Below are 87,235 nucleotides of genomic sequence, written 5' to 3' on the forward strand. Positions count from 1 at the left end.
TCGTCCGGAGTTATCGATAACGACGTCCCACTCCCGATTCTCGAGTGCAGTCAGGTTGTCTTCCCGGTCGCCAATCAGCATTTCTACCTGATCAAAGAGGTCGGCGTGAACGGAAGGTTTTGTTTTACCACGGGTAAACGTGCTTACCTTATGCCCCCGGCTAAGCGCGTAAGCCACCTGGTGCGGGCCGATGAAACTCGTCCCGCCCAAAATCAGTATGCGAAGACTGGTCGGAGTACCGCCAGCGGAATCCTCCCCTTGCGTTTCCTCGGCTTTTTCGGTACCGGCACAGCCATAAAGGCCTGTGGCTAACAATGGAAAACCTATACCAAGTTGGAGTAATCTTCGGTTTAATTCCCGGCGGGTAAGTTGCTGCATAGTAATCTGATGTAGAATTAAAAATCTGGATTCAAGTTACTACATCCCGGGGACTTCCTAAGTACCTTCCTTATCTCAGTGTAGGTAAGCTCTTTTTTTGAAGGCAGCCGTATTACTTGGCCGCCTCCGCCAGTTGTTTCGTGTCGACGTACTGCTGGAAGGCCGTCACCTTGCCGTTTTTCAGCGTCCAGAGATGGGCGGCCTGCGTGTCGATGAGTTTACCGTTGCTTTTCCGCTTGGCGTCGTACCGGAGGGTTTGGGTTTCAGAGCCGGGAAAAAGGTTGTCCCAGGAAATTGGTAGCGGGCGCATACTCCATGCCGAGCATCCGCTTGCTAGCACCGGCATCATAAACGGTACGGGGCCCGCCAGCCGGAGCTTTTCCGTTCAGCATCAGGGTGAGGTCGGAAATCGGATAAGACTCGGCGGACAGCAGGAAATGCCGGCCGTGAAGCCCGGGTGTAGTTGCGGCGGAGCAGATGCCGCGCGCTACGTCTTGCACGTCGACCACGGCGAAGGCGGCATCCATGTCGTACAGCAACTGAAAAAATTCATCCGGGGCAATCTTATTCCGAAGCAGGTGCTGCATTCCCATGGAGGTGGAATCTTCCCGGTCGGAAAGAGGCTTGCCCATCACCCCCACCGGACTCACGGAAACCACGCTGCAATCGCCGGCGTAAGTTTCTACGAATTTGCGTACCTCCTGGTCCGCCAAATACTTGGCCTGGGCGTAGGGGTGGTCCTGGTCCGAGAAATAGGGCTTATCGGCTTCAGAGATGACTTGACCTTCCCGGCCAGGTACGTCCAGCGGGAAGTGGGTATTGTGTGCGGCGACCGAAGCTACGACTACGAGTTGCTTGATGGCCGGGTTTTTCGCTACCGCAGCCAGCAGGTTTTTGGTGCCGGTGATGGTTGGGTCGAGTAGCTCTCCAGCGGCGTCCTGAAATGCGAGCTGAAACGGGGTGCCTGAGTGGACAACAATCTCCTGACCTTCCAGAAAGACGGGCAGCTGATCAGCTTTGAGGAGGTCCAGTTGGACAATCTCCAGGCGCTCCGAGGCTCCAGGTAGCTGGTGCAGGTGGGCGTAGCGGGCGGTGTCTTCCGGCCGGGTAGCGGAAACGCGTACCCGGTGGCCGGCGTCAAGGAATCTTTGAGTTACGTGGCTACCGATAAAACCGGCGCCGCCGATGATGGCGATTTTCATATAGGATGGGTTTTTGATTGGAATGAAAATGTTTAATTGTTGTTCTGCCCAAAGCTCGGGGTGTTTAGCCTTTGTTTTTGGGGCTGTTTCCCAAACCTGGGGTTTTGGTTTCCGGAATGGGGGAATGGGTTTCCGGGGGTGGGCCATTCAGCATTTTAGTAGCTGCGTCCAGCGTTTTACACCTCCGATGAACTTTTCTAACTGGGCTAACGCCCGTTTGAAAAGATGCATCGGAGGAGAAAACGCTGGATTGTGGGCAAACAGACTTACTCCGAGGTGTAACCCAAACCTGGCGAAGAGAAGGAGTTCTTCCTTGCTCCTCAAACCATTCATCGCACCTGCGGCCGCGCCAAAAAACAGAACCATTAACCACCGATCCGCCCCAGCTCATCATCCAGCGCCCCCTTAGCCCGTTTGGCGGCTTTCGCCTGCTGGTTGCCGAACTTCCAGGTAGCGCCAAGGCCAAAACGCCGGGAATCGAAGTAGCGCACGCCCTCGGTAGCGATACCGCCGTAGTCGCCTGTATAGAAGTAGTCGTTGGTGGTCTGAAATACGTCCGTTCCCGTGGCGCGCAGTTGCAGGCGGCCGTCCAGGAAATCCTTGCGCAGCCCGACGTTCAGCTCCTGGTTGCCCTTTACCCGGATGGAGCCCCGCCAGATCCAGTCGCTTTCGATGAAGTAGCTAAGGTCCAGCAGGATACCGCCGGGCAGCTTGACATTGTGCTGAAGCGTAAGGTCCCAGGTGGTGGCCGTCAGGTCGATTATCGTCCCCTCCAGGTCCCCGGCGTAGGTCTTGTAGCCAGCGTTGGCAAAAGTATTGAGCTCCCAGAATTTGGCGACCTTCAGCGGGTAACTCACGGATACACCCAGCGTCGTAGCCAGTTCCATATTGCGCGGGATAAGTTGGTTCCGATTGCCTTCCAACACCTCGAAAAGCGTAGCAAAGTAACCCCGGTTCTCACTGTAGGAACCCGTCACGACAAGCCGCTGATCATAGGCGTACGAAGCCTGGTAGTTGTTCGTATAAGCAGGCTGTAGAAAAGGGTTACCCTTCCAAACCGTCAACTGACTGACCGGAGATTCGAAGGGGTTCAGGTTCTGATAGTTAGGCCGCATAATGCGCCGGCCGGCACTCAGGACCCAGTTGTGCTTCGACGCTCCGTCGAAGGAGATCCCCACGTTGGGGAACAGGTCGGTGTAGCTGCGGCTTACATCCTGGTTTTCTACGTCCGCCATACTGACGAGTACGCCCCGCGAGCGGGTGTGCTCCACCCGCAGGCCGGTGCGCAGCGAAAAGGCGGGGTTCAGCTGCCAGGTGGCGCTACCGTAGGCGGCGGTCACCCGTTCGGTATAATCGAAGTCGTTGCTTTTGGCGGCGTTCGGCCGGCGCTCTTCCCCGGTCACGTCGAAGAAGTTGAAGCAGTTGGCGGTACTCACGCTGGAAAACTTAGCTCCGGTCGTCAGGGTAATGGTCTTCCACGCCCGTTCATAGTCCGTTTTGGCGGACCATAACCCGATGTTCACGTTGGAATCAAAGGCCACGTTTTCCACGGATCGAACGGTGGTGCCGTCGGGCCTGAAGAGAGTGTTGGGCTGGCTGATGGCCTCGGTGTCCGTATACCGGCCGACGCTCAGGGCGGTGGTCAGGCTGCTCTTGTCGTTGATCTGCCAGCGGTGGTTTCCGTTCAGGGTATGGTTTTGGGAGGGCTGGTTCATCAGGGAGGGGGAGATCAGGATGCCGGAGAGGTCGTTGGGCGTAGGCGCAAAGATGTCCGTCCTGCTCCCGAGGGCAAAGCGGTTGCGGCTGATGATGCTACGCCCGCTAACGTCCAGGGTGTGGTCGTCCGTCAGGCGAACGTTGACGCCGGCGGCTACATTGACGGCCCGGTCGTCCGTCTTCGTTTGGGAATCCAGGAGCAAGGTGGTGCCGTTTTGCCGTTTGCTATCGATGAAACCGTCAATAGCCTCGCGGTCTGACTGCGTGACGTCCAGGTTGGCACTGATCCGCTCGGCGGCGTGGCTCAGGGCCAATCCGTTGTTGTAGCGCAGGTACCGCCCCTGCTGAAAGCTGGAGGTCAGGCTGCCGTTAGTTCCCATCGCCGGGTTCTTCTTTGTACGGATGTTGATCACGCCCCCGGTTCCTTCCGCTTCGTACTTCGCCGAGGGGTTGGAGATGATCTCGATGGACTGGACGTTGTCCGATGCGAGGCTGCGCAGAAAGTTCGCCAAATCGGCCCCGGCCAGTCGGGAGGGCACGTCGTTAACGTAGACCCGCACTCCACTTTTCCCCAGTAGGGAGATATTATCGTCCATGTCCAGCCTTACACCGGGGGAGCGTTTGAGCAGGTCCAGGCCGTTGGTACCCGACGCGCTGGGGCTGTCGGCTACGTTGAAGACGATCTTGTCCGCCTTCACCTCGATGCGCGGCTTGCGGTCACCAACCACCACTACTTCGCTGAGGTCATTCGTGGAGGTTTGTAATTGAATAACCGGCAACGTTTTTCGGTCGCCCGACAACAGCACTTCAGGTGCCGTCACCCGGGATTCATACTCCAGGTGGTCGATCTTCAGGGAATAGTTGCCGGGAGCGAGGTCGTTGAAGGCAAAGGTGCCGTATTCAGACGTCAGCGTACCGCTGACGAAGACGGAGTCATCGCGCATCAGGGCCACGGTGGCGTAGGCTACGGGAGATTCCGCCTGGCCGATCAGCAAGCCCGTCAGGCTGGACGGTTCCGGGCCGGTGCTGGTCTGAGCGGTTAGGGGCAGGCAAAGGAGGAGTAGGAGCACGGCGCTCAGGGCGTGCTTTTTCAGGGATGACATGGGTTGGGAATTGTGTTGTGTTTCGGGAGGTAGAGGGGCTACTGTATAAGACATTCGCAGGGCCGCCCGGAGTCGCGATGGGCTGATCTTCGCCTATCGGCTTCGATCAACCCATCGCTAGAGGTAGCACCCTTTCAGGGCAGTAAACGGGCCTTGCGATTTCCCTGCTACCGTTTTGCATTCAGTTGTAAGGATCCGGAAGTAGACAATTCAGCGACATAGCGGCCAGTGATCGTACGTACTTCATTGACGTACAGGGACAGCTCGGCCCGCAAGCGCTTCACGGCTTCGGGGAGGTTGGCATGGTGGACGGCGCGGCGTTCGGCCAGGTCGTCGGGGTCTTTGGCGGGGAAGGCGATCTCAAAAGTTTCGACCGCATCCCCCAGATCATAGGTGTAAAAATCGAAGGAAAGGGGACTTTTCACTTCCCGCATCTGAGCTGCGTATTGGCTGCTCATTTCCAGCACTTTCTCCAGTTGGCCGGGCCTGGCGCGGTAAGTGACGATTTCATAGTAGGGGGCCGGTTCAGTTTTCGTTGGGACGGCGGGAGCGTAGCTCAGGTCCGCGCGGCGGCGTAGGCGGTACTCCTGGTAGGCTGCCAGGAGGCTGGCCAGCGTTTTCGGGTCACGCGTTTCCGTCCAGTCCGCGAAGGGCGTCCAGTCGAGTTCGGCCACCTGGTTGGTTTGCCCGCTTTCCGTATCCGTCAGCTCGCGGGTGGGCACGGCGACTTCCACGGTGTTGTTGCTGTATACGTAGGTGTGCCGTGGCTGGGCGGAACGGCTCCGGTTGTTGGCGTCGTGGTCGGCGTTAGCGTTGATAAAGGTTTGCTCCTGGCCCGGCACGAGGTGAAAACGCAGGAGGTGGTAAAGATCGTCCTGGGCCTGACCGTGCAGGGAACAGAATAGGAGGAGGGCGGGGCCGCAGGTGCAAAGGATGTTTTTGAGGAATGACATGATGCTGTGATTTTTGGGTTTCCGGCGGACTTGGCGCCCGACGTTTTTCCAAAGATGTGGGGGTTTCGGGTGGGGTTTGGGTGGTTTTTTCCGAATCCTGGGTTTTGGTTTCCGGGACGGGGTTTTGGTTTTCCGAGGTCTCGGTGATGTGGGGCAGGTTATTGACCGCCGCTTATTGTTAACGCCGTATTTTTGGGATGTAGCTTTATTACGAAACGCAGCGCTGAGTGTTATCAGACATCACAAAAGGAAAGCTACAGGTAAGTGCCTACGCCAACTTCTGGAATCAGTCAGCGATGGAATTAGGAGGTGAAGCCACATTCCAAACGAACCGGGGCTTGGGCGGTAGGCTAATTGGTGAGATTAATCTGTACTTCGAGGATTCATTCCCCTTGGGAATTTATGCTCAAGCCGGTTTTAAGTCAACCGGATTTATTGAAGGTGAAAGGCTCGGTAAGGGGCTGATTTTGCGGCTTGGAGCGTCAATACGTACTGGAGAAGTAAAATGATCATCAACGCTCAATCCGTACCTCACGTTAGCTTACTTCCTACTGTTAAGGCGCCAAAAAATGCACCTCCGTACGTACCCCATTACCGCTCACCTCCCGAACCTCCCCCTCCAACTGCTGCACCAGCATCCCCACCAGCCGCGTCCCAAAACCAGTACCCTCAACCGGGCTACCAGCCTTACCGCTACCATCATCACTAACCGCAAGCAGGTAGCGCTCCCCCACCCTGCTCATTTCAACCTCCACCGCACCAGCGGCCGCGCCCTCAAAAGCATACTTAATAGAGTTAGTAATCAGCTCATTAGCAATCAACCCCAGCGGCACGGCCGTGTCGATGTCGAGCCGGAGGTCTTTGGGAACGTTTATCGTAAAGGTGACGCGACCCTTGACGCCAAAAGTGTGCCCCAAATTCCGCGTCAAATCCGAAAAGTATTCCCGCATCCCGACGGTACCGAGGTGATCGCCCTGGTAAAGCTTCTGGTGCAGCAGGCCCATGGTGGTCACCCGGCTGCGACCGGCCAACATCGCGTCGCGCGCGTCCCCGTCCGTGAGGGTGACGGACTGTAACTCCAGCAGGCTGGACACCACCTCCAGGTTGTTCTTCACCCGGTGGTGGATCTCCTTGAGCAAGACCTCATTCTCCCGGCTGCGCTCCGCCAACAGCGCGTTTTTACGGTTGTCCTCGCGCAAAAGACCCGCCTCCACTTCCTGCTGCTCCTGCACCAGCCGGCTCTCCCGCAGGTCGAAATCAGCCCTTTCCTTCGCCTTCACCTGTTCCCGCTGCCAGTACGCCAGGCCCAGCGAGAAAATCAGTACTTCCGCCACTACGCCGACCTTCAGGAAAACGATGTTGAACGGCGGGAACACCACCCGGGTCAGCAAAGACAACAAAGCACCGATACTGATGGCCGTAATGCCCGCGAAGATGAAACGGGCATTAGCGTCTCCCGTCCGGTAAAGCGGATAAAGCGCCGCCACGCAGGAGCCGATCACCAACACGATGTACGGCACCGAAACCAGGTCCTCCACGACAAAGCTGAAGTTGGAAACCACACTGACGACCTGGTGGACGAAGAACAGGAATAAACCAAGGTAGGTAAGCCCCCGAAAGTACCGGTCCCAGCCCGGCAGCAGTTGCTTAAGGTCAATGAATTTGCGAATGAACGCCAGGTAACACGCCAGGCCGATAAAGATCGCCGCCTTAAAAACGCTGTAGTGGTGCGGATGGTCCACGAACATGTAGTCGCCGAACCAGTCGGCAAGGTCGTCGTTGGATTGCGCAGAATAGACGATGATCATTAGCAGGTAGCCGGAGTAATAAAGGAAACTGCGGTCGCGGCCAAAGAAGTAAACGATCAGGTTGTACAGCAACATCATTCCCAGAAAGCCGATGAATATGGCGTTGCGGACCCGGACCTTGTTCATCCGGGCATAAAAACGATCGGTCGTTTGCAGGTAAATGCTGAAGGCAGGCGGAACGGAAGCGGCTTCTCCCTTCCCCCTGAAGTAAATGGTGGTGGGCGCATCTGGCGGCAGGGATAGTTTGACGAGATTTCCCCAGGCGGTAGGGGCAAACTGTTTTTTTCGCAGCGGCACGTGCGTCCCGGCTTGCTGAACGGCCCATGCACCGGTTTCGTCTTTGGTGTAGACCTCCAGCGTAGTCCAGTTGGTCGGAAAATAGAGCACCCATTCCAGGTTACTTTCCGCCGTGGGGAGGCGGTTGATGGCCTCGACCTTCCCCCAGTACCAATGGTTGGTGGTCATCTCCTCCGGGTAGGCCCGATACGCCTGAAATGCTGATTGAACGGCTTGCGTGCTCACGTCTTCGATGGAGAGAAGACCGGCCGAATCGGACAGGATCTCCAGGTGGCTGATCAGGCGATAGTTTACGTCGTTATCCTCCAGGGCTAAGATTCCTACGCTTCCGTTTTCCCCTGGGCTTTGCGCACTTAGGGTTGTGGTTGCTGCTAGTAGTAGCCACAGGACAATTGCAAGATCGCTCGTCGGCCGAGGCGCGACGAAGGAGCTGACTCGTCCAACGAGAGATCGACCCGCAAAGTTGGTGGACAGTTTCATTTGGAAGGAGGGGTGAATGTGTTAAAGGCGCGGGTGAGGCCTTAAACATACGGAGGTTCGTCGTTTTTTTATTGACTGCTTTTTCCCGGGCCGGGGTTTTATTTTCCCGGTCCGCGTTTTACCCCTCCGACAATTTCTAACTCGTCCGCCGAGCTTTGCGCAGCTTAGCTCGTCGGCAGAGTAGGTTGTGACGACCCGAATCACTCGGCCGACGAGTCAGGCCCAAAGGCCGCCTCGGCGGACGAGCTAGTCCTCACCGCACCAAATTAACCCGCCGCAGCAACTCCGCCCGCTGCTCCTTCCCCACCGGAATAGCTTCCCTGCCGATCACAAGGTGATCATCGGCCACCACATCGATTTGCCGCAGGTTGACGACGTAGGAACGGTGGACGCGCAGGAAATCCGAAGAGTGCAACTGCTCGGCCAGCTTGCCCATCGGCATACTCAGCAGGTACTCGGTATCCGCGGCGTGGATGTGGCAGTAAGAGCGTTCGGCCGAGACGTACAGAATGTCCTTCAGAAACACCTTCACCATGTGGTCTTTGTGGCGAACGAAAATGCGGTCACTCAGCAGCTGAGAACCGTCGGGCGTCGGTGCGGGTGCGACTTTTTCTGGCGCGGCCGCAGGTGCATGGTGACGTTGAACGGCAAGGCTGATGGCCCGGTGCAGCTCCGTCTGGTCGTAAGGCTTGCCGAGGAAGGCGTGGGGACGGGTATTTTTTGCCCGTTCGAAGGTAGCCGGATCGGTATTGGCCGTCAGGTAGATGGTGGGCACGAAGATGCCTTCCTTTTCCAGGACCCGGGCCGTCTCGATCCCGTCCAGGTTGCCCTTCAGGTTGATGTCGAGCAGCAGAATATCCGGTGGATCCTTGCGGCAGTGCAGCACAGCCTGGTCGCCCCGCGGCAAGATACCGGCTACCACGTAGCCGAACTGCTCCAGGTGAAGGCCGATCTTGTTGGCGATGATGATTTCGTCCTCGACTATGAGGACGGAGATGGTTTGTGACAAGGGATGACTTTTGTCTCAAGGTAATACAATGGGTGATTAAATGGGAAATTCAAGCACTTTAACAGGTGCGAACATGTAGGTTAACGGGTACAAATACGGGGCGGGAACACACTTCCTACTTAGCCTTGCTCCTAAGGTTTTTTCCTTTGCACCTGCGGCCGCGCATAATACCCAGCATAATGCGTGACCTCTACGAGCGAAGTGACTCTCGGTGGCCGCGTCCACGAAAACAACAATGTTGAAAAGAGTTTGCTACTCCTTTCCCAACAATTTCAAAATCTCGCGCATATGCTCCTGCATCTCCTCCAAAGGATCAATTATCGGTTGGGGGATTTTGCGTAGTTCGCGGGTGTCTTTTCCAAATCCTTTGAGGGCAGGCCGGCTAACGTAGGTGACCCGGTGCAAGATCCGCCAGGTAGAATTAGCTTTTCCAGCCTGTGTCTGGCGCAGCGCACGGGCATCTTCGCTGTTGCTCTGGAGCCACTCCGGATCAACGACCTGGTTGAAGAAATCATGGAAGTGACTGGTGGCCCCCTCCAGGTAGTAACTCATGAAACGGTAGCGTCCCACTTTCTCCCCCGGCATCAGCGGATTGTCGTCATGATCGGTCACCCCCGTACCTTCTACGCCAGAAACATTGACATCCAGGGCAAAACCTTTGCTGTTCGTAACGGTCTTAGACATTTGTTGGTTTCGGCCAGCAGTGGCCATCATTTTTAGTTCGGCGAACAAGCCCAATTCAATGGATAGTTCGCTACCCAAAGCACCCTTTATGTCGATCGAGCCGCCAATGGTGTGTTGGATCACGTTGGCAAACTGCTGGCTTTCCGCACGTAAGCCACCATTGGCATCCCAAACGTAAGTATTGACGATGTTACGTTTACTTGATCTGATTTGAAGCTCTTCCATTTTTTCTTGCCAGCGCGCCAGTTGATAACTGGCGTTGGCCTGATGGTCTTCGTTTTCGATGGAGGATTCAATTTCCTTTTTGCGTTTTTCCGTAGCCTCACTAATGGCATCTGCTTTTTCCTGGGCTACATCCTGAAGTTTATCTCTGTCGTCAGCAGCAGCATCCATTTGGTCTTCTTGCGAAAGCGTATTTCCTTCCGCATCGGTAGTCGGGCGATTCACGTCACTGTTAACGCCTATTGCTCCGGGGTCGAACTCTTCGTTATTCACATTGCTGTCCAGGCTGGCCTTATTGGCTAGGCGGCTGTTGAAGTTGTCGAAGTATAGCGCACGGCGTTTATCCTCTTTGTCAATTTGTTTTTTGAGGTCATAAGCTTCATGTAACCGGAAGTAGCTGGCCGGATAAAGTGAACCATATTGCGCGCGCATTTCGGGTACCTGACGAAAGTAGCGCTGGCTGGTTGCCTGAGTGCCCGTGAGGCCATCCAGACTACCGTTCATGGTGTAAGCCGGATTGATGAGAAAGCTGATGGTGTTGACGTCTGGCGGAAGGTCTTTATTAGGCTGGACTTCGTAAGCCACCATTTTTTTAGAGCGGCTCAGGCGCAGTACGTATACATCCGCAATGGCGGAAGTTACCAGTGCATAACCGACGTTCTTAGGGATGTATCTACGGCCAAGGTGTGGGAATTTGGGCTTAGTTTCGGGGGTTCCACTCAGGGATAGTTTATCCGCCGTTAGGTTGGCCGAAGAAGAACTGACACTGGACTCATTCAAATAATTGTACGCGAAATCAAGTGCCCCCCTTAGGCCGCCTTTTATTTTTCCCAGCTTAATTCTACCAAGAAAAGGGGCATTTAGCGCGATATCACCTGCACCGCCCAGGAAGAGGTTGATGCCAAAACCTACGGAAGTGTTTTCACTCCGTTTCCAATTGTAGACAGTGTCTTCCCTGCTCACCAGGGATACCGAAGTGGCACCGCCGTAGCGTTCCAGCATCCAGCTTTTGGTCATGTTCTCGCTGGGCACGGGTGGTGCGCCTTCGATGTAGCCCAATAGGGTGGGTTTGAACTGGGCGTTGCCGATCCAGAGAAGTTCCAATTCTTCCACCCGTTTATTGGCGTAGAGTTGAAGACCGTTAGCATCAGGCAGCGCAAAAAAGCGGCGCATCATGGCCTTCTTTTCACCGGTATCGGGGTTGATGGCTACCGAAGTGTACTCATTACTAAGGGTGTTTTTAATCCTCAGGGGCAGGTCTATCGCCCGGTGTAAACGGACAGCATAGTCCTCAGAAACGGTCATCGGACGTAAGGGATCGACCAGGTTTTCCAGCTGGCCGTTTTCGTCAACTTCACGGTCGAAAGGGAAGTAGACAGCAAGGCCCGCCGCTCGGCCATTTACGGCAGACTCCGGCTGAATATGATCGCGGAAATGTTTCCCAATCCATTCCTTCGTGGTTGGCCGGTCATAAAGTGCGAATTGAGCCATCTCAGAACGTTGCCAACCAAACTCCAAACTTATATTTTCATTTCCTCTACCAATCTTTGGAATGACCAAACTACTACTGTAGCCTACTAAGGTGCCATCGAGATAAATATCCAGCCTATAGGAGACGGTCTGGTTAAGCGTAACGTGGACCCAGCTGCCGAAAGGGAAGGGGCGATCAAGAAGAACGTCATACTTCGGCGCTGCACTTTTGGCGGACAGATTACCCTCTGCGTCAGTATCGAGCGGATAATTGTCCGTGTAAAGTTTACCCTCCCGGTCCACGACGAGTGCAAATTTTATCTCCTTAGCGAAACGAATGGCGACCAACTGCGAATAGCCCTGCCTATGATCGAGCTTACACCAGAAGCTGATTCGGCCAATTGGGCAAGCTCGATAATCGTTTATTGATTGAAGCTGAACGACGGCTTTGGGTGTTTGCTGATTATGGTTCAAGCGGCTATTGGGGAAGTACGTTACCCGTCGGTTAAGTCCACCGATGGTGGGGTCGAAGGCCGCCCAATTGGCTTCGCCTTGCAGTTCAAGACTGTAGTCGGACCCTGTATGCGCAAAGTTGCGGATGTGGGTGCCGCGGCCCTCGTTCAATTTATAGTAAGCAAGCAGGCCAGGTTCCTGGCCGCTGAGTTCTATTTTACTGTTGGTAGCCATCTCTTCGGGGTCGAGGGCGACTTTCCAAAGGCGCAACTCAGCTAATTGAATTTCTCCATTTGCAGACCTTGCCTTGGCTATTTCGTTTATGTTTTGCCGCCCAACCCGGTCAAAAGCTCCATAATGCCCCATCCACTCTTCTCGAATGGCAAGCTTTAGTTTTTGCTTTTTTTCTTCCGCTTCCTCCTGATTTTCTATTTCTTCCTGAGCAAGTTTTATCTGTTGCTCAACAAACTCCAATAGGTTGAGGTATGGTTCGCCGTCCAGGTACAATTCGACGCTGGAGTGATCGCCAGTACCCCGCTTCACCAAACCAAAGTGGTGCCAGCCTTCAGACAGATCATCTACAAAATTCAATGGTAGTAGTCCGTCTTCAGACTTTACCGAGAAATGAATATTGTTCGTTTCAGCCTCTTTTTTACCATCGCTATCCAAAAGTTTGCGAGAGCTGAGAATGGGTAGTTGGATTCCTTGTTCCGTGCTGAGTAAGGACACGCCAAGAACATTTTCTGTCATGGCTTCCTTTGTCCGGCCCATCGGGCAATTCATCCACCATTCGATGCTGTACTCTGAGCCGAGCTGGAAAGGCTTTGCGGGGACCAGTTTAGTATCCTCTCCAATCTCTAATGCCAGCTTCGGCCCGTCTGGAATCCACTCTTCAAAGTAAGGGTTCCTACTGTCCGCAGTGACGTCGTAGGCAGTTTGTCGAAGTCGCCCGAAGCGGTCACCATAACTAAGTTGCACCTGGCCTTCGCAATTCTCAAGGAGGGAGAGTTGATCAGTGGCCCGGACGAAGCCGAGGTAAGCCCCTTTGGTCTTCAGATCGTTTGGATCATTGGCCACCAATTCGGGCAGGGCCACGGCCTCGTTTTGTAGCTGCTCAACAGCCTGCTTATAGTCAGCTTGTGACTCGCTGATCGTAGCGTAGGCCTGATTGATTTCATCAATCAATGCACTACGTTCAAGTTTCCAATCTTCCAAGTCTTTGCCATCAGCTTTTTGGGCGAGTAAGGCGTCGTAAGCTTCTTTTAGCTGGGGTATTGTTTCGTCCAACTTAGACAGTTCTTCAAGCCCTTTTTTCGTCTCTTGATGGTTAGAAGTTCCATGCTGAAGTTCCAGGTAAAAAATTTGATTGTCACTCGGGGTATTGTAAGTCCATTGAATGCACTTTGCACCGTTTCTTCTATTTCCCCCTTCTATATCGAAGGCCGTCCCCGTTCCCTTCACGTTAATCCCATACCCAATTTGACCCGCAGCTACTACCTGTTGATAATTTAATAATTCTTCTGTCCAGTTATCGGCCCCTGAAATCTCGAATTCACTGGTTGTTTTAAACCGCTTAGTGGTTTCCACATCCAAAAAAAAGCATCTTTCTTTTCAAATTTTTCGAAGCCCAAGTTCTTCGAGCGAAGGACAAATAGCGAAGTGCTTTTCCCCGTTACTAAACTATCTGTCCCGGAATGAACTTGCCCATCTTTTAACCTATTTCTAATTATCGTTTGAATACTGACTATTGCAGACAGGTAATAGGCAGTTTCGCCCTCCGCCAATAGTATATTGAAATGCTTTTCGTCAACCTGTACAAGCTTAAATTCTTGAAGGAAGCTAACCTTATCAAAATCTTGCTGGGTAACAGCACTGAATCCCTTGCCCTCTATCGGATTATAAGTACTTATTTCACGTGGCAGCGACAAGTATTTTCCACTGTGGCGAGCTTTAATCCGGAAACGGTAAGATAGAAGGACATTTTTTTGCTGATGCAAGGAATCGAGTTTAGCCTGGGCCTCCTGCTGTTTTTTCAGTTCGTTATCCCATGTTAGCTTTTTCTCATTGATTTGATCTTGCAGAGTTTGTTTATTTTCCTCAGCCTCCCAAATCCATTCTTCCAACTGTACCAGCCGCTCGCGATGGCTCACTATCTGATTTTTCCGTAGCCGTATCATCACCCGCGATGCCCGGGTATCCGTAGGTCCCTGCCCAATAGTTGGTAGTTCTTTATAGGAATCTTCGTAGGTCACCCGGCTAACTGCATGGCTGATGTGGGTGAGGCGGTGGCGCCTGATTTCCATCCAGTGCCAATCGCCCACTACTTTGTCCATGCCGAACACCCGAAAAAGGGCTACGCCATCCGGTATCACAAAGCGACAGACTGCTCGAAACCAGCCGAAGTTTTTGTTATTTTTACCCGCTTGCTCGTCAATCGCTTCACCGATTACCTGGCTAACAATTTGTGGATTAAACGCATCGCTCCCTACCCAATCGCGGGCCGAGCGACCAGTCTTGCCCCGGAGGGCGAAGCAGAAAGCCTTAGCCGCCGCTTGTTTGCTGCGGATCGGCTTACGGTCGTTATCAAGGAGTCTAAATTCCATCGATTCTTCGTAGACGGCCCGAGCACTTACGGCTACGAGATCGTCATGGCGATACATCGTAGCTAGGGGAGCGGTCGGTGTCGGCCCCAGGCGGCGGCGAAGGCTGTCGGGGCTTAGGTAGACATCTCCGAAGACGTGCCCGTCGTTACCGAAGTTGGAAAAGTCGGTAAAACGCCGGTCCTGTTCCCAGATGGCACCCATCCGCCAGTTGCCCGCCAGTCGGTATTCCTTACCAATGAGCGGGAGGAAGAGGGAAGATTTTTGGTACTCCGTGCTTAGTGCAGTATTCCAGATACGGACCTCGGCCAGGGTGCCGCGCAGGCCACCAATCGAGCCAAAAACCTGAGTAGGACGCTCCACCAGTGTCGGATCAGTATCGCCAGTCAGGTTGAGTTTTTGGGCGCTCAGGTCCCGCAACTTATCGTTGTCTAGCGGCCAGTAGGCCGCTAGTCCAGATTCCGCTCCACTGGGTAAGTGGTGAAGCTCGGAGGCGATCTGCTCGTTAGTGCGCAAGTACGACCAAAAACGCAGGTGCGCCAATTCGATATTCGATGCTTCGATGTCGTTACTGCCTTCTGAATTCACGGCGGCACCGTGCAAAAGGCCACCTATCTGTAATCCGGTGGCTCCCTCCAGGGTAAAGGTTTTAACCGAAGATATAGCATACTGTGCACCATTGATAAAGACGATCACCACGGCATCCTGGGATTGATCGGAAGGGTGTTCGTATCGGATAGAAAGCAGGTGCCATTCGCCGTCAAACAGCTGCTGAGCGGGTATTATCCTAACCTCCTTGGAAGAATAATCCCCCAGGGTTATTCCCTCATTTTGAAGCGCAATGTATTGGCCCTGACCATCTTTAACGTCACCCACCGACCAGAGCACCCCTCCGGTTTTTGTGCTTAGCCAAGTCGTAAAAGTGAAGTTTTTTCTACTTACCTGCATCGGCAAACTCCTGCCCTCAGCAGTAGAAAACCGTTCCGCCCCCCGTAGGCTCAAAGCCCGAGTTGGGGCAAGCCCACCAAAGTGAAAGTTGCCGCTCCAGTTCGGTTGTTGGTAGGTGGCGAACGCCTTGCTCGCCAGCTCGCCGGAGATTCCGTAGTCCTGTATTGGACTCCCGCAGGTTTCAACTTCTCCAAAATACTGTAGGTGCTCTCCGCTTAAATCGCCTGTCACTCTTTTCTTAGGCCAATTCAGGAAATCGAATAGGAGTCCTTTGGTTCCGGGAAGGGATGGTACTTGTGCAAGGTGGAGAATACGCTTCAATCCGAGTGCCCTGGACCAAATACGAAACTGTCCGATCTCCCCCTCGTAATACCGGGGGCGATCCAGAAAAAGCCCCACCTTAGGCTTGGAATGGGCCAAAGAATGGGAAGCATTGTCCCAAACAGGATGACCGTCGGCAATAGAAACCGGTACTTCTGCCTGACCATTAATGATAAACTGGATGGTATTGCCGCCTTCGGCAAAACGGCCAATAACTGCCAGATGGCTCCACTCCTCTTTTTGCAGGTCTGCCCTGGATACTGCCTCCACCTGAAGCGCGCTACCGTCTTTCTGCAGCAGGCCAATGTGCATACTCAAGCATCCACCATGGCGAATACTGAGCGCACCGAATGTCCTAATTTTGACCGGGCCGCTTCGATCATACATGATGCTTTGCCAAATCGGACGATTTTCAGCTACCGTCGCAGGTCGCAGCCAGGCTTCAATCGTGAAGTCAGCATTGGGAATTGGCTGCTTCTGGGTTAAATAAAACCTGGCTTCGCCGCCACCTTCTTTGAAACGCAATCCCTGGTCTGAAAACGTTGCGAAAGATTGACTAGGATCATCCTTCCTATGTTGCTCGGCGGGCACAAGAGTAGCATTTCGATACAGCCTGAGTTGTAGGGGGCCGTAGGCTTCCGATCGCTCCATCACTACCGCCAGGTTAGTCCAGCTGTCTCCTGGCACTGGGTTGGGGTCAGACAGCGTAAAGTGGCCTTCCGGTAACTTAATATTCACCACCGGATGCCCATTCTGTAACGTAAGGGTGAGCGCACCGCCAGCTTCAGCAAGCAATAATTGTTCTTCTCTCAGGCGCGAAGCATCAGGCTTTACCCAACAGGAGTACGTATGGCCGAAGGAAGTATCCTGGCGAACCGAATCTAGCAGCACATCTTCAACAAAAGCAGCATCATTTACGCCATCGAAAACCAAGCCTTTACGACGAGCAGCTTCAACGAAAAGATTGATTACTTGCACGGGGTCCCAGTCGGTCGCAATGAGAAAGGAATGTTTGTCTACCGGCTTGATCTCGAACTCACCGGCCAGTGCCTGGTGGTTTTTGATCAGTACTTCTAGCTCGTTTTCCAAACCATGATCAAGGGCGGTGGTAAAGCGTATTTCGTTGCCCTCCTGCTCGATGGAGGTGATGAGCCCTTCGAAGGCCAGTCCTTTTTCCGGGTCTTCGGGCAGCAGTTGCCATTCGCCGAGTTCGGCGTCTTCCCAGTTTTGTTCGAGACTGAATTGGTTGTCGCCTAACTTTCGTACCAGATAGTGACCGTTGAAACTTTTTTTGCCATTCAACTCCACGCGGTCGAAGCGGTTCAGGCCGTGTGCATCTTTAGTATGTACTATAGTCTGATCTCGCTCTCCTCTGCTGATGGCCTTCACTTTGCCATTGGGCAAGGGCATTGCGGGCCCCAGAGCCTGAACTTCCTCCAAGTGTCTTATGGGCAGAAAAATTTCTTGACGTTTTGCGGCCCTCAACTCATCGTGGCCGTCGGCTTGGGCATCAATCAATGATAGTAGTCCGTCAGGTGATACGCCGAAGCTGAGGGCAGCAGTCCGTTCGTCCTGGGTATTGTAGGCCAGCAACAGGCGGGTCGCTCCTTTGAGCAATTGTGGCCCGACCTCGGTGGCTTGTTCTGTTTGCAGGTTGTATACCGTTACGGCCAGGCCGTCGGCAAGCGGATTATCCAGCAGGAAACGTCGTTCGATGACGGCAGGTACCGAACGTACTAGCGGCCGGGCGTTCTCATCTTTGGCGGGTTCAACGACCAACTCATCGTCTAGCTGAAACTCGCCGTGTCGGTCAGAGCGAAAAGCCACCGCACGCACAAATTCCTGTTCGTTCTCATCTCTACCCGGCAGGAAGACGTGCCAGCGGTCAGCGTCTTTGTCAGCAGTGGGTAATGTTGTTACAGCAAATTGGCCGTTGCCCGGCCGTGGCAAAAAGCTCAATTCCTTGGTTGGTTCGCTGAATGCCCACTCGTTGGCATCGCGAAAGTCTAGGGAGTCGACCCCCTCAAGTCGGCCATTGACGATCTTCATTTTGGCGTTCGCCGTGTACTTGCGTCGGCTGCGCTTGTAGCGTACTTCCAGCTTTGGCATCAATTCGTTGGTGAGCCCGTTGAGGATGAAGCGATCAACCAATACGTTGCCCGTTTCCCGGTGGATACGAAAGACGTAAATGGTTTCACGCAGGGACACAACTTGCACCTGCGCGACGGCCCCGATGCTACCCGATCTCAAGTAGCGAGAGCGAATAAGATCGTTATTTTCACGCTCCTTTTCACGAACCGAAACGTCAGGCTTTTCATCAATAAAGGGCAGCAAGGACCAGTACTTCCAGCCCACCATAGCCGTACGGTCGGTATTGTCTTCAAAACCATCTTGACGGACGGTGTAATAGACCTTACCAAAGGTGAATGGTTTCCCGGTTTGGGGATGATCGCCAGTTGATTCAGTAGTTACAAAGACAATTACCTTCCCCTCATGCGTTAAACTGTTAACGCTGGAAAGCTTCTTTATGGGCAAGTGCATTTATGGGCAGGTTTAGTTCTTAATACTCTGTAACATACGATTTAAACGCCAAAACTACCCACTTACGACTAACAACATCCCCCCAGGCCGCAATTACTTAGCTCCTAATTAGGCACTGGAAACACACCTCGAACCTAAGTTGCCAATCTTCGTTCCCCGCATTTTCTCCCCCTGCTCAATTCGACCTCCCTTGCACCTGCGGCCCCGCCCTTATTAGTCAAGTAGTCAGGGAGTGCTGCCGCAAATAGGCGCTCGCTACGCTCGTCAAGGACAAATCGATATCCTGACAACTCGAAAACCCGACAACTTGACATCCTGACAACTAGAAAACCCGATAACTCGAAAACTTGACATCCTAACAACTAGAAAACCCCCTCCCAGCCAAAGCCAGAAGGGGGTGCATCCAAAAACGGAATAAATAACCAAGTTCATGACAGCTCAATGGCCTCGATCCGGTGGATCAACGCACGGGGATCAGCCTCCGCAAGTGCCATAGTCTCGAACATCTTCTCCGAGAAACCAGCAAGCGTGGCCACCTTACTTTCGGGAAACTGCAGTGTGCCGTAGCCGCGCAGGTCCACCATGTACAGGAATGGGTCAGCGCCGGTCCGCTTACGGTATTTCGCAAAAGCTTCCTTTGGCGACCAGTGGCCCACCCAGCCCTGCATATCGGAGAAGATCACAATGCGGTCGTAGCTGCGTTGCAGGCCCTGGAAAATGGACTTGAAGTCCGTACCGTGGCCCACCTCGTTCTGGTGTTCGAACTTGCGGGCGAAGTCCAGCGCCGACTGCCGCAGGTTGTAGGAGATCATCCGGGAGGAGGTACCGAATTCCATCAGATCAGCGTTGCTGCGCTTCGCCAGGGCGAAGGCGAACAGCGCACCCGTTTCGTTACACTTAACGTGCTGAGAACCGGCGACGGGGCTACTCATCGAGCCACTGTTGTCGACCACCACGAGGGTGTTTTCCAGGGCGGGCATGTTGGCACAAGCCAGGTCGGCAGCCGTTTCCAGGGCAGAACGGACCAGGCGCGCTGCGGGCGTACTGTCGGTAATCTGCTTGTAAGCAGTCAGTAGGCGGAAAGGCAATACTTTGCTCTTACGCAGGCGTACCCCGTCCGTCAATTGCGCGCAAATCAGGGGCATCAGCTCAGGGGCTTGCTCCAGCAGGTTACGGAGGTTACGCAACAGGGCGAAGTAGCCCAACTTACCTTCTTTCACCAGCTCCGTCCACGCGGCAGCCTTCCGGCTGGCCTTGTCTTCAGCACTGGTGGCCTCCGTACCGGCGGCACTTAGCTTCGCCTCCCAGGTCTGGGTGTTGGTCAGGGTACCATCCACCAGCATTTGCAGGGCTTCTGCGTTACGCTGGGTTGGTACGGGGTGAACCATATTCACCAGATCCACCAGCTTAACGGCCTTACCCTCTGCGCGGTACTTCGCCAGCTGGTAGCCGTCGAAACGGTCGAAGGCGGTAGCAAAACCCTTCTTCATACCGTTGGTCAGCTTAGCATCGTGAAGGGCACGCAGCGCAGCGGTAATCTCCAGCATGTCATCGGGCCGGAATACGATCCGGTCATAAAAAGCACGGGCTTCGGCGTGGCCGGAGAGGCGCTTGCTCAGCAAGGCAGCAGCGACGTGCGTGATGGTCCGCATACCAAATTCGTGCCGGGCATAAACCGCCGCGCGGGCGGCAAAACCAGGATCGACTTCTTTGATCAACTCCTTTAGTTCATTCAGAGACTCGGAGATCGTCCGGTAGTACTGGTCGGTAACGAAGTTGGTCATCAAGAGGCTGGCCAGGCGGTACTCCGCGCTGGTGCGGTAAGCCTCTCCACCGGCACGGTTGACGGTCATCTCGGTGTCGGTGGATTGGGGCTTGCGGGAAAAAATATTAAAACGAGACATGGTTTCAGGTGTTTAAGGGTCAGTACCCGCTAGGGTTCGCGGGACAAAAAAGAAATATATTATTGCACGAAGAAAACCGGGAGGAGTGGGTCGTGGTGCCGCCTCGCCTGGCATTTGTTTGGCGGGGCTGCGGGATGAAAGAAATCGAAGTATCTCCTATCCTTACTGTCGTGCAGGTCTTTATGGATGTTACCGTGGTACATCCGGGTTGTCAATTAAATACGTGGAGAAAACCGGAGAGGGAGACGCCTTTACGGACGAATTTCTACCGGAGGGCTGTTACGCCCACACCGGTCCAATCGAAGTAACCCACTGCCTTACTGCCACGTAATTAGACTAAAAAAATTCCGGAAGAAAAGGTGAGGGGCGATGGGGGGGTCGATCCTAACGAAGTAACGCCCTTCGTAACTGTCCGGAATAGCTTTTGGCCGGGATTATAATGGTAAGTAAAGTCCGATAAGTTTCAAACTTGCTCATTTATTTAGTAGGCCCGGTCGCTTCAAAATTGATGAGCTGCAAGAGGTCTTACTTCTGATGACCGAGCCTACTAAAATTGAGAAAGATTCCGGAGGGTGAAATGTGACATCCGTGAAGTGCCTTCCACCCACCGGTCTTTAAACGCTTGTTCCGTTGAACGACACAAAGAAGCATACACCACTGCGCAACCTTTTTGCGCAGTTTGAAAACGTGTGTTTTTTTCTGCATTCTCTAAAAATAAGGGCGCGGTCGCAGGTGCAGAGATAGGTCATTTGAGTGCATGTCGCGTAGCCACTATACATTGAATTACCTGGGACTGCACGTCGTACAGAAAAATCTGTCCGTCCGTTTCCCCGGACTTCGTCCAGGATAACCAATGTGTATTTTCACCTTCATAGTAAATAACTATCAACGAAAAATATAATCAATTTTCATAATGACAACCTTCACCCTACTTTTATGATTCTATATAGGGAACTCCCACAAACCTCCTCTAACTAAACCAAAAACTCAATACTCCATGGAAGGAATGAAAAACTCAAACGGCTCAACCGACGCCAGCATGTGCCCATATCTGGGCGGTACGAAAGAGCAAAAAAGCACAAGTGCGGGCACCTCCAATAAGGATTGGTGGCCAAATGCACTCAAGGTTGAAATTTTACGCCAGCACTCCAGTCTCACGGACCCAATGGGGGAAGATTTTGACTACGCAGAAGAATTTAAAAGCCTGGACCTCGCGGCAGCAAAAAAAGACCTTGCTGACCTGATGACGGACTCTCAGGATTGGTGGCCAGCCGACTACGGTCACTACGGCCCCTTCATGATTCGGATGGCCTGGCACAGTGCCGGTACTTACCGTATCTCTGATGGCCGTGGTGGTGCCGGTTCCGGCACGCAGCGCTTCGCGCCGCTGAACAGCTGGCCCGACAACGGTAACCTGGATAAGGCCCGCCTTCTCCTGTGGCCCATCAAGCAAAAGTATGGCCGCAAGCTATCCTGGGCCGACCTCATGATCCTGGCCGGCAACGTAGCCCTGGAAACCATGGGCTTCGAGACCTTCGGCTTCGCCGGTGGCCGTGCCGACGTATGGGAACCGGAAAAGGAGATCTACTGGGGCTCTGAGAAAGAGTGGCTCGATGATGCCCGCTATACCGAAGAACGGGTTCTGGAGAACCCGCTCGCTGCCGTACAAATGGGCCTTATTTACGTTAACCCGGAAGGCCCCAACGGCAACCCCGATCCACAGCTCTCCGCCAACGACATTCGGGAGACGTTCGGCCGTATGGCCATGAACGACGAGGAAACCGTGGCACTTATCGCCGGTGGTCATACCTTCGGTAAAACGCACGGTGCCGGAGACGTAAAGCACGTCCAGGCAGAACCTGCCGGCGCACCAATCGAGGCCCAGAGCCAGGGTTGGTTGAGCACCCTCGGTACTGGCAAAGGTGGAGACACCATCACCAGTGGCCTGGAAGGCGCCTGGACAACCAAACCCACGCAATGGTCAAATGACTATTTCAACCACCTGTTCGGCTACGAATGGGAACTGACCAAAAGCCCCGCAGGCGCCCACCAGTGGAAACCGAAAGACGGCGCTGGTGCAGGTACTGTACCAGATGCTCACGACCCCACCAAGAGCCACCAGCCAACCATGCTGACCTCTGACCTCGCATTACGCGTTGATCCGGCATACCGCAAGATTTCCGAGCGTTTCCACAAAGATCCGGAAGCCTTCGCCGAAGCCTTCTCCCGTGCCTGGTACAAACTGACGCACCGCGACATGGGTCCACGTGACCGCTACCTTGGTCCTGAAGTACCCGCTGAAGTGCTGATCTGGCAAGATCCCGTACCGGCAGTTGACCACGAGCTGATCAATGACGCCGATGTTGCCGAACTTAAGCGTCGGGTCCTGGCTTCCGGCCTGTCGGTTTCGGAACTGGCTTCTACCGCCTGGGCTTCCGCTTCCACCTACCGTGACTCAGACAAGCGCGGTGGCGCCAACGGCGCCCGCATTCGCCTGGCCCCACAGAAAGATTGGGCGGTCAACAACCCGACCCAACTTGCGAAGGTGCTGAAAACGCTGGAAGGCATCCAGCAGGAATTCAACGCCGGCCAGTCTGGCGGCAAGAAAGTATCCCTTGCTGACCTGATCGTGTTAGCTGGCGGAGCTGCCGTAGAACAGGCTGCTGAAGCTGGTGGCTACAACGTCACCGTACCCTTCACCCCAGGTCGTACTGACGCTACCGACGAACAGACCGACGTGGAGTCTTTCGCAGCCCTCGAGCCACGGACCGACGGCTTCCGTAACTACATCGGCAGTACCAAGCCGATGTACACGGAAGAACTACTGATTGACCGCGCCAACCTGTTGTCACTGACTGCACCCGAAATGACCGCCCTGATCGGCGGTATGCGGGCCATCAACCTCAACTACGATGGCTCCGACTACGGCGTCTTCACTGACCGCCCCGGTGCACTGACCAATGACTTTTTCGTTAACCTGCTTAACCTGAGTACTAAGTGGGCAGCTACGGACGAAAAGGAGTACATCTTCGAAGGCCGTGATCGCCAGACCGGTGAACTGAAGATGACCGGCACCCGTGCTGACCTCATCTTTGGCTCCAACAGCGAACTTCGCGCCATTGCCGAAGTATACGGCAGCGGTGACGGCGAAGAACGCCTCGTGAAGGACTTTGTGGCCGCCTGGGCTAAGGTGATGAACCTTGACCGGTTCGACCTCGCGTAGTGAATGCAGGAAGGGGAGAATGGGTGAAGGGGCTTCCGCAAGTACCGTTCGCCCGCTTCGCGGACTCACCTTTAAGAGTGAATTAAGGGACGAAGGGAGCTACCGAAAGGTATTGCTCCCTTCGTTCATTTTGGCACATAGGTTAGCAAATTACATGAGCGGTTCTTCTGGCTAAACCTACCTCCTTTCCTCCATCCTCCCTTCAGGTGAGCAAGCGAAGCGCCGCGAAAAGTACTTGCGGTAGCCCATTCTCCCCTTCACTCCAAAGGTGAGCAAGCGCAGCGCCGCGAACGGTACTTGCGGTAGCCCATTCAATTATTCTCTCCTTCACTTATTCTCTTATTACTCACTCCAGCATCCGGCGTAAAAACCCAAACCAGGCCTCTCGATACCCCTCCCCACCCTTTTCCCAAAGGTCGGCATGGTCTCCGTTGTTGACGATGTACAACTGCTTGTCCTTAGATGCATAAGCATCGAACAATGCATGTGCGTGGGAAACGTTGATGTTGGCATCTGCGTCGCCGTGGATGTGCATTATTGGTTGGGTCACCTTGGAGGCTACATCGACGGGACGGACGGAAAACGGGTCGAAGTCAGCTATTTGTCCGGCGCGGGTCAGTACATAATCTGATAACCAAAACGGCAGCGGAACTCCGCCCATCCGTTGGCCGTAGGCATTGGCTACGGTGCGTAGGTCGATGAATGTGCTTTCGATGAGGCCAAATTTCAACCGGTTATCGTGTGCCAGACTCTGGATGGCAACTGCACCTCCCATTGAATTACCGTAGATGCCGGTAGAGAGGTCAGGAGATTTGGCTTCCAACCAGTCGATGGCCAGGCTGACGTCGTATTTTTCAGCAGCGCCGTAGGTTAGGTATTTACCACCGGATTTGCCGTGCGCGCGTTGGTCCCAAAGCAAAACGTTGTAGCCTGTTTTCACCAGCTCGGCGACGGAGTTGAGGTAAACTTCCTTGCAGCTACCCACGCCGTGAAGCATGATGAGATTCGCCCTGGCCTTACCAACAGCGGGAACGTAAAAAGCGTCCAGTTGAATGCTACCCGCCGGCTGTAGCTTAAAATGCTCATAGGGCAGGCCGTAGTTTCCCGGCGTCTGGTCCCCGGTTTTGTGTCCGGGTTGCAGGATGGCGTAGGGCAATACGTGAGTAGCCAGTAGGTAACCACTAATCAGCAGGAATACAAAAAGAATACCAGCGATGATGAGAATGGCTTTCAGCATGTTTTTTGGGCGCGGACGCGGGTGCAAAGATAGGTTAAGCGATCAATGTTAAGGAGCTGCCCCCCGGTCTCCGCGATTTGTAATCGCGATTGGAGAGAGGGCTCTATGAGCCCGTAGGAAAAGACCTTGTATATTCTTTGGTGAAGCGACACCCTCGCATATCCCGGCTAAAACCTGGATACTGTTTCCTTACGGCTCATAGAGCCTTAGGTCCAAGTGCGATTGCAAATCGCTGGCACCGAGTAGCAAAGACTACCGTATCTCAAAAGCCAGAGGGTTCAACTCCCGATTAACTTCGTCCCCCGGGCATTTAGCCAGTACTCGAGTAAATTGATAGACATCCCCAGCTTCTGCCCTTTGAATGATGGCCTTCGTAGGACCGTCAAAACTCCCGCCTTTGTTTATTGACCGATCACGATCATTATCTTTCGAAACCCTAAGCAATTTGAAGCCGACTATTTGACAAGTGCCTTGTATATCCATGTATCTTATAAGCGCATGAATGCCTCTTTGGGCCCTAAATTCTTCCGCCTCAAATCCCCCCGAAGTAGCATTCCCCAGATATGCCTTTGGATCTGGCATCCACATCACCCGAACAACATATTCATCAAGCACTTCACCTTTATGGAGAACAATAATCTTCTCCGCGCCCTGTTTAAGCCCACGAAGGATACCATACCTTCGACCTCCACGATAGCTAAGGCCAGCAGACGTAGATATTGTAAAATCTTTGTCTTTAAGACCATTCGTATGGATGGTTACTGGATTATCGACACCTATGTAAACAATGTTCTGCTTGTCCAACGAAAAACTGACAAATGGTTTCTCTTGCAGAATGTCTGCTGAAGGGCTGTTTGGAGTAGGTGTAACTAATTGCTTTTCTGCCGGAGGCTCCTGGCAGGCGAATAGGCAAACAGCTATTCCAAAGTAGAGGAGTAAACATTTCATAGGAGTAAGGCTTAAGCTTAAACGAGGCCCCTTAGATGTAGCGTGTAAGACAAATTTTAAAGCGAGCTGTCCGGCTGAAGCCGAGGCTACACGTGTAGCTCCGGCTTTAGCCGGACAGCTCATTACTGACACTACACTTTCATTTAGAAAATCAATAAATCGGCGCTAAAAGAGGAATTTCTTCAAGCTGGTAGAGCCAGCTACCGTATCTCAAACACCAACGAGTTCAGCGTTCGGTTAGCCTTATCCCCGGGACATTTAGCGCGCACGTCCGTAAACGTATAGATGTCCTTCGGCTCCGCCTTCAGCATCAATTGGTTCGATTTACCTTCGATGTTGCCTCCCTTGTTAGTTTCCGTTTGCCGGTCCTCCTCCAGAGCGTGTCGGGTTACCGAAAAACCGGTGATCATGCACCTGACGTCAAAATCAAAATTATCAAGCATTGCGAAGAGTCCACGCTGCGCTTTGAATTGTCCTGCCCCCATTTTACCTGAAGAGATGCCACCTAATTTGGCGACTGGATCCGGAATTGATTTAGCCCGGAAGGTGAATTCATTTATCAAGATCCCCTTGTTCAGGACTTTAACCATCTGAATTCCCACGGCAGAGACGTTCAGCTCATATTCCTTTTCATGTTGCGTAATGTACCCTGGAGGTGACGCAATTAAAGTGAGGTCATTGAGGTCAATTCCGGTACTGCGCAGATTCAGTGGGTTGGGGAAACCAACGTACACCACATTCATTTTGCTTGCCGTCAGGTTCACAAATGGATCAGCCGAGATCACCTCTGCCGGCAAAGCCGGCGGCTCCGGCCGGGCACGTTCATCGGCTAAAGGAAGATGGTCACAGCCCCAGCAGCTGCCAACGATCAACAGCAGTATCAACGTAGTTCTAATCATTGCTCTTCATTTCCGCACTTTGCATCCCGCGTCCGCGCCACCTACTTAGTAAGCAGCGTAGCTGAACCACCATCAGGTAAGATGCCCGTAAGATAAGCAACCGGCAACGGGGGATAAAAAAACCGGAACCCACCTTGCGATGAGCTCCGGAATAATATGGAGTAGGTTGACTCTTTGTGCTGTTGGGACGTTGAGTAAGTAGCAAAGTCACTTTTTGGGAGCTAATCTCTCCATTATCCAGTTCCTGATTCCTAACTTAGGCGTCAATTCCCTTACGTACGTCGATCCCCTTTGCCCGCCCACCGGCAAATACCCACTTTAGCGAAGCACAAATACCCAGGAATGAGACTATTTATCTTTTGTTTACTTTTTCTACCCCTGCTTATCACGGCACAAAGGGAGGAGTTCAGCCAATTCAACGTTGCTGTCACCGTCCAACAGGACGGTACGCTCAACGTCAACGAAGACATTTCGGTAATTTCGAGTGGTAAGGTGATCAAGCGGGGAATCACCCGCGCGCTGCCGCGCGGGCCCATCGGAGACGACGTAGATAAGATGGAAAGATTCGATTATGACATCCAATCCGTTAGCCGGGACGGTAGCAGCGAAGACTACCACACCAAAAACGAGGGAGACAGCAAAGTCGTTTACTTCGGCAGTAAAGACCGGCGGCTTGATCCGGGGCCCCATCGTTATGGCCTCACCTACGATGCCCCCAAACAGATTTATTTTTTCGACGACCGCGAAGAGGTACGCTGGACGCTGGCCGGCATCGACACCCGGCTACCGATCAGGGCCGCCAGCCTGACCTTAACGGTCCCCGGTGGAATGAACGTGCTGGGTACCGTCTGCTATACGGGTAGCTTTGGCTCTACCGAACAGGCGTGCGAAATGGTGAAAAACGGCAACCAGATCACCTATACCCTCTCCCGGCAACTTGCTGAGGGAGAAGGCATGATCATCGCCGCCGTATTCCCTACAGGGTCGTTCGTTAAGCCGGCGCCACCACCACCCCCTACGGCCCTGCAAAAAAGCGGGACGAAATACATCAGCTTTATTGGTATGCTGATCGCGTTGATGTACGGCTACCGGACCTGGCAGATCCATGGTATTGACCCTCCGACGCCGGAAGTAGGGCCGCAGTTTACCGCCCCACGCGGTCTTTCTGCCGCCAGCATGCATTACCTTAATTCGTATATGCCCAGCCAGACTCAGCTTACTGCTTCTCTGACCGACCTGGCCATTAAAGGCTATTTGAAAATTGACGAAGAAGAACGCAGTGGTCTTTTTTCCACTTCAGAGATTTTCGTCCTCCGGCCGCTACAAAAAGATCCCGAAACACACCAGGACCTCGCGCCTGAGCAAATAGCGCTCTATAATCATCTCCGCAATATGGGAGACATTGATCTGGACGGAGAATACGATAAACGCCTCGCCAAAGCTACCGAAGCACATAATAAAAGCCTGAAGGAACAGCACGCTGATTACCTCAAAGAAGGAGGAAACGGTTGGAAGGTCCTTCCCTACGGACTGATCATGCTGGCTACAGTGGTCGGCGCAGCAATATTTCTTAACCATGCCGAGAACCTGGGCATCGTCCTATTCATTTTTGCCGTCACGCTGTTGATCGTCGGCACCCCGCTCTACGCCTGGCTGATCCGGAAACCTTCGGAAGACAAGGTGAAATTATGGGCAGAGATCAAGGCGATGAAGCAATACCTGAAGCTTTCGGAAAAAGAGCGGCGGGGCATTTCTGGTGCGCCGGAGATGACGGAGGAGTATTTCCAATCGGTCCTACCCTACGCCATCGCTCTCGGCATTGAAAACAACTGGGCTTTGGATTTACAGTCGGATTTGGCGGGTACGCTCAACAATGATCGTAGCCGGCACAGCATGCATATGTACCCATTTATGATGCCTGGTTTTGGGAGTAAGATGAATACGGCTTACGGAGCAGTTTCCAGCCCTCCAAGTAGTTCGGGAGGCAGTGCCGGCGGAGGTTCCGTTGGTGGGGGCGGGGGCTCGGGGGGGTGGTGATTTAGTCTACTGGGGCTATTGGTATTATTGGTGCAGAACTCCAACAAACCAATAGCCCCAATAGACCAATAATACCAATAGGCCAACTACCGGTTAATCACATTCTTAAACCGCGGCCGCTTAGGCGTAACGTCTCCCAGACGCTCTTTCTTAGCTGCTTCGTACTGGCTGTAGTTACCTTCGAAGAACTGGATTTCGCCTTCGTCCTCGAAACTGAGGATGTGGGTGGCCAGACGGTCGATGAACCAGCGATCGTGAGAGATGACAAGGACACAGCCGGCGAAGCTGTCGAGCGCATCCTCGAGCGCACGCAGGGTGTTGATGTCGATGTCGTTGGTCGGTTCGTCAAGGAGGAGGACATTACCGCCTTCGCGGAGGGTCATGGCCAGCTGCAGGCGGTTCCGCTCTCCGCCGGAGAGCATGCCGATTTTCTTCTGCTGGTCGCCACCGGCGAAGTTGAAGCGGCTCAGGTAGGCACGGGCGTTTACCTGTGCGTTCCCTACATCGATCATGTCGTGGCCCTGGCTGACGACGTCGTAAATCGTCTGTTCTTTATTGGCGAGCTGTTCGTGGCTCTGGTCAACGTAGCTGATCTTCACGGTCTCACCAATCTTGATGTTACCGGAGTCGGGCTCGTGTTCCTTAGTCAGCAAGCGGAAGAAAGTAGATTTACCCACACCGTTGGGGCCGAGGATACCGACGATGGCGTTCTTCGGAATATTGAAGGTCGCGTTCTCGAAAAGGACACGATCGCCAAAACCTTTGGTCAGGTTCTCCACTTCGATCACAACGTCGCCAAGGCGGGGGCCCGGTGGGATGAAGATTTCCATGTTCTGTTCGCGTTCTTTGCCTTCATCGCGGGACATTTTATCGTAGGCGGCCAGACGGGCTTTACCTTTAGATTGTCGGGCTTTCGGTGCCATTCTGATCCATTCCAACTCTCGCTTGAGGGTCTTCTGCCGCTTGCTTTCTGTTTTTTCTTCCTGCTTGAGGCGATCAGATTTCTGCTCCAGCCAGCTGGAGTAATTGCCTTCCCAGGGGATGCCTTCTCCACGGTCCAGTTCGAGGATCCAGCCGGCGACGTTGTCGAGGAAGTAACGATCGTGCGTTACGGCGATGACGGTACCCTTGAAACTCTGGAGGTACTGCTCGAGCCAATGGACGGACTCGGCGTCGAGGTGGTTGGTAGGTTCGTCCAGCAGCAGGATGTCCGGATTACTGAGCAGTAGCCGGGCCAGCGCTACGCGCCGGCGTTCTCCTCCGGAGAGGACGCTTACTTTGGCGTCATCGGGTGGGCAGCGGAGGGCGTCCATCGCCGTATTGAGTTTATTGTCTAACTCGTAGCCGTTACGATTTTCAATTTCCTCCATCAGTTCGCCCTGACGTTCGATGAGCTTGTTCATCTCATCATCGCTCATCGGCTCGGCGAACTTCATGTTCACCTCGTCATACTCCTTCATCAGGTCGACGGTTTCCTGCACGGCTTCTTCCACAATTTCGCGGACGGTCTTTTCGGCGTCCAACTCAGGCTCCTGCGCCAGGTAACCAATCTTGTAATCGGCGTTGAAGACCACGTTGCCCTGGAAGTTTTTGTCTATACCTGCAATGATCTTCAGCAAGGTCGACTTACCGGAACCGTTGAGACCGAGTACACCGATCTTGGCACCGTAGTAAAAACTCAGCCAGATGTTGTTCAGTACTTTTTTGGAGGCTCCCGGGAAGGTTTTGGAGACGCGCTCCATGGAGAAGATGATCTTGTGCTCAGCCATATTGGTCTATTTGTGCTATTGGTCTATTTGTTGGTGGTCCGTCGGTTCGAAAGTACTTTTCTCCCCCTAAAACGGGCGGACGGCGAAAGTACGGAATTATGGCGAGTTGTCGAGTTGTCAAGTTGTCGGGTGTCCGGTTATCAGCGACATAACGTTCTTCTCTCATCCGTTTGCCCCGAAGGTGAGCAAGCGACGCGCCGCGAATGGCAACAGCGGAACCTTATTCACTTATTCGGTCATTCCATTATTCACTCCTGAGGTGAGTAAGCGAAGCGCCACGAATGGTACCTGGCAGCCCTTTCCACCAGTCACCCCTTCTCCCATTCACTCCATTCTCTTCCGGCGATACACCAGCAACCGGTCCCCAATTTCATCGACCTCTTCGAAGGCTGGCAGGAGACGTTCCGTCAGCGGTGTTTCGGCGTTAGCGTCCTCGCGGCGGCGAACGAGGTATTGGACCGCCGGGTCGTTGAGGATGCGGTTTGCTTCGGCAACTTCGTCGATCTGGAAAGCGCGGACGTGGTGGTCATAGAACAACAAGGAGGAATGGATATAGGGCGTAGGTACTGGCTTGTCCAATAAATGGTAGCTGATCTGGAAGCCGTTGATGATGAAGATGGTTTCATCGGCGCCCAGCTTATCCTTGAAATAGGCAGCAATCTTCGGCGGCTCATCCCGTTTTTTTGCGTAGGCGAAGTAGTGGGCGGTACCCAACATACTGGCAACCAAAAAGATGAGGACAAAGGAATACTTGCGCAGACCGGGTCTCCGCAGCCAGGGGAAAACCGTCGTCCCTGGAGCCCACCACATTGCCGCGAGCAGCGCCACAACGGGATGCAACTGGACCTGGTAGTGGCCGAAGCGTTTGCCGGTCAGCAGTACGACAACGGTAACGAGCGCGAATTGCAGCAGCAGGTATATTCCCCATTGAAGCTTTTCACGCTCTAATAAAGAAGGTAATAATTTATTGTTGGGTTCTTCCCTGCTCCTCCAACGCCATGCCTGCACCAGCGCGCCGCCGCCCAAAATCACGAATGGCGAAAAACGCAACAGGTAGTCGCCCATGTATTTAAGTCGCAGGTACCAGGGCAATTCTATCGGGTAGGCAGCACTAACGTCGAACGTATAGAACATCAGCTGATCAAGCATTCCCAACTGCTGGTAATACAAATAGACGAAGAGCAACGGCAGGGCAAATGCGCCCACCAGCATTGCTCCTGAAGTGATGATGCGGCCCCAGGCTTTCTGACGACCATAATACCAAACCATAAATAGTCCGATGGCTAAGGCTTCTGCCGCCGCAAAGGGCTTGATGATCATCGCCAGCCCCAGCAAAAAACCGGTAACCGGCCAGTGCCAGGCGGGGTCCGCTGAACGCGAATTGAGGCGTGGTGCCACTGCCAAAGCTACCGAAGCGATGGTAAACACGTTGAAGAAAATCTCCGTATTTGGTGATACGCCGTAGTAGGTAAAAAGGCTACAGATAAACAGATAAATCAGGCCCGCTGCAATTCCGACACGGGTGCCGCCGGAAGCAACAAAATTTTTGCCGCCAGTTACTCTTTCTCCCGCCATAAAAAGGCCAAAGCTCCCCAGCCCCACCACACAGGAAGCCGCAATCCGGAGTGCAAGGATACTGCCTCCGGTCAATTTGATCAGCGCTGCATATATCCAGAATATGCCAATCGGTTTGGTATCGATCAGGTCCCGGAGGTAAACTTCACCCCGCAGCATTTCGTCGGCAATAACAATGTAAGTACTCTCGTCATGATTGATGACGGAGATGAAAAAGGAACCCCAGCGGGCAACGACGGCCAAAGCCATAAATGCAAGGAGCCATTGGTATTTACGCATTTCGCAAAGATATAATGGGCGCAGTTACTCGTGCTGGTATAAAAAAAGTGGTCAACACTAATCTGAGATGCTTCGCGCTTATTCCGGAGATACCGATTTTTTGCCCAAAATGCTAAACAGAAGAAGCCTCGATGCGCAAAGTGACTACCGTTCCTGTATGTTCCCGCTCCGGATAGAGGTCGGTTATATTGATCGATAAATCGATACGTTCGTTCTCCGCCAGCAGGTTTTGCCAATCGGCCAGGATTTGGGTTGCACGAGACACATGATCGTCGGGTGCTTTGCGCATTGCGGCAATTTTCCGCCCCACTCCGTTGTCTGAAACGGTGCAGATCAAAACATCGTCGTCTTCCGGGTCCAGACAAAAGTCAATTTTCAATTTGCCCCCACCACTCAGCGGGCAAAGACCGTGGTTGATGGCATTCTCCACGATTGGCTGAAGGAGCAAAGAAGGTACCTCGTCCATGTCGGGATCAATTTCCGGATCGATCGTTATTTCGCTGGTGAAGCAGCCGGGGAACCGGAGTTGTTCCAGGTTGATGTAGCGGCTCAACATATCAGCTTCGTCGGCTACGGAGGTGAACCGGCGACGGGAAGACTCCAGGAAGCTGCGCATCATCAGAGAGAAGTCCGTCAGGTATTTAGCCGCATCAGTAGCCTCTTCCCGCTGGATATATTCCCGTATAGCGTTCATGGCATTAGAAATAAAGTGCGGGTTGAGCTGCTGGCGGAGCGACCTGAGTTCCAGGCTCTGAAAACGACGGGTGGTCTCCATTGCGGTCTTCAGCTGGTTCATCCGATAATTATAGATGCCATAGATCAGCAATCCCAGGCAGATTAAACAGGCCGTTAAGAACCAGTAAGTCAGGTACCACGGTTTTTGAACCAATACTTTTATCTCACGCATTTTAGCGGTTCTGCGCCCTTCACCATCATAGGCCTGGAGGTTGAAGGTGTATTCTCCGGGATTTAGCTGCGTATACCGGACGGTGGGAGATTCCGTCCGTACCGTCCAATCGGGGTCGAACCCTTCTAAAAAAGTCCGGTATTCGCGAGTCCCATCAGCAAAAAAATTGGGTACCGTAAAGTCAAAGGCGCAGTAGATAACGGATGGGGGTAATACCAAGGGACCTTTCCAACCAGCGGGTAGATGATGAATGGTTTCGTACCCTACGTTCTTGTCGAGAATACGATAAGCAGTCAGCGCCGGTTGGTAAGGGCTCTGTTCCGGTTTTATGTCGTTTACCTTAAAAGATACGAACCCATTAAGCCCTCCCGCGTACCAACGCTCGTCTTTTTCATTAAAAAAGACAGAAGCAGTATTGAATTCGTTATCTCCCAAACCATCTTCGGTAGTAAAGACAGTGGTGATCTGCTCGTGCGGCCCGTGAAGGGCGAGTCCGTTAAAGCTAAAAATCAGCAACTGTTTTTCCTTAGTGACCCGCGTGGCAGCGATATCATTACTAGGAAGATCCAAAAATCCCCGGGGGTCGGGAGGTTCCTGTCCTGGTTCAATGACCCCACCAACAGTCGTAAAAACGCCCGTCTCCGGGTTAAAGTCTTGAACACCCCGTTGTAAAGTGGACAGCATCAGGTCGCCGGAAGGGGTAATTACGACATCGGTGATGGCGGTATTTTTTCCACCTTCCAGGTAGTAGCTACTAAGTTGTTCGGTGGCAAAGTCAAAACGATAGAAAGCAGCATCGGTCCCAAACCAGAGGCAGTTCCGGCTAGTATCACGGGCCGCACCTTTGGTGTATCCCAGAACATCATACTCAGGCCCCATTGTTTTGATCAGAGAGAAGGAATCCCTGGAGGGGTAGAAATAATACAACTGGCCCTTGAGGTGATTTATCTTATGTTCCGTAATCAGCAATAATTCCTCTGAAGATCGCCCATTGGTGATCCAGCGTACCACCTGGTTTTTTTCTGGGACATCCCATCGCCTCCAACTGTTGTCGGCGGGGCGGTACCGGTAAATGGTTCCCTGGTAGGTTTCTCCGTCCACGTCACAGCTGAAGCCAAAAATATCTCCCTGATAATTAAGCAGGTTGTTACCACAGCCATAATGATCGGCAATAGAGCCATCCGGTTCAATCATTGCAATGGAGTCGAGTGATCCGGTAACTGCGTCGACCCGAAACCAATAGGGCATTCGCGAGTCTTTGTTCGCGTAAACATTCCCTTCATCATCTGCGGTGAAGCCGCGCATGAGATGGCCGAATTTTCCCGGTGGCAGGATGCGGTAGAGATAGCGTCGAAATGGATTCTCCGTTACCGGTGGCAGGCGGATATGAAATAGTCCTCCCGAGGTATTTAGCCTTAGTTCCCGGGAAAAATCCTCCCCCGAAATCGAGATGATCCGGTCATCGATACGTTTCAGCCAACTTGCTGACCGACGACCCTCCGGGGTGATCATTTCAAGGCTGCTGATCCTTTTATATAAGGGGTTACGGTACCCGATGAGAAGATTTCCCTCCACATCCTCCATGAAAAAATTGGCCGTTTCTCCCGAAGCCAAACCAGGTACCGGGGAGAACGCAGCTTCGGCAACGGAAGCATAGAACAATCCATCAGGGGAACTGAACCAGATACCGCCACTTCTATCCCGATAGATCTTAATAGGAGAAAGTGTAGTAGGCAGTGGAATTTGACGCTGCCCTTTTTGTCTGCCTTCAATAAGTTCATGGCTTGCCTTACGGTACAGCAGGTAAGATTCCGGCCCGGCGTAAATCAACTTATCTCCCTGCATCAATTCTTGCATTAAGCTAAAGACTGATACTGGTTCGGCACCTGGCCGGTATTTGAAGATGGTACTGCCCCGTCCATAATACAGGGCTTTGCCGATCTGATGGCTGGCGCCACCGAAGAAACCTCCCTTTTTCTCCCCCAACCGGTCGCCAAAAGCTTCCAACGTGCCGGGGTCAAACACCTCAACGGAGTCAGGATAATTAGGAGGTATGGAATACAGGTACCCTTCTTCTCCCATCCGAAGCGTTCCATTGAACAACTGGGGGATTTTTAGAAAAGAAGTGATCCGGTTACCATCGGCTCTACAGATTCCTCCATCAGTCCCGATCCATAACAGTTGGTCTTTATCAAGAACTGAACTATTTACGGTGCGATTCGGCAAACCGTCCTTAACCGTATAATGGTTCACCAGGGTGTCTCCCACGCCCAGCCCTACCGGTCTCGCAGACATTTGTACACTTAGCAGCCAAAGCGTACACAACAAAAAATGAGAGAACAAAAAACTTTTAGACATAGCAAAGAAAATACCCTGATGTTGAAGCCCCTAAAAGGGGGCCTACACGAATATAGCTAGTTTCTGCCTACATTTACCTTTAAACACACCCATTTTTGGTTACAATTCTAATTGATGACGAGCCGGCAGCTATTATTGAGCTACACGGTATGCTACGTAAAAAACATCCGAACCTTTTGGTTGCCGGATCGGCAGACAATATTCGCGATGGGCTCCAAAAAATCGAAACCGTAAAGCCTGACTTGATATTTCTCGATATTGAGATGCCCGGCGGAAGCGGTTTCGACCTCATAAGGCAGTTAAAAAAAGGGAATCGGCCGGAGATAATCTTCGTCACCAGTCAGAGCAATTACGCCATTCAGGCCTTTAGTTGTGCAGCTCTTGGCTATGTTTTGAAACCCGTTGAGTGGAAACCGCTTGCGGAAGCCATTGGGGTAGCAGAAGAGCGCATCCGGCAAAAGAACAATGAACAACGCCTGGAAACCCTACTGGAGAACCTAAAGACATCGGACAGCTCCAAAAAGAAGATCGGTATCCCGCACGACCGGGGCGTCGAGTTTGTACCGGCGGGCAGTATTGTTTACTGTGAAGGGGAAGAACGGTATACGAGAATTCACCTGAAGGAAGATGGTACCCGTCTTTCATCTTATGCCATCGGTCAATACCGAAAGATGTTGGCAGATCATGACTTTTACCCCATTCACCGCTCAATCCTCGTGAATCGTAACTTTGTCAAAAGGATGAACCGCGCGGGGGAACTTGAGCTTACCACCAAAAAAAGGCTTACCGTGAGCCGCCGTCGCCGGGCAGAAGTAGAAGCCTGGCTGAAAGCCGACTGATAAGTCTTTCTCGTTGACTTAAAACACAATTAGCCCCGATTGGACTTGTTTTAGGCACTTGGCTCATCAAATTGGCATTAATACAACCACTAGTGGAATCAAAACAACCGTTCGTACGATGCCCTTTGTCCCTGAAGGGGCAAGCGCTTACATTTGGAACAAGTTAGATTGGTTATCCATTATGATTTAGCACTTTTTACCTGATAATCTATTAAGCGAATTCTATTTTCATGAGAGACACTAATGAACAACATTTTTTCTAGATTAACACCATGAAATAACCAATCGAGCCCTGCCCGCTTTCTTTACCGAGAGCGGGCTTTTTTGTTTACTGCGTTCAGGTTGCAGGTTGCAAGTTGCAGGTTGCAGGTTGCAGCTACCGCACTAGGCAGCTCGCTTTGCTCGTCATCGGTAATTAACTTATACCTGTAACCGGAGTGCAGCGAACCTGCAACCTGCAACTCCTGCAACTTGCAACTCTTGCAAGTTGCAAGTTGCAACCTGAGCGAAGCGCGTTGTACTTTTGCGCCATGTACAAAAGCCTCGTAATCAAAGTCGGCACCAATGTGCTTACCCGGCCTGATGGCCGGCTCGACGTTACCAACATCAGCCATCTTGTTGACCAAATTGCCGGACTGAAGCGAGCGGGCATTAGCCTCGTACTGGTATCCTCCGGCGCAGTAGGTGCCGGACGGGAGGTGCTGGGCGCCCAAGAGGACTTCGGAGAAGTGGCCCGCCGGCAGGTACTTAGTGCTGTAGGGCAAGTTCGCCTCATGGAGCTGTATCGGCAGCTGTTTGCCGGGCATGGCCTCTATTGTGCCCAGGTACTAGCGACCAAGGGGGATTTCCGGGATGACCTCCATGCAGATAATATGCTCAACTGTTTTCGTGCCTTATTGCTTGACGATGTGGTTCCGGTCGTAAATGAAAACGACGTGGTGGCCGTCTCCGAGTTGATGTTTACAGACAATGACGAGCTGGCTGGCCTCGTAGCGAGGATGCTGAAAGTCGACGCGTTAGTAATTCTTTCCAGCGTTGATGGGCTGTATGACGGGCCACCGGAGGCAGCTGATAGCCGGCTGATTCAAGAAGTCGATGCCGGTGATAGTTCCGTCCTCAGATTTGTGCAGGAGAAAAAAACGTCCTTCGGGCGTGGAGGAATGGCCTCGAAACTAGAGGTAGCTATTCAGACGGCCAATGCAGACATCCCGGTACTGCTTGGCAATGGGCGCCGTCAGGAGGTCCTGCTCAACCTCAGCCGGGGGACCTGGCCGGGTACTGTGGTTCGAAAAGTGAATGAAGCAAGGAGTGAGTGAATGAATGAATAAGATAACAGCTACCGCAAATGGATGCTCGCTTCCGCTCGTGCTGCGCCCTTCACGCTAAAGGTGAGCAAGCACAGCGTAGTGAACGGCACTGGCGGCAGCCCATGCAACCATTCCTCATTCACTCCGCGCATTAAAATACTGCCACATACCACGAAAATCATGTTTCCGCCGTTAAGGAGTAAGTGGCGCGCACGCAGGTGCAAAAAATGAGTGAAGGAGCAAGGAACGCTACCCGCCCAAACCTCGTACCTTTGCCCGCCCCTAAGAGCATACGACCAGATGAAACTCTCCCTTCAATTTTCCGGCTTTTTCGCCGTCCTCCTGATTTTACTCTTCGCGTCTTGTGAAGTAGACACTCAATTCGTCACCGGCGATGCCGTGCAAATACGTTTCAGCCAGGACACCGTGGCCTTCGACACCGTATTTACCGCCAGAGGGTCTGCCACGCGCCAATTCAAAGTCTACAACGACCAGGATCAGCCAGTCAAGATTGACCGGATCACCGTAGACGGAGAAACCGGTGTAAACTTTATTTTCAACGTTGACGGCACCCGCGGCCCCGAAGCTAACGACGTCGTGATCTGGGGGAATGACAGCATTTTCGTCTTCGTCGAAGTGGAAGTAGACCCAACCGAGCCGGAAGAAACCAGCCCCTTCATCGCCGAAGATCGTTTGGTGTTTGAAATGGGCAACGTCCGGGAAGATGTCGTTTTGCTGGCCTTCGGCCAGAATGCCAACTACATCAACGGCTTCAATCGGGGTGTTCCTTTCCGCATCACCTGTGCCAACGGTATTGCCACCTTACCCGTTGATTTACCAACCGTCATTTACGGGTCCATGTTTATCGACAGCTGTATTGTGCAGGCCCTGCCCGGCACGAGGATATACTTCCACGGTGGCGTTCAGCGTAACGACGTGCAATTCGGTGGCTTTTTCAACGACGGCTTCATCTTCACCCAACCCAATGGCAGTCTCCAGCTCCTCGGTACGCTGGAAGATCCGGTCATCGTTCGAACCGATCGGCTCGAGTCAGCATTTGCCGAATCCACCTCCAAATACCGTGGCCTGATCCTCGGCCCGGGAAGTACAGACAATCGTTTGGAGCACACCCAACTGCTGAATGCCATCGTCGGTATTACCATCGATAGCGCAGCTGAGGTTACCGTAGAGAATTCCATCATCGCCTATTCTGGCGGTCCGGCCATCTCCGCCTACCAGTCGGACGTAACGGTAAGCAACTCCGTTTTCCACTCCAATTCAGGCAACGCCATACAGTTCGTTAAGGGCGGTAACCTTATGATGGACCATACAACAATCGCCAACTACGGTGTCGACGCCAGCGGCCTGGTCCTCACCAATTTCAGCTGCGATGATTCCGGCCAAATCTGTATCGCTGCACCGATGGTCGCTGACATCCGCAACTCCATCATCAGTGGTTCACGGGGAAGTGAACTTGGGCTTCTCGACATTTTCGCAGGGATGGAACCCGCTCAGTTCCGGGTCAGGATCGACAATTCTATCGTCCGCACCGACCAGGGCTTTCTCGACAGTCAGGACGGCCTTTTCGCCGATTTCTACGAGTCCATCTGCAACGGGTGCATAAACCTCACCTTCAATGATCCGCTGTTCCAATCCATTGAACAGGACAATTACCAACTGGATTCGCTGAGTCTTGCCCGTGACCTGGGAGAATTCCTGCCAGCATTCCCCATCGACCTGTTGGGCGTTGACCGGGATACGGACAGCCCGGATGCGGGGGCTTATGAGCGGGTGGATAGGTAGTTCGCTTCGCGAACTTTGTTGCAGGAGTTGCAGGAGTTGCAGGAGTTGCAGGAGTTGCAGGAGTTGCAGGAGTTGCAGGAGTTGCAGGAGTTGCAGGAGTTGCAGGAGTTGCAGGAGTTGCAGGAGTTGCAAAAAAAGTGCCGCAGGCAACTCAGCCAAATTTTTTCAGGTTTTTCTTTGAAAAAATCGCCTTGTTTCACGAACGAAGTTATACTCAGAGCTATCTCGTGCGGCAGCCAATCAAGAATCGAGAATCACCAATCGAGACCGCCGCAGGCAGCAGCGAAGTTAATCGAGAATTCCACGAGCGAAGCGAGAGCGGTAGCTGCAACCTGCAACGCGCCGAAGGCGTACTGCAACAAGAAGCGTAGCGACCCTGCAACGGGAGCGTAGCGACCTCTGCAACAAAGCGCGAAGCGATTTTATAAGTTAATTAAACCCTAATTGCCCTAAGCCCCCTTCCAAACCCCGTATATTGTGGTTTCGCTCTTCCTATCTACACATTTTCGGTATGTATAAACTCTTACCCGTATTAATTTGCTTCTTTTCCCTGGCATCACTCACGGCGCAGGTAACGTTGTCTTCGGATTACTTCCCGCAGGCAGGGGATACGCTACGTACTGTAACCGCCGACAGTACTTATGCTGTTGGCCTCAATCAGCTGTCGGCAGGGATTGACCGGGAATGGAACTTTGGCACACCAGTCGCCGAAGGCGCTCGTTTACAGGCAGTAGTAAGTACTGAAGGGGACACCTTATTCCCTATTGCTGATGTCAAGATTCTTGCGTTTAACGGCACCCTTAGCTATTACAAGATCACCGAGACCTCCTTTGACCTGGTTGGCGTACAGACCCAGGTAGCGCTATTCCCGGATCTGGATATTACCGCAGCCGTCACCCCTTCCCGGCCAACCAGACGGGCGCCACTGACCTACCAGGACGTTTTCACAACTGAAACGTCCAACAGTATTGTCGTCGGCACGGACAGTCTCCCCGAAGCAGTACTGGAAGCGTTAGGACCAGTAGTTACAAGTATCGATTCTCTGCGCATCACCACGATCTCCAACCGTGAAGATTTGGCCGACGCTTATGGTACCCTCGTACTGGGCACGAACACCTTTGAGGTACTGCGTGAACGGCGCAATGAAAACATCTACATCCGCCTGGAAGCAAAAAACAACGCCCTCCAACTTTGGGGAGACGTTACGGCACTCGCCATTGCCCAAGCACCACAGGTTGCCCCGTTCCTGGGCCAACAGCCCGCTACCACCACTTATACCTACTGGAGTCCGGGAGAGATTGACCCCATCGTGGAATTCATCACCGATGGTGAAACGGGAGTCGTACAAAATATGGAATACAAGCAGCCGACAACATCTACTTCTACTGGTGGCCCGGCGCTTTTGCAAGCATCCATCCGGGTATTCCCGAACCCCGCCACCGATTTGGCAACTTTTGAAATCGAAGGATTGGAGCGAGGCCGCTACTTCCTTAGCCTCGTTAATACTATGGGGCAAAAAGTCAAATCCAGAGAGTTTACGCCCCTCGGTAACCAAACCCGTTTGAACCTGGACGTAAGTGCATTGCCTCAGGGGATGTACATGTACAGTCTACGAAATGAACGCGGACGAACGATCGCGACCAAGATATTACGGGTACACTAACTATCTACGACCACGGCATCAAGCTTGTCCAGGTAAGCCGCCAAAGGCCTTACCCCCAACCCAGATTCATCATTCAATATTATCCGCCCGCCAGGGCCGTAGGTCATTCCGCCCGCCATCGGATCTTTGCTTTGCATGAGCGGTGTATCAAAATCGTAGTAGACCGCCTGCGGACTGCACAGCGCCAAATGGGCTGCGGCGGTGAAGCCCAGGCGGCTTTCGAGGAATCCGCCGATTTGCAGGGGGACGCCGGCCGCTTCGGCGATGCGCATTATTTTCAACGCTTTGTACAAACCACCGGACTTGCTGACCTTGATGTTGATTTTGTCGATGGCCTTCAGGTCGATTAACCGGCGGGCATCCCGGTGATCCCAGCAGGATTCGTCGGCCATGATGGGGATGGGGCTGGCGGCACGGATACGGGGGAGTTCCAAAAAATCGTGACGGGGAATGGGTGCTTCGCAGTGTTGGATATTAAGATCGGCCATGCCACAGAGCAGTTCGATGGCCAGGTCTGGCGTCCAACCCTGGTTCGCATCCAGCCGGAGGGGAACGTCCTTGCCCACCGCCTGGCTGATCATGCGAACCCGCTCTGCATCCTGCGGCCCCGCCCCTAATTTGAGCTTGATCACCGGAAAGCCCTGGTCTTTTACCCATCTGGCTTTGGCCACCATCTCTTCAACGGAGCTCAAACTAACGGTGTAATCGGTGTGCAACTCCTTATCGTTTTTTCCACCGAGGTAAGCGTAAAGCGGTACCCCGGCAGCTTGGCTAGCTAGGTCGTAACAAGCGATATCAAAGGCACTTTTGATGCAGGAATTGCCCGCGACAGCCCGATCGAGCAGGCTGGTAAATGTTGCTGGATCGGCCGGATCAGCCCCAAGGAGTTGCTCCGCTAAAAAGCGGCCGACGGCCATGGCGCCAGCCATGGTTTCCCCGTGGATGGTGGGAAAGGGGCTGGCCTCACCCCACCCCACCAGGCCGGTATCCGTTTCTGCGCGCACCAGTACGTTGTTGGCGTGGGTGAGTGGGCCCAGAGAGATAACAAAGGGCGCGGTAAGCGCGATGGGAGAAGGGTATAAGGTTAAGCGGGTTAGTTTCATTAGCCTGTTGGAACTATTGGTCTGTTAGGGGCTCAAAGTACCAATTTGGCGCGGCCGCAGGGTACAAAGGACGTTGAATGAAATGGGGACAGCGAATTAAGTCTTCAGTTGATTATTATCTTAGCCCGTATGCTGAAATTATCTTGTAACTTTTCCCTTGGCCCGAGACCAACAAAAGTCCACTATAAAACAATATAGAGCCATTCGGCACATAAACAAGTTCTTCAGGGTTGTCATAAACACCTATACTCCAACTGCTATTATTCTCAACATATAACACTGGAAAACAAATTTTCTCAAGCATAACTTTGATCTGGTACAGTGTACTTTAGGTTTTTAGAAATTTAGAGGGGCCCAAATTTCGCGTAGCGAATACACAATAGCTACCCTGGACGAAGTCCGGGATAACGGACTTACCGCTAGCGGTACGACGCTAAGCGTCGTCAAATAATGAGGGCATTTTCGTTACCTGGGACCGCGTCGTTCCTCTTTGTCCCAGGCAACTCAAGTGCAGTCGCTACGCGACAAATAAAAAGCAACTAAAGATGACTAAAGCCTTATTACTTCTAACTCCTATTTTACTCTTGTTCTGTTCCTGCGATCGGGGAACAACCATCTATGTGCCCACAGAGAACGCGGCTGGTGTACAAACGGGAACCCCGATCACCATCAGCGGCCTCCAGGTTGGAACCCTGGTTGACGTAGCTTTGGATGAGCAATTAACCTGCTGGTTGACCCTAAACGTAGAGCAAGAATTTCACATAGGAAGAGAGGCAATTTTCCATCTTGAAACTACCAGTTTACTGGGCGCAAAAGCGATCACAATTGAAAATTCACTGGCCGGCGAGATGATCAATAGTGAAGATTCGCTAAGTACTCCACTCAACATTAAATCATTGATTGATTCCTATTCAACTACGGTTGATTCTACTGAACTGAAGATGTTATCGAGGAAAGCCGGGGAGTTTCTTGATTCGCTGATGATGGTTTTAAAGAAGGAGAATTAAGGGGCGTGGCCGCAGGTGCTGAAATCGGTAGAAGAGCAATGCATGCTCCGTCAGCCCTAAAAGGGCATTTCCTGTAGCGATGGGCGATGGAAGTTGGCACAGCCGACGACGGAACCCATCGCAGCGTGTTGGCCCGGCACAATTCCGCAAACCCGTACATTTACAAGTAGTCAATCCCTCCCACACCTATGCGTCGAAGTTTATCCCTGGTGCTTTTTTTACTCTTTAGTGTACTGATGACCGCCCAGGATCAATCCAGAGTAGACAGCCTGGAAAAAGCCCTTGAGCAGTTGCCACCCGAAGACACGATGCGGCTTTACACCCTGGTTTATCTGTGGGATGCGACAATCGGATCAGACCTGAACCGCGCCGACGCCTACACTCGCCAAATGATCCGCGAAGGATTGGAAAGGGACGACGCTAAGCTGACCGCGGCGGGCTACCAGCGGCTGGGCGTCACCTGCGACTACGCTGGAAAAAGCGACAGTGCGATGTTTTTTTACCGCAAAGCACTGGCCATTTATCAGGCACGTAATTCAGGCCGGATGCAGGGGATTATGCTTTTCAACGTCGCCATTCTGCAACAAGAGAAAGGATTGTATGACTCGGCCAGGCATTACCTTGCCCTGGCCGACGACAGGTTCAAGGTCAGTTCCCGGTTAGTGGAACGCAGTGCGGTGAATACCATGAAAGCCTCCATTGAAAGGCAACAGGGAAACCCGGCGGAGGGAATTAAATCGGCCACCATTGGTTACGAATTAGCACTGCAAGCCGGAGATTCCTCCCGGATGGCCGCTGCGGAGGAGGAAATCGCCTTCAACTACATGAACATGGACCAGGACAGCCTGGCCGCAAAATTCTTCGAACGCAGTTACCGGTTCCACATACGGGTCCACGACGAGTACTACGCTTCGCTAAGTCTGATGAACCTGGCAACCTGCCACCAGGCCATGAATAAGTTTGAGAGCGCCCTGGCCTACGGCAATGAGGCACTGGCCATTGTACAGGAAAACCAATACGAAGACCTGGTGGTGGACGTACTGAAAATAATTGGGAATGTATACTGGAGTAATGAAGACTATGAGCAGGCCGAGCAAATATTTTTGCAGGCAAAAGCATCCCTAGCGGATAAAGACCTCGGCCGGGTAACGACAGAAATTCTCACCTACCTTTCTGGCGTACAGCTCAATTTAGAAAAATATGACCAGTCTCGCAGCAATGGTTTGAAGGGCCTGGCAATGGCCGAAGAGCAAGGCCAGACCAAATTGATCCACCGGGCCTATGGCCAGCTGGCCATCGTTGCCAGTAAGCAGGGAGATTTTGAGCAGGCCTACGATTACATGGTAATTCGACAGGGAATTCAGGACAGCCTATACCACAAGGAGCTGGGGGAAGAAGTGGCCCGCCTCACCTTACTCTTCGAAAACGAAAAGAAAGAACGCCTCATCAGCGAGCAAAAAAATCAACTGGCACTGCTGGAAAGCCAGGCCCGCGCTGAAAAGCTCCAACGAACCGCCCTGATCGGGGGACTGATAGCCTTACTGGCCCTGCTCACCGCCGGCTGGTACAGCTATCGCCAGCGGCACCAGCGGCAGGAACTGGAAAAAGCACGGCTGGCCGACGAGCTGAAGACGCACCAAAAAGAACTTAGCACCCACGCCCTGCAAATGGCCCAGAAGGGCCAGTTGCTCGATCAGCTCAGAGAAGAAATCCGCCAGATCAAGGGCGAACGACCGGACGACCGCAAGAAGCTGGATGGTATGCTGCGAGAGCTCGGTTCGGAAGAACGCATCGACCAGGACTGGGCCAACTTCCGCTCCTACTTCCAGGGCGTCCACGGAGACTTTGAAGAGCGGCTGAAAGCCGCCGCAGAACAAACCCTCTCTCCACGGGAGCTACGACTCGCTGCCCTGATAAAAATGCAACTCAACAATCAGGAAGTTGGGGCTATTCTCAGCATCTCGCAAGACAGCCTGTACAAAGCCAAGTACCGACTGCGTAAAAAATTACCGCAGGCCGGAGAGGGCGAGCTTGATGCTTTTATCCGGGAGGTTTAAGTGGCAAAATTCGGGATGACTCATGTTTATTAGCAGTACGTATGGTAAATTCAGCGCGCAACAATACAGTGGGCGAGAAGCCACCTTACAACAGTAAATCCATATCCACATTCTCCTCAATAAGCTCTACTGCCCGCCGGATCTTCCAGGGCGTCTTGAGGTTAATCTTCACCTCCATTTGATTTATTCTTACGGCAGCGCCGTAGGTATCCAATGCGCAGGAAACGACAGGAATCTGGAATTCGTTAATGAAATCGAGGTGAGGTAAATCAGGGTTTTGGCTGTCCGCTCCGGTAACCACAATACCGGCAATGGTGCTGCCCGGAAGTTCCCGTTCTTTGAGGATTTCCTGTAGCACGGTTAATGCCTCCTCCAGCCGACGATTACTGGCAATGATAAGAAGATTCTTCAGGTTCTCTACCTCCGCCTGCGCCAGCAAACTGCCACTGGCGATGTTCTCTACCTGATTATCGAGCCGGTCGCGGTGATAAATGGTTTTCCCCTTTAGCGCCCGACGGATGGTGGCCATGATCGGACTGGAAAGTGACTTCTCATACGGTAAGACCCCCAACAGAGGGATACCTAATTTTTGCAAGTAAATATCGACGTAGCGCCGCACCTTCTCCAGCTTTTTCGGAATCGTTTTATTGACAATGACGCCACGCACCGGTACCCGACGCTCCCGGAACATGGCCAGGTTCATGTTTAGCTTATCGATGGTATTACCGATCCCTCCTTCTACCACCATGACAACCGGAGCGTCAAGCAGCTGGGCAACCTGCGCGTTGCTCATGTCACAGACGGAGCCCACTCCCGGATGCCCCGTGCCCTCGTAGATCACGAAGTCGTTCTCGGCCTGCAACTTCCGACTGGCTTTAGTGATGCTGGTGGTAAAGTCAAACCCCGTCGGGTCGTCGAGGTACTTGGCCGTTACGCCCCGACCAATAATGACCGGGCTGTGGAGTTCCGCTCTCAGTTCAAAGTCCATCCCACGGGCAAAGAGGAGCGCGTCTTTGTCTACCCGGAGTTCTCCCAGCTCTACGAACTCCTGGCCAACGGGTTTGCAATAACTAACTTTCTTACCCCGGGCGCGAATGGCAGCCATAAGGCCAAGCGTACAAGTTGTTTTACCCACATGTTGAGAGGTAGCGGCGATGTATAGGCGATCGATCATGGGGGGAAGATAGGTTTTAGGATTCAGTATTTAGGGTTCAGTTTCTAGGATTCAGGTCTGAGCATTCAGGACTCAGGTTCTAGGACTCAGATTTTAGGGTTCAGGATTCAGGTTTTACGATTCAGTATTTAGGGTTCAGCATTCAGGAGTACCCCTACCGTATCGTTTAAATCGAGTATACTTTGATGAAAATGAGTACTGTACCCAGAATACTGAATCCTGAGTAATGAATGCTAAATCCTGAGTACTGATCCCTGAATGCTGTTTACTGTGTACTGATCCCTAAGCGCCGCAGGCGCTTCACTCCTCAAATGGATTACTCCACCGTTCATCGGTATACACCGCCGAACCGGTAAGCGTTTTCAAAAAGGCAATAACGGCCTGGCGTTCTTGTTGGGTGAGGTTCAAACGCTGTGGCTGGCCGGCGAAGGATAGGCGGCGGTCTAGCTGCTGGTTACTGGCCGGGATGGCGTTGTAATGATCGAGAACATCGTTGATGGTCCGAAACGCGCCATTGTGCATAAACGGTCCGTTCTCGGTTCCATCTGGCCGGAACAAGTCACGGAGTGTGGGCGAGCGGGTAATGGACAAGTCGGGCATCCCGCCGCCGATGGCGGCGGTAACGCCATTGTTTTGGGAGTTCGGATCAATGGAGAATTCCGGTCCCTGATGGCAGGAACCGCAGCCCAGGCCACCACCCACCCGCTCGCTGTTGGCGACCTGCGGTCGCCCACCAAAAAGCTCGCGCCCCAGGTTCTCCTCGTCAGTAAAATTGGGGAACCGTTCTCCACCGTTCCGTACCTGTGCCCGGCCCTCGTCAAATTTCGAATCAAAAGACTGAATGCTCCGAATGAATTGCGCAAGTGCTTCCTGCATCCTGGGTTCCGTCACCTGATCGGAACCGTAAGCCTCGCGAAAGAGTGGGCCGTAGTAATCCAGTGCATTCAGCCGGTCCAACAGATCATTAATGGAGGGAGCACCGTTAGTTCCGCTGAACCCCATTTCGATGTGGTCTTCAATCGGTTGCGTCGTTTGCTCCTCCAGCGAGTTGGCCCGTTTATCCCAGAAGTAGCGGGACTCATCACCGAAACGGGCGTTGATCAGCCGCATGGAATGGCGGTTGGTAGTGCCGGCTACGCCCACGGAGGCGATGGAGTTGTCCCCAAAGGCCAATTCCTGCCGGTGGCAACTGCCACAGGAAATAGTCCCGATATTAGAGAGCTGCCGGTCATAAAAAAGTACGCGCCCCAGGGTTGCCCGGGCATCCGTGATGGCGTTTTGTCCGGTATTGTCCCGATTGATGTAATCGGGGATCGGTTGACTGGCATAATTGAAGAGATCCGAAATGTTCAACCGACCACCGAAGGTAGCTTCAACCGGATCAACCTCAGGGTCGGGGTCGGGCTGGCCAGTCAGCAGGAAGGGCTCGTCGGTAGCACAGCCAGAGATCAAGGCCAGGCAAAGTACTGAATAAAGGAAAAAGAAACGGGACGGAAAAAGAGACGGCATACAGCAAAAATTACCAAGGTGAAAACCCGCAGACTAACGAGGTGACGAGAGTTTTGTTCCCAGATCAGGAATCAGCACCAATAGCCATCAGCTAAACTTAGGATAAAATAGGTAATTTTTACAGCAGGAACGGAAGATTTTCTATTTAGACGCGTTGAATCAATAAATCCTTTGCAGGTTGCAGGTTGCAGGTTGCAGGTTGCAGGTTGCAGGTTGCAGGTTGCAGGTTGCAGGTTGCAGGTTGCAGAAAAAAAATGCCACAGGCAATTCATCCAAGTTTTTCCAGCTTTTTTTAAAAAAAGCATTAAAAACGAGCGGAGCGAGCTACCTCGTGCGGTAGCTGCAACCTGCAACGCGCCGAAGGCACTCTGCAACAAGGAGCGAAGCGACTGGCCTGCAACTTGAGCGAAGCGATCAATAATTAACTTCTTTTAACGTTCTACTACTTGCGTAGTATTACAAGTGTAGTTTATCTTTACGCAAAATCTTCCCCCATGGCCAACGACCCTATGCCTTCCGAGGCGCAATTAGAAATTCTTGATCTTCTGTGGCAACAACAGCCCGCCACCGTGCAGGATTTGCATGATCGGCTTGGCGCCCGACGGCAAGTAAGTTACAACACCGTACTGACTCAACTGCAACGAATGACCAAGGCCGGGCTGGTAGAACGAAATACCGATCAGCGCACACACACCTATATCGCGGCACCACGCCGTGAGCAGATTGAACGAAGACTTTTTGACCGCCTGGCCGACACGGCCTTCGGTGGTTCGACCATTAACCTTGCGCTACGGGCGCTGGGTAATGAAAAGCCCACTCCGGCGGAACTCGATGAGCTCCAGCAGTGGATCAACCGTCAGAAAAAGTAAGCCTTCAGGATTCACTCATTATGGAACTCACTACAACTCTGCTACCTTTTGCTACTGCCTTCGGGCTGGCATTACTTCACAGTCTCTGGATCGGTGCCGTACTCTTCGTTGGCGTAAAAGCACTCTTTCCATTGCTGTCCTCACCGGCTGCACGACATAATGTTTCCTACGGTGCCCTGCTGGTCCTGACTGCGACCTTCGGACTTACCTTCTACTTCGTTTATGACCCCGAACCATTATGTGAAAACCTACTTGCCGGTGGCCAATCGCTCAGTGGGTTACAGCTGCTCGCCTCCGCACAGGAAGCAGGCATCGGCTGGTCTGAGTGGTTACAGCGAGGGGTGCCAAGTATTGCACCGTGGTTGTCGGTTGTTTACCTGGCCGGGCTAATTCCGGCAATTTTCTTTTTGATTCGCGATCAGGACCGCGTCATGCAAATGAAGCATGAAGGCCTTTCTGCCCTCCCCATCTCCTGGGCGGCACGGCTTGGCAACGAGTTAAACCGCCATGCCGCCACCCGCAGGGTACGGTGCTACCTAAGCGACCGCGTAGGTGAAGTAATGACCCTTGGTTTCTGGAGTCCGGTCATTGTTTTCCCGGTTGCCCTGGTCAACGAACTCACGCCAGAGATGGCTCATACCATTCTATTACACGAAATAGCGCACCTGCGCAATTACGACCATTGGCTTAATTACCCCCAGCAATTTATTCGAGCTTTTTTCTTTTATCACCCCGCCGTACACGCCCTCTGCCGCCTGATTGATCAGGAACGTGAGCACCGTTGCGATGATTGGGTGGCCGCCCGATGCGAGGACCGACGCACTTACGCTTCGGCACTTGTCACGGTGGCCCGTTCTTCCCATATCCCCCCAAACAACCTTGTAATGAGTGCCACCAAAACCCCGTTTTCTCAGCGCATTCAGCGCCTTTTCCTCGGCGAGGACAACCAGACAGACCGGAACTTTGCGTTCTCTATGCTGCTGGTTGTTCTGCTGGGGGCGGCGCACTTAAGTTATACGAATTGGGGCGAGGACGCAGGTGCAGCCAATTGTTTGGAGGAGCAGGAAATGGAGAGCGCCGAGCTTACCGCTCAACTCCCCTTATTACTCCTGCACCAGTCGGCCAATGCGCACATCGAGTACCGCCTTAGTAAACTCAATCCGTCCGGCAACTACCGTTGGATGGTGACCGAAAGGCCCGAAACGGCCCTCGGCACGCCTTGCCCTACCCGTAAAACAGTCGATCAATTCCCCTACATCGCAGCCCCCGAGCCGCCAGAATCGTCCAACCCCCGTGCCCGGGAACAGTACGAGCGCGCCCAACGTAAGTACGAAGCCATTCAGGAACGGACCAAGCCGGCATTGTGGATGGATGACCAAACGTTCACCCAAATCGTGCCGGAAATTCCCGAGTTGACCTTTCCCAAGCCATTGCAGCTAGGCATCAGTGAAAGGGCTTCAATCCAATTTGCCCCGTGCCCCTCCAACCTTCGTAAACAAGAGGTCAAATCCACCATTAACATTGCCCAAGACCATAAAACTAAAGTCAAGACACCCCGTCCCGAGCAGAAAGCTCCGGTGACCAAAAAGCGTTTAACCTCCGCAAACCGGGAATCAAACACCGCGCAACCTTCCGGTTTAATGGAGGTGAGTGAAACACAAAACCACATCGCTTATTTCGTAGACGGAAAGCGCGTTGAGGCCAATTGCACCAAGGCCATGAGCCTGAGGCTCATTGAAAGCGTTGACGTCATCAAGGGTGATGCAGAAATGGTCATGATGGGGCTGGAAGGCTACGAAGGTACCATCATGGTTACTACCAAAAAGGAAGGCTTAGTAGAAATCGAATCCGCCCCGTTTTCCGTTTCATCGCCCGACGAAGACCTGAAGGCTATGGAAGACAGTTATTCCGTTAATTTTAACGAAGGAGAAATAGAAGAGAGCATGGAAGTGCAGCCTTGCCCATGGTTGTAAGGCCTTGACAAAACTTCCTTCTCGGCGAGCGTAAACGTCGATCTACATCCGCGAAATCTTTACCCGTCCATCAAGCAAATATTTTGATAGCTGCCCGCGCGGCCGGAGGCCGACGCTACCGCTCATTGCCAGAGGCAATTTCGTCATGATACAGATGCCTTAAGCGGTTTCCCATTCACTAACGCACTCCTTCTTCCATTTACTAACTCACTCTCCCATGCGTGTTCTCTACCCTCTCGTGCTCTTAACCTTCCTTTGCACCTGCGTCCGCGCCCAAATTCCGTATCTCCATCTAAGTCCCTTCACCACCACGGAAATCACCATTGCTGCCACCGAAATAGAATTGTCCTACGGTAGGCCGAGCATGCGGGGTCGAAAGATATTCGGCGGATTGGAACCCTGGGGAAAAATCTGGCGTGGAGGAGCTAACCGCAACCCACGTCTGGTCATCAGTAAACCAATCACCTTCGGCGATACATTGGTGAAAACCGGTTCTTACACTCTGTTTTCCAAGCCGGGTGAAAAAAAATGGACCGTTTATCTCTACGACGAGGTCAACAAATATGGCGCGCCCGACGAATGGGACGAGAAGAAAGTCGTGGCCACTCTGGTCGTCAACCGGGAGGTACTTGCTAAGCCAATTGAAACCCTTAGCTATAGTTTCGAAGAGATTTCTAACGACCACTTCACGCTGGCGATGGAGTGGGAGAACACCCGGATCGTTATTCCCTTTGGCTTGCAGACGAAGGTCTTTATGAATGAGGCTATTGCAAAAACCCTCGCCGGCCCAAATTCCGCAGATTACTCCAATGCAGCCATGTATGAACTGCGCGACGGCAAAAACTATGTTCAGGCCCTGGCCTGGTTCGACAAGGCCATTGAACTCGACGATACGCCCAGTTATTGGGAGCACCTCTTCCGGGCCCAGACCCTCGTGAAGTTGGGCCGGCTCGACGAAGCCCGAGCCGGCGCACAGCGCAGCCTGGAAATGGCAAAAAAGATCAACAGCGAATACGGGACTGCCGAAAGCCTGGCGATTCTCGATGCATTAAACGATTGATGTTTGCCTAAATATTGAATAAAATTCTCGCTAGTAGGGGCAACCCGCGTTCGCTGAGCGAACGCGGCCAACAACTTAGACGCTTGTACGGGCGGGGCTTGCCCCCGCCCATGTCTTTATGAACCTGAAAGCTTGCCCCCGCCCGCCCTGCACGACCCCGAAAACCCCTTTGGGGCCTTACCTAAACTCCGCCCGATGCCTTCTTACCAAAAGCCAGCGTCCAATGATTTTTCACTGCCATTAGCCGAATGACAAATACCGTAATAATGGCCACCGCCATCGCCAATGGCTCACCGATCAGTTGCTCAGTGAGCAGGAACAAAATCCCGCCAGCCAGGCAAGCGGAAGCATAGATTTCTTTTCGAAAGATCAGCGGCACCTCGTTGGACAGCACGTCGCGGATGACCCCTCCAAAAGTAGCTGAAACCACACCAAGAAAAACACAAATGATGGGTGACAGACCGAAAGCAAGCGCCTTTTGCAGGCCCAGGATGGTGTACAGCGCAATACCGATCGTATCAAACAAGAACATGCTGCGCCGCAGCTTACGCATATAGGGCTGAAAAAGGTAGGCAAACAGGAATGCGCCAAAGATGATGTACAGGTAAACCGGATTCAACATCCAGCCGACGGGGGTACTGCCGATCATCAAATCCCGCAAAGTACCCCCGCCGATGGCGGTGACCAACGCCAGAATGAAAACGCCAAAAACATCGAACTGGCGCTTCATGCCAGCGAGCGCCCCCGAGATGGCGAAGACGAAGGTGCCGGCGTAGTCGATGGTTAGAATGAAGAGTTCCATTTTTGAAGTATTCAGGGGTTAGTATTAAGGGTTTAGGGTTCAGAAAAGTCTGCAATGTAGTGGTTCTGCACACCAAGTTATGGGATAATCGGAGATGGTTGTATTTTGTACCAACTTCACCAAACCCATTCGAAAAATGAGACTATTATCTCTGGCTTTCTGCTTGTTACTTTCTTGTTGTCTAGCCGCCCAGGTTGAACCTAAGTCGGAGTGGGAAGGTCTAACGATTCCTCCAGATGCGCCTTCGCAACAGCCAGTTATTCTGCATTCTCACTCGTCCCTTGACACGGGTGATCCCCTGTACATCATCAACGGGTACCCCGCCGAGAAAGCGGATCTTCAAGATCTCAACCCGGCAAGTATTGAATCGATAAATGTCCTCAAAGGAGAAAGTGCACTAGTTCTTTATGGCAGCCAAGGAGGTAAGAATGGTGTCATCATCATTCAAACCAAGGACGATATTACTCCCCGTGCAGACTACACCCTCACCCCGGAGGAAATCCCTGCTGATATTTTCTCGCTTTACGAAACAAAGGATTTTGGGGCGGGTAAGCAGGTGGTTTATCTGCTACAGGGAAACCCCATTAAATTGCGCAAACTAAAAAAACTAGCGACTACGGACATTGCCTCCATCAAGGTTTATGAACGGGCGCTGAAGGTCAGGTTGATGGGCTACAGTGAGCAGGAGGTGATTGTGGATGTTATACTGCGGTAGTGTGTAGCATTTTCTCATCCGCTGCATCTTTCTGCTGGCGTAGCCGCAGGAAGTTCATCGGATGTGTAAAATGCGTGAGTAGCAAAAAAAACAGTAGTAATTCAACGTTCATTGTAACTGAAACCTGAACGAAATCAATGTCTACTTCAACCCCGGCAACACATCCGATGAACTTTTGCCCGGCTGCGCCAGGTCAAAAGACGCATCGGATGAGCGGCTGGACGCACAGGATATTTTAAAACCAATCATCTCGATGGGTGGTAACAGTCCATCACCCAAACGCCCCCATGATTTTCGCAAACAGGGTCCGCGCATGCCCCTCTTCCGCCTCCGCACTCCACCCGGCAATGTGGGGCGTAAGGACCGTATTTTTGCTACGGACCAGGTATTGAAACGGCGCCGGCAGGTCTTCTGGCTCCAGGTGGACGAAACTCTGCTCTTCGTATTCGTGCACGTCGAGGGCGGCACCGAGGACTTTTCCGGATTCCATTGCGGCAACCAGATCAGCGGTATTCACCGCCGGCCCCCGGGCGGTATTGATGAGGTAGAACGGCTTGGCAAAAGCGTTGATCCAATCCTGGTTAACGTAGTAGTGGTTACCCTCTAAAAAGAGGTGGAGAGAGACAACGTCGGCCCGGCTTTGCAGTTCTTCCAGGCTTACTTCGGTGGCGTATTCATCGCCGTAATCCGTCCTGAATTTATCGTAAGTGATGACTTTACAACCGAAACCTACCAGGCGTCGGGCGGTCATTTGGCCCATGTTTCCATAGCCGATGAGGCCGACGGTGAGGCTGCCCAATTCGGTCCCCACGTTACCCCGGCGGACCCAGCCACCGGCGCGGATCTGCTGGTCGGCCCGGCCAAGGTGATTGAGCAGCATCAGCATCATCCCGACGGTATGCTCGGCTACGGTATGCTTGCTGCCTTCGGGGCTATTGAACACGGTGATGCCGAGTTGTTTGGCGTGTTCCAGGTCAATGTGGTCGGTCCCGACGCCCCAGCGGGCGACGAATTTAAAGCTCGGTCCGCAGGCATCCAGCAGCTCCCGGTCGATGTTGAGCCGGCTGCGGACCATGAGCCCGTCGTAGTTCTTCAGTTCGGCCAGAATGTGGGCGCGGTCGCGGGTGCAGAGATCGGTAACGGCATGCCCCGCTTCTGCGAGCGCTTGCTGGAGGTAGGGGTGGGCGGCTTGGTCTAGGAAGGCGATGTTCATGGGGGGAAGGTAGGGACATAAATGTTTTCGGCATCATGCGTACAGGCTCAATGTGCATAATAAAGCGACTACTCACTTTGAGTCAGATTCAGTTGTACACATCACCCTGCTAGTACACTGTAATTTAAGTTTTCGCTGCTTTTTACTTGTCGCGTAGCTACTGCACTTGAATTGCCTGGGACAAGGAGGAACGACGCAGTCCCAGGTAACGAAAAGGGCCGTTAAGGTTTGACGACGCTACGCGTCGTAAGCATAGTCCTTAGCCCGTTACCCCGGACTTCATCCAGGGAAACTATGCTGTATTCGCTACGCGAAATTCAGGTTCGGTAAATTTCTAAAAACTCAGTTTACGGTGGACTAGTACTGCACCAGCTCAAAAGGATTTGTCGGCCGGCGAGATTTTCTCGAATCAATCCTCTAACTTAAACGTAAGCTCAATCGAAGGCTCCATCAGGTAAGTAAAGACCATACAACGGTAAGTAAAGGGTTGGACCAACTCCAGCCCCAGGGGCAGCGTCAGGGAGGATTCGTTGGTCGTCAACCAATTATCCTGACTGACGTGTACATGGGTTTCCAGCAACATGCGCTGGTAGGTGGTCATGTCGTACTTGCTGAAATCGACCTGTACGTTGGGCAGTTGAGCCGGGATGGTGCGGTCTCCGTTGCCGGCAGCAACGGATTTCCGGACATCGATGATGATGCCCAACTCCTCCGCTTGTAATGGGGAACCAGGCGTTGGCTCCAGCTTCGCTTTGATCACCACGTTCTCGGGGATCAGCGTGATGCCGGGCCGGAACTGGGGCAAAAGGTTCAGGAGTATGGGAACGTAACACTCCCGGTACAAGAGCGCATCCAGGGTTTCACTGATAAGCAGGTGATAATCGGCCGCTGCGGGCACCGTGAATGCGGTCGCATCCGCCTGGTACTGTGCCCGTAGGTAACCAGACAAGCCAAGGTCTTCGATCAGTTTACCGGCGAAGACGAGGGAGTGTTCGTTGATCTCCAGAATAGAGAACCGGACTTCTCCCGGCTCAAACAAGGGCGCAACCAGGGTAACGAAGGGAGCATACGGCCCACAGCCGGCGTAGAAAACCTCTACGGTTTGGTCCGGATGCGCCGCCCGTTGATTGCGGATGGCGGCAACGACGCTGGTGAGAAATTTGGTGGTCCGTTTAAAGTCCAGCAAGCACTGCGCAGCGTGGTTCAGGCCAAGGGCGGCGCCTTTCGCCGTTGGCACCGCAGCAAGGTGCTCCAGCTTAGTGTCGAAACCAGTGAGCCCGGTGATTTCCTGGAACCCGGTGTGGATTTCTTTGATGATGCGCTCGGCTTCGGTGGGGCTGGCGGCGTTGAGCAGCAGGTCGCTGGCCAATTTTTTGACGTTTGTGGGGGTGCTTTTCTCAGTCATTGGGTTAAAGCTACTAGAGGTTGTGGATTTAGTGGAAGCTTTCGGGAATTTTGGGCTCAATTATGGTACGCCGGGGGCGAGCTCCGCCCGTACAAGCATCCGATTATGGGTGGGTATATGGAATAGAGGGATGGTTGCGGCGCTGCGCGCCGCCGAATGGCCTTGCCTCTTTCAATCCCCGGGTTTCGGCGTACCGCCTCACCCGGGGCAAAATGATTGGATCTCTCCGGAATCCCCTCTACCGTCGTACCAAACTCCCCGTCCAGTCCCAGTCTTTTGACCTAAGCCGGAGCAAATACACCCCGGCCGGCAGTTCATCCACGGCTAATTCAACGGTATTTGCACCTGCGGCCGCGCCCACATGGCCTTTCCGAACCTCCTGACCATAGGTGTTGTAGACGTGCCAATTGACCCGTTCCGCTTCCGGGCTCACCCAGTTCACCGTCAGGGCTGATCCACCCACAGGATTCGGGAAGACCCTCACTGCCCGCTCGTCATCGGCCCGCCAGGTAACCCGCCGGACGAGGGAGTAATCCTCCTCCCCATCAAAGTCCCGGGCCAGGATGCGATAGTAGGCCAAGTTACCCGTTGCACGATCATCAATAAAGGAATAAGCCGTTGCCGCATTAGTGGGTGTTTTGAATGGGGAGCGAGTTCACTCAAACCTACGGAAAGCATCTTGGGAGACCGTCTGGTTCCCATGATCTGTCAATCAGCGTACACACTAGCTGCTTACTTTCGCACCTAAGATCGCTGGCACACTACTGGGTATATTTATTACGATGGATCGCTACATATTCTACCCAAACCACGACTACCAATACGATCAATTCCAGAACGAAGTACGTCACGCCCAATGCGGTAAGTTGCTCAAAGTGCCGGTATACCAGGCCAAGCGACAGCAAAGCGTATAAGGCATTGGCAATCATGATCACTCGCAGGAAAATGGGCCACTTATCCTTTACCAGAAAGTAGCAAGTCCACGAATAACAGACGAAGCCGCAAGCCAGCAGCGCAAGTACGGCGAGCGGATCTTCGGGCATGCCGAAAAGAGCCTGAAATTGCCGCAGCACTACTCCAAGGAAGAAGGCGGAGAGGAGGGCGCCGGTGCCGTCTAGGAGGAACAGGTACTTGCCGGAACCTGTCAATTTGTTGAAGAAGTCCTTAAATCTGTCTGGCAAACCTGGTATTTAGTGATTACGTTAAAAATCCTCAACTGGCTAATTGAAAGTGTGGCGGATATTTCAACAATGCTATCTTGAGTTCCCACCCATCATTCACTGTACTAGTCGTAAGGTAATAAATCAGGAGCCAGAAACGCTTTTTTAGCTCGCTGAGAATTATAGATGTCAAATCCATAATGAGCTGAAATCAACTCTTTAAAATTATATTTTAAGCGAGGGAACTCAAGCATAAAGTCAACAAAGTTGTCGGAGGTCGATTTTTGCCAGAAGTGTTGTACCGTTTTCACCGCAGCAACAGTCAGGGTTACGTTGAATTTATCCGATGCACCAAGATGAACTACGTAGTTAGCTATCTGCTTACGAACGATTTCCACCGCTGCTTCGCCTCCCTGTTCTTTAAGGTGAATCCATCCCAACCTTAGGTGTGCTTCATGGGTAAAGAGTTCAGGTGGCAGTCTGCAACTTTCAAATTCTGAAGAAAATTCGGCGTCGGAAAAGTCTAAATGGTTTTTCATCTTGGGGTTACATCTGCTTTAAGAAAGATTTCCAATAACCCCTCCTCGATCGGAAATGGCTTTAGCGGCGGAACATTCGCCCCACCAGGATTTCCAACCGGGACTTTCCCAACAAAGGATTTCACCCCACCGAAGATCAGGCGCGGTATTTGTCCTGCAACCTCCTTAACGCTTTTGATTTTGAAGCCAAATTGCAGCATTTTCCAGTGGACGCAGGTGTGGGCATAAGGGTATCGCTGGCCGATGATGTGCGCGCGTTCCAGATGTTGCCAGGCTCGCTCCAGGTTCCCTTTTCGATATTCAAGCTGGTAAGCCATTAGCTCTTCCTGATAAAATGGTTGTAGACCGGAAGGAAGCGAGGTGTAAAATTTCATGTTTTTGGTAACTTATCTTGTTGGGTGGATGATAATGATTTAACGGTACATCAGAAGTAGGGTGATAAGAATTTGGATTGGCCGAAGGCCTCCAGGGCGGAGGCCGCGCTTTAAAACCACGTTGGCCCAGCCAATGCGCCAGGATAGCGTCGCCATTGGCGACGCCTCGGGCCTGGAGGCCCTCGCCCCAAAATAGCTCCGGCAGATTGGTTTCTACCTGAAACTACCGTCCCCCACTAAGCCGCTTAAACTCCCCGTCCACAATCGCGCAACCGAATTTAAACAGGTATTGATCCATGCTGTGGTCATCGACCCTCCCCGTTTCAAATGTCGTGGAATAAGAGACCGACTGTAAGTCCTGTGGTAACACTTCTAAAAACACGGTTGAAGCTTCTACCGACCGGTTAGCGGCCCTCAGGTCTTCCCGGATGGAGGCCTGAAGCTCAGGAGACAGCTGATCAATGCGCTCCACCTCCAGACCGTCCTCCTGAGAGGACTCGACGGGGTTGGACAGTACATGACCAATGTCAAACCGGTTAGGCGTATCCCCCAGGTGCCGGTACCCGAGGATGCGCGGAGGGACCTGAGGGACGAGGTCGGTATTGTTAATGTGTAAGAAAGTCTTGTCCTGCAAAAGGCCGTCGTAGGCTGCTTTATAATCCCGATTCCCCACCCTGGGTGAGCCGTAGACGTATACACCGCCTACTTTGTTGGGGCCGGAAATGGCCTGGCGATAAGCCGCCAACTGCGCCAGGGCTGCGCCCAGGCTGTGTCCCGTGAAGTATACCTTTTTGTTATCGTCGAAGGTAGACAGCGTCATGGCGATCCGGTCCCACACACTGTCCAGTGCAGATTTAAATCCACGGTGTACCCTACCCTTTCCATCGATGGAACTGGTCTTCAACAGTTTGGCGTCCACGATCCAGTCCTGACCACTACCCGTACCCCTAAAGCAGACGACGATGTGGTTATCCTTAGCCACCACAAAAGACTGGGTGTCAGTTTTACCATCCTCAATCCAAGCGAAGGAATGGTACCCCCACTGTCTCAATTGCTTTTCGATGAAGTCGGGGTTAAGGTAGGCGAGGTGAGAAAAGTCGGCCAGGGTCATGGCGTTTTCCAGCGTCAACCGGCCAGCATTTTCGTCGAAGCCAAAAACGGAGGAAGGGATGACATCATCCCGCCCATAACGAACTTTATTGATGACCGGGCCAACCTTACGCAACGAATACGCCGGGCTCCATCCCGGCAGCACGCCCCAGGAGGGGCACGGGACCTCCCTTCCATTGATGAGCAGCAAGGAGGTACCATCCGCTGCTTTGCTTACCCCAACACTTAAGATCTTCGCGTATTCCGTCGCTTCGGCAAAAACGTCAAACTGATCGTCTTTATCGGTGGCTAATACGTCGGTATCATAAATTGGGATCGGGCCCTGGGTATTGATTACGTAGTGACGGTACATCTGATCGATGATTCGCATGCTTTCTTGCTCATCGCTCCCTGCTCCCCGAAGATGGTTACCGAACAAGATCACCGTCTCGGCCAGGTATTTGTTACTCGCCATCAGACTCATAACTAATTGCGAGGGATTATCACCGGCAAGGTATTGCCGGCAGATGGTCATGAAATCCTTCTTTTTAAGTCCGGCACCCGAAGTAACGGCATTCATGGAGGTTTCTATTTCTACCGGGCTGGGGGATTTCATAGCAGCTAAATTTGTGGATGATTTTTCCGGGGTACAACACGTAAGAGAAAACAGCAGCAGCAGGCTGGGGGCAAATTGCCGAAGTGGTCTTTGTAGCCAATGTCTCATTGTGCTTTTTATTCACATTAACTCCGGGAAGCCGGAGGCAACTGGATGGTCAAAAATATCTGTTCACCGAATCAAGATATTCGTTTTAGGGGACAATAGTCCATAATTCGCAGACCAGAGTGGTAAAACAAGGATTTCTACCTAAGCGGTTTCGGTAGACTTATACGGTACGCCCTGCTTTTTAACATCCTTTGCACCTGCGTCCCCGCCCACTTCCTTAGCAATCTAACGCCTCAGGGATCCAGGAAGAAGTTGGGGGCATGGTTGACTATCTGACTACTTGACTCTGTGACTATTTGACTGCAGAGGGCGCGGTCGCAGGTGCAAAGAGAGGGATTAAAAGCAATGATTGACCACACGACAGACCTCCCTCCAAGAGCTGTTTCGTCGCTTACCGAAGCTGACTTATTGATCCAATTCTGGCTACTATAAAGCTCAAGTGCCTTGGCGAAATATGGAAAGGTCAATCAAATTATTCGGGTGCTCCCCTCAACCAAGTGCTTACCAGTCCACATCACAAACTAACAAGCGTATCAAGTACAAACTCCTCAAACTTCTCAAGCGCCTCAGGTAGGTTCTTTCGGCCAAACCCTATTCTGAAGAATCCGCTGTAATCATATATTCCTCCGGGCAGCAGCAGGATTTTTCCGTCCTTCAACACTCGCTCTGCAAACGCCACGTCATCCGTATCGAAGTGCATTTTCACGAAGGCGATTGGGCCAGCAGTCGGCTTGTGCCAGGAGAACAGGTCGCCGTATTTCCCAAAGAACCGATCGTAGAGCGGCAAGTTGTCATGAACGATTTGCAGGTTTCGTTGCAGGATCTGCTGCCGGTTTCGCAAGGCAACGCCAGCTAAAAATTCGCTTGGCGCTGAATTACAGATCGTCGTGTACTCTTTCAGAATGGCGACGTTTTCCAGAATAGCTTTATTCCGTGTCGCCAGCCAACCAATTCTCAATCCAGGCAAACCATACGCCTTAGACATTACGCCAAGGGAAACTCCGTTTTCGTAAACATCCGCAAATGCCGGAATGGCATATTCAGGGCTGTGCTCTAACTCCCGGTACACCTCATCGCAAAAAACAATGATGTTGCGCTTCCTTGCGATCTCCACAATGGCGAGTTGTTCAGCTTTGGTAAAATGGTAACCCGTTGGGTTATGGGGAGCATTCAGGATGATCGCCTTGGTCTTGTCCGTCACCATGCCTGCCAATTCTTCCAGGTCGAAGGTGGGCCGGCTGCCTTCATATTTTACCATCCAGTTCAGCACCTTGCAGCCAATATCCTCCGGTACCGATTGTAAGGACTGGTAGCAGGGAGCCTGAACGATCACTTCATCTCCCGGCGTCAGGTTAGCGTGTGCAAACAGGAAAATTGGTTCCTGCGCGCCGGTGCAGACCAGCAAGTCTCCTGCGTTGATGTTTGTGTAAATACTGGCGATGTCTCGCCTTAATTCCGGGTGCCCCTTGGTCTCCGTATAACCCAGCCAAAGGTTGTTAAGCTTGACAGCAGCCCCGTCTTCCAGGGCTAATAAGTCACCGACGGTCATCGCTTCGCAATCTGAGTTACAGATGGAGTAATCTGAAGTGAATTCGTATTGGGTGTAGTAGCGTTCTAGTTTGAAGGGTTTGATGGTCATTGGGGGAGTGGTTGGATGGTCGGTGGATATCAGACGTTAAGGCAAGCTAGTGAAAACAACAGGAATCTTGGCTGTGCTTCAATTTTTCTGACTGAAGTCAGTGCTGGCATACAAAGCATCTGCCAGCTAAAACGGCGCTTGTCGCAGAGCGAGTACATCATTGGTTGAGACCGTCCTGTTTTTAGAATTTACAATACCGTATTTATCTCCTTTCTTAACTTTAAAATAACCACCATAAAAGTGTTCACAACTATTATATTTCGGTAAAATAACAGTATTGCCGCTCCGATTAATTATGCCTTTACCTTCATTAGTTTTTATTTCAGCAAATTCTCCCTCAAAGAATCCTGCATATTTATAGGTTGGTTTGATAACTATTCTCCCATTCACATCAGAATATCCCCATGCTGATTTTGACTTGTATGGAATCAAGGTTATTGAGACCCTTTGAGAAAAAACCGAATAATGGATCAAACACACTAATATTAAGGAAAATAGAGTTCTCATTACTTTTTTTTAATAATTAGGCTTGGTGCTCTTCAATAATTAATTTTCCTGGCAACTGTTTGCTGCTTGGCGTTAACTACTCCAACACCCAAGGATAAGCCTTAGCAAACCCCTTCCGCCACGTAGCGTGCCAGTGCCCTTCATCAGGCTCAATGTCGAAGTACAGTTGCTCTTTCGGTAGACCGGCCGCTAGCAGGCGGTCGCGCAATCGTTCGGAGCCTTCAACAATGGGTGTTTCCAGCGCACCGGAGTTGAGGAAGATACGGGCCTTGCTGAGATCGGGATGCTCGTCTATCAGCGACAACGATTGTGCTTCGTCTACCCACAGGGAGGGGCTGAAGATGATGCCAATGCCGTAGACGTCCGGGTAGGTCATTAAACTGTAGTGGGCCATCAGCCCACCCAGGGAACAGCCACCGATGCCGGTGAACGCCGGTTCGGGCCTGGTGCGGTAGTTGGTATCAACCCATTGCTTCAAGCCGCGGGCGTACCACTCAGCGTGCTGCTTGCCGAAGACCTCGCCGTCTTCCTTTACCTGGTTAGAGGGATAGGGTTTGTACTCCGCCGAGCGATTAACACCCGACTGGATCCCGACGACAATACACGCCGGTCCGCCGGCAGAATCAATGCGGTTTATTACCTCATCAACTTCCCACTCTGAGCCTTCGGCGATGATCTGATCGAAGAGGTTGTCGCCATCGTAGAAATACAGCACCGGGTAACGAACAGAGTCATTATCGTTGTAGCCACGGGGCAAAAAGATGTCTACGTCCTTTTGTTCGCCGAGGTAGTCGGCCGTAACCGCCTTTTCCAACCGTTGGGCGTTCGGGGCGTTGGTGGGTTCGGCGGTTTTCAGCCATTCCTTGAGCCAGCGGTCGTGCTTCCAGTCGCGGTAGGCGTACACGACAGTTTCGTCGAAACCCGTCACGTATACAATACCTGCGAGGATGGTAAGCAGTAGCCATCCGATCAATAGCCGGCGTTTGGTGGTGTTTTTCATGCGCGCTTCGAAATTAAACCTGACAAATTTGGTCTACAAAGTACGTAATCGGTAAGGGAGTAAACCAAATTGTCGCACTTACCGGTAGCACCTGAGTGCTTACGCCGGGTAAGTGCGACAATTTGATTTGCACCCAACGGTGCTAATGATATCTGGTAATCAAAAAATTAAAAGCCGAATCTCCTGTATCATGGAGAAAAATTATGATGCACCTAGAAAACCACAGGTCGGCTTAAAGCCGACCTGTGGTGAGAACTTCTCGCCAGGCGAGTGCTCCTATATTTTATAGCTTAAGGACGCCGTACAATTAATTTACTGGTTTTTGATCTGACACTTTTGTTCCCTCCTCGCTTAAAAATTCTTTGCATAGCCTTAGCTATGGAAAGAATTTTCAAGTGTGGTGGCGGCAAAATAAGGCGGTCAAAAGACGTTTGTTATTTGTACGGCGTCCCTTAAAGGGATTAAAGTACCGAGATGGCTTCAAGCAGTAATTCAAAGTCCTCTGCTTTACCATTTCCGATCAAGATTTGTATTTCCACAATTTTCTCTCCGGCATAGTTGGGAACGTCAACTGGCTCTCCGTGGTAAGTAGCCTCCATGGCGTCAAAGGGGATGGTTACGATTTCCCAGTCATTTGCCTTAGTCGGAAACGTAAAAGCATAGGAATGACGCCCTTGGGGAGTCCGTACCCGAAAATTATAGTCCTTACCATCTCCTTTAAGACGGAGGCAGAAAGCGGATTTCCCCGTAACCACGTAAGGGTCTTGTTCTATGGTTTGCTGAAAAGAGCAAAAGCCCCCATTATTTTCCAGGGAAACGTGGCCGAAAAATCTTGCTTGCCCTTCCTCCGTAATCTCAAGATGACTTTCAGAGCGTCCACCCATGACTACATCATCCTCCACGGACCAGTTGCCCTGCCCCTGCTCAGAGAAGTCATAGAGTACGGTTACGCCGGCACCGTCGTTTTGATTTTTAGCAGAGGCAGATGAATTATCCGGGTTGATTGAACTAGTCATGATGGCTGTAATTAAGGTAAAAGAAAGAACGAATATTCGCATACCGTTATAACCAGAAGTGATACCGGATCGTTCGTTAAAACATTCTACTTGATATTACTTCATCAGATTCTTTTGATTCTCGTATACGGCCAGAAACGTAAACATGAGTCATGCTATTTACTTCAAAGTATAATTCATCGTAATATCCGTATTCAGCACTTTAGAGATGGGGCAGTCCTCCTTCGCATTGTTGATGATCTTGTCGAACTCATCTTTATCGATGCCGGGCACCTCTGCCGTCACCTCCAGATGGCTTTCTACAATGGTGAGGTCCTGAAAATCGACGGCGCACTCAGTGTGCAGGTCGCCCGGAGTATAGCCAGCATCGGTGAGCATATTGCTGAGGGCCATGGTGAAGCAGCCGGCGTGGGCTGCGGCGATGAGTTCCTCCGGGTTGGTGCCCGCGCCGTCCTCAAAACGGCTGTGGAAACTGTAGTTCTGTTTGTTCAGGGTCTTCGACTTAGTCGTTAGCGTGCCTTTACCTTCTTTTACGGTGCCGTTCCATTCGGCGGTTGCAGTACGTTTCATAGTTACATTATTTTAATATTGATACGTAGTTGCAAACCGGATTGTTCATTCCAGCCCCCAGGGGCCAGGAGAAAGGATAGCTCTGATAAACAGGATTATTTACCTTATTCAATTGATCATCGATGCAATCATTCCGTAAATGCTTCCATCATTTTACCAGGTTTTCGCAGCCAAAAGTTAATCCGAGAACCCTGGTGATTGATCTGCCGACAGCAGTAAGCGCTCCGGGGGCGCTTTCAGTGCCTAAGCCAGGATCATAGAATACCACCTGCGACGGCCATCGGCCGTTGAATTATTGAGCCTTTCAGCTATCCGAACCACGTTCGTTGGCCTGTAGACGTTTACTTGATTAGACGTACCATCGCAGAGCACAATGATATTTTTTCCAAGCTGAGCTACTTTGTCGTTAGTTTCGTTCATAGCTGAGTGATTAATTTTCGTAATATGCATTTATTCAAGGGGATAAAGCATTACTTTCCCAACCTAACCGGATCAAAACCAAAAATGAGAGACTTACCCATTACAAAACACTGCTCCTTAGTCCACTTTCTCTGCACCGGCGGCCGCGCCCAGAAAAAAAGAAGAAAGGGAAAAAGGAGTAAAGGAAGGACGCCAATTTTCTTCCTCATGCTCCCCTTACTACTTTTCTCCCTTACGCCCTTACTCGCCCAACGGGCGACCACCGCCCAGGAGCGACAGCAAGCCTACCAACAACGCCTGGAGCTGCAAAGCAACAGCCCCGCCGCCGGCCTTGAGTTCACCAATATCGGCCCAACCATCATGAGCGGCCGGGTATCGGACATCGCCGTGGACCCCGCCGACGCGACCCATTTCTACGTCGGCTACGCTAGTGGTGGCCTGTGGGAAACGAAGGACAACGGCATAACCTTCCAGCCTCTTTTCGACGATCAGGCCGTGATGACGATCGGCGCCATCGACGTCAACTGGGCCAAAAAGACCATCTACGTCGGCACCGGAGAGGTCAACTCCAGCCGCAGCAGCTACGCCGGTAATGGCGTCTACCGCAGTACAGATGGCGGGCGTAGCTGGCAACATATGGGCCTCGACGAAACCCACCACATCGGCCAGGTCATCGTTGACCAGAAAGACCCCTCCACCGTTTGGGTAGCTGCCCTGGGCCACCTCTACGGTACCAACCCCGAGCGCGGCGTCTACAAAACCACCAACGGTGGCGAGACCTGGACCAAGACCCTCTTCGTCGATGATAAAACCGGTGCGGTTGACCTCATCCGCGACCCCCGCAACCCCAACGAACTTTTCGCAGCCACCTGGGAACGCCAGCGTTGGGCCTGGGATTTTAAGGAGTCCGGCCCCGGCAGCGGCGTCTGGCACAGCACCGACGGCGGCTCGAACTGGAGCCGCATCAGCAACACCAACGCGGGCTTCCCCACCGGCGATGGTGGCGGGCGCATCGGCCTGGCGGTCAGCTACGATACTAAGGGCAAACGCCACCTCTACGCGGCCATCGACAACTACTTCCGTAAAACTGCGGAAGAACTCGATAAGGAAGATGATGATTCGCTCACCAAGAACAAACTGCGCAAAATGGACAAGGCTGCTTTCGCGGACCTGAAAGAATACCAGGTGGAGGACTTCTTGCGCAGTAACGGATTCGATCGTTCACTCAACGCCAAAAACGTCAAGGCCAAAGTCGCGGCAAACAAGGTGACCACCGCCCAACTCGTCGAATACCTCGAAGACGCCAACAGCCTGCTTTTCGAAACCCCGGTAAAGGGATTCGAGCTCTACCATTCTACCTCCGACGGAAAAAAATGGGCCCGGACACACGACGATTACCTACCGACGATCTACAATACTTACGGTTACTACTTTGGCACCATTTCCGTCCATCCCGAAGACCCGTCAACAATCTACGCCATGGGCGTTCCCATCGCCAAATCCACCGACGGCGGTAAGACCTGGGGCGGTGCTAACGGTGACAACGTCCACGCCGACCACCATCATATGTGGATCAACCCCAACCGCCCCGATCACCTCATCAACGGCAACGACGGCGGTGTCAACATCAGCTACGACGGCGGCAAGAACTGGATCAAATGCAACGCTCCGCCCCTGGGCCAGTTCTACGATGTTGCGGTGGACAACCACCCCGACGGCTACCGCGTGTACGGCGGCTTGCAGGACAACGGCACCTGGCGCGGGCCCGGCGATTACGAAGCCAGTCCCGGATGGACACAACGCGGTGAGTACCCCTACAAAGCCCTCTTTGGCGGCGATGGTATGCAGGTACAGGTCGATCCCCGCGACAACGAAACCGTCTACGTTGGCTTCCAGTACGGCAACTATTTCCGGCTCAACCCCAAAGAAGGCACCCGCAGTTCCATTACCCCAAAACACGAGCTCGGCGAGCGTCCCTACCGGTGGAACTGGCAGTCCCCCATCCTCATCAGCCCGCACCAGCCCGACATTTTCTACCTGGGCAGCAACTTCCTGCACCGGAGTTTCAACCAGGGCGAGAAGATGGACATCATCAGCCCGGACCTGACGCACGGCGGCAAAAAGGGGGACGTTGCTTACGGCACGCTGACCACGATTGATGAGAGCCCGTTGCAGTTCGGCTTGCTGTACACCGGCAGTGACGATGGCAAAATTCACCGCAGCAGCGATGCGGGCACCACCTGGAAGCGGATTGACGAAAGCCTTCCGCAGGACCTCTGGGTCACCAATGTCTCCGCCGGCAAGCACGACAAAAAGGTCGTTTATGCCACACTGAACGGTTACCGGAATGACGATTTTGCGGCCTACGTTTACCGTAGCGAAGATATGGGAGACACCTGGACGCCGATCGGGAAAAACCTCCCCAACGAGGCGGTCAACGTTATTCTGGAAGACGCCGAAAACGAGCGGCTGCTGTTCGTGGGCACTGATCATGGGCTGTACGTGAGTATGGACCGGGGCGATAAATTCGTCGCTATGCACGGTGGCTTACCTGCCGTGGCAGTACATGCACTGGCCATCCAGGAAGAGGCGGAGGACCTCATCGTTGGCACCCACGGGCGTAGTTTGTACAAGGCCAACATTGGCTTGTTGCGTACGGCGGCGGTCGACAAACCAGTCCTTACCATGGTGTCACCGGGCAGCCTGCGGTATTCCGACCGGTACGGCAGCAAGGGTTTTAATTTTGAAGTACGTGAGCCGGAGACCGAATTCAAGGTGTATTTACCGGGCGCGGCCGCAGGTGCAGTACTCAGAATTAACAGCAAGGACGGAACAACGCTCTTCACTAAAAACGTCGACCTGCAACCTGGCGTCAACGTTATCCCCTACGACATGTCCTTCGATGGCAGCTTCGCCCAAATGATGGAAGGAGCCCTCAACGAAGACCGTAAAAAAGATACCAGGGCCATCACCGTTAAAGCGGCTGACAACGGGGTCTATTACCTCCGGGCTGGTAAGTACACTGCGGTGCTGGAGGTGGATGGGACTATGGCGGAGGCTTCGTTTGTCGTGAAGTAGGTTTTTTGAACACCTTCTTTTTAACCACTAAGGCATTAAGGACACTAAGGGCTGCACTAAGTTTTTTCTTGTGTGCCCTTAGTGTTAACTCTCCCTTTCCTTTCCCTTAGTGCAAAACTTACTCCCCTTAGTGCCTTAGTGGTTATTCTACCCTTCTCCCCCTCAAGTGCAAAGGCAACTCAATCCCCTCAGCACCCGGCCCGGCAACCGCCGCCCCCCGCAACGGCTTAATCGGTATCAACCCCGTCCAGACTTCCCGCTCACTTTCATGTGGTGACGGCGGTCCCTGCCGAATTTTCGCCGATGCTTCCGTCAGCGGCACTTTTATTGCCAGGGTTTTGGCCATCTCCTTGTCCGTCATCGGAATCAGGTAATCCCAGCTACCGGGCACCATCTTTTCCGTCAACTCTTTAAAGGCGGCGTACTTTTCGTCGTGGTCTTCGATCACTTCTGGCTTTCCCCATACCACTACCGACCGATAGTTGATCGAATGTTCAAAAGCGGTTTTCGCCACTACGATGTCATCGGCCAGCATGACGGTAATGCATACCTCATCCAGCTGGGCGAGGCTGCGGAAGAAATGGCTTCCCACCGAGGCATGGAAATAGACTGCATCCCCTACCCTCACGATGGACTGTGGAATAGACCGGACCCGGCCTTCCCAAACGAAACTCATGGTGCAAAACAATGCCTCATCAAGGATCGGGTAGATCGTTGCCGCATCATGGTGCGCACGCTTGGGATAGCGGGAAGGAGTAGTTCTGGGTGGTTGATCTTTCATTGCTGACATTTGAGCCAAAGTTGACGATTTCCCAATGGCTATAGTGCAAAAATACCGCCAACCGGACTACCTTTACCAGCCCAATATTGCAAAACAAAGTAGTCCACTTATGCTAAGGCCACTCACCCTCACCCGAAACAATGGCATTGCGCTTTACCGGCAGATCACGGAGGGGCTGATCGAACAGATTCAACTGGGATACCTGCAACCCGGCGCCCGGCTGCCGAGCAGCCGCCAGCTCAGCCAGCAATTGGGCGTTCATCGAAAGAACGTCGTCCAGGCCTACGAGGAGCTGCAAATTCAGGATTGGATCTCAACGGAAAAAGGGCGGGGAACCTTCGTCTCTACCGACCTGCCCGACATGGAGGCACGGACCCTGGTGGCGATTCCTGAAACTGAACTTGCACCTGCGGCCGCGCCCATAAAATTACCCGCTTACCTAAAAATAGAGGAGTCGGTCAACCACCTCCCCTTTCACCTCGACGACGGGCTCCCCGACCCCAGGTTAATCCCCCTAACGGAGCTTGAACGTGCCTGGAAGAGTGCCCTGCGCCGTGGCAATCAGTACCACCGGCTCGGATATACTTCCCCACAAGGGCTATTGCCCCTCCGCAAAGCATTGGCCGATTACCTCGGTGCCACTCGTGGACTGATGGTTGGCCCCGAACACATCCTGCTCACCCGGGGCGTCACCCATGCACTTCATCTGTGCCTGACGGCACTGGTCAAACCGGGCGACAAAGTCATTGTTCCGGAACTTAATTGGCACAATGGCAACAACTCCATCCGTTATCACGGTGCTAAATTATTAACGGCCAGGCTCGACGACAAAGGTCTCGATACCGATCATGTAGCGGAGCTTCTGGAGGAGCATGATGTTCGGATGATCTACCTTACGCCACACCATCAATACCCGACTACGGTCATCATGCCCGCTGCCCGCCGCATCCGCCTGCTGGAGCTCGCCCGCCAACACAACCTCTTCGTTTTTGAGGACGATTACGACTTCGACTTCCATTACGGCAACGTCCCCATCATGCCCCTGGCCAGTGCCCGGCACGACGGGCGGCTACTCTACGCCGGCTCCTTTACCAAGGCCATCTCGCCCGCCTTCCGGCTGGGCTATCTTGTCGGCGAACCCGCTTTGATCGAACAGCTTACGCGCCTCCGGCGCATCGTTGACCGGCAGGGAGACCCCGCCCTGGAACATGCCGTACTCGAACTCTTCAGGCTGGAAGTCCTGCCGCGCAGCCTACGACGGGCACGGGGCATCTATCAGCGCCGGCGGGACCACCTCGGAAAACTGTTGCAAGACAATCTAGGCGATAAAGTCGACTTCCGCCTGCCAGATGGCGGCATGGCCATATGGACGACCTTCAACCAGAACATCGACCTCGTAGAAGCCAGCAAAAAAGCCGCCCAATCAGGCCTTAGCTTCTCCGACGGCAGCCAGTATCCTGGCAGCCGGAACGGTACACGGCTTGGATTCGCCTCCATGACGGAAGAGGAGCTGAACCAGGCGATGGAGATATTGGCAAAGGTGATATAATGCAGGAATAGAGACCACGGAGTGGTCGAATTTTCATTTGCCCCGGGTGAAAGACTGCGACGCGGTCTTTTACCCGGGGCAAATAGAATTGATCCCTCCGGATCACCCAATTATTCAAACCCAATCTCCTTCAACCCCTTATGACTGATGGCGATGGCCTCCAGTGCTGTGTGATTGAAGCACCTATCCTGCTCCACGAGGTAAAACTCCATACCGGCCTTTTCCCTGGCTGCCAGGATACGTTTGAAATCGATATTCCCTTCGCCCACGGGCGCAAAACGGCCCTGGTCGTCCATGTCCTTTACGTGCCACCCTTTCCAGCGGCCGGGAGCCTTGTCAAAATAAGCCAGTGGATCTGCTCCTGCTTTGGTTACCCAGTAGAGGTCCATCTGAAAATTCAGGTGCTCGGGGTTAGAGTTCTCGATAAAATAATCGATTGGAACTATCCCGTTTTCGTCCGCCACAAACTCAAAATCATGGTTGTGATAAAGGCACTGCAGCCCGGCTTCCGCGCATTTCTGGGCAATCATGTTGATGTTCTTCATCACCATATCCGGAGCCTGATTCATACTTAAGGTATTGGTTTTGGGATCAAAACTGAAGGCGCCCATCGGTGGTACGGGCAAGACGAAGTAGGTAAAGCCTGCGGCCTTTACGTCAGCGATCATCTGATCAATGTTTTCGGGCGTAGCACCTCCCTGGTGCGAACTCATTGGCTGTAGCCCGGCCTTTTCCAGGGTGCCTTTAAACTCGGTGGGGGTCATCCCATAAAATTTTCCATCTGCGTAGCCAGCGGCTTCCACGTACTTATAGCCAAGGTCCGCGACGTGTTGTAGTACGCCGGCAACGTTGCCCGAAATAGTATCCCGAAGGGTGTACAGCGCCAGGCCACCAAAATCTGCATCCGCTTCAGGAGCAGCTACTTCCGGTGCTTCGGTGGTCTCGGTGCTGGTAGCATCTTGTCCACAGGAGGAAAGAAGAAGGAGTAAGAGGAAAGGAAAAACATGCTTCATTATCATCGTGAATTTACTTGTGCATTAGGGGCGCGGACGCCGGTGCATTGGATTGATTAAGGGGGCAATGTAAGGCACCCTGACCACTAACGATTAACAAATCTTCCAACCATGTGGATAACAAACTGCACCTGGGTGCTAACTGAGAAGCCGTCGGACGAAGTTTTTACCGACTGCGTCAGGTAAAACGATCCGTCAGATGGCCAACAATGACTTGGACGGTCGTCCGATCAATTCTTTTAGCCTGGCGTAGCAGGATAAAAGTTGGTCTGACGACTAGGGCCTGTGCAATTTGTACTACACCCCGTTCAACCTACCCTTAATTGCTCCAATACCTTCTCCAGGTCATCCCCAAGGTAAGCGATGTGGTTATCTGGGCGCAAGACCACAAAAAATTCGAATTCTCCGCCAAATACATCCTGGAGTTTTTCGAATACAATGGGCTTTTGAGTGACGCTGCTAAGGTCAAACTGCTCCAATAAGGCGGCAGGGCCAAACCATAGCAACTTATAGTCATCCGACCTGATTTCGTCAAATACGCTGTTTCCCGAAGGAGTTATAAAATAAGGAAGCCGGTCGCCGGCAGAGACTGCCGCCAGGCGGCCTGGCTCGGTAAGCGGGCTGTCCGGATAGGAAATACTCAGCTGCGCCAGAGAGGAAAAAGCCTGCTTGTTCCCGAGTCGGGTGGTGGTCAGCATCTTGACGAAAAAGGGAAAAACGTTTAGTTTCAGAAAACCTAACCAGGGTTGCTCACCGGTCATGAAATCAAATTCGAGGTCAGAAGTTGCCAACAGTTGGCGGGCAACGGCCATACGCTCCTGATTGTAACTCTCCAGAAGTTCAGGCTGTCCCTTTTCTTGCAGGGCGAAGGATAGTTTCCAGGCCAGGTTATTGGCTTCATGAATACCACTGTTCATCCCCAGTCCGCCGGCGGGGGTATGGATGTGGCTGGCGCCGCCGGCCAGGAAGCATCGGCCATCGTAAAATTTACTCGCAATACGGCGGTGCACCTTGTAGGTAAAGAAGCCCATCTCTTCCTCAAACTTAACGGGTGTTTTTAGCTGCCCCCCGATGAATTCACGTACATCCGCAAACGTGGTGGTCTCTTTGTTTTGCTGGTCGTCGGGCAGCAAGCCAACAATACGGTAGTGCCGATCCCCTTCCAGGCCGAAAAGCAGTACGAATCCCTTGGCCGTCAGGTTAAGGTATCCTTCCTTCTTGTTGATGAGGTCACTTTGGATTCGGACATCGGCCACATAGAAGGTTTTCGCCTCCGTTTTACCTTCGTAGGTTAGTCCGAGTTGCTGGCGTACAGTACTACGGGCGCCATCACAGCCTACCAGGTAATCCGCGGTTAAGGTAGAAATTTTCCCTTCCTCATCCCGACAAGTTACGGTAACCCGATCTGCTCCGTTTTTAACGGTCAATAGTTCCTCTCCCCGGTTTACAGTTACGCCGTGCCGGTCAAGATAATTGATGAGGATGGCTTCGGTTTTTTCCTGCTCGATGTTGAGGACGTAGGGGAATTTTGTGAGGCCACGCCCAAATTCGGTAAGCTCTACTACCTCCGATATTTGGCCATTCGTCATGATGTTAATCCGTTCCATCACCTGGCCCTGGCTGATGATTTCATCCGCAAGACCAATCTCATCGAATGCTTCCATTGACCGGGCATGGATTACCATTGCCTTGGAGTATGACACCGGTTCCCGGACCTTTTCGATCAGAACGACGTCAACTCCGTAATGACGAAGCATACAGGCCAGGGATAGTCCGGTAGGACCAGCTCCGACGACGATGACCTGGGTTGATTGCTGGGTAAGCATAGCGTTTCTTTTGAGACTTAGGTATTATGAAGGAGGGAAAGTAAGCAATAATTATTACGGCAGGGTGACAATCGTAACGAACCCCAATTTTAATGCATAAAGCAGCAGTGAAAGTCCTAAGGCATCACTCCTCTTGTCCCTTCTAATTCCCATCCCATGCCAAAACTAACCACCTTTCTGGTCCTTCTCCTTTTCTTCTCCCTGGGGACCCTAACTGCCCAGGAGACTTTCCGGCAATTCGTCCCTGCCGCCAATGAGGTTTCCCTTGCTGATGGCACCGAGGTTACCTGGTCGCTGGGAGACTTATTTGCCGACGACCTAACGGGCGTTCAAATCATTATCACCTCTCAGTCCGAACAGCAGCTGGCCCATTTATACGGGCTAAGGCTACTGGGGAATCCCACGGCCGCCATCACCCGGCTGGAGCTGACCGATCCACTCCCCATCTCTTACCAACTATATGACCTCCAGGGGCGGGTGCTCCTTACCCAGGATGCCGGCCGCGCCATGCGCCACGACATTGACCTGGGTATGCTTCCTGCACAAACCTACCTCCTCTCCGTCTTCACCACCGAAGGCAAGCGCCTATTGGCTACTTATCGCATCCAGAAACTATAATCCCTTTAATTCCCATATTATGAACCGCTTTTTAACGCTCTTACTCCTCCTGGTCTGTACTTTCCAACTGTCCGCCCAAGCACCTGAACTGATCAAGTTCCAGGCCATTGCGCGTGATGCAGACAACAATGCCATCACCTCCGCCATTGATGTGCGGCTTACCGTACTGAAGGGCAGCGCCAATGGAACTGTCGTATACGTCGACGAACAAACCGTGACGCCCAACAGCCGCGGGCTGTTTGCAATGAACTTGGGTGCCGGCCCGGCCTCTGGCAATTTTACCAACATCGGCTGGTCTACCGATGATCATTTCCTGTTGGCGGAAATCCGCCAGGCCATTGGCCAGCCGTATGAGGCATTGGGGGCCGCTCAACCCATCCTCAGCGTCCCCTACGCCCTTTACGGCGAGGATGATGACGCTGACCCCCAGAACGAGATCCAGACCCTAAGCCTTAGCAGAGCGGGCAACATTATGCTCAGTCGAGGTGGTGGCTCCATTGACCTCAACCTGCCCACCAGCCGGATCATCAGCGTCCCCGCCGGGGCCCTGGATTACAATTCTAACAGCACGATCATTACCAACACCGGTACGGGCCTGGTTTGGGAAAACAGTTTCTCCAATTCCGCCTCGATCTTTTTAGCAAAGCCTGCAGATTATAGCGGAGGGGACGTCACCTTTAAGCTTAGTTTCCTCATATCGACTAATAACAGTGGTAACGTCGATTTCTTCATCCGACCACGCTCCTATAACAATGGTTCCACCTTTGGTGATGCAGGCAGCGTTGCCGGAACCGCCGTCTCTGTAACTCCAACTACCGGTTTCGGTCGCATCTACGAACAAGAAATCACCATTCCTGCCAATCGGCTGGCTGGTGACTGGTGGCTGATTTCCATTCAGCGAAATTCGAATACAACCAACGCACTGACCAACGACGTGAATGTACTGGGGACTTCGTTGGAGTTTGGGGTGCGATAGCAACCTGACCTCGAAGCGTTGTGTAGCAACCTTTGAGCGTCCGGTTGCTGGTGATCGGAGGGCTAAAACCGCAGCAGGTCGGACGTTAAAAGGTCCCTGCGGGACGCTTCGAGGTCCGCCTGCCATAGAAAAGGGGATAGAGCATTGCCTGCTCCATCCCCTTTTCTTCGCACCTGCGGCCGCGCCTAATTGACGCGCTTAAATGCGTACTCTTTGAACTGAAGGATGTTCACATACTTATTTTCAAAGCGATCCAATTGAGACTGCTCGAAATTAGTAGCACCAGCTGGCACCACCGCCACCGGCTCGAACCGGAAACGGGTATGCAGCAAGTCTTCTGGGTTGGCCTCCAACGCGTACTGAAAACGGGTCCCATTCTCGGCGGCCATTCGCAGGAAGTAGCGGGTTACATCGTACCCGACGTAAGCCTCATCCCTCGGAAGGGCAGCGTAGCGCTCGAAGAACTTACGCCGAAACTCCCGTACCGCCGGATTCAGCTTATCGACGTATACACTGCTCGAAACGTGCACGTTGGTACCTTCGTAGTAATCAAAATTGATGCGGGTAAAATCAATCCACTGAGGCAACCCGTACACCGCCACGTTACGACCAAAATCGTCACGTGTTTCCGAGTACAATACCCGGAGGAAGTTGGCTACAAAAGACTCATCTTCATAGATGGGAACGATGAAAACTGTTTTCCGGCCGCGCATGTATTCGCTCAGGTTGGTGTTCTCATTATTCATGTCCACCTGCACCTCTTCAAGTGGTTCGATTTGGGCATTGCCCGTCAGAATTTTGTATTCGTCCTGGAGATAACCCAGGCGTGCCTTTTGGTTAGGGTCCATTCCCGTTACCAGCACAATACGGTCGGCCCGTTGCGTTTGGTAGGCATGCCGCAGCAAGGAGCGCATGTGCGTTTCCAGGGTAGGGTTCACCTGAATATAGTTGGGGTTATTCTGGCTTACACCACCAGCGGCGCTGTAGGGAGAAATTAACACCGTTTCTTTTCCCCTGGCTGCTTCGGCCAGCGTAGTCACGTTGTTCTTAAGATATGGGCCGATGACCAACTGTGCCTGGTTGAATTCCGGGCTGGCAGTAATAATTTGCGTCTTCTCGGAGCTCGCCCGGGTATCCTGAACGTTAACGTTGTAGTTAACGGTTCCCCGGCTGCGCATTTCATCGAGGGCAATTTTTGCACCGCTGTAAAAGTGCAAGGCCCAAATGGAGTTGGGGTCCACATTGTCCTCACTACCGAGGTAGCGATCAGTCAGGAACGGTAGGGCAAAGTCTACGTTATACCCGCTAAGGAGGCGAGACCCCGTGGGAGTCGTTCCCGTTTGCGTGATCGGACTGGTTCCGGTGCCAGTCGTCGGATTGGTCGTTGGGTTGGTCCCCGGGATAAAGTCCGTAACGCCTTCTTCAACGATGGGTGGGGTTCTGTCTTCGGGGACGATCGTCCACCGGATAGTGTCCATCCGGTCTGTAGGCGCATTGGCTACATAGACATAGGTACCGGTTACCGGATCGTAGACGCGGCGGCTCTGCACCGGATCCAATTCGGGGTCATCCGTATTGGTTTGGTCGGTGCGATTTGTCCGGTCCGGATCGGGAGTGGAGATGGGTTTGAAGAGTTCACAGGAAGACAGGCCGAGCAGCGTGCAAGCCAGCAAGGCGAAAAATCCAAGTTTACTCCCACTCAATTGTGGCTGGTGGTTTTGTGCTGATGTCATAGACGACTCGATTAATCCCTTTAACGTTATTGATGATCGAACTGCTGACCGAGGCCAGGAAGTCGTAAGGTAGGTGGCTCCATTCGGCGGTCATACCGTCGGTTGAATTTACGGCACGCAGCGCTACTGCCTGCTCATAGGTACGTTCATCACCCATTACCCCAACGGATTGAACGGGTAAAAGGATGGTACCAGCTTGCCATACCTTATCGTATAAACCGTATTCCCGCATTTTGTTGATGTAGATGGCGTCTGCTTTTTGCAGCAAATCCACCTTTTCGGGGGTAATGTCTCCCAAAATCCGGATGGCCAGCCCCGGGCCGGGGAACGGATGGCGTTTGATCAGGTGATCTGCCATGCCCATTTCGGTACCAACGCGGCGCACCTCATCCTTGAAAAGGAAGCGTAGCGGCTCTACGATCTTCAGGCCCATTTTGGCGGGCAGCCCACCAACGTTGTGGTGGCTTTTGATGGTTACCGACGGACCGTGTACGCTAACGCTTTCGATCACGTCGGGATAAATGGTCCCCTGTGCGAGGTACTTGATGTTGGTCAGTTTCTTTGCCTCCCGGTCGAATACATCGATGAAGGTCTTACCGATGGCTTTGCGTTTTTTCTCCGGGTCGGAGATACCGGCGAGGGCATCATAAAACTCCTGCTTGGCGTCGATGCCGGTTACGTTGAGTCCCATGCCTTCGTAGCCCTTCAGCACTTCTTCGAATTCGTCTTTACGGAGCAGTCCGTTATCAATGAAGAAACAGAACAGGCGTTTGCCGATGGCTTTATGCAGGAGTATGGCAGCCACGGAGCTGTCTACACCGCCACTGAGGCCAAGAAGTACGCGGTCCTCTCCGCCGATCTTGGCCTGGAGTTCGGCCACGGTATCGTCTACGAAGTGTGCGGGTGTCCAGTTTCCGGTACAACCAGCAATGTCGATCACGAAATTTTTCAGTAAGTCCTTACCGTCCAGGCTATGGTACACCTCTGGGTGGAATTGGATGCAGTAGACCGGCGCGTTGAAGGCACCTGGCTTGCTGCCGAAGGCGGCTACTTCCACGTCGGCCGTACTGGCCAGCAACTCAAAAGATTCGGGAATTGCTTTAATGGTGTCCCCGTGGCTCATCCATACCTGGCTGCCGGTTTCGAGGCCGGCAAAAAGGCCTTCCGGCTGGTGAACCCGGGCGAGGTTGGCTTTGCCATACTCGCGCGTATCACTTCGCTCTACCCGCCCGCCGAAATGCTGGGCGATGTACTGGGCACCGTAGCAGATGCCGAGTACCGGCCGCTTGCCGATCAGGGGTTCAAGATTTGGGTGCAGGGCTTTCTCTTCGCGTACCGAAAAGGGGCTTCCGCTGAGGATAACCGCCTTGATCGTATCGTCCAACACTGGTACCTTATTAAAAGGCACAATCTCGCTGTACACGTTGAGTTCCCGTATACGGCGCGCAATCAACTGGGTGTATTGGCTGCCAAAGTCTAGGATGAGAACCTTTTCCGTCATAGAGGGCGAAGGTAGGGGTTTAGTCTTTTAGCCTGTTAGTCTTTTGAACTTTTAGTGTCTGCAGGGCGCGGCCGCAGGTGCAAGGAGAAGCTTTGGGAGCAGCGCTAAGGGGTGCCTGCCCCGTTTAACTTCCGTCGATTAGTTCTGCTTTTGCCCGCAAAACGCCGGCGTTTTCCTAAAGTCTTCCCCGTAAAGAGTGGGAGAAGTACTGACAAAGCTGCTCAAAAAAGCCCGGCAACTCATCTTATGGCTACCTACCTGATTACTAGTCCTAACGAGAAGCTGCAAGTGTTCAAGGGAGAATAAGAACACCCAACATTACCAGCCCTGGCCTCAATTAAAAGCGCGCCCACTTCATTTGGGAACTCAAAATTTATTCCTTTACTTTAGGTGTACGGCGAAAAATACAATTAAGTTGCTATACTCATCAATAGGTAGTCTGAGAAACTACGTGGCGCTGAGCGCCTGCGAAGGCTACTTCTCTCCAGTCAACTGCATCCCAAACATCTACGGTTTGGGTATAGCTTTTTAAGCGCCAAAAACAAGTTCAGTCGATGATAAAAAAAGCATTTTTCCCTGTTCTTCTTTTGTTGTTGGGGTGGGCACTTTTCATAAGCCCGACGGTTAAAGAGGTAGCTGCCGGTGTCGCTATTCTTCTTTTCGGAATGATCATGCTGGAAGAAGGATTCAATGCTTTTGTTCAAGGGCCTTTGCAAAAACTGTTGCGGCGGGTTACTGACAAGCTGTATAAAAGTTTGGGACTGGGATTCATCACAACGGCATTTTTGCAGTCCAGTTCTTTGATCAGCGTAATCACCATTTCATTCCTCAGCGCTGGCTTGATTGAACTTCATGCAGGGATAGGCATCATTTTCGGGGCTAATTTAGGAACTACAGCAACAGCCTGGTTAGTCTCAATTTTTGGTTTGAATATTAAAGTATCGGCTTTAGCAATGCCGATGCTTGCCTTTGGAATCCTCTTCGTATTTCAAAAGACAAAAAACCTGAAGGGCATTGGTTACATTCTGGCCGGGCTGGGTTTCTTTTTCCTTGGGATCCACTTTATGAAGCAAGGTTTTGATGTTTATCAGGACAGCATCAATCTGGCCGACTATTCGATGCCGGGCTTCTGGGGGCTGATCATTTATACCTTTATTGGAATTATCATCACCCTTATTTTACAATCCAGCAGTGCAGCCATGGCATTAATACTCACCGCACTTGCAGTGGGGCAAATAACTTATAACAATTCCCTGGCACTCGCTATCGGCGCGAACGTTGGAACTACCATTACCGCGATAGTCGGATCACTGACTTCTAATGTTGAAGGAAAACGACTTGCCGGAGCACATCTGATTTTCAACCTGGTGACTGGTCTCATTGCCCTTGTTTTTATTGGACCGTTTGGGCAATTGGTGGACTTTATTTCCTCCTCAACTGGTATTGCTCCGGACAATTACCCCATCAAACTATCTATTTTCCACACAGTGTTCAACCTTACCGGGGTAATCGTAATGGTGCCATTTGTTAATCCTTTGGTCAAAGGATTAACAAAAATGTTCGTTGAAAAGAAAAAAGTTGATAAAATAGAACATCCCGTATACCTTAACCAAAGCGTGCTTGCTTACCCGCAAACGGCCCTACGTGCGCTTCTGAACGAAAGTAAAAGGTTGTTTGAAAAGGCAACTTTTGAGATTGTTGCTCACGGTCTCAATTTGCACATAACGGATATAGTAGGCGATGAAAAATTAAAAAATATAATCAGGAAGTCTAATGCGGAACTTGACATCGACATTGACGAACTGTATTATAATAAAGTAAAAATAATTTATAGTAAAATAATCAAATACGCGACCCTGGCGCAGAGTAAATTCCCCTTGTTGCCTAAAACGATGGAGACATTTACACGGATCAAGTTAGCCAATCGAAATATAGTAGAGACCATTAAAAGCATTCGTGGCTTGCGAAAAAACGTAAACCACTACATGCTCTCCGACAACAAATACATTAAAAAAGAGTATAACGAAATGAGGCATAAGGTTTCTCGTGTTCTGCGGGAAATTCACATTACCAAAGAGCAAAAAAGCCCCGAACTTCATTTAAAAAGACTCGAAGCATTAAAAGAGAAAGCGAATAAAAGCGATGTACTAACAAATGGCACACTTGACAAATTGATTAGGGAGCAGAAGATTTCCAGCGTCATGGCAACATCTCTGGTCAATGACAGTAACAAAGTGGCAGACATTATGAAAAAACTGATTGAGACTGCAGAATTGCTCTATATAGATAGTGACACGCTCATAAGCTTATCGGAACAGGAAGAGGTAGCGCATGGTTAGCGAAGGGAAGTAAGTATGGAGGCTGAAGCTTGCGCAGTAAATTCCATTGAATACATGCCGGAAGGCAATCAGCCATGCTGTTAGTCCAACACCCGTTCCTGGGGCAACACTCAATTCCTCTTTCCCAAATTCTTCCCTGCTATGCTCCGGGAGCCTGCCGGAGGCATTTCTGTCTGGACTAAAATCCCTCTCCGAGCTACCTTCACTGAACCATATTTGCTCCCTGCTGTTTTTCCCGGTATGACGGCATTACTCTATTTAGGCATCACACTGGCCACCGTAGCGGGCATGGAATTCGTCGCCTGGGCGGCGCATAAGTACCTTATGCATGGTTGGCTGTGGAACTGGCATGAAGACCACCATCGCCCACACCATGAAGAAGACGGTTTTTTTGAAAAGAACGACCTGTTCTTTCTTGTTTTTGCGATCCCCAGTGCTGCCTCCTACATCATCGGCTTAAACGTGGACAACTTGTTCTGGCTAACTTTTGTAGGTATCGGCATCAGCATTTACGGGCTGATCTACTTCCTTATCCACGACGTCTATATCCATCGTCGGTTCAGCTGGTTCAAGCAACTTGACAGCAAATACAGTCGCGCCATCCTGCGGGCACACGGCAACCACCATGCCGTTACCGAAAAGGATGGCTGCGAAAGCTTCGGCCTGCTGGTAGTGGATGACAAGTACTTCGGCAAGCGAAGTGAATGGCAAAAGAAGGAAGAGGTTAGTTCATAGTTCAGTAGTTCATAGCCGGCAAAATTTGTCGCGAAATTTGAAGTTAGTACCTTTATCCGGAGGTAATAATCCTCGATACTACGGTATACAGACTATTTACTACCGACTATTGAACCATGATCTAAGTAATGGAAGACCGTCTTTTAGATAAAATTGCCGAGCCGTTCAACCTCAATCTCCCGGAGTATGCTTCGATGGAGGAAATGATTGACAACTTGCTACCGGTGGTTGGAAAGTATAGCGATCCTTCGCTGGCAGATGAAGACGCGGCGATATACAAGGTGGACTGGGTCAAAATGACCGATGTTCCCGGAGTTAAGGTAGTTAGTTTACACACGTTTATGGCCAACAGCGGAGAAGTCCGCATCGCCAACGATGGTAAGATGGACGCCATGTCGTTTAAAGTGCTCACTTCTAAGCGTGTTATCGTTGGCCAGAGTATCCATCGGGAAGCTTATATGTATGAGCTGGCCTTTATGGACAACGATTTCCTCATTCTGAAACGTCACGGCAACGAAGCCAATTTTCAACGCGGTAAATATCTTTTTTACTGCCGGGAGGCCATCGGAACCCGCCTGGAGTGGCACGAGGCGTTGGAACAAATTGCCGATAAATACCGCAATAACAACTTCCCATGGTGGATTGTGGTGGTGGTATTAGTTATCGTAGTAGGGGCGCTGGCTTACCTTCGGTAGGTGTCAGGTGTCAGGTGTCAGGTGTCAGGTGTCAGGTGTCAGGTGTCAGGTGTCAGGTGTCAGGTGTCAGGTGTCAGGTGTCAGGTGTCAGGTGTCAGGAAAATAAATTGCCAAGGGCAATTCAACCATTTTTTTCTGGTTTTATTTTAATAAAGATCCCAAACACGAGTGGGGTGGGCCGCCTCATGCGGTAGCTGCAACCTGCAACGCGCCGAAGGCGCTCTGCAACAGCGAACGCAGTGAGTGGCTGCAACCTGTAACTATGCATTACCTTTGTCCCATGCGAAATTACTTGCTGTTAACCTTACTGCTATTGCTTGGAGGGAGCGCGCTGCGCGCGCAGACGTTCCGGGCCTCCCTGATTGCCGGTGGCAACTTCAGCCAGATTGACGGAGACGACCTATTCGGCTTCCACCAGTTGGGCGTAAACGCCGGTATTCGGGTAGTAGCCTTACTGGGAGACCGCTGGCGGGTAGGCCCCGAAATTCTCTTCAGCCAGCAGGGAGCCCGTCGCAAAAACAACTCCTTCGAAATCAGTGCTTTTGACCGGTTTGACCTTAGCACGCTGGAAGTTCCCATGATGGTGTACTTCAAAGATTGGCGGCTGACGGCGGAGGCGGGTTTCAGTTACCAACGGTTGTTCAATTACACCATCATTAGTTCAGGAGGTGAAGACATTACGGCCGCCACACCGCTGAATGATAACCTGGTGGCTTTCAAGGCCGGAGTTACTTTTTTTGTGACGCCTCGTTTCGGAATGAATATGCGATGGTCGAAGCACATCACCGATATTGACCCCAACGACAGTATAAATACTTCTTTTAAAGGCAGAAGCGTAAGCGTACGCGCCATCTTCACCCTCGGCCAGGGAGAAGACATCCCTAAACCTCCAACCGAAGAAAAACGATGATCCGTAGTTCCCTCACCCTGCTCCTTGCTCTTATTTTTTGCACCTGCGCGCCGTCGCCCAAAACGGAAGCATCTGAAGCTGTGACAGCCGATACTGCCGGCAATCTCACCTACCCTTCCATCGATCTCGACCGGTTGGTGTACTTGTGGGAAAACGCGACCTATATGGACGCTACGTTCTACACGTTGCCCATCTCCATCAATCAGAGTGAACCCGACCAGATTAAGCAAACGATCGCAACCATTGGTGAAGACCCAATAATGCTCCCCACCACCTGCAAGGCAGCTGGCCATATCTGGTTTCAGGTCAACGGTGTAAACGTAGAAGAAGCCGACATCTACTTCTCCCCCGGCTGCGTGGGATACGTTTGGTATGAGGAGGGTAAACCCGCCTATTCCAACCAGATGACGGAGGTTGGGGCTAACTTCTACAATAACATCATCAATTCGGTCCAACAGCAACAACAGCAGTAGGCGATCGCTGTGCGGCCCCCGGCAGACGCGCTGTGCGCTGGCAGATAACCTACAGTCCTGGTAATTCATCGGCTACTTCACGGGGCAGTTCGCCTCGTTCGTTTTCACGCCCCATTAGACTAGAACAAAATGCGCCGAGCCGTTATTGACCTGGGAACCAACACCTTCCATCTACTCATCGCCGAACTCTCTGAAGATGGGCAGCTGACGGAAATTTACCGGGAACGTATCTTCGTAAAATTGGCGAAAGAAGGGATTGCGACCATTGGCCCCGCCCCTTTTGATCGGGGAATTTCGGCTTTAAAGCACTACCGAAAGGAGCTGGATAAATATGGTGTTGAAAACTTAACGGCCATTGGCACCGCTGCGCTGCGCACCGCGAGCAACGGCCCTGAATTCGTGGCTACAGCACTAAGGGAAGCCAGGATTACTATTCAATTGATTTCCGGAGACGAGGAAGCTCATCTCATCACCGCTGGTGTCTTACGGGCCATTCCTGTCCCAACGGAAAACATTTTGATCATGGACATTGGTGGTGGCTCTACGGAGTACATCATCGCTGGAAAAGCAGGCGTGCACTGGCGGCGATCCTTCCCCATCGGCGTTTCCGTACTATTCAATGAATTTCATCATGCTGACCCGATCACGGCAACGGAAATTCAACGGTTGGAAAGACATTTACGGGAACAACTCAAGCCTCTGTCCACCGCCCTGGCTGCCCATCCTGCACACCACCTCGTTGGTGCCGCTGGCACCTTCGACGTGCTCGCCGGCGCCCTGCGCGACCACAATGCCCCCGCTCACCCAACCAGCCACCAGCTAAGCCTTAGTGGCTTCCCGGAGCTGTACCAAACCATCACTTCCGCAACGCTTGCTGAAAGGCTCGCCCTGCCGGGAATCCCACCGGAACGTACAGACATGATCGTGGTGGCCATGACCTTATTGCGATTCACGTTCGAGTTAGCGGGGATTGAGCGGGTAACGGTTAGTGATTATGCGATGAAGGAAGGGGTGTTGATTAGTTCCTAGTTCAATAGTCTGGTAGTCTATAGCGTGGTACTATGAACTACCAGACTATTGAACTAGGAACTAACGCTGCCCACGGCGGCGGCGCCAGGGCGCATCCTTCTGCCAATCTCCCGCCATGATGCACCCGTATGGCATAATACGGTCAACGACTTCGCCGAGGCCGAACTCCTCCATCTGGTCCTGAACGTTTCGGGCAGACTTGTAGGCCGATGGCAATTCGGAAATATCAATTTCTCCGGAGAAGAAACGGACATCCAGCCCGGCAGTCTCTTCGGCGAAGATGGCTTCCACCGTCTGGCCGTCCTTACTACGCTTATGTGCAGTTCGGGATACATTCCGGCCAGCACCATGGGGTGCAAAACCGAGGTTAGTCTCCGTGGTTTCACCCTTCACGATCAGGATGGGCTCGGCCATATTGAGCGGGATGAGGCGGAGACCGTTTTTGGCGTCAGGGACGAACTTGTCATCCAGGGGCGTAGCGCCCTTGGCGTGGTAGAAGTCCTCTCCGTCTTTGAACACGAAATTGTGCTCGTTCCAGAAACGATCTTCTACGCCAACTTCAGCGGTGGCAGCCGTAGCATCGTGCAGTACGGTGTGGTTCAGTTTGGTCCATTCACGAATGAGCTGGAGGGCTTCCCAATATTGTTTTCCCTCGGGCTCGGTGTACGGGATCCAAGCGTTCTTCGGATCGGTCCTGGGAGACAGTTCCCGGCGAAACGCCTCTGCTACCTTCATGCCCTTCTTATACAGGTAAGCGCCCGGTCCGCGGGACCCATGGTGAGTCACCATAATGGTATCACCGGTAGATTCGGACCGGCCAACGTACAGGAAGTGGTTACCGTCTCCCTGGGTACCCAGGTGAGAAGAGGCCATAGAACGGGCTTTATTGTCGTTCAGGAATGCATTGGCTGCCATCCGCTCGCGAAGGTCCTTTGGCAACGGGAACTCTGCATGTCGATCACGACCACCGCCACCGAAGTGGGTGATGGAATGGGCGGCATCGAGGATGGCCTTAGGATCGGCCGCACCGAAGTTGGTCATCATGACGGAACAACATATATCCGCAGAGTGCATGGCCGGGTGAATGGCGTTTTTGGTCACCACTACCCCACCGACAGGGATTTGCCCCTTACCGCCGGTAGGGCAGGCATCGGGCATCACGGCGCCGGCAACGATGGTGGGGGTTTTCATCAGCACGTCCATGGTGGCAAAAACGTCAATTACGTTTTGGGCTTCATCTTCGGTTTCCGCCCGCAGGTTACGGTGGTAGGCCAAAGGCTCATCGTAAGGATCGATGGTTTGCGGCTCGTTGGCGTCGAGGTAATCCGTCAGCGCCTTGCCTTCCAGCTGGTGTTTGTTTGCGAATTCAAGCGCGGTGGAGAACCAGGCTCCTGGCTTATATCCGAGGTCAACCAGGGTTTTTCCAGTAATCATGGGTTGTTTATTTTGTTGATGCTGCAAGATATTCGGAGATGTGCGCAATTGTTTTGCGTAGTTGGGGATTTAAAGTAAATTTGCCGTTAACAATCTCTCCTGCTTGCATCGCTCGTGCGCCTCTCCCCCGGAGAGGGGTGACACAAGCATTATTATTTTCAGGTGAAATGGAAAATGTTCCAGGGCCTCAAACTTATTGTCTTTAACGCTCACTGCACCTGCGGCCGCGCTAGAAAAGTATTCAGGGATCAGCATTCAGGAACCAGTTACAGGGATCAGGTATCAGTATTCCTAATCTTCTACTCAATGCCCTTAATGGTTCCTCCAATACTCTCTTCCTTAATGGAATTTCTTAATGCCTGAATGTCCTTAATGGTTCCTCCAATGCCCCTTTTCTTAGTGCAGCACTTAGTGCCCTTAATACCTTAGTGGCTCAACCCTCCCCCCATGCCCACCAACAAAAACGCCCTGATCCGCTACCGTACCATTGACAAGTGCCTGCAAAACACTGGTCGAAAATGGACGCTAACGGACCTGATTGATGCCTGCTCTGATGCCCTGTACGAATATGAAGGTAAAGACACCTACGTGAGTAAAAGGACGGTGCAGCTGGACATTCAGTTCATGCGCAGCGACAAGCTCGGCTACCTCGCCCCCATCGAGGTGTACGGGAAAAAATATTACCGCTACGCGGAGCCGGGGTATACCATTACGGAAGTCCCCCTCACCGAAACGGATCTCGATATCCTTTCGGAATCAATGGTCATGTTGCGGCAATTCAAGGATTTCTCTCTCTTCACTGAACTCAATGGCGTCATTCAGAAATTAGAGGACAAAATTTACCGGGAGGCGGAGGACCTGGAACCGATCATTCACCTGGATAAAAACGAAGGCCTGAAGGGCCTGCAGCACCTCGACACGCTTTACCAGGCCATCCTGAAGCGCGTCGTACTCAAGCTGACGTACCAGTCTTTTTCTGCCCGCAAACCCGATACTTTTTCCTTCCATGGGTTCATCCTTAAAGAGTTCAATAACCGCTGGTTCCTGGTCGGCAGAAAGCACAACACCAAGCCAATTCTGACGCTTGCGCTAGACCGGATCAGCCAGATTGATCTCGATCTGAAAACGGATTACGATCGCCGGGATTTTTCGCCCTCCACCTACTATCAGGATACGTTTGGGGTAACGGTCTACAATTCCCCTCCTGCGGAAATCGTACTATGGGTGAGCCGCAATAATACTCCTTACGTTCTAACCAAGCCCTTCCATCATTCGCAGCGAGTCATCGAAACCAGGAAAGACCGTAGCGTCGTCATCGGCCTTACACTACATATGAATTTCGAGCTCGAACGGCTCCTCCTCGGTTTCGGAGACGGGATGGAGGTGCTGAAGCCGGCGGCACTCCGGAAGCGGATTAAGACTAAGCTTACGCGGGCCAGGGGCTTTTATGAGTAAAGTTGTAGGGGCGGAAAGGGGGCAAAGGGAGTGTTGGATTTAACCACTAAGGCATTAAGGGCACTAAGGAGCTACACTTAGAAAATAACCATTAAGAACATTCAGGCATTAAGGAGAAGCCGGACTGATTAACCACTAAGGCATTAAGGGCACTAAGGAGCTACACTTAGAAAATAACCATTAAGAACATTCAGGCATTAAGGAAAAGCCGGACTGATTAACCACTAAGGCA

Annotated in this window: 64 protein-coding genes (1 of these 64 running past the window's edge); 25 read left to right on the plus strand and 39 right to left on the minus strand. The window is 52.4% G+C overall.

Annotation, left to right across the window (positions count from 1 at the left end; genetic code table 11):
• The 5 genes from B036_RS28070 to B036_RS0104630 all read right to left on the minus strand — a co-directional run.
• Positions 1 to 378 carry the beginning of an NAD-dependent epimerase/dehydratase family protein gene (locus B036_RS28070; protein ID WP_020567516.1) on the minus strand. The gene continues 810 nt to the left of window position 1, outside the view, so 378 of the gene's 1,188 nt are visible here — the first part of the coding sequence; it begins with the start codon at positions 376 to 378; the stop codon falls past the left edge of the window.
• A gap of 112 nt (positions 379 to 490) precedes the next feature.
• Positions 491 to 688 carry a nuclear transport factor 2 family protein gene (locus B036_RS0104610; protein ID WP_020567517.1) on the minus strand — a complete coding sequence of 66 codons (198 nt, stop codon included), beginning with the start codon at positions 686 to 688 and terminating at the stop codon, positions 491 to 493.
• Entirely contained in the window at positions 642 to 1,580 is a 939-nt protein-coding gene (locus B036_RS0104615; protein ID WP_026231691.1) for an NAD-dependent epimerase/dehydratase family protein, read from the minus strand. Before B036_RS0104615 ends, B036_RS0104610 begins: the two co-directional genes overlap by 47 nt.
• 365 nt (positions 1,581 to 1,945) lie before the next feature.
• Entirely contained in the window at positions 1,946 to 4,399 is a 2,454-nt protein-coding gene (locus tag B036_RS0104625; protein WP_020567520.1) for a TonB-dependent receptor domain-containing protein, read from the minus strand.
• A 167-nt stretch (positions 4,400 to 4,566) separates the two neighbouring features.
• The gene (locus tag B036_RS0104630; RefSeq protein WP_020567521.1) at positions 4,567 to 5,352 is read right to left on the minus strand and encodes a hypothetical protein; all 786 of its coding nucleotides are present in this window, start codon (positions 5,350 to 5,352) and stop codon (positions 4,567 to 4,569) included.
• 227 nt (positions 5,353 to 5,579) lie between these two features.
• On the opposite strand from B036_RS0104630, the gene B036_RS0104635 reads away from it, so the two are divergent.
• A complete protein-coding gene (locus tag B036_RS0104635) occupies positions 5,580 to 5,861 on the plus strand; it encodes a hypothetical protein (RefSeq protein WP_020567522.1) in 282 nt (93 codons plus the stop codon).
• A 45-nt stretch (positions 5,862 to 5,906) separates the two neighbouring features.
• Here B036_RS0104635 and B036_RS31650 read toward each other — a convergent pair whose 3' ends face one another.
• The 5 genes from B036_RS31650 to B036_RS0104660 form a co-directional block, all read right to left on the minus strand.
• Positions 5,907 to 7,937: a 7TM diverse intracellular signaling domain-containing protein gene (locus B036_RS31650; RefSeq protein WP_020567523.1), complete on the minus strand. Its 2,031-nt coding sequence runs from the start codon at positions 7,935 to 7,937 to the stop codon at positions 5,907 to 5,909.
• 253 nt (positions 7,938 to 8,190) lie between these two features.
• Positions 8,191 to 8,946, minus strand: coding sequence for a LytR/AlgR family response regulator transcription factor (locus B036_RS0104645; protein WP_020567524.1), 756 nt, complete (start codon positions 8,944 to 8,946; stop codon positions 8,191 to 8,193).
• Between the two features lie 252 nt (positions 8,947 to 9,198).
• Entirely contained in the window at positions 9,199 to 13,362 is a 4,164-nt protein-coding gene (locus tag B036_RS0104650; protein WP_157472036.1) for a hypothetical protein, read from the minus strand.
• Complete coding sequence (locus tag B036_RS0104655; RefSeq protein WP_020567526.1) at positions 13,284 to 18,185, minus strand: LamG-like jellyroll fold domain-containing protein; 4,902 nt, start codon at positions 18,183 to 18,185, stop codon at positions 13,284 to 13,286. The genes B036_RS0104650 and B036_RS0104655 overlap by 79 nt, the downstream gene beginning before the upstream one ends.
• A 428-nt stretch (positions 18,186 to 18,613) precedes the next feature.
• On the minus strand, positions 18,614 to 20,089 hold the full coding sequence (locus B036_RS0104660; protein WP_026231694.1) for a TROVE domain-containing protein: 1,476 nt from the start codon (positions 20,087 to 20,089) through the stop codon (positions 18,614 to 18,616).
• A 997-nt stretch (positions 20,090 to 21,086) separates the two neighbouring features.
• On the opposite strand from B036_RS0104660, the gene katG reads away from it, so the two are divergent.
• Positions 21,087 to 23,312, plus strand: a complete 2,226-nt coding sequence (gene katG, locus B036_RS0104670) for a catalase/peroxidase HPI (RefSeq protein ID WP_020567528.1) — start codon at positions 21,087 to 21,089, stop codon at positions 23,310 to 23,312.
• Between the two features lie 346 nt (positions 23,313 to 23,658).
• Here katG and B036_RS0104675 read toward each other — a convergent pair whose 3' ends face one another.
• The 3 genes from B036_RS0104675 to B036_RS0104685 form a co-directional block, all read right to left on the minus strand.
• Entirely contained in the window at positions 23,659 to 24,549 is an 891-nt protein-coding gene (locus tag B036_RS0104675; protein ID WP_020567529.1) for an alpha/beta hydrolase, read from the minus strand.
• Positions 24,550 to 24,801: 252 nt separating this feature from the next.
• Positions 24,802 to 25,497, minus strand: coding sequence for a GldM family protein (locus B036_RS28080; protein ID WP_020567530.1), 696 nt, complete (start codon positions 25,495 to 25,497; stop codon positions 24,802 to 24,804).
• Positions 25,498 to 25,697: 200 nt separating this feature from the next.
• Positions 25,698 to 26,396, minus strand: a complete 699-nt coding sequence (locus B036_RS0104685; protein WP_083926132.1) for a GldM family protein — start codon at positions 26,394 to 26,396, stop codon at positions 25,698 to 25,700.
• Between the two features lie 342 nt (positions 26,397 to 26,738).
• Between B036_RS0104685 and B036_RS0104690 the strand changes: the two genes are divergently transcribed.
• On the plus strand, positions 26,739 to 28,433 hold the full coding sequence (locus B036_RS0104690; protein WP_020567532.1) for a DUF2207 domain-containing protein: 1,695 nt from the start codon (positions 26,739 to 26,741) through the stop codon (positions 28,431 to 28,433).
• 86 nt (positions 28,434 to 28,519) lie between these two features.
• Here B036_RS0104690 and ettA read toward each other — a convergent pair whose 3' ends face one another.
• The 3 genes from ettA to B036_RS0104705 all read right to left on the minus strand — a co-directional run bounded on the left by ettA (position 28,520) and on the right by B036_RS0104705 (position 35,321).
• Entirely contained in the window at positions 28,520 to 30,202 is a 1,683-nt protein-coding gene (gene ettA, locus B036_RS0104695; RefSeq protein WP_020567533.1) for an energy-dependent translational throttle protein EttA, read from the minus strand.
• A gap of 324 nt (positions 30,203 to 30,526) precedes the next feature.
• Positions 30,527 to 32,056, minus strand: coding sequence for an ArnT family glycosyltransferase (locus B036_RS0104700; RefSeq protein WP_020567534.1), 1,530 nt, complete (start codon positions 32,054 to 32,056; stop codon positions 30,527 to 30,529).
• Between the two features lie 112 nt (positions 32,057 to 32,168).
• A complete protein-coding gene (locus tag B036_RS0104705; protein ID WP_083926133.1) occupies positions 32,169 to 35,321 on the minus strand; it encodes a histidine kinase in 3,153 nt (1,050 codons plus the stop codon).
• Positions 35,322 to 35,416: 95 nt separating this feature from the next.
• Here B036_RS0104705 and B036_RS0104710 point away from each other — a divergent pair, with 95 nt between their 5' ends.
• The 5 genes from B036_RS0104710 to B036_RS0104735 all read left to right on the plus strand — a co-directional run bounded on the left by B036_RS0104710 (position 35,417) and on the right by B036_RS0104735 (position 40,933).
• Positions 35,417 to 36,160 carry a LytR/AlgR family response regulator transcription factor gene (locus B036_RS0104710; RefSeq protein WP_020567536.1) on the plus strand — a complete coding sequence of 248 codons (744 nt, stop codon included), beginning with the start codon at positions 35,417 to 35,419 and terminating at the stop codon, positions 36,158 to 36,160.
• A 530-nt stretch (positions 36,161 to 36,690) separates the two neighbouring features.
• Positions 36,691 to 37,476, plus strand: coding sequence for a glutamate 5-kinase (gene proB, locus B036_RS28085; RefSeq protein WP_020567538.1), 786 nt, complete (start codon positions 36,691 to 36,693; stop codon positions 37,474 to 37,476).
• A 291-nt stretch (positions 37,477 to 37,767) separates the two neighbouring features.
• A complete protein-coding gene (locus B036_RS0104725) occupies positions 37,768 to 39,270 on the plus strand; it encodes a right-handed parallel beta-helix repeat-containing protein (protein WP_020567539.1) in 1,503 nt (500 codons plus the stop codon).
• Between the two features lie 15 nt (positions 39,271 to 39,285).
• Positions 39,286 to 39,663: a hypothetical protein gene (locus B036_RS34075; RefSeq protein ID WP_020567540.1), complete on the plus strand. Its 378-nt coding sequence runs from the start codon at positions 39,286 to 39,288 to the stop codon at positions 39,661 to 39,663.
• A gap of 118 nt (positions 39,664 to 39,781) precedes the next feature.
• Positions 39,782 to 40,933 carry a T9SS type A sorting domain-containing protein gene (locus tag B036_RS0104735; protein WP_020567541.1) on the plus strand — a complete coding sequence of 384 codons (1,152 nt, stop codon included), beginning with the start codon at positions 39,782 to 39,784 and terminating at the stop codon, positions 40,931 to 40,933.
• On the opposite strand, the gene B036_RS0104740 is transcribed toward B036_RS0104735, so the two are convergent.
• On the minus strand, positions 40,930 to 42,036 hold the full coding sequence (locus B036_RS0104740; protein WP_020567542.1) for a mandelate racemase/muconate lactonizing enzyme family protein: 1,107 nt from the start codon (positions 42,034 to 42,036) through the stop codon (positions 40,930 to 40,932). The two genes, B036_RS0104735 and B036_RS0104740, sit on opposite strands and share 4 nt — an antisense overlap.
• 545 nt (positions 42,037 to 42,581) lie before the next feature.
• Here B036_RS0104740 and B036_RS0104745 point away from each other — a divergent pair.
• On the plus strand, positions 42,582 to 43,043 hold the full coding sequence (locus tag B036_RS0104745) for an MlaD family protein (RefSeq protein WP_026231701.1): 462 nt from the start codon (positions 42,582 to 42,584) through the stop codon (positions 43,041 to 43,043).
• Positions 43,044 to 43,231: 188 nt separating this feature from the next.
• Complete coding sequence (locus B036_RS0104750; protein WP_026231702.1) at positions 43,232 to 45,100, plus strand: tetratricopeptide repeat protein; 1,869 nt, start codon at positions 43,232 to 43,234, stop codon at positions 45,098 to 45,100.
• Positions 45,101 to 45,185: 85 nt separating this feature from the next.
• Here the strand turns inward: B036_RS0104750 and B036_RS0104755 are convergent, their stop codons facing one another.
• Together B036_RS0104755 and B036_RS0104760 are read right to left on the minus strand one after the other, a co-directional pair.
• Positions 45,186 to 46,274 (minus strand): AAA family ATPase, encoded by a 1,089-nt coding sequence (locus B036_RS0104755; protein ID WP_020567545.1) that lies wholly within the window; start codon positions 46,272 to 46,274, stop codon positions 45,186 to 45,188.
• A 300-nt stretch (positions 46,275 to 46,574) separates the two neighbouring features.
• Positions 46,575 to 47,783: a cytochrome-c peroxidase gene (locus B036_RS0104760; protein WP_020567546.1), complete on the minus strand. Its 1,209-nt coding sequence runs from the start codon at positions 47,781 to 47,783 to the stop codon at positions 46,575 to 46,577.
• Positions 47,784 to 48,277: 494 nt separating this feature from the next.
• On the opposite strand from B036_RS0104760, the gene B036_RS0104765 reads away from it, so the two are divergent.
• From B036_RS0104765 to B036_RS0104775, 3 genes are all read left to right on the plus strand, one after another.
• Complete coding sequence (locus B036_RS0104765) at positions 48,278 to 48,652, plus strand: BlaI/MecI/CopY family transcriptional regulator (protein ID WP_020567547.1); 375 nt, start codon at positions 48,278 to 48,280, stop codon at positions 48,650 to 48,652.
• Between the two features lie 20 nt (positions 48,653 to 48,672).
• Positions 48,673 to 50,625 carry a M56 family metallopeptidase gene (locus tag B036_RS0104770; protein WP_020567548.1) on the plus strand — a complete coding sequence of 651 codons (1,953 nt, stop codon included), beginning with the start codon at positions 48,673 to 48,675 and terminating at the stop codon, positions 50,623 to 50,625.
• A 217-nt stretch (positions 50,626 to 50,842) separates the two neighbouring features.
• Positions 50,843 to 51,685, plus strand: coding sequence for a DUF2911 domain-containing protein (locus B036_RS0104775; protein ID WP_020567549.1), 843 nt, complete (start codon positions 50,843 to 50,845; stop codon positions 51,683 to 51,685).
• Positions 51,686 to 51,866: 181 nt separating this feature from the next.
• On the opposite strand, the gene B036_RS0104780 is transcribed toward B036_RS0104775, so the two are convergent.
• Positions 51,867 to 52,487, minus strand: a complete 621-nt coding sequence (locus B036_RS0104780) for a trimeric intracellular cation channel family protein (protein WP_020567550.1) — start codon at positions 52,485 to 52,487, stop codon at positions 51,867 to 51,869.
• 136 nt (positions 52,488 to 52,623) lie between these two features.
• On the opposite strand from B036_RS0104780, the gene B036_RS0104785 reads away from it, so the two are divergent.
• Positions 52,624 to 53,202: a TonB-dependent receptor plug domain-containing protein gene (locus B036_RS0104785; protein ID WP_020567551.1), complete on the plus strand. Its 579-nt coding sequence runs from the start codon at positions 52,624 to 52,626 to the stop codon at positions 53,200 to 53,202.
• Between the two features lie 271 nt (positions 53,203 to 53,473).
• Here the strand turns inward: B036_RS0104785 and B036_RS0104790 are convergent, their stop codons facing one another.
• From B036_RS0104790 to B036_RS33420, 13 genes are all read right to left on the minus strand, one after another.
• Entirely contained in the window at positions 53,474 to 54,415 is a 942-nt protein-coding gene (locus tag B036_RS0104790; RefSeq protein WP_020567552.1) for an NAD(P)-dependent oxidoreductase, read from the minus strand.
• Positions 54,416 to 54,824: 409 nt separating this feature from the next.
• The gene (locus tag B036_RS0104795; RefSeq protein WP_020567553.1) at positions 54,825 to 55,820 is read right to left on the minus strand and encodes an SAM-dependent methyltransferase; all 996 of its coding nucleotides are present in this window, start codon (positions 55,818 to 55,820) and stop codon (positions 54,825 to 54,827) included.
• A gap of 238 nt (positions 55,821 to 56,058) precedes the next feature.
• Positions 56,059 to 56,400, minus strand: coding sequence for a T9SS type A sorting domain-containing protein (locus tag B036_RS0104800; protein WP_020567554.1), 342 nt, complete (start codon positions 56,398 to 56,400; stop codon positions 56,059 to 56,061).
• 181 nt (positions 56,401 to 56,581) lie between these two features.
• Positions 56,582 to 57,001 (minus strand): hypothetical protein, encoded by a 420-nt coding sequence (locus tag B036_RS0104805; RefSeq protein WP_020567555.1) that lies wholly within the window; start codon positions 56,999 to 57,001, stop codon positions 56,582 to 56,584.
• Between the two features lie 104 nt (positions 57,002 to 57,105).
• Entirely contained in the window at positions 57,106 to 57,519 is a 414-nt protein-coding gene (locus B036_RS0104810; RefSeq protein ID WP_020567556.1) for a hypothetical protein, read from the minus strand.
• On the minus strand, positions 57,516 to 57,893 hold the full coding sequence (locus tag B036_RS0104815; RefSeq protein ID WP_020567557.1) for a DUF3703 domain-containing protein: 378 nt from the start codon (positions 57,891 to 57,893) through the stop codon (positions 57,516 to 57,518). Before B036_RS0104815 ends, B036_RS0104810 begins: the two co-directional genes overlap by 4 nt.
• Positions 57,894 to 58,116: 223 nt before the next feature.
• Positions 58,117 to 59,598 (minus strand): lipase family protein, encoded by a 1,482-nt coding sequence (locus B036_RS31655; protein WP_020567558.1) that lies wholly within the window; start codon positions 59,596 to 59,598, stop codon positions 58,117 to 58,119.
• A gap of 622 nt (positions 59,599 to 60,220) precedes the next feature.
• On the minus strand, positions 60,221 to 61,345 hold the full coding sequence (locus B036_RS0104825) for an aminotransferase class I/II-fold pyridoxal phosphate-dependent enzyme (protein ID WP_020567559.1): 1,125 nt from the start codon (positions 61,343 to 61,345) through the stop codon (positions 60,221 to 60,223).
• Positions 61,346 to 61,471: 126 nt separating this feature from the next.
• Positions 61,472 to 61,852, minus strand: a complete 381-nt coding sequence (locus B036_RS32850) for a WG repeat-containing protein (protein WP_071596756.1) — start codon at positions 61,850 to 61,852, stop codon at positions 61,472 to 61,474.
• 76 nt (positions 61,853 to 61,928) lie between these two features.
• The gene (locus B036_RS0104830) at positions 61,929 to 62,852 is read right to left on the minus strand and encodes an alpha/beta hydrolase (protein ID WP_020567560.1); all 924 of its coding nucleotides are present in this window, start codon (positions 62,850 to 62,852) and stop codon (positions 61,929 to 61,931) included.
• Between the two features lie 461 nt (positions 62,853 to 63,313).
• Complete coding sequence (locus B036_RS28095) at positions 63,314 to 63,868, minus strand: CIA30 family protein (protein ID WP_052333914.1); 555 nt, start codon at positions 63,866 to 63,868, stop codon at positions 63,314 to 63,316.
• A 159-nt stretch (positions 63,869 to 64,027) separates the two neighbouring features.
• On the minus strand, positions 64,028 to 64,438 hold the full coding sequence (locus B036_RS0104840; protein WP_020567562.1) for an OsmC family protein: 411 nt from the start codon (positions 64,436 to 64,438) through the stop codon (positions 64,028 to 64,030).
• 243 nt (positions 64,439 to 64,681) lie between these two features.
• Positions 64,682 to 64,858 carry a phospholipase effector Tle1 domain-containing protein gene (locus B036_RS33420; RefSeq protein WP_169435032.1) on the minus strand — a complete coding sequence of 59 codons (177 nt, stop codon included), beginning with the start codon at positions 64,856 to 64,858 and terminating at the stop codon, positions 64,682 to 64,684.
• A 207-nt stretch (positions 64,859 to 65,065) separates the two neighbouring features.
• On the opposite strand from B036_RS33420, the gene B036_RS28100 reads away from it, so the two are divergent.
• Positions 65,066 to 67,936, plus strand: a complete 2,871-nt coding sequence (locus tag B036_RS28100) for a WD40/YVTN/BNR-like repeat-containing protein (protein ID WP_020567564.1) — start codon at positions 65,066 to 65,068, stop codon at positions 67,934 to 67,936.
• 142 nt (positions 67,937 to 68,078) lie between these two features.
• Here the strand turns inward: B036_RS28100 and B036_RS0104860 are convergent, their stop codons facing one another.
• On the minus strand, positions 68,079 to 68,726 hold the full coding sequence (locus B036_RS0104860; RefSeq protein WP_211217368.1) for a pyridoxamine 5'-phosphate oxidase family protein: 648 nt from the start codon (positions 68,724 to 68,726) through the stop codon (positions 68,079 to 68,081).
• Between the two features lie 100 nt (positions 68,727 to 68,826).
• On the opposite strand from B036_RS0104860, the gene pdxR reads away from it, so the two are divergent.
• Positions 68,827 to 70,266 carry a MocR-like pyridoxine biosynthesis transcription factor PdxR gene (pdxR, locus tag B036_RS0104865; RefSeq protein ID WP_026231705.1) on the plus strand — a complete coding sequence of 480 codons (1,440 nt, stop codon included), beginning with the start codon at positions 68,827 to 68,829 and terminating at the stop codon, positions 70,264 to 70,266.
• Positions 70,267 to 70,376: 110 nt separating this feature from the next.
• On the opposite strand, the gene B036_RS0104870 is transcribed toward pdxR, so the two are convergent.
• Together B036_RS0104870 and B036_RS0104875 are read right to left on the minus strand one after the other, a co-directional pair.
• Complete coding sequence (locus tag B036_RS0104870) at positions 70,377 to 71,279, minus strand: sugar phosphate isomerase/epimerase family protein (RefSeq protein ID WP_020567567.1); 903 nt, start codon at positions 71,277 to 71,279, stop codon at positions 70,377 to 70,379.
• Positions 71,280 to 71,587: 308 nt separating this feature from the next.
• The gene (locus B036_RS0104875; RefSeq protein ID WP_020567568.1) at positions 71,588 to 73,105 is read right to left on the minus strand and encodes an FAD-dependent monooxygenase; all 1,518 of its coding nucleotides are present in this window, start codon (positions 73,103 to 73,105) and stop codon (positions 71,588 to 71,590) included.
• A gap of 156 nt (positions 73,106 to 73,261) precedes the next feature.
• On the opposite strand from B036_RS0104875, the gene B036_RS0104880 reads away from it, so the two are divergent.
• Together B036_RS0104880 and B036_RS0104885 are read left to right on the plus strand one after the other, a co-directional pair.
• Positions 73,262 to 73,723, plus strand: coding sequence for a T9SS type A sorting domain-containing protein (locus B036_RS0104880; protein ID WP_020567569.1), 462 nt, complete (start codon positions 73,262 to 73,264; stop codon positions 73,721 to 73,723).
• Positions 73,724 to 73,742: 19 nt separating this feature from the next.
• On the plus strand, positions 73,743 to 74,699 hold the full coding sequence (locus B036_RS0104885; RefSeq protein WP_020567570.1) for a hypothetical protein: 957 nt from the start codon (positions 73,743 to 73,745) through the stop codon (positions 74,697 to 74,699).
• 185 nt (positions 74,700 to 74,884) lie between these two features.
• Here the strand turns inward: B036_RS0104885 and B036_RS0104890 are convergent, their stop codons facing one another.
• Positions 74,885 to 76,432 (minus strand): ABC transporter substrate-binding protein, encoded by a 1,548-nt coding sequence (locus B036_RS0104890; protein ID WP_157472039.1) that lies wholly within the window; start codon positions 76,430 to 76,432, stop codon positions 74,885 to 74,887.
• On the minus strand, positions 76,389 to 77,933 hold the full coding sequence (guaA, locus tag B036_RS0104895; RefSeq protein ID WP_020567572.1) for a glutamine-hydrolyzing GMP synthase: 1,545 nt from the start codon (positions 77,931 to 77,933) through the stop codon (positions 76,389 to 76,391). Before guaA ends, B036_RS0104890 begins: the two co-directional genes overlap by 44 nt.
• A gap of 554 nt (positions 77,934 to 78,487) precedes the next feature.
• On the opposite strand from guaA, the gene B036_RS28105 reads away from it, so the two are divergent.
• From B036_RS28105 to B036_RS0104925, 6 genes are all read left to right on the plus strand, one after another.
• Complete coding sequence (locus B036_RS28105) at positions 78,488 to 80,272, plus strand: Na/Pi cotransporter family protein (protein ID WP_044101823.1); 1,785 nt, start codon at positions 78,488 to 78,490, stop codon at positions 80,270 to 80,272.
• Positions 80,273 to 80,512: 240 nt separating this feature from the next.
• Complete coding sequence (locus B036_RS0104905; protein WP_026231707.1) at positions 80,513 to 81,007, plus strand: sterol desaturase family protein; 495 nt, start codon at positions 80,513 to 80,515, stop codon at positions 81,005 to 81,007.
• 128 nt (positions 81,008 to 81,135) lie between these two features.
• Positions 81,136 to 81,702 (plus strand): hypothetical protein, encoded by a 567-nt coding sequence (locus tag B036_RS0104910; RefSeq protein WP_020567575.1) that lies wholly within the window; start codon positions 81,136 to 81,138, stop codon positions 81,700 to 81,702.
• Between the two features lie 280 nt (positions 81,703 to 81,982).
• Positions 81,983 to 82,612 carry an outer membrane beta-barrel protein gene (locus B036_RS0104915; RefSeq protein WP_020567576.1) on the plus strand — a complete coding sequence of 210 codons (630 nt, stop codon included), beginning with the start codon at positions 81,983 to 81,985 and terminating at the stop codon, positions 82,610 to 82,612.
• Complete coding sequence (locus tag B036_RS0104920; RefSeq protein WP_020567577.1) at positions 82,609 to 83,085, plus strand: hypothetical protein; 477 nt, start codon at positions 82,609 to 82,611, stop codon at positions 83,083 to 83,085. The genes B036_RS0104915 and B036_RS0104920 overlap by 4 nt, the downstream gene beginning before the upstream one ends.
• Before the next feature lie 129 nt (positions 83,086 to 83,214).
• Positions 83,215 to 84,114, plus strand: a complete 900-nt coding sequence (locus B036_RS0104925) for a Ppx/GppA phosphatase family protein (RefSeq protein ID WP_020567578.1) — start codon at positions 83,215 to 83,217, stop codon at positions 84,112 to 84,114.
• A 60-nt stretch (positions 84,115 to 84,174) separates the two neighbouring features.
• On the opposite strand, the gene B036_RS0104930 is transcribed toward B036_RS0104925, so the two are convergent.
• On the minus strand, positions 84,175 to 85,548 hold the full coding sequence (locus B036_RS0104930; RefSeq protein WP_020567579.1) for an RtcB family protein: 1,374 nt from the start codon (positions 85,546 to 85,548) through the stop codon (positions 84,175 to 84,177).
• Positions 85,549 to 85,995: 447 nt separating this feature from the next.
• On the opposite strand from B036_RS0104930, the gene B036_RS0104940 reads away from it, so the two are divergent.
• The gene (locus B036_RS0104940) at positions 85,996 to 87,003 is read left to right on the plus strand and encodes a helix-turn-helix transcriptional regulator (protein ID WP_020567581.1); all 1,008 of its coding nucleotides are present in this window, start codon (positions 85,996 to 85,998) and stop codon (positions 87,001 to 87,003) included.
• Positions 87,004 to 87,235: the final 232 nt, after the last annotated feature.

The sequence above is a fragment of the Neolewinella persica DSM 23188 genome, assembly GCF_000373105.1.
Classification (GTDB): Bacteria; Bacteroidota; Bacteroidia; order Chitinophagales; family Saprospiraceae; genus Neolewinella; species Neolewinella persica.

Excerpts from the sequence above, each read along its gene's own strand:
- B036_RS0104610 (WP_020567517.1), bottom strand. The coding sequence starts at position 688 with ATGCGCCCGCTACCAATTTCCTGGGACAACCTTTTTCCCGGCTCTGAA.
- B036_RS0104615 (WP_026231691.1), bottom strand. The coding sequence starts at position 1,580 with ATGAAAATCGCCATCATCGGCGGCGCCGGTTTTATCGGTAGCCACGTA.
- B036_RS0104625 (WP_020567520.1), bottom strand. The coding sequence starts at position 4,399 with ATGTCATCCCTGAAAAAGCACGCCCTGAGCGCCGTGCTCCTACTCCTC.
- B036_RS0104630 (WP_020567521.1), bottom strand. The coding sequence starts at position 5,352 with ATGTCATTCCTCAAAAACATCCTTTGCACCTGCGGCCCCGCCCTCCTC.
- B036_RS31650 (WP_020567523.1), bottom strand. The coding sequence starts at position 7,937 with ATGAAACTGTCCACCAACTTTGCGGGTCGATCTCTCGTTGGACGAGTC.
- B036_RS0104655 (WP_020567526.1), bottom strand. The coding sequence starts at position 18,185 with ATGCACTTGCCCATAAAGAAGCTTTCCAGCGTTAACAGTTTAACGCAT.
- B036_RS0104660 (WP_026231694.1), bottom strand. The coding sequence starts at position 20,089 with ATGTCTCGTTTTAATATTTTTTCCCGCAAGCCCCAATCCACCGACACC.
- katG (WP_020567528.1), top strand. The coding sequence starts at position 21,087 with ATGGAAGGAATGAAAAACTCAAACGGCTCAACCGACGCCAGCATGTGC.
- B036_RS0104675 (WP_020567529.1), bottom strand. The coding sequence starts at position 24,549 with ATGCTGAAAGCCATTCTCATCATCGCTGGTATTCTTTTTGTATTCCTG.
- B036_RS28080 (WP_020567530.1), bottom strand. The coding sequence starts at position 25,497 with ATGAAATGTTTACTCCTCTACTTTGGAATAGCTGTTTGCCTATTCGCC.
- B036_RS0104685 (WP_083926132.1), bottom strand. The coding sequence starts at position 26,396 with ATGATTAGAACTACGTTGATACTGCTGTTGATCGTTGGCAGCTGCTGG.
- B036_RS0104690 (WP_020567532.1), top strand. The coding sequence starts at position 26,739 with ATGAGACTATTTATCTTTTGTTTACTTTTTCTACCCCTGCTTATCACG.
- ettA (WP_020567533.1), bottom strand. The coding sequence starts at position 30,202 with ATGGCTGAGCACAAGATCATCTTCTCCATGGAGCGCGTCTCCAAAACC.
- B036_RS0104700 (WP_020567534.1), bottom strand. The coding sequence starts at position 32,056 with ATGCGTAAATACCAATGGCTCCTTGCATTTATGGCTTTGGCCGTCGTT.
- B036_RS0104705 (WP_083926133.1), bottom strand. The coding sequence starts at position 35,321 with ATGTCTAAAAGTTTTTTGTTCTCTCATTTTTTGTTGTGTACGCTTTGG.
- proB (WP_020567538.1), top strand. The coding sequence starts at position 36,691 with ATGTACAAAAGCCTCGTAATCAAAGTCGGCACCAATGTGCTTACCCGG.
- B036_RS0104725 (WP_020567539.1), top strand. The coding sequence starts at position 37,768 with ATGAAACTCTCCCTTCAATTTTCCGGCTTTTTCGCCGTCCTCCTGATT.
- B036_RS0104735 (WP_020567541.1), top strand. The coding sequence starts at position 39,782 with ATGTATAAACTCTTACCCGTATTAATTTGCTTCTTTTCCCTGGCATCA.
- B036_RS0104740 (WP_020567542.1), bottom strand. The coding sequence starts at position 42,036 with ATGAAACTAACCCGCTTAACCTTATACCCTTCTCCCATCGCGCTTACC.
- B036_RS0104745 (WP_026231701.1), top strand. The coding sequence starts at position 42,582 with ATGACTAAAGCCTTATTACTTCTAACTCCTATTTTACTCTTGTTCTGT.
- B036_RS0104750 (WP_026231702.1), top strand. The coding sequence starts at position 43,232 with ATGCGTCGAAGTTTATCCCTGGTGCTTTTTTTACTCTTTAGTGTACTG.
- B036_RS0104755 (WP_020567545.1), bottom strand. The coding sequence starts at position 46,274 with ATGATCGATCGCCTATACATCGCCGCTACCTCTCAACATGTGGGTAAA.
- B036_RS0104760 (WP_020567546.1), bottom strand. The coding sequence starts at position 47,783 with ATGCCGTCTCTTTTTCCGTCCCGTTTCTTTTTCCTTTATTCAGTACTT.
- B036_RS0104765 (WP_020567547.1), top strand. The coding sequence starts at position 48,278 with ATGGCCAACGACCCTATGCCTTCCGAGGCGCAATTAGAAATTCTTGAT.
- B036_RS0104770 (WP_020567548.1), top strand. The coding sequence starts at position 48,673 with ATGGAACTCACTACAACTCTGCTACCTTTTGCTACTGCCTTCGGGCTG.
- B036_RS0104775 (WP_020567549.1), top strand. The coding sequence starts at position 50,843 with ATGCGTGTTCTCTACCCTCTCGTGCTCTTAACCTTCCTTTGCACCTGC.
- B036_RS0104780 (WP_020567550.1), bottom strand. The coding sequence starts at position 52,487 with ATGGAACTCTTCATTCTAACCATCGACTACGCCGGCACCTTCGTCTTC.
- B036_RS0104785 (WP_020567551.1), top strand. The coding sequence starts at position 52,624 with ATGAGACTATTATCTCTGGCTTTCTGCTTGTTACTTTCTTGTTGTCTA.
- B036_RS0104790 (WP_020567552.1), bottom strand. The coding sequence starts at position 54,415 with ATGAACATCGCCTTCCTAGACCAAGCCGCCCACCCCTACCTCCAGCAA.
- B036_RS0104795 (WP_020567553.1), bottom strand. The coding sequence starts at position 55,820 with ATGACTGAGAAAAGCACCCCCACAAACGTCAAAAAATTGGCCAGCGAC.
- B036_RS0104810 (WP_020567556.1), bottom strand. The coding sequence starts at position 57,519 with ATGAAAAACCATTTAGACTTTTCCGACGCCGAATTTTCTTCAGAATTT.
- B036_RS0104815 (WP_020567557.1), bottom strand. The coding sequence starts at position 57,893 with ATGAAATTTTACACCTCGCTTCCTTCCGGTCTACAACCATTTTATCAG.
- B036_RS31655 (WP_020567558.1), bottom strand. The coding sequence starts at position 59,598 with ATGAAATCCCCCAGCCCGGTAGAAATAGAAACCTCCATGAATGCCGTT.
- B036_RS0104825 (WP_020567559.1), bottom strand. The coding sequence starts at position 61,345 with ATGACCATCAAACCCTTCAAACTAGAACGCTACTACACCCAATACGAA.
- B036_RS32850 (WP_071596756.1), bottom strand. The coding sequence starts at position 61,852 with ATGAGAACTCTATTTTCCTTAATATTAGTGTGTTTGATCCATTATTCG.
- B036_RS0104830 (WP_020567560.1), bottom strand. The coding sequence starts at position 62,852 with ATGAAAAACACCACCAAACGCCGGCTATTGATCGGATGGCTACTGCTT.
- B036_RS28095 (WP_052333914.1), bottom strand. The coding sequence starts at position 63,868 with ATGACTAGTTCAATCAACCCGGATAATTCATCTGCCTCTGCTAAAAAT.
- B036_RS0104840 (WP_020567562.1), bottom strand. The coding sequence starts at position 64,438 with ATGAAACGTACTGCAACCGCCGAATGGAACGGCACCGTAAAAGAAGGT.
- B036_RS33420 (WP_169435032.1), bottom strand. The coding sequence starts at position 64,858 with ATGAACGAAACTAACGACAAAGTAGCTCAGCTTGGAAAAAATATCATT.
- B036_RS28100 (WP_020567564.1), top strand. The coding sequence starts at position 65,066 with ATGCTCCCCTTACTACTTTTCTCCCTTACGCCCTTACTCGCCCAACGG.
- B036_RS0104860 (WP_211217368.1), bottom strand. The coding sequence starts at position 68,726 with ATGTCAGCAATGAAAGATCAACCACCCAGAACTACTCCTTCCCGCTAT.
- pdxR (WP_026231705.1), top strand. The coding sequence starts at position 68,827 with ATGCTAAGGCCACTCACCCTCACCCGAAACAATGGCATTGCGCTTTAC.
- B036_RS0104870 (WP_020567567.1), bottom strand. The coding sequence starts at position 71,279 with ATGAAGCATGTTTTTCCTTTCCTCTTACTCCTTCTTCTTTCCTCCTGT.
- B036_RS0104875 (WP_020567568.1), bottom strand. The coding sequence starts at position 73,105 with ATGCTTACCCAGCAATCAACCCAGGTCATCGTCGTCGGAGCTGGTCCT.
- B036_RS0104880 (WP_020567569.1), top strand. The coding sequence starts at position 73,262 with ATGCCAAAACTAACCACCTTTCTGGTCCTTCTCCTTTTCTTCTCCCTG.
- B036_RS0104885 (WP_020567570.1), top strand. The coding sequence starts at position 73,743 with ATGAACCGCTTTTTAACGCTCTTACTCCTCCTGGTCTGTACTTTCCAA.
- B036_RS0104890 (WP_157472039.1), bottom strand. The coding sequence starts at position 76,432 with ATGACATCAGCACAAAACCACCAGCCACAATTGAGTGGGAGTAAACTT.
- guaA (WP_020567572.1), bottom strand. The coding sequence starts at position 77,933 with ATGACGGAAAAGGTTCTCATCCTAGACTTTGGCAGCCAATACACCCAG.
- B036_RS28105 (WP_044101823.1), top strand. The coding sequence starts at position 78,488 with ATGATAAAAAAAGCATTTTTCCCTGTTCTTCTTTTGTTGTTGGGGTGG.
- B036_RS0104905 (WP_026231707.1), top strand. The coding sequence starts at position 80,513 with ATGACGGCATTACTCTATTTAGGCATCACACTGGCCACCGTAGCGGGC.
- B036_RS0104910 (WP_020567575.1), top strand. The coding sequence starts at position 81,136 with ATGGAAGACCGTCTTTTAGATAAAATTGCCGAGCCGTTCAACCTCAAT.
- B036_RS0104915 (WP_020567576.1), top strand. The coding sequence starts at position 81,983 with ATGCGAAATTACTTGCTGTTAACCTTACTGCTATTGCTTGGAGGGAGC.
- B036_RS0104920 (WP_020567577.1), top strand. The coding sequence starts at position 82,609 with ATGATCCGTAGTTCCCTCACCCTGCTCCTTGCTCTTATTTTTTGCACC.
- B036_RS0104925 (WP_020567578.1), top strand. The coding sequence starts at position 83,215 with ATGCGCCGAGCCGTTATTGACCTGGGAACCAACACCTTCCATCTACTC.
- B036_RS0104930 (WP_020567579.1), bottom strand. The coding sequence starts at position 85,548 with ATGATTACTGGAAAAACCCTGGTTGACCTCGGATATAAGCCAGGAGCC.
- B036_RS0104940 (WP_020567581.1), top strand. The coding sequence starts at position 85,996 with ATGCCCACCAACAAAAACGCCCTGATCCGCTACCGTACCATTGACAAG.